Annotated in this window: 93 protein-coding genes, 2 tRNA genes and 2 other RNA genes; 43 read left to right on the top strand and 54 right to left on the bottom strand. The window is 50.8% G+C overall.

Translation table 11 applies throughout. The features are described from left to right. Positions 1-220 precede the first annotated feature (220 nt). Positions 221-730 (top strand): ferritin family protein, encoded by a 510-nt coding sequence (locus ACQGQ5_RS10595; RefSeq protein WP_455736472.1) that lies wholly within the window; start codon positions 221-223, stop codon positions 728-730. 74 nt (positions 731-804) lie between these two features. On the opposite strand, the gene ACQGQ5_RS10600 is transcribed toward ACQGQ5_RS10595, so the two are convergent. Together ACQGQ5_RS10600 and ACQGQ5_RS10605 are read right to left on the bottom strand one after the other, a co-directional pair. Next, positions 805-1,074, bottom strand: coding sequence for an AbrB/MazE/SpoVT family DNA-binding domain-containing protein (locus ACQGQ5_RS10600; RefSeq protein ID WP_455736473.1), 270 nt, complete (start codon positions 1,072-1,074; stop codon positions 805-807). Between the two features lie 288 nt (positions 1,075-1,362). Beyond that, a complete protein-coding gene (locus tag ACQGQ5_RS10605; protein ID WP_141827849.1) occupies positions 1,363-1,587 on the bottom strand; it encodes a helix-turn-helix domain-containing protein in 225 nt (74 codons plus the stop codon). A gap of 100 nt (positions 1,588-1,687) precedes the next feature. Here ACQGQ5_RS10605 and ACQGQ5_RS10610 point away from each other — a divergent pair, with 100 nt between their 5' ends. Further along, entirely contained in the window at positions 1,688-1,876 is a 189-nt protein-coding gene (locus tag ACQGQ5_RS10610) for a hypothetical protein (RefSeq protein WP_455736474.1), read from the top strand. Positions 1,877-1,881: 5 nt separating this feature from the next. Here the strand turns inward: ACQGQ5_RS10610 and ligD are convergent, their stop codons facing one another. Then, a complete protein-coding gene (gene ligD / locus ACQGQ5_RS10615; protein ID WP_455736475.1) occupies positions 1,882-4,323 on the bottom strand; it encodes a DNA ligase D in 2,442 nt (813 codons plus the stop codon). 157 nt (positions 4,324-4,480) lie between these two features. Between ligD and ku the strand changes: the two genes are divergently transcribed. Continuing rightward, positions 4,481-5,299, top strand: a complete 819-nt coding sequence (gene ku / locus ACQGQ5_RS10620) for a non-homologous end joining protein Ku (protein ID WP_455736476.1) — start codon at positions 4,481-4,483, stop codon at positions 5,297-5,299. A gap of 604 nt (positions 5,300-5,903) precedes the next feature. Here the strand turns inward: ku and ACQGQ5_RS10625 are convergent. The 12 genes from ACQGQ5_RS10625 to ACQGQ5_RS10680 all read right to left on the bottom strand — a co-directional run bounded on the left by ACQGQ5_RS10625 (position 5,904) and on the right by ACQGQ5_RS10680 (position 19,496). Further along, complete coding sequence (locus ACQGQ5_RS10625) at positions 5,904-6,110, bottom strand: hypothetical protein (RefSeq protein ID WP_455736477.1); 207 nt, start codon at positions 6,108-6,110, stop codon at positions 5,904-5,906. A 54-nt stretch (positions 6,111-6,164) separates the two neighbouring features. Continuing rightward, positions 6,165-7,181, bottom strand: a complete 1,017-nt coding sequence (locus ACQGQ5_RS10630; protein WP_455736478.1) for a Wadjet anti-phage system protein JetD domain-containing protein — start codon at positions 7,179-7,181, stop codon at positions 6,165-6,167. 220 nt (positions 7,182-7,401) lie between these two features. Beyond that, complete coding sequence (locus ACQGQ5_RS10635) at positions 7,402-10,797, bottom strand: ATP-binding protein (protein WP_455736479.1); 3,396 nt, start codon at positions 10,795-10,797, stop codon at positions 7,402-7,404. Then, positions 10,794-11,435: a DUF4194 domain-containing protein gene (locus tag ACQGQ5_RS10640; RefSeq protein WP_455736480.1), complete on the bottom strand. Its 642-nt coding sequence runs from the start codon at positions 11,433-11,435 to the stop codon at positions 10,794-10,796. The genes ACQGQ5_RS10635 and ACQGQ5_RS10640 overlap by 4 nt, the downstream gene beginning before the upstream one ends. After that, a complete protein-coding gene (locus ACQGQ5_RS10645; RefSeq protein ID WP_455736481.1) occupies positions 11,425-12,831 on the bottom strand; it encodes a Wadjet anti-phage system protein JetA family protein in 1,407 nt (468 codons plus the stop codon). The genes ACQGQ5_RS10640 and ACQGQ5_RS10645 overlap by 11 nt, the downstream gene beginning before the upstream one ends. Positions 12,832-12,980: 149 nt before the next feature. Further along, the gene (locus ACQGQ5_RS10650) at positions 12,981-14,381 is read right to left on the bottom strand and encodes a hypothetical protein (protein ID WP_455736482.1); all 1,401 of its coding nucleotides are present in this window, start codon (positions 14,379-14,381) and stop codon (positions 12,981-12,983) included. Beyond that, a complete protein-coding gene (locus ACQGQ5_RS10655; protein ID WP_455736483.1) occupies positions 14,381-14,914 on the bottom strand; it encodes a hypothetical protein in 534 nt (177 codons plus the stop codon). Before ACQGQ5_RS10655 ends, ACQGQ5_RS10650 begins: the two co-directional genes overlap by 1 nt. A gap of 80 nt (positions 14,915-14,994) precedes the next feature. Next, positions 14,995-17,265, bottom strand: coding sequence for an AAA family ATPase (locus tag ACQGQ5_RS10660; protein ID WP_455736484.1), 2,271 nt, complete (start codon positions 17,263-17,265; stop codon positions 14,995-14,997). A 50-nt stretch (positions 17,266-17,315) separates the two neighbouring features. Beyond that, complete coding sequence (locus ACQGQ5_RS10665; RefSeq protein ID WP_455736485.1) at positions 17,316-17,993, bottom strand: hypothetical protein; 678 nt, start codon at positions 17,991-17,993, stop codon at positions 17,316-17,318. A 9-nt stretch (positions 17,994-18,002) separates the two neighbouring features. Next, positions 18,003-18,593: a hypothetical protein gene (locus ACQGQ5_RS10670; RefSeq protein WP_455736486.1), complete on the bottom strand. Its 591-nt coding sequence runs from the start codon at positions 18,591-18,593 to the stop codon at positions 18,003-18,005. Positions 18,594-18,603: 10 nt separating this feature from the next. Next, positions 18,604-19,260, bottom strand: coding sequence for a hypothetical protein (locus ACQGQ5_RS10675; protein ID WP_455736487.1), 657 nt, complete (start codon positions 19,258-19,260; stop codon positions 18,604-18,606). Next, positions 19,197-19,496, bottom strand: a complete 300-nt coding sequence (locus tag ACQGQ5_RS10680) for a hypothetical protein (protein WP_455736488.1) — start codon at positions 19,494-19,496, stop codon at positions 19,197-19,199. Before ACQGQ5_RS10680 ends, ACQGQ5_RS10675 begins: the two co-directional genes overlap by 64 nt. 160 nt (positions 19,497-19,656) lie before the next feature. Between ACQGQ5_RS10680 and ACQGQ5_RS10685 the strand changes: the two genes are divergently transcribed. Further along, on the top strand, positions 19,657-20,160 hold the full coding sequence (locus ACQGQ5_RS10685) for an RNA polymerase sigma factor (protein WP_455736489.1): 504 nt from the start codon (positions 19,657-19,659) through the stop codon (positions 20,158-20,160). A gap of 67 nt (positions 20,161-20,227) precedes the next feature. Here the strand turns inward: ACQGQ5_RS10685 and ACQGQ5_RS10690 are convergent, their stop codons facing one another. The 4 genes from ACQGQ5_RS10690 to ACQGQ5_RS10705 all read right to left on the bottom strand — a co-directional run bounded on the left by ACQGQ5_RS10690 (position 20,228) and on the right by ACQGQ5_RS10705 (position 26,110). Continuing rightward, complete coding sequence (locus ACQGQ5_RS10690; protein WP_455736490.1) at positions 20,228-23,584, bottom strand: DEAD/DEAH box helicase family protein; 3,357 nt, start codon at positions 23,582-23,584, stop codon at positions 20,228-20,230. Then, positions 23,585-24,634 carry an Eco57I restriction-modification methylase domain-containing protein gene (locus ACQGQ5_RS10695; RefSeq protein ID WP_455736491.1) on the bottom strand — a complete coding sequence of 350 codons (1,050 nt, stop codon included), beginning with the start codon at positions 24,632-24,634 and terminating at the stop codon, positions 23,585-23,587. Then, complete coding sequence (locus ACQGQ5_RS10700; protein ID WP_455736492.1) at positions 24,631-25,566, bottom strand: restriction endonuclease subunit M; 936 nt, start codon at positions 25,564-25,566, stop codon at positions 24,631-24,633. The genes ACQGQ5_RS10695 and ACQGQ5_RS10700 overlap by 4 nt, the downstream gene beginning before the upstream one ends. Positions 25,567-25,663: 97 nt before the next feature. Beyond that, the gene (locus tag ACQGQ5_RS10705; protein ID WP_455736493.1) at positions 25,664-26,110 is read right to left on the bottom strand and encodes a helix-turn-helix domain-containing protein; all 447 of its coding nucleotides are present in this window, start codon (positions 26,108-26,110) and stop codon (positions 25,664-25,666) included. 213 nt (positions 26,111-26,323) lie between these two features. Here ACQGQ5_RS10705 and ACQGQ5_RS10710 point away from each other — a divergent pair, with 213 nt between their 5' ends. From ACQGQ5_RS10710 to ACQGQ5_RS10775, 14 genes are all read left to right on the top strand, one after another. Further along, positions 26,324-26,650 carry a DNA ligase gene (locus ACQGQ5_RS10710; RefSeq protein ID WP_455736494.1) on the top strand — a complete coding sequence of 109 codons (327 nt, stop codon included), beginning with the start codon at positions 26,324-26,326 and terminating at the stop codon, positions 26,648-26,650. Continuing rightward, positions 26,640-27,767 (top strand): DUF2800 domain-containing protein, encoded by a 1,128-nt coding sequence (locus ACQGQ5_RS10715; RefSeq protein WP_455736495.1) that lies wholly within the window; start codon positions 26,640-26,642, stop codon positions 27,765-27,767. Before ACQGQ5_RS10710 ends, ACQGQ5_RS10715 begins: the two co-directional genes overlap by 11 nt. Before the next feature lie 13 nt (positions 27,768-27,780). Continuing rightward, a complete protein-coding gene (locus ACQGQ5_RS10720) occupies positions 27,781-28,332 on the top strand; it encodes a DUF2815 family protein (RefSeq protein WP_455736496.1) in 552 nt (183 codons plus the stop codon). Between the two features lie 14 nt (positions 28,333-28,346). After that, the gene (locus ACQGQ5_RS10725; RefSeq protein ID WP_455736497.1) at positions 28,347-28,562 is read left to right on the top strand and encodes a hypothetical protein; all 216 of its coding nucleotides are present in this window, start codon (positions 28,347-28,349) and stop codon (positions 28,560-28,562) included. A 66-nt stretch (positions 28,563-28,628) separates the two neighbouring features. Then, a complete protein-coding gene (locus ACQGQ5_RS10730; protein ID WP_455736498.1) occupies positions 28,629-30,569 on the top strand; it encodes a DNA polymerase in 1,941 nt (646 codons plus the stop codon). Between the two features lie 82 nt (positions 30,570-30,651). After that, positions 30,652-31,089 carry a DUF7768 domain-containing protein gene (locus ACQGQ5_RS10735; protein WP_455736499.1) on the top strand — a complete coding sequence of 146 codons (438 nt, stop codon included), beginning with the start codon at positions 30,652-30,654 and terminating at the stop codon, positions 31,087-31,089. Continuing rightward, entirely contained in the window at positions 31,073-31,399 is a 327-nt protein-coding gene (locus ACQGQ5_RS10740) for a hypothetical protein (RefSeq protein WP_455736500.1), read from the top strand. Before ACQGQ5_RS10735 ends, ACQGQ5_RS10740 begins: the two co-directional genes overlap by 17 nt. Then, complete coding sequence (locus ACQGQ5_RS10745) at positions 31,399-32,079, top strand: hypothetical protein (protein WP_455736501.1); 681 nt, start codon at positions 31,399-31,401, stop codon at positions 32,077-32,079. The genes ACQGQ5_RS10740 and ACQGQ5_RS10745 overlap by 1 nt, the downstream gene beginning before the upstream one ends. After that, complete coding sequence (locus tag ACQGQ5_RS10750; RefSeq protein ID WP_455736502.1) at positions 32,049-33,464, top strand: SNF2-related protein; 1,416 nt, start codon at positions 32,049-32,051, stop codon at positions 33,462-33,464. The genes ACQGQ5_RS10745 and ACQGQ5_RS10750 overlap by 31 nt, the downstream gene beginning before the upstream one ends. Then, positions 33,451-34,203, top strand: coding sequence for a hypothetical protein (locus tag ACQGQ5_RS10755; protein ID WP_455736503.1), 753 nt, complete (start codon positions 33,451-33,453; stop codon positions 34,201-34,203). The genes ACQGQ5_RS10750 and ACQGQ5_RS10755 overlap by 14 nt, the downstream gene beginning before the upstream one ends. A 133-nt stretch (positions 34,204-34,336) precedes the next feature. Beyond that, entirely contained in the window at positions 34,337-35,353 is a 1,017-nt protein-coding gene (locus ACQGQ5_RS10760) for a hypothetical protein (RefSeq protein ID WP_455736504.1), read from the top strand. A 3-nt stretch (positions 35,354-35,356) separates the two neighbouring features. Continuing rightward, positions 35,357-35,521 (top strand): hypothetical protein, encoded by a 165-nt coding sequence (locus ACQGQ5_RS10765; protein WP_455736505.1) that lies wholly within the window; start codon positions 35,357-35,359, stop codon positions 35,519-35,521. A gap of 157 nt (positions 35,522-35,678) precedes the next feature. Continuing rightward, on the top strand, positions 35,679-36,296 hold the full coding sequence (locus ACQGQ5_RS10770) for a hypothetical protein (protein ID WP_455736506.1): 618 nt from the start codon (positions 35,679-35,681) through the stop codon (positions 36,294-36,296). Further along, positions 36,297-37,079, top strand: coding sequence for a Swt1 family HEPN domain-containing protein (locus ACQGQ5_RS10775; RefSeq protein WP_455736507.1), 783 nt, complete (start codon positions 36,297-36,299; stop codon positions 37,077-37,079). It abuts the gene before it with no gap. Between the two features lie 420 nt (positions 37,080-37,499). Here the strand turns inward: ACQGQ5_RS10775 and ACQGQ5_RS10780 are convergent, their stop codons facing one another. The 8 genes from ACQGQ5_RS10780 to ffs form a co-directional block, all read right to left on the bottom strand. Next, positions 37,500-37,721, bottom strand: a complete 222-nt coding sequence (locus ACQGQ5_RS10780) for an RNA polymerase sigma factor (protein WP_455736558.1) — start codon at positions 37,719-37,721, stop codon at positions 37,500-37,502. Continuing rightward, positions 37,702-38,349, bottom strand: a complete 648-nt coding sequence (locus ACQGQ5_RS10785; RefSeq protein ID WP_455736508.1) for a hypothetical protein — start codon at positions 38,347-38,349, stop codon at positions 37,702-37,704. The genes ACQGQ5_RS10780 and ACQGQ5_RS10785 overlap by 20 nt, the downstream gene beginning before the upstream one ends. Before the next feature lie 677 nt (positions 38,350-39,026). Continuing rightward, positions 39,027-39,374: a transfer-messenger RNA gene (gene ssrA / locus ACQGQ5_RS10790) on the bottom strand. Between the two features lie 79 nt (positions 39,375-39,453). Beyond that, a complete protein-coding gene (gene smpB, locus ACQGQ5_RS10795) occupies positions 39,454-39,918 on the bottom strand; it encodes an SsrA-binding protein SmpB (RefSeq protein ID WP_275716654.1) in 465 nt (154 codons plus the stop codon). 76 nt (positions 39,919-39,994) lie between these two features. Next, complete coding sequence (gene recR, locus ACQGQ5_RS10800) at positions 39,995-40,597, bottom strand: recombination mediator RecR (RefSeq protein ID WP_455736509.1); 603 nt, start codon at positions 40,595-40,597, stop codon at positions 39,995-39,997. A gap of 2 nt (positions 40,598-40,599) precedes the next feature. Continuing rightward, positions 40,600-40,950 carry a YbaB/EbfC family nucleoid-associated protein gene (locus tag ACQGQ5_RS10805; protein WP_141827784.1) on the bottom strand — a complete coding sequence of 117 codons (351 nt, stop codon included), beginning with the start codon at positions 40,948-40,950 and terminating at the stop codon, positions 40,600-40,602. 24 nt (positions 40,951-40,974) lie between these two features. Continuing rightward, positions 40,975-42,612, bottom strand: a complete 1,638-nt coding sequence (gene dnaX, locus ACQGQ5_RS10810) for a DNA polymerase III subunit gamma/tau (RefSeq protein ID WP_455736510.1) — start codon at positions 42,610-42,612, stop codon at positions 40,975-40,977. Positions 42,613-42,687: 75 nt separating this feature from the next. After that, an RNA gene (ffs, locus tag ACQGQ5_RS10815) (signal recognition particle sRNA small type) lies at positions 42,688-42,786 on the bottom strand. Between the two features lie 196 nt (positions 42,787-42,982). Here ffs and ACQGQ5_RS10820 point away from each other — a divergent pair. The 5 genes from ACQGQ5_RS10820 (at position 42,983) to ACQGQ5_RS10840 (ending at position 46,602) form a co-directional block, all read left to right on the top strand. Further along, positions 42,983-43,243, top strand: coding sequence for an autorepressor SdpR family transcription factor (locus ACQGQ5_RS10820; RefSeq protein ID WP_275716662.1), 261 nt, complete (start codon positions 42,983-42,985; stop codon positions 43,241-43,243). 14 nt (positions 43,244-43,257) lie between these two features. Further along, complete coding sequence (locus tag ACQGQ5_RS10825; RefSeq protein WP_455736511.1) at positions 43,258-43,893, top strand: SdpI family protein; 636 nt, start codon at positions 43,258-43,260, stop codon at positions 43,891-43,893. 255 nt (positions 43,894-44,148) lie between these two features. Beyond that, on the top strand, positions 44,149-44,967 hold the full coding sequence (locus ACQGQ5_RS10830) for a motility protein A (protein ID WP_455736512.1): 819 nt from the start codon (positions 44,149-44,151) through the stop codon (positions 44,965-44,967). A gap of 6 nt (positions 44,968-44,973) precedes the next feature. Further along, the gene (locus tag ACQGQ5_RS10835) at positions 44,974-45,756 is read left to right on the top strand and encodes an OmpA/MotB family protein (RefSeq protein ID WP_455736513.1); all 783 of its coding nucleotides are present in this window, start codon (positions 44,974-44,976) and stop codon (positions 45,754-45,756) included. A 282-nt stretch (positions 45,757-46,038) separates the two neighbouring features. Beyond that, positions 46,039-46,602, top strand: a complete 564-nt coding sequence (locus ACQGQ5_RS10840; protein WP_455736514.1) for a uracil-DNA glycosylase — start codon at positions 46,039-46,041, stop codon at positions 46,600-46,602. Between the two features lie 49 nt (positions 46,603-46,651). Here the strand turns inward: ACQGQ5_RS10840 and ACQGQ5_RS10845 are convergent, their stop codons facing one another. The 5 genes from ACQGQ5_RS10845 to ACQGQ5_RS10865 form a co-directional block, all read right to left on the bottom strand. After that, a complete protein-coding gene (locus tag ACQGQ5_RS10845; RefSeq protein ID WP_455736515.1) occupies positions 46,652-47,905 on the bottom strand; it encodes a glycosyltransferase family 4 protein in 1,254 nt (417 codons plus the stop codon). Between the two features lie 37 nt (positions 47,906-47,942). Then, entirely contained in the window at positions 47,943-49,034 is a 1,092-nt protein-coding gene (gene wecB / locus ACQGQ5_RS10850) for a non-hydrolyzing UDP-N-acetylglucosamine 2-epimerase (protein ID WP_455736516.1), read from the bottom strand. A 16-nt stretch (positions 49,035-49,050) separates the two neighbouring features. Beyond that, positions 49,051-50,151, bottom strand: a complete 1,101-nt coding sequence (locus ACQGQ5_RS10855) for a Gfo/Idh/MocA family protein (protein WP_455736517.1) — start codon at positions 50,149-50,151, stop codon at positions 49,051-49,053. Between the two features lie 93 nt (positions 50,152-50,244). Beyond that, positions 50,245-51,564, bottom strand: coding sequence for a nucleotide sugar dehydrogenase (locus ACQGQ5_RS10860; protein WP_455736518.1), 1,320 nt, complete (start codon positions 51,562-51,564; stop codon positions 50,245-50,247). 18 nt (positions 51,565-51,582) lie between these two features. After that, a complete protein-coding gene (locus ACQGQ5_RS10865; protein WP_455736519.1) occupies positions 51,583-53,289 on the bottom strand; it encodes a DegT/DnrJ/EryC1/StrS family aminotransferase in 1,707 nt (568 codons plus the stop codon). 341 nt (positions 53,290-53,630) lie between these two features. On the opposite strand from ACQGQ5_RS10865, the gene ACQGQ5_RS10870 reads away from it, so the two are divergent. After that, positions 53,631-54,809, top strand: a complete 1,179-nt coding sequence (locus ACQGQ5_RS10870; protein WP_455736520.1) for a DegT/DnrJ/EryC1/StrS family aminotransferase — start codon at positions 53,631-53,633, stop codon at positions 54,807-54,809. 180 nt (positions 54,810-54,989) lie between these two features. On the opposite strand, the gene ACQGQ5_RS10875 is transcribed toward ACQGQ5_RS10870, so the two are convergent. The 4 genes from ACQGQ5_RS10875 to ACQGQ5_RS10890 all read right to left on the bottom strand — a co-directional run bounded on the left by ACQGQ5_RS10875 (position 54,990) and on the right by ACQGQ5_RS10890 (position 58,938). Then, positions 54,990-55,754: a type III pantothenate kinase gene (locus ACQGQ5_RS10875; protein WP_455736521.1), complete on the bottom strand. Its 765-nt coding sequence runs from the start codon at positions 55,752-55,754 to the stop codon at positions 54,990-54,992. Between the two features lie 219 nt (positions 55,755-55,973). After that, the gene (gene feoB / locus ACQGQ5_RS10880; RefSeq protein ID WP_455736522.1) at positions 55,974-57,827 is read right to left on the bottom strand and encodes a ferrous iron transport protein B; all 1,854 of its coding nucleotides are present in this window, start codon (positions 57,825-57,827) and stop codon (positions 55,974-55,976) included. Between the two features lie 9 nt (positions 57,828-57,836). Beyond that, positions 57,837-58,358, bottom strand: coding sequence for a spore maturation protein (locus ACQGQ5_RS10885; RefSeq protein ID WP_455736523.1), 522 nt, complete (start codon positions 58,356-58,358; stop codon positions 57,837-57,839). Further along, positions 58,351-58,938, bottom strand: coding sequence for a nucleoside recognition domain-containing protein (locus ACQGQ5_RS10890; protein WP_455736524.1), 588 nt, complete (start codon positions 58,936-58,938; stop codon positions 58,351-58,353). The genes ACQGQ5_RS10885 and ACQGQ5_RS10890 overlap by 8 nt, the downstream gene beginning before the upstream one ends. Positions 58,939-59,109: 171 nt before the next feature. Here ACQGQ5_RS10890 and ACQGQ5_RS10895 point away from each other — a divergent pair, with 171 nt between their 5' ends. Further along, positions 59,110-59,364 carry an AbrB/MazE/SpoVT family DNA-binding domain-containing protein gene (locus ACQGQ5_RS10895; protein ID WP_141827771.1) on the top strand — a complete coding sequence of 85 codons (255 nt, stop codon included), beginning with the start codon at positions 59,110-59,112 and terminating at the stop codon, positions 59,362-59,364. Between the two features lie 126 nt (positions 59,365-59,490). Then, complete coding sequence (locus tag ACQGQ5_RS10900; protein ID WP_455736525.1) at positions 59,491-59,964, top strand: HD domain-containing protein; 474 nt, start codon at positions 59,491-59,493, stop codon at positions 59,962-59,964. Between the two features lie 126 nt (positions 59,965-60,090). Here the strand turns inward: ACQGQ5_RS10900 and ACQGQ5_RS10905 are convergent, their stop codons facing one another. From ACQGQ5_RS10905 to ACQGQ5_RS10915, 3 genes are all read right to left on the bottom strand, one after another. Beyond that, positions 60,091-61,449, bottom strand: coding sequence for a Sapep family Mn(2+)-dependent dipeptidase (locus ACQGQ5_RS10905; RefSeq protein WP_455736526.1), 1,359 nt, complete (start codon positions 61,447-61,449; stop codon positions 60,091-60,093). Positions 61,450-61,740: 291 nt separating this feature from the next. Further along, positions 61,741-62,493 (bottom strand): glucosamine-6-phosphate deaminase, encoded by a 753-nt coding sequence (nagB, locus tag ACQGQ5_RS10910; protein WP_455736527.1) that lies wholly within the window; start codon positions 62,491-62,493, stop codon positions 61,741-61,743. Positions 62,494-62,653: 160 nt separating this feature from the next. Next, positions 62,654-64,897 (bottom strand): bifunctional diguanylate cyclase/phosphodiesterase, encoded by a 2,244-nt coding sequence (locus ACQGQ5_RS10915; protein ID WP_455736528.1) that lies wholly within the window; start codon positions 64,895-64,897, stop codon positions 62,654-62,656. A 209-nt stretch (positions 64,898-65,106) separates the two neighbouring features. On the opposite strand from ACQGQ5_RS10915, the gene ACQGQ5_RS10920 reads away from it, so the two are divergent. The 3 genes from ACQGQ5_RS10920 (at position 65,107) to ACQGQ5_RS10930 (ending at position 65,823) form a co-directional block, all read left to right on the top strand. Then, a complete protein-coding gene (locus tag ACQGQ5_RS10920) occupies positions 65,107-65,493 on the top strand; it encodes a putative ABC transporter permease (protein WP_455736529.1) in 387 nt (128 codons plus the stop codon). A 113-nt stretch (positions 65,494-65,606) separates the two neighbouring features. Continuing rightward, positions 65,607-65,695, top strand: a tRNA-Ser gene (locus tag ACQGQ5_RS10925). 38 nt (positions 65,696-65,733) lie between these two features. Then, positions 65,734-65,823: transfer RNA gene (locus ACQGQ5_RS10930), tRNA-Ser, on the top strand. 139 nt (positions 65,824-65,962) lie between these two features. Here ACQGQ5_RS10930 and ACQGQ5_RS10935 read toward each other — a convergent pair. Beyond that, the gene (locus tag ACQGQ5_RS10935) at positions 65,963-66,553 is read right to left on the bottom strand and encodes a TetR/AcrR family transcriptional regulator (RefSeq protein WP_455736530.1); all 591 of its coding nucleotides are present in this window, start codon (positions 66,551-66,553) and stop codon (positions 65,963-65,965) included. Positions 66,554-66,749: 196 nt separating this feature from the next. Between ACQGQ5_RS10935 and ACQGQ5_RS10940 the strand changes: the two genes are divergently transcribed. From ACQGQ5_RS10940 to ACQGQ5_RS10950, 3 genes are all read left to right on the top strand, one after another. After that, positions 66,750-67,835, top strand: coding sequence for a lipocalin-like domain-containing protein (locus ACQGQ5_RS10940; RefSeq protein WP_455736531.1), 1,086 nt, complete (start codon positions 66,750-66,752; stop codon positions 67,833-67,835). Positions 67,836-67,898: 63 nt separating this feature from the next. Continuing rightward, positions 67,899-68,750, top strand: coding sequence for an alpha/beta fold hydrolase (locus ACQGQ5_RS10945; protein ID WP_455736532.1), 852 nt, complete (start codon positions 67,899-67,901; stop codon positions 68,748-68,750). 24 nt (positions 68,751-68,774) lie between these two features. After that, positions 68,775-69,554 carry a hypothetical protein gene (locus ACQGQ5_RS10950; RefSeq protein WP_455736533.1) on the top strand — a complete coding sequence of 260 codons (780 nt, stop codon included), beginning with the start codon at positions 68,775-68,777 and terminating at the stop codon, positions 69,552-69,554. Between the two features lie 107 nt (positions 69,555-69,661). Here ACQGQ5_RS10950 and ACQGQ5_RS10955 read toward each other — a convergent pair whose 3' ends face one another. The 4 genes from ACQGQ5_RS10955 to ACQGQ5_RS10970 all read right to left on the bottom strand — a co-directional run bounded on the left by ACQGQ5_RS10955 (position 69,662) and on the right by ACQGQ5_RS10970 (position 73,413). After that, a complete protein-coding gene (locus tag ACQGQ5_RS10955; RefSeq protein ID WP_455736534.1) occupies positions 69,662-70,894 on the bottom strand; it encodes an MFS transporter in 1,233 nt (410 codons plus the stop codon). Between the two features lie 10 nt (positions 70,895-70,904). Next, the gene (locus ACQGQ5_RS10960) at positions 70,905-71,930 is read right to left on the bottom strand and encodes an ROK family protein (RefSeq protein WP_455736535.1); all 1,026 of its coding nucleotides are present in this window, start codon (positions 71,928-71,930) and stop codon (positions 70,905-70,907) included. 20 nt (positions 71,931-71,950) lie between these two features. Beyond that, positions 71,951-72,817: a PHP domain-containing protein gene (locus ACQGQ5_RS10965; RefSeq protein WP_455736536.1), complete on the bottom strand. Its 867-nt coding sequence runs from the start codon at positions 72,815-72,817 to the stop codon at positions 71,951-71,953. Positions 72,818-73,194: 377 nt separating this feature from the next. Further along, positions 73,195-73,413, bottom strand: a complete 219-nt coding sequence (locus ACQGQ5_RS10970; RefSeq protein WP_455736537.1) for a hypothetical protein — start codon at positions 73,411-73,413, stop codon at positions 73,195-73,197. A gap of 209 nt (positions 73,414-73,622) precedes the next feature. Here ACQGQ5_RS10970 and ACQGQ5_RS10975 point away from each other — a divergent pair, with 209 nt between their 5' ends. Then, entirely contained in the window at positions 73,623-73,838 is a 216-nt protein-coding gene (locus ACQGQ5_RS10975; protein WP_455736538.1) for a hypothetical protein, read from the top strand. Between the two features lie 659 nt (positions 73,839-74,497). Then, on the top strand, positions 74,498-75,001 hold the full coding sequence (locus ACQGQ5_RS10980) for a superoxide dismutase family protein (protein ID WP_455736539.1): 504 nt from the start codon (positions 74,498-74,500) through the stop codon (positions 74,999-75,001). Between the two features lie 85 nt (positions 75,002-75,086). On the opposite strand, the gene ACQGQ5_RS10985 is transcribed toward ACQGQ5_RS10980, so the two are convergent. The 4 genes from ACQGQ5_RS10985 to ACQGQ5_RS11000 form a co-directional block, all read right to left on the bottom strand. Beyond that, positions 75,087-76,667, bottom strand: a complete 1,581-nt coding sequence (locus ACQGQ5_RS10985) for an NAD(P)/FAD-dependent oxidoreductase (protein ID WP_455736540.1) — start codon at positions 76,665-76,667, stop codon at positions 75,087-75,089. A gap of 10 nt (positions 76,668-76,677) precedes the next feature. Beyond that, complete coding sequence (locus ACQGQ5_RS10990) at positions 76,678-77,928, bottom strand: NAD(P)/FAD-dependent oxidoreductase (protein WP_455736541.1); 1,251 nt, start codon at positions 77,926-77,928, stop codon at positions 76,678-76,680. 268 nt (positions 77,929-78,196) lie between these two features. Beyond that, the gene (locus ACQGQ5_RS10995; protein WP_455736542.1) at positions 78,197-78,739 is read right to left on the bottom strand and encodes an NADH peroxidase; all 543 of its coding nucleotides are present in this window, start codon (positions 78,737-78,739) and stop codon (positions 78,197-78,199) included. 23 nt (positions 78,740-78,762) lie between these two features. Next, the gene (locus tag ACQGQ5_RS11000; protein ID WP_455736543.1) at positions 78,763-79,170 is read right to left on the bottom strand and encodes a Fur family transcriptional regulator; all 408 of its coding nucleotides are present in this window, start codon (positions 79,168-79,170) and stop codon (positions 78,763-78,765) included. Positions 79,171-79,374: 204 nt separating this feature from the next. Between ACQGQ5_RS11000 and ACQGQ5_RS11005 the strand changes: the two genes are divergently transcribed. The 9 genes from ACQGQ5_RS11005 to feoB (ACQGQ5_RS11045) all read left to right on the top strand — a co-directional run bounded on the left by ACQGQ5_RS11005 (position 79,375) and on the right by feoB (ACQGQ5_RS11045) (position 88,253). After that, entirely contained in the window at positions 79,375-80,220 is an 846-nt protein-coding gene (locus ACQGQ5_RS11005; RefSeq protein ID WP_455736544.1) for a YitT family protein, read from the top strand. A 122-nt stretch (positions 80,221-80,342) separates the two neighbouring features. Then, positions 80,343-80,822, top strand: coding sequence for a DUF6530 family protein (locus ACQGQ5_RS11010; RefSeq protein ID WP_455736545.1), 480 nt, complete (start codon positions 80,343-80,345; stop codon positions 80,820-80,822). 4 nt (positions 80,823-80,826) lie between these two features. After that, positions 80,827-81,171, top strand: coding sequence for a GIY-YIG nuclease family protein (locus tag ACQGQ5_RS11015; protein WP_455736546.1), 345 nt, complete (start codon positions 80,827-80,829; stop codon positions 81,169-81,171). A 246-nt stretch (positions 81,172-81,417) separates the two neighbouring features. Beyond that, a complete protein-coding gene (locus ACQGQ5_RS11020; RefSeq protein WP_455736547.1) occupies positions 81,418-82,092 on the top strand; it encodes a hypothetical protein in 675 nt (224 codons plus the stop codon). Positions 82,093-82,122: 30 nt separating this feature from the next. Continuing rightward, positions 82,123-84,747 carry an ATP-dependent chaperone ClpB gene (clpB, locus tag ACQGQ5_RS11025; RefSeq protein WP_455736548.1) on the top strand — a complete coding sequence of 875 codons (2,625 nt, stop codon included), beginning with the start codon at positions 82,123-82,125 and terminating at the stop codon, positions 84,745-84,747. Then, complete coding sequence (locus ACQGQ5_RS11030) at positions 84,744-85,163, top strand: PPC domain-containing DNA-binding protein (protein WP_455736549.1); 420 nt, start codon at positions 84,744-84,746, stop codon at positions 85,161-85,163. The genes clpB and ACQGQ5_RS11030 overlap by 4 nt, the downstream gene beginning before the upstream one ends. 49 nt (positions 85,164-85,212) lie before the next feature. Further along, a complete protein-coding gene (locus ACQGQ5_RS11035) occupies positions 85,213-85,506 on the top strand; it encodes a Dabb family protein (protein ID WP_275716757.1) in 294 nt (97 codons plus the stop codon). Between the two features lie 273 nt (positions 85,507-85,779). Beyond that, a complete protein-coding gene (locus ACQGQ5_RS11040; protein ID WP_038323477.1) occupies positions 85,780-86,016 on the top strand; it encodes a FeoA family protein in 237 nt (78 codons plus the stop codon). Positions 86,017-86,105: 89 nt separating this feature from the next. Continuing rightward, positions 86,106-88,253 carry a ferrous iron transport protein B gene (feoB, locus tag ACQGQ5_RS11045; protein WP_455736550.1) on the top strand — a complete coding sequence of 716 codons (2,148 nt, stop codon included), beginning with the start codon at positions 86,106-86,108 and terminating at the stop codon, positions 88,251-88,253. Positions 88,254-88,444: 191 nt separating this feature from the next. Here feoB (ACQGQ5_RS11045) and ACQGQ5_RS11050 read toward each other — a convergent pair whose 3' ends face one another. The 6 genes from ACQGQ5_RS11050 to ACQGQ5_RS11075 all read right to left on the bottom strand — a co-directional run bounded on the left by ACQGQ5_RS11050 (position 88,445) and on the right by ACQGQ5_RS11075 (position 94,535). Then, positions 88,445-89,794 (bottom strand): APC family permease, encoded by a 1,350-nt coding sequence (locus ACQGQ5_RS11050; protein WP_455736551.1) that lies wholly within the window; start codon positions 89,792-89,794, stop codon positions 88,445-88,447. 135 nt (positions 89,795-89,929) lie between these two features. Next, entirely contained in the window at positions 89,930-90,079 is a 150-nt protein-coding gene (locus ACQGQ5_RS11055) for a FeoB-associated Cys-rich membrane protein (protein ID WP_455736552.1), read from the bottom strand. Between the two features lie 17 nt (positions 90,080-90,096). After that, the gene (feoB, locus tag ACQGQ5_RS11060; protein ID WP_455736553.1) at positions 90,097-92,103 is read right to left on the bottom strand and encodes a ferrous iron transport protein B; all 2,007 of its coding nucleotides are present in this window, start codon (positions 92,101-92,103) and stop codon (positions 90,097-90,099) included. Beyond that, positions 92,100-92,333, bottom strand: a complete 234-nt coding sequence (locus ACQGQ5_RS11065; RefSeq protein WP_455736554.1) for a FeoA family protein — start codon at positions 92,331-92,333, stop codon at positions 92,100-92,102. The genes feoB (ACQGQ5_RS11060) and ACQGQ5_RS11065 overlap by 4 nt, the downstream gene beginning before the upstream one ends. A 230-nt stretch (positions 92,334-92,563) precedes the next feature. Further along, positions 92,564-93,799, bottom strand: coding sequence for an aminopeptidase (locus tag ACQGQ5_RS11070; RefSeq protein ID WP_455736555.1), 1,236 nt, complete (start codon positions 93,797-93,799; stop codon positions 92,564-92,566). A 70-nt stretch (positions 93,800-93,869) separates the two neighbouring features. Then, positions 93,870-94,535, bottom strand: a complete 666-nt coding sequence (locus tag ACQGQ5_RS11075; RefSeq protein ID WP_455736556.1) for a M48 family metallopeptidase — start codon at positions 94,533-94,535, stop codon at positions 93,870-93,872. Between the last annotated feature and the right edge of the window lie 90 nt (positions 94,536-94,625).

Consider the following 94,625-nt stretch of genomic DNA (forward strand, 5'->3'; position numbering starts at 1 on the left):
ATCGAAAGGTGGAACCAAAGATGTGTTGGCTGATACCATTTCTGATTTTAGCGGGATGTGGCTGCAGGCGCGGCTGTTGCCGCCGCAGATGTAAATAACGGATCGTGGCACTCGCTGACAGCGGGTGCCATATTCCATAAAAAGCGGCTTGAAAGGTCACTTCTGAACGCAAAAGTAATCTGCCTCCGAATTTCCGCATATGATTCTGTGAGGTGAGAATATGAGTGACAATGCCAGCGGCGCCTATCTGTCCGCCAGAGTCGACGAACCATACCCGGTTGTAACTGTTACTGAAAAAAATCGCAGATACGCGTCGATCATTTCAGACGGATATGCGGGGGAAGGGTCCGAAACGACCGCCATCGCCCAATATGGGGTACATCGCCTGTATTTAAAGGATTTTCCAAATGCGTATGAGGCCTACGGGGCGATCATACAGGTAGAAATGATTCATTGGAGACTGCTGGGCAATCTCGTATTCCAATTGGGAACCGCCCCGCTGCTCCGATCATGCTTATCCGGAAGATACTGGAACGGGAGTTTTCCCGCGTACCGCAATGCCTTTGCACAGATTATTCAGTCCGACATCGAAGGGGAAAAAGACGCCATTGCGCATTATCAAAGAATGATTCGGCAGATCGGAGACACCCAAATCCAGAATTTATTCAAACGGATCATTCTCGATGAAGAAAGGCACATTGAAATACTGACCGCAATAAACCATTTCTAACGGTTCCATTCGGCTCCGGCTCTACGGCAGGAGCCGTTTTTTGTTCGTTCCGCGGTTTCCGCAGTATCCGGCGTTCATTTCGTTTTTGGTTCCTTTCTCACTTTGTCGAGATATTCCTCCGGGTTTCTTCCGGCATCCTTCGCGGCCGCGAACAGCGCTTCGCGCAGCTCTTCTTTCGTCCAATCCTCATACGGCACATATTTGTGCAGGATAATATTTTCTTCGTCATCCGTATAAAACTCGATCGGATCTCCGTCACCGATTCCGTTGATTGCGCGAAGCTCTTTTGGAACGACGATACGCCCCGTGTTATCAATTTTGCGGACAATTCCTGTTGCCCTCATAGATTTTTCCTCCCTTAAATTTCCCTATCCCATGGAAAACGGAAATCCCTGATTTTCCGCCATGGCCTTTTTATCATTATAGTATAGCAAACAATACACGGGTTCTGCTATTTAAAATCCAATCTGCCGGGTAAGACGGCTCTTTATATTTTTTTCCCGCCGAAGTCTGTGGGGCATTACATACCAAAAAAAGGAAAGCACCCCCCGAAGGTGCTTTCCTTTTTATATGTCCTTTGCTTTATTGACGCGTATTCAAATCAAAGCAGAAATATTCCTCATCTGTACCCGTTAAACAAACAAATCTTCATACCGAATTTCAAGCACTGTTTTCAACGCTTTTATCTCGTCCGGATATAGATGACGCTGTCCTACTTCAATTTTTGCCAAAGCACTTCTGGTAATATCACAACCGATAACCTGCAGTTGGGCAGATAACTGTTCCTGTGTTAAGCCTTTTAACTGCCGGATAGTGCTAAGATTTTTTCCAACTGCTTTACTATACTGATAATTCATTCCCAATACCTCACTGCACTTGTTCAGGTGCAACTATGTATTGATTTTACCGGTTATTTATGGTATTATTGCACTAATATAGTGCAATAGGAGAATCTTTATGCCAGATTACAAAGAAATGTATTTAAAAATGTTACGGACTTCCGAACAGGCTGTCAACATCCTGATTACGGCACAACGAGAATGCGAGGAGCTTTATATATCCTCTCCACGGCCGGAGTTCGAAGTAATTCCGCCGCCATCAGAAAGCAATCAAGGTGTGGGGTCGGATATAAAAAACGGCGGCTGATTGGCTTATTTCAGTACCTGATTATTTTGAAAAAAATCTTTCCAGGGGTCATTGCCGCAGATCCTCTGAAGCGCGTCCTCCATACTGACGCCGTCGGGGGCGACTGTTTCCAGTTCATCCCAGGCGATCGGCATGGATACTTTGGCCCCTTTTCTCGCTCTTATGGAATAGGGTGAAACACTGGTGGCGCCTCTGCCGTTTCGGATCCAGTCGATAAAGATTTTATTTTTCCGTTTTTCCTTCCGGATATTGCTGGTGTAACGGTCGGGCCACTTCTGTTCCATCACTTCGGCAACGCGTTTTGCAAAATCGTGGAACACATCCCACGAGACAACGGGTTTAAAAGGGACGACCACATGGTACCCTTTGCCGCCGCTGGTCTTCAGATACGCGTTGAGCGAGAGCTCGGCAAGAATGCTTTTGATATCTTTTACTCCCCGTCGGACCGTGCCGAGGTCCATTCCCTCGTCCGGATCAAGATCGAATACCATTACGTCGGGATTTTCAAGCCTGTCCACACAACTCCCCCAGGTATGGAATTCCAGCGTGCCCATCTGTGCTTCGGATATCAGTCCGGATACGTTCTCAATATAAAAATAATCTTCCGTTTCCCCGTCGTTGGTGGGAATCGATACGGAAACGACCCCTTTACTGTCCGAACCGGGATGCTTTTTAAAAAAACAGCTCTGCGATATTCCCTTGGGACAGCGCACGATGCTTAAAATTCTGCGGGATACATAGGGCAGCATGCGCGCCGCCGCTTTTTCATAATACCGGATCACATCCGCCTTGCTTATTTCAGGATCGTGAAACATGATCTTGTCCGGGTGGGTGATTTTGACGCCTTCTATGATCAGGTCATTGTCAGCTGCCTGCATGGGTTTCTCCACATTTTCGGCGGACGCCTGAGGCTGTGCCTCATCATCCGCTTCCTCCTTTTTGATATCCTTTGGGTTTTTATCGGTCCTCAGGCCCTTGAAGCTCGCCTGCCGCAGCAGATTTTCTTCGGTCCACTGCGCGAACTTGATTTCCGCAGCCAAGCGGGGTTCAAGCCAGATAATTTTTTCGTGAGCTCTCTCCTGGGGCGCCCGGCTGAAAGGAGCCGAATCTCTTTTCAGACTCTTGAACCGATTCTCAAGCTCTGCCGCGCTGCTGGCGCTCAGACCCGTTCCGGCCCGCCCGGCATAGACCAGTTCTTTTCCTTCATAAACACCAAGGAGCAGCGAACTCACTCCGCTTGTCTTTTTATCGGACAGGGTATATCCTCCAATGACGAATTCCTGCCTTTTCTCACATTTCAGCTTGATCCAGTCACCGTTTCTGGTCCCGCTGTATACGGAGCCGGCCTTTTTGCCTACAATCCCTTCCAGATGTGCCTGACTGGCGGCCGCGAAGCTTTCCTTTCCATTTCCTTTGATATACCGGCAATAATAGAGATTTTTCGGTGAATTCTTCATAAGAGTTCCAAGCGCTTCTTTTCTGTCAATCAGGCGCTGTCCCCTTAGGTCCGCTCCATCCAGGGCCAGAAGGTCAAAGACGATATAGACGCAGTTTTTCCCTTTCGGAGCTTTCATATAGTTTTGCAGGGCCTGAAAATCCGTCCTGCCGTGGGCGTCCGTGACCGCCATTTCACCGTCCAGAACCATTGCCCTTCCGGCGGCCAGATCGATAAGGGAATTGGCGACTTCCGGAAACCGGTCCGTATAATCGTTGCCGCTGCGGGTTTGCAGCCGAACATTGTTGCCTTCCACAAACGCCAGAATCCTGTAGCCGTCGTACTTTACCTCGTAAAGCCAATCCTCGCCTTCGGGAACCGTGCTGGCAAGTCTGGCAAGCTGTACATCCGCCTTTTCAAAAGGATTATGGGTGAATTTTTCGCCCTCGCCTTTTTCAATTTCCTCCAGGGTGCGCCCGGTCCGGATGCTTGTGTTAAACCCGGAAATTCCATCGCCGGTTTTGCTGTAATCATCTCTTTCTTTGAGCAGAAGCCAATTGCTCCGGGTCTCGTCTGCTTTTGCTTTCATTCGGATCAAAGCCCATTTTCCCTTCAGTCTTTTGCCTTTCAGGACAAACTTAAGCGCACCCGTACGGAGTCCTTCCACTGCGTCCGTCTGGGGTTCCCAGAAGCCTTCATCCCAGAGCATTACGACTCCTCCGCCGTATTCGCCCTTGGGAATCAGCCCCTCAAAATTTCTGTATTCCAGCGGATGGTCTTCCACCTGTACGGCAAGCCTCTTATCACGGGTATCATAGGAAGGTCCCTTGGGTACCGCCCAGCTTAAAAGTACCCCGTCCCATTCGAGGCGGAAATCGAAATGATCCCTGCGGGCAATGTGATGCTGAACAACAAATTTCAGGCGTTCTTCGGGATTTCCCGATTCGCCCTCCGGTTCTTCGGTTTTTTCAAAATTTCTTTTGCGATTGTATTCTTCCAGTTTTGCAGTCATTAATATGCACCCTTTTGACGAACAGCTTTATTCCGGAGTCTGAGCTTTCCGTTATTATCCGCCGGTTCCCGATATTTATTCTATTGAGAAATCATACGAGCCGATTTTCAATTATTTGCGGTACTTTGGTTATACTAAATCCGGAGGTGACAGTTTTATGCCCGTAGCACATCATTCCGTTATTTCATTTGGACTTGTGGCGATTCCTGTGGCTATGTATACGGCCACTCAGGATAACGATATTCATTTTAATCAGCTGCACAAGGAAGACCAGAGCCGTGTACGGTATAAAAAGACCTGTGCTCATTGCGGAAAAGAACTGAAAACTGAAGATATCATCAAAGGCTATGAGTACGATAAGGACCAGTATGTCGTCGTATCGGATGAAGAAATAGAAAAAATCAAGACTGAAAAGGAAAAATCGATCCAGATCCTGCATTTCGCGCAATTAAACCAGATTTCGCCGGTTTATTACGATAAGACGTATCAGGTGATCCCGGATAAGGGCGGAGAAAAAGCCTTTGAACTTCTGAGGTCCGCTCTGATGAAGGAGCAGAAGATTGCAATAGGCAAGACCGTGATGGGAACAAAGGATACTCTGATGGCAATCATCCCGCGTGAAAACGGGGTTTTGATTTCAACCATGTTTTATCAGGATGACATTAAGGATCTGCAGAAGTCTTACGATATTCCGCAGCCAAACGAACAGGAATTAAAAATGGCTCAGGCGCTGATCGACACAATGGATACGCCCTTTGATCCGTCTCAATATAAAGATGAGTACCAGGGAAGGCTCAAAGAGCTGATTGAAGCAAAAATCGCCGGAAAAGACGTTGTCGCTGCCAGCCCCGAGGAGCAAACCGGAAAAGTGATCGATTTGATGGATGCGCTGAAAGCCAGCATCGAAAAGCAGAATGAGGATAAAACAAAGAACGAGCCGACAAAAAAGAAGGCAAGTAAAACAAAAGGCGCGTAAAGCAGCGAATTTCTGCCCGCGTTTCGCGGGTCCCTGCTTTTTTCTATTTGTAAATCTAAAAATTCTGCTGCTCCCGACTTGCGTCGGAATCCGCTCAACCCTTCAACGAAAAAAGACACCCTTCACGGGGTATCTCTTTTCGTTGTGTCATTCGGTCAAAATAGATGCAGCTTCCAACGCGGGCGTAACACAAAAACGCCCTCACTGATGTAGGAGCGCGATGTGCGTGCAGGCTCAGCCTGCTGGTGGAGATGACGAGAGTCGGGCGGTACAATTTCTGCCCGCATTCCGCGAGTCCCTACCTTTTTCTGTTTGTAAATTCAAAAGTTCTGCTGCTCCCGACTTGCGCCGGAGTTCGCTGTGGGCACCCCCTTCAACGAAAAAAAACACCCCCTCACGGGGGTGCCTTTTTTCATTGGCAAAGGCTGATAATTTTGATACAGGGTGCATTTGCACATGGGAAAAGTTCTGCGCGGGTATCAATCGTTCTGCGGCGGTATAAAACGTCAGCGGTGGTTTAGGCATCGTCAGCGCAGATTTTCATCAAGTATGGAGAGCTAGAAAGAGTACAAAACTTGATATCTCTGTGCAGTCATCATTTAGATTATGCCCTATAATATTCTTTTTCCGCTTGTTGTATCGTGTAGTTCTCGAACGCCGCATTTACGGCTTCGAGAAGGTTTCTACTTTCTTGCTTGGTGTACCCAAGATTTTTACACGCTAAAAGTACGTATCCGCAGCAGGCGGCATTTGACCATGTGTCACTGCCAAGCAATTCCGATAGCGTATTTGCCGCTTGTCCCTCTTGCATACTTACATCTCCTTTAGTTCGGGATGATATAAGTATACTCAACATTTTGGTTAATTATTCCAGCATTGCTTCCTGTTCTAACCGCACACAGCGCTCCAGCATATAGGCAAGGCACTCCGAACAATCTTTCAGTTCAGCCCTTGCCGTCAATTCACGTAATTTTTGCGAATACTCAGGCGAGAATGATGTTGTGAACGCCTCAAATGTAATTAATTCCTGCTTGTTCATTCGGTAAGGCTGTATGCTGGAGTTTATTTCACGGCGAAGTCTCGCAAGCATACTGAACCCCCCGTAATCAATATCGCCCCAATGATACCACGGAGTCTGTGCAGCCGCGGTTGCAACGACGCGCAAAAGCTTTTTCTTGGAAGGACTGTATTGTCCTCCGTGATAGATAACAAACTCATCAGGCTTACGGTGCTTACTGATGTAATCAAAGTAATTCGCTTTATTTTCAATGGATAAAATGCAGCGCACTCCCTTTGAAAGAGTAATCTGCGCCGCCGCTACGTCTTGTCCATAAACAGTGCTACCGCTGCTCAAATTTGAGAAGTCAAGGCAATTCCCATCAGGAAAGTTAAGAGAAATTGGCCCGCAGAACTCAAATTGCTCCGGGTATTTTGCGATACCAATTTGATTCAATAGCTGTTCATCTGTTGCTTGGTCATCGTAGTCCAAATACTTTTTCAGAATGCGTAGCAACCGCGTCTCGACAACTCGTTCAAAATGCTTACTATCCCCAAAGCAGCGAACAGAGAACACTCGTTTCAGTAGCTCGTTGTCCTCGTTGGCATCTATGTATCGCAATGCCTGCAGCAGTGATTTCCGCTCCTGTGCATTCTCGGGAACTAATGCATAGAGCTTCCGCTTTTGTTGGATATACTCACAGGCATCCTGTAAATAGTCTTTCATCCATTGCAATCCAATGCAATCTATGCACTCCGTCAATTCAACTTCAATGTTAGAGAGAAAATCACTTTGCGGCTGTCTGTGTATAAAGCGATAGGCTTGCTGCAATTCCCCCATATTCAGCCAGACTTTTGACATGATATGGTTTTCTTCGCCCTTCATCCATTCAAAACAGACGAGTCCTTTTTGCGCCAATCCCTGTATACATTCATTGACGCTAATTCTCTGCTCACTGTTTTCAATGTTGTACTCCGAAAACTCGCATTTCCCGTTCTCATACAACTTCAGCAGAATCCTTTTTGTCGGTACAGCACCCGTGCGGAAAAAGCTGCTGCGCTCATATTTGTCCAGAAGTGCGGCAATGAGCTTTCGCCCTATTGTATCATTCATTTTCAATCCACTCCGATTTTCTGGGGTCAAACGCCTTGACACATGTATGCTTTCCTTCTCTTAGCACACAGAGATTCCGGTCTACTAATGTGCCAATGTCACCGACCTTTTCGGTAGGCGCAGAGAGAATGACCTGGAAATGAAACTGTCGCAAAAGCTGTATGCTGCGAATAATTCGCTCTCCATCCATCTTGGAAAAAGCTTCGTCAAATATGATAAGGCGTGCCGTGTTTTGCGTTTTATCCCGTCCGGTACGGTATAACTGAGCGAAGGATGCCAGCACTGCAACATAGAACGGTGTCTGCGTTTCACCACCGGATTTCTTCCCCATTGTCTTAGAAAGGCGCTGGGATTCGCCATCTCGATTCACAGATTCCAAATCAAATGTGAGATAGGTTTTAAAGTCAGTGAACATTTGAACGCGCTTGTCATAATCGCTTTTTCCCTGGCCTTTTCCGGCGTCATCCTCGTTGGTAATGATTGCAAAGAGTTCGGCAATTTCGTCCTTATATTTCAGATTAAACTGCTCTGAAAAAAGGTTATAACCGCCCTCCATTTTCATCGGATCAACAAGCATATCATAATAACGCTTATATTCTGGTCTGGGAATGATTTTGAAACGGAAGCTTTCCTCACCAAAAAAGCTGCCCTTAATTGCCGCGTTGAGTCCATTGATCTGCGTATCTGCATCTCTGATATTGTTTTCCAGGCGGCTCAAAAAATCCTCACGAAATTCCTCAAATGCCTTTTTACGCGTATCCTCAATGCGGGTTAAATACTCCGGCAGCTTATTTTCTGAGAGTTCCAACCATGCATCGTCATAAGCATCATTTGCCTCCGCCTTTGTATCGTACCCCATAATGTATTTACGATTGTAATCCTGCCGCAATTCAACTAAATTGCTCCACGAGGAATTTTTGGTGTTTGTTGAGCGAGCTAGTTCACGCGGAAATGCTCTGTAGATATCTTCCGAACTTCCTCTTGATGAAAGTTCACGCTGATAACGCAAACCGCCTGTACTTACAACCCATTCGGAATCATACTTTTGAGCAATGCACTGTAGCGATGTCTCAATTTCGTCTTCAAGTTTTGGTATGGTTTCCTCTTGACATACCCGCAGACGTTCTTCCAAGGTCCCTTGCTCTTTATTCTGCGTTCTCAAGTCTGCTTCAAGACTCTTAATACTGATATCCAATTGGGCAAGATGATTTCTGAGTACATCAATGGAGCTTTTGTCAATAGCTTCCAGGCTGGTGCGCAATCTCATAACATCTTGTTCTAATACAGGAATGGTTTGCTTCTCTTTTGCGTATGCCACTGCCTGCTGGATATCGCTTTCGCCGGGAATAGAAAGTTTACTGCACAAATCAATACCGGCTTTTGCTGTAGCGCAGGCAGAAATTTGACTGGTGAGCATAGTAAGCTCAAGTTTTACAGCATCAAGTCGCCTGCGAATTGCGCTCTGTCCAATGGCGGGTTTTGCCCAGCGTTCCGGGTTCATAGCTCTGACAACATAGTTTTGATACAACATTCCATCATCGGTGACCGCTGTATTAAAACGGCGCAAATCATTCACCGTTTCACATTTATGTACCCAACCCAGAGTGAAATTCAAAAATACCCTTACATCCGCATCGGTGGTTTGTATCTCCTCGGCAAGACTGCCCGGGTCAATAGACGGGTTTTTACGACGCAGTTTTTCGATATCAACAAGGCCGGTACCATATAGTTTTCGATCATGTTTCATTGCGTCAAAAACACGTAAAGCATCTCTGAAATACTGGTCAGGAACGATAATATAATATTTCTGTGTATTTAAATAGCCTTCAATGACATCGCGCCAACGGTCATTTTCTATCTCGGCCGCTTCTGCAACGATGGTTACCTTTACCTCGTGCTTCGCAAGAGTGCGCAATCGGGACGCAATTGCAGCTTTCAAATCTAAGGCATCTTGCGGGAATTGGTAGATTCCGCTTTCCAAGGATCTTTGTTCCTGCTGCAAAGTCCCTCGCTGGGTGGCCAACTGGTGCTGTTCGTCTACGATACGCGAGCCAAGCTCGATTGTATGGGCGTTGAGCGTCCGCACAAGGGATGATAATTCTTGCAGCCCGTTTTCTCCAACAGAAAGGACGGACTGATCATTCATATTTTTCAAGCATTCCACTTGCTTCAAGAAATAAGCGCTTTCTTCGCAAATATCACGAATCCGTGAATCAAGCAGTGCATCCAAAATGCCTGCTTCAAGAGATGTTAGCTTCTCAGACATGCCGGTTACACATCGATTCCAACTAGAAACATATTGTGTCAATCGGGCAATTGATTTCTCGAAGTCCGTGATAATACCCTTGATTTCAGCCTCTTTTGCAGTAATTTCAGATTCCAGCAGTTCAATTGCTTGTGCCGCTTCGTCGTTAATCAGCCTCGCATGCAACTGATTGCGTTCATTCTGCATCTGCGAGAGGCGACTGCTCTGAGCTGCAATGCTTAATTCCATATCTTGAAGTTTGGAGAGCAGCTCCTCCGCATTTTTCTGTGCTTTTTCCCGTTCGGCTACTTTCATTTCCTGCTGTGCCTGATCAATTAGAAAAGAATAGAGCTGCTCATCCTGCTTTGCACGTAAAAAAGCGGTGTGCTCTGCCATAATTTTTTCTAATTGCTCAATTTTTATATGTAAGACGTTCGCTTCTTCTTCTAAACGTTTATAGCTGCGAATGTTTTCCTGCATTTGACTGATATCGACCGTTTGCTGTGTATCGCAAACAAACTCTGATATGAAATCCTGAATATCAACGTTGGGATTAAAAGAAACCGCTTTTTTCAGTAAAGAGCCAAAGCGATCACGCAAACCGCCCAGTTTACCGTATAAGGCCGTGCGAAATTCACGCCCTACATCGGTGGTCTTATGGCTCGGGTATTTTTCCTTCAAGAATTCTCGTAGCTTTCGAATCTCCCATGGAATTTTATTTTCCACAAATTCGTTTTGTGGAAATCCGCCATCGTACAAGAAAAACAACTTTTGCATATCGTTCTCGGAATAAACGTCAAAGCAGCATCCACCAGTAAAATACCTGTTCTTTTCCTCGTCAAAAAACTCCAGCGCGATATAGCTGGTAAATCTACCGTTTCGCAAGTACTTAAAGCCGGAGTCCTCGTCATCCCCCAATTCGCCCTTGAGATAGCCCATTAAAGAACGATTGCCTTTTCCGCTGGCAGCTTTATTGAAATAACTTCCACTGGTATCGCCCAAGAGCACAAGCTGCATCGCATCAATAATTGTGGACTTCCCGGAGGCATTTTTTCCAGTGAGAAAGTTCAGCGTCTCAAAGGATACTGTCTCATGGGTAAAGTAATGCCAATGTATCAGAAGGAGCCTGGTTAGTTTTTTCATATGGACTCCTCCATTTCGTCATCATCCTGCGTCCCGTTATTTTTCATTTCTTCCAGTTCTGTCATCATATCGTTGATCCCCTGATTGGATACCATTGATAAGATAGAAGGTAAAATAAGAAGCTGATTTCCCTCGTTGCTCCATGTACTGTCCATTTTTTGCAAGATATTATAGTGGGCCAAGGTTCGCTGAGCGTCTAAGCGCTCTTTCTGGCTGGTTTTTCCCTTTTCCAAAAGCCCCAGCATTCGCATCTTTTCCACGACGGTTTGCGTATCCGTTCGCACTGTATGAAATTGTCCAGATTCCTCTCTATGCTCCTCGTAGATTAGACGACAAGTATAAAGAAAAAGCGTAGTAAATCGGTCTACGCGCAAGCGATTATGGTCATATATGTTAATGAGGGATATGACACCGTAGTTGTCCTCTTTTTCAAGCTTCCAGCCTGAGATAGAAAAGTATTCCTGCATCACAGAAAAAAACCTTGAAACCATCGTATAATCGCTGCTTGGCATTGTCATCTGCTGTCCGCTCTGGTACTCATAGCGGACAAGATAAGTATGTGACAGGAGATAGTTGCTCAGACGCCGGAACTCGCCCTTTTCATAAGAAGACAGCTTTTCATATTCTTCATTCCACATGGTGCAACTCCTCCTTTTTGCGAATCTTCATGTGCGGAATGCGATAGCCATTTCTTTCCGTTGTTCCATCGGCAAGTTCGACTGTATAGTTTACCTCCGGATCGTTGGATCGCAAGACGGCTAACAGCAGTAAAATAAAATCCGAATCGTCATCAATTGTAATATTTTCACTGGTAATTTCACTGTCCCCATGCGCAAATAGTCTGTCCACATAAGCACAGACTCTGGAAAGCGGATATCCGTTTTTTATCTGTTCCATAATACCGCTTATCAAATCATCAGACAGCTCCTCTGAGGGATCTACCTCCAAAGGTGTGGTATCAATTCGTCGGCTTCTTACATTTTTATGATACAGGGATTTCCCGTCAAAAAATTCCTGACGGTTGACATTTATATTTTGCTCCATCATAGCACCTATAGCTTCCTGCTGCGTTGCGTCACTTGTGGCATAGGCTTTCAGAAGCTGCGCCAGCTTTCCCTTAATGGTTTGGTCAGCTGTCATCAGGTATCGAATTTTCTCAATGGAACTTTTAGTGTAGGTACTATGTTTGCGATCTATTTCTGTGATAATGCCACCCACTGACTGATAAGCATCCAGCACATAGTTAATTGCTGTAACAATATCCCCTTGTGCCTCCTCGGGATGTTCATATTTTCTTACGGTCATGGCCCGATCGCACATGGTTTGCATCAGAGTAGCATTGCCCAGAACATCCATCAGGAGATTTTGAATTGGAACCATATACCGATGGATAGAGTCCATGGTTTTGATTGGGTAATAAATTCGGTCAGACATTTTCTTGTAGCTTTCAAAATGGTTCTGAAGCAAATCGTTGATATCACTTTGGTTCTCAATCCCCCTTAGGTAGCTGCGAATTCCGTGATAGAGGCTTCGAAGCTGGTATTGCAATTGTTCCGTATTTGATTTTGCAGAGAGCACAGCCTCGTACATCTGATCCATATGATCTGATTTGGCTTGCTTTAGAGCGGAATATGTAGCAAAGACAAGAGAGTTGTATTCTTGTGTTTCTCCGTTACCCAATTCACCCAGAAGCTTCATTACCGGAATCGCATAGGGTTGTGGAGTGATAATTTCGATAAAAGAACCATCTAAAAATTCTTTTTCCACCCATCCGGTTTTAATAAAACGACCTAGTATCAGTCTGGCTTTCCCACTATAGGTCAAATTTCCCTCTGGGATTTCATCGTCTTCCTCTGGCGTAAATTCATTATCTTCCTGTAAAGAAATAAGCGCAGAAATATAATCATCTACCTTTATATTTAACTCAAATTGAAACATCTGGTTCAAAAGCAGCAGCGCTTCTACATAGATCTCTCGATTCGTGGACACTAAAACTGAGAAAAAGTTGCTGGGCAACACATCAAAAACAGCCATTTTTTCATCTCTTTTCTTTGCCGGGTTTAGTATAACGCAACCCCGTTCACATGCAAATTTGCACTTTTGTAAACGAGAAGTTTATACTTTATCATAAATGCTACTCCCGTTGCGCGGTATAATTATTACAAATACCTTTGGGGGGAGAATCAGATATAGACGATAACTATTCCTTCCGTGTATTCTTTCCAAAGACCATCAATGCTCTCTGAAAGCTCATCCCATTCTCCGTCAATTATGCCCATAACATACTTGTCACGTAGGTCAGGTTTTTCGATTAACGCCCATTTTAGCTGCTTAACGGAATATCTCGCAAAAGAGAGCCATTGCGGATAGTTTATGTTCAATGGGTTCTTTGTGAATGCGACCTTACCAGCGTTTATTGCCGTGCTTGCAGAATGTGCAATAAACAACATTGTGCCGAGCTTCGGTTTCTTTACATGGTCAATGCCCACGGGAATTGCTTCGCCGAACGAGTAGCCATCGTTTAGCCGCTTGGCAAAATAAGAGACTCTTACCACAACCTCGGTAATCATTACTGGAATCGACATTGAGCAGAAGTGCCTGAAATCATATCCCTGATAGAACATGCTCTTAACCAGTTCAGAAATCGTCTCGTTATCGCCGACTTTTCCAAACTGCAGCTTATTGAATAGAGCCATAAACGGTACCGGCAAACCCATTCCACCATTTTTTGCGCTTGACGAGCCGTTCACGTCAGACAGCATGTGAAGAAAAACAATAGCGATTGCCTGAAACAAATTCTGAGCTCTTCGATCGCTAAACCCATCAGCAAATTGTATGAGAAACTTCCCGTTGAAATCGAGTGTCGTTACTGTTCCTCGTAGCATGTCAAGGACACCAAAAATGAAGCCGAGAATAGGGTCGTGTCCTAATGCGACGTCGTGATGAAAAACCGGGCTCAATCCATCGACAATCTCCTCGACTATCACATTGCCTTTGTTATCATAGTTCAATGCGTCATACGGAACTTTGGCGAGGTCTTCCAATTTTTTAATCCTGCCAGCGGGTAGAGCTTTATCAAGTAGCTTGTCTACAAATTCTGTCATTGACCCCGGCACCATCCGACCGCTTGCATCTTTTGCAAAGCCGCCCAAAAGGCAGTCAATCGCTCCACTGAGGACACCAGCAACAGCGGGGATTATCACATCGATTGCGTCGAGTTTATGGACTGCGTCAAATTCAGCATTTAGCTGGCGAATGTACTCGGCGTTTGCCGCGAGTTCGGCTTTTGTGAATATGTCCTCGAATCCAACCTCATCAGGATACTTTTTATTGGCTTCTTGGAACAGGTCGTCGAATGAGCGAACAACAACGGTATCAGGCTTTTGAATTTCTGTTTTGACTACTATATGGCTCGATTCGGCTCCGCGTCCAATAGATCGAAGCAAAGCCTCGCTTTCGGCTATGCTTGTATCGAGAGTTTCTTTGGTCTCTGTAAGCGAGGGCGTATCTTGAGCATAGTCAATTTCGTTTTTGATGACTTTTAATATGTCCTTTTCGCCTTCGGTAAGAGGGTGCTTTGGCATTATGCCACCTCCGTGCCTAAATCAGCCTGCAAGTCTTTAATTGCCTGCTGCAACAAGATGTTTAGGCTATTGAGATAATCTGCCCGTTCCTTAGTAGTATCAACCTCATTTTTTAGTGTCTCGACGATGGCGTGATGTTTTTCAACGGCAGCTTTAAGTAGCCGTTCTTTTTCTTGCCGTAACTGCTTTCGCTTGATTGCAGCGGCAATACCGACACCCCCTGCTGCAAGAACGGCAATAGGGGTCGCCAATACGAACACACCCGCGACCATGCCACCACCAGCAACCGCACCGGCAGCAGCAAGCCCTGATGTAATTCCCGCCGCGCTTAATCCAACGGTGCCAAGGCCGTATAAGGCCGCAAATGAGACAACACCACCAATACCGGCGCCTAACGCCCCAGCAAGCACATCTGGGATGGCGCTATTCGCTATGGTTCTGTTTTTAACCTTGACGGCTTCACCAGCTTCATTTACTACATTCACGACCGACTGCAACGCATCAAGCGACTTAAAATTCTTTATGTTGGACATTTTTCTCCTCAATTCCATAAACTTATCATTTATGCAGGTATAAATCGCTATCGAAGATATCTTCACTTATCAGCTATAGACTAATGTAGATTCATCATCAAGTAATAATGCTGCTGTTGGCCGGCTGCAAAAAATATGGTTTTGAACACGCTTCTGATCTGGCTTGGCTGAGTTGCAGAAATATCAAAGTACAAGCCGTCGTTAAATCCACGCGCGCCGATGTTTAGCACCGCAATCATAGCAGACGCCAGATTATAATCTGTTTTATCAACCGAGCCGTCTGGAAGCGTGGTCTCAAAGTCCGTCTGATGCTTATCCAGTAGGTCTGTCCGAAGGCTCCCGCTGGAATAGCCACATATCTGCAGGAAGTAATACTCCAAGATACGCCGCGTTACATTCATCAAGGACAGGGAGTCCTGTGCCGTACGGAACTCTGCCCAAAGAGCATCATAGGTGTTTTTTACTGGCGAATAATTGACCTTGCCGCCGCCTACACAGTCATCCGGGTGGGTACATGAAGTAACGACGGATTTATTACCCTCCAATTTCTTAAGCTCGTAAATATTGACGCATTCATTCTCCGCAATACGGTTATAAGATATTTCTTTGAAGAAATACGGGTTGTGCGTGAGACAGAATATCTGCTTTATATGGTCATGTTTATTTTCCTGATCTGTCATCTTATAGTTGTTATAGCAGATGGCGATCAAATCGCGCACAAGAGAGGCAACCGTAAACATACTCCCACTGTCCATACTGGATACCGGGTCGTCAATGACTACGATCTTATTTGTAGTTCTACCGTCGTCGGACTGGCTGCCAATAACCATGTGGTAGAAGTAAAGGAATGCGATAAAGTTCCGTTCGCCTTCGCTGAGTCCTTTGGCAACTTTCTCATCGTCTTCCCGAATTAACTCATAAACATATTGAGCACCGGGCTTTTCACGGAGCCGGAAGCCCTGAAAACCGGCGGCCTTTAGTAGCGCGTTAATGCTGTCTTTGGCGGCGGTCGTATTCACGGTTTGCTGGTTCAAGCGGCCAATGTCTCGCTGAAGATCTTCTGCATCTGTTTTCGCCTGATCTAATTGTTGCGTCAGCGTAGCCAGGTCTGCTTCATGCCGGCTTTTTTCGCTTTTATGAACAGCTATTTCGGACTTGCACATAAAAGCCATAAGCTTCCAGACCTGCTTTATGCAGTCCTGCTGTTTACTCTCCCGGGCGTTAAGAACAGCATTGTGCTCTTTTATTTTTGTGTTGATCTGTTCGATTATAGCATTGATCTCATGAAGAATATCCGTCAAATCCAGCAAGGCAATAGTCTGTGCCGGGTTATCGGTCTTCTGCTTAAGAAGCGAAACGTTGTTCTGCGCTCTCTCCATGAACAGGTCGAATTTTGCCTTGTATTCTGGAAGCAAATCGCAGATAAAAGGATTTTTGCTGTTTTCGGTAAGAAGCAGGTATACAGCATTCATCGCAGTTTTGTACGTCGCCACGAACTGCTCAAACTCGGATATGCTTTTCTTATACTGTTCATCGAAACAGGAGGCAAGGTCATCCTCAAAAGTAGCAGGCAAGTCTTGCTGGCAATACGGACATTTCTTACCCGCTTCATGCTGATAGGCCTTATGGCCTTGACTAAGCCAGCCAGAGGCGTTCAGCGCATGGACGAACTTTGCAAATGCGGTGTCGCTGCTTCCGACAATTGATTCCTGCAGCAGAGGTGATGTTGGAATTGTTGAAGCATCAACAGGCTTATACTCTGTATATTTTGTATCCTCCGCGCCATAAGCTACGGTGTACAACTGTGTGAGCGCCGCTTTGTCGATGTCCACGGGCGAGTAGCCTTCCAGGTGCGCGACAAATTTTTTCTTGTCTCTTGTAAAACCCGCTTGCGTTTCCTTGTATTTATTTCTGGTTGCATCGGTCAAGTCCCAGATGCTTTTCTCATATGCGGTATCAACCTTCTTCTGCTTTTCCTGATCTGAGATGACGGTCTCGCCGGCGGATTTGATTTTCGTGCGAAGGTCCCTTAAGGCAGAGGTTTTCTTATCGACCTCGGCTTTAATGGTCGCGTTCTGCTGGGTGATGGTGAATACACCCGGAATATTGCCGTAGCTTTGAATGTTGTTTATTATGAATTCCTCATTGTATACCAACAGATCATAGTCGGTAGGAACCACGCCGGGAACCCATTCAGTCGTAGCGGGCAGACCAATGTTTTTGGCAATGGTGGATTTGCCGGTTCCGTTATTGCCGAAGAAGAAATTTATTAAAGTCGGCTCAAACGATTCACCAGAAAACGTGTTGTCATTCAGCGTGATTTTTTGAATTGCGGTTTTGATTCTATCCATTATGTGAGGCTCCTTTCGCGCGGCGGTATTGAGCAGAGTATGTTGTAACACTATTCGACAGTAACACCCAATTTGGACAAAGCATCCAGCAGATTACAGTTCTTAATTGCCCAGTGTTCCTCGTCAAGCTCATTACGGAGGGACGAGGACGCCATGTTAAGGATTCTAATATTTCTGTTCAAGAGCTGCTGTGGGATTCCCTGAAAACCTGAGAAGCATATTTTGATCGTTTCACGTTGTACCCGTATGTCTCTTATTCGCCCGATCAGCGCCGGGTGGCTGTCCTCAGTATATCCATAGTACATATTCCGCTTTGCAAAAATACATGGCATATTTGTCAGTTCTTCAACTGCGTCTGGTGTAAGTACGTTGTACCGTTCTTTATATCCCGGAGGGGTATAATTCTGCAGAGCCCTATTCTTTGCAATGGAGAAAGCACCGTTATTGTAATCTTCGTTTTCCAAGACAAACAAGCAATAATTTGACGTACTCAGGGACGCCCACTCAATGGCGTTGCTAACCTTTTGCTGCGCTGGCTGCATGGAAAACATCGCTGCCAGACTTGCTATCGTTTCTGGGGTAATGCCGTTGAAGTTGAAGTTTAGTGTTCCTGTATTGGAGCCAACTTGGATGCCGGGACCTTGGTTAATGAAAGCCTGAGCAGCATTCGGAAATGACATGGCCGCCGGCTGTGCGACTACCGGTAATTTTTCATCTCTGTCTGTCATATGCCGTGCTCACCCCCACATTTGAATACCGGCGTCTTGTAAAACTTGTAATAGGTTGATATTCTTTGTCGTCCAGTGAGTCCTGAATGATTCAAAGCCTCGGTTTGTACCGAGCTCGTAGGAATTATCCAGAAGCACCTTTACGGGTATCGGATAATATCGCTGAAAATGGACCAGCACGCCGTTCTGCTGTTTCCTTATGTCTGTAACAAAGGCAAACACGACGCTTTTATCGCTCCCGGAGCCCTTGCTGAATTCTTCAACGATGATCGACGGAAGCATTTTTATTTCGGAAATCGCAGCATCATCCAGAGCCGCAAAACGGCTGCGAACATCATCTGTTATGTATTCAGATAACGCGCGATCATTTGGTACAAGAAAATGGTCGCCGCTGAACGGTTCAAACCCTACAAATAGATTATAGAAATCCGAGCTGACAGAATGCTGTTGACCAGCGGTGCCGACCAGAATCAAATTCAAAGTAGGCGCAAAGGTGTCAGCATGACCGACCTGAACACCTCTATCATAGTTGTTATAGGTTGTTGTTCCCGGAGACAGCAGACCGTTGCTATCATTGGAATTTTGAAGCTTGTCCGCCATATCCGCACCTTCACTTCATATTTATCGTCAGATTTCCCGAAACAGTGTCGATCTGTACACCGTTTCCGTAGTTGTTCATAATGGTTTGTTTAACCGTCTTTGGCTCTGACTTACTATCATCTTCAGACGGCTTTTCTCCATTGGCCCCCACGGAGTCGTCCTCAACCACATCCGCGTCGACCAGCGGTATATCTTCATTTTCATCCGTTGCAACATCACAATACTCAAGATGTATCGATCGGGTGCTGTGTTCACCAATCGCAGCGATATATGATCTTTCGGCTCCTCCTTGTGATGGACACCACTCGTTATAGGTATCCGCGCCAATGCGGTTATCGTCGATACCGGTGATGACGTAGTGCCAGATGCCCAACAAGAATGGCTGTACGCAGATTGTCGCCGCATGAATGATCTGGTCTTTTGTCATCGTGGAACCGTCTTCGCAAACATAAAAACTCTGCCCGGGATCGATATTTTCATCCTGCGCTATCACCTCGACGAGTGCCTTAATCAGGTACTCGTCTTTTTTTGTGCTTGTATGTACATCGAGAAAATCATCAACGCAGTGCGTCATTTCCGCGAGAGGAATTTGGTAAGCCCGTTTCACTCTGTCGTCAAATGATTTTCTGACACCGGCATCGCGAAGCGGATAAACCGGCCGCCCCAATTGATACACGCCTTAAAGTCCCGCGTGTTGTCTTTAATAGTCCTCGTTTCAGTGTCCATAGGTTTTGGCAAATCCGGGGTGACCACTTTTGCCAAAGCTAGAAGCAATTCCGGTTCGGTAGTTCCGCTGCGCTTCCCATCATAGCATTCTGCTTTACTGAGAGCCGGCTTTCTGGCATCGGCGAGCAATACGAAGAAGGTACCGCCGCACAGCCTGTAGTATTCGTTTTTCTCCATATTGGCTCCTCTTTTCAAAATACCTACTAAAGCGACAAAAGCGACTAAAACGCCTACGTGAAAGGCGACAAGAGCTACTTCTCAATGACTCCTGTGAGGAAATCACAGGAGCCTTTTTCTTCCTGTGATCTCCCCAACAAAATCGCAGGAGGAAAAAATCATGCAAATCAATGACAATCCGCAGCAAACCAAAGAGTACGTTATCTACATCCCCAGCACCAAGCAACGCATCCCCGTCACCAAGGCCGTTTACGACGCCTACTATCAGCCAATCTGGAGCACCTTCAGGAAGGCTCATCGTCACGACTGTTGTTCCTGCGCCGGAAACAAGTGGTGGCTTTGCGAAGGCGACTGTTCGTCTTGCAGGTTTCACGTTGCTGGCGACAGCCTCTCGCTCGACTACGAGCAGGAGATATTGGGTGATATCCACCCAGATGAATCAGCCGACCTCGACTCTATCGTGATCGACCGCATCATCTTTGAGCAGCTTCTGAAACGCCTGGACGAGTTGCTTCCAGATGGACGCCGCATCGGGGAACTCCGCCTTGTAGGTTATACCGACAGCGCCATTGCAGATATCATCGACGTCCCGCGCACAACCTTCCTTTACCGGATCAAGAAAGCCGAAGCCCAGCTCCGTGAGGAATACGGTGATACCTTCTAAACCCATTTCAGCAACTTTCCGGTTACCGACCGTGGTAGCCGGAAAGTTTTTTTACTGCCTGAGCTTTCTAAATGCTGTCAGTGGGTGCGTCTTCGCCAAAGAGTTCATCCAACAACTGCCCCAGATTGCCTTCCTTTGCCGCAGGTAGCGCGTCAACTTGACGGAAATTGTGCTTTGTAATTGCAATTTCATCATCAAAGCCTAGGATATAGTTTGTGGCAATTTTGTAAATAATTTCAGTTGGTGCAAGGCCATAAACCTGTTTCTCGAAGATGTGCTTCAGTCGCTCTTCCTTATCAGGGAACAGGCGCTTCATTTCATTGCTTTGATAAAGCCGCCTCACAATTTCTGTGATATAAAGGCCAGATTTCATGTAGAGGTCGATGAAGGTTTTGCCCGGCATATCAAAGCATCCGGGGTTCTCTGTCTCCAGCATATCCACCATCTTTTTTACCATGACCTTCGGTGTGAATATTTGGTTTGTTTTCTGCGGTGGGATGTAATCGAAAATATCTTCAATGCTCTTCTCGTCGAAGTAATCAGCCAGCTTCTTTTTCAGGCGCAGAAACTCCTTAACAGAATCATCGAACACGACAGAATCGAAAAGGTTGCCACGGAATTCTTTTTCTTCGCCCGTTGACGGATCTTTATACTTGCCTCCGTCACGCAGGAATCGGAACTGATCCAGCGTAATGCTGGTAACCTCTATGAACACCTGATTGGGAATCACAGAGTCAAATGTCGCCAACGTAACGGTATTATCACCATACGCCATCAAGAACGACGGGATTGTGCGTGAGAAGCCACGGAGATGGTCGCGGATTTTATCCTCAATACTGTCCTTTTCACGCTCTTTAACCTTGGTCTCGACAGTGCGGACAACATCCTCACTGGCTTCTTTTACAAAGTCATTGATTGTGGTCGACAGTTCTTCTTGCAACTTGGCGGTCGCGTCTTTCTGCCGCTGCTCGAACTCCCGCTGGACGTCCTCCACGCTCGTATTCTCATTGCGGCTGTCCAGCGCTTCGCGGTGCTCCTTTTCAATAATGCGGCGCTGGATCTCATAATCGGTAAACACCTTATCAATGATTTTTTCGGATCTGCCGTTCAAATCGCGCTCGATCTGCTTCTTATCGGAGGCGCGGATATCATCGGCATAGTGCTCCTTTGCAATATCCACGATACCTTTGACCGTCTGTGCCTTGAACGCATCTTTGAACTGGTCAATGCTGCTCCGACCCGCTTCTTCGCTGTCTGCGGCGTGCGCGCTATCGACAGCTTTCTGTATTTCGCCTTCAATGGTACCGTAAATCTTATCACCGAATATTTCAGAGGAAACGCCGATGACGTAGTCATCATCTAGATTAACATCGCCATTTTCGTCGATTGAGAGCTCATCCGCAGTTTCAGGTGTTACATTGACCAGGTTTTTCGGTTCCTGAACAGGCGTGAAGCTTGAGATGATATCGATAACTTCCTGCGGCGCACCGAAAATATTTGAAATGTTCTGGAAGAGGTAGTTGCTCATAAAGCCGCGCTTGACGACTTCCTGAGACTTGATCTTCCGAGGGATAGAGAGGACATTCTCTGCATCCAACTCAATCATTTCACCATTCTCATCCTCACCAAGGACGGGGAAAAAGTTCAGCAGTGTGCGGACATTTTCTTCCCTCGTCTCGCTGTCGCCGTGCCCATTTTTGGTATTGGATGATAGATCGTTAGCAAATTCCTGAAATTTCGTTAGCGTCCGCGCCGGGTCAAAGTCGAACACATACGCATTTTCCTTGCGATAGAAGTGCTTGCCATCTGAAAACATGCACGGGTTCTGTGCACGGAATGCTGCCTGCATATAAAGCGCAGGACTTCTGACGTTGCTGAGCATAAGTACAGCAGTCCATTCAGGGATTGTGACGCCTGTGGTGAGCTGCCCGACAGAAAGCGTAATGGTTTTATCGTTGTTTTTGATTGCCTCTGTTACCCGGTCAAAGGACTTCGCCGTTTCATCGGCGTCGTCCCTCTTGCCGTCACCGGCTGCCAAAACGATTTTGTATTTTTTAAACACCTCATGATTATTCAGCTTTTCCGCCAGCGCTTCTGCACTGTCTACGCGGTTAAGCAACCAGAAGGTGTGCTTCAGCTCATTGCGCAGTTCCTCGGTGGAGAATGGGAATTTTGTCTGCGTTGTAAGCGCATCGAGGAATTTATCGACGGCACTTTCATGGACAAACTTTCCGTTCTTGGTCTCAAAAAAATCATTCAAGTTGAAGGCGTATTCTTTCGTTTCACCGTTGATCTCAACGCCCTGCTCAATTTCATCCCTGATGATCTCGGACATCTGGTATGTAAACAAATTGAGCTTTGGGAGGTCCTCATAGGGATTTTCTTCTTCACTGGAGCTGTCCCAATCGCGCTTTTTCGCCTGCTCGTCGGCATACGTCCAGCTGAAGATAGCCTGATCTTTAAACTTGTTGTTGGCCAATGCCTTGAAAGGTGTGCCGGAAAGGTGCAGTGTAAATTTGCGTTTGATGTGATCAAACGCCACGTCGGTCTTATAGGTGTCTACGCCTTCATGTGCTTCATCTATGACCAGCACATCCCAATCGTTATCCTGCACTTCTTTGAGTTTGTCAGTAAGATGCCGGCCAGAACCGAAATAGATTGACCCCTTGAGATCCTGCAGGCTTACAAATTCGATGTAACCCTTCATATCGTCGGTGGTGCTCCGCTGATATTCATAATGGGTGAGAACAAATGGCTTTCCCTTGAGGGAATCCGTTGTGCTGATAAACCGATAACCGGATTCATCGCCAAGGAACTCCACATAGTCTGAATACCAGGAATTTGCGATGGCGGGCCTGTTCGTGACAATCAGGACGCTCCGCGCTCCGATCTGCTTACAAAAATCGTATACGGAAAGCGTTTTGCCGAAGCGAGGCTTTGCATTCCAAAGGACTTCACCGTTTTCATGCGTCTCGCAATATTTTTTTGTGTCTTCCACAAACTTGCGCTGTTCGTCGCGCAGTTTGTAGGGGGCGGCGGTGCCGATGGCGTGTAAAATACCTCGATTCGATTTGAACTCTGAAAATTCTTGATGCGAATCTTTACCGCTGATTTTGAACCATTCTGGACAGCCTTCATCGTCTGGCTGCGGGTCACACCTTTGTATTCCTTTCTTGGCAAGGTAGGCATGGAAGGGCTTGTCGGTAAAAACTTCACCACTCCCATCATCAAAGATGGCGGTTCCGCGCCATTCCTCATTGGCAATTATGTTGGCGGTTCTGACTTGCTCCTTGATTCGCGCGGTCACATCTCGTTCAGTATAACCGATCTTTGTCCATCCCTCATGATATGTCACACCGGGAGTAGTGTAGGCGTATATCATCGGGACGACAGTTTTTGTTGTTTTGACCGGAAGCTTAGCCAATTACGCCATCTCCTTTACATGAGTTTCGATAAAGCTGATTTCTTCTTCTGTTAAGCCGTATTTCTTGTACAGCTGCTGGTCGATTTCGGAAATAGAAACAGACCAGCAAATATCGGATTGGTCTGTAAAATCTTGAAGGGGTACCCACTTCCATTTTTCGGGCGTAATATCCTGCGTAGTTTTTAAAACTCCAAGCAATACGCGGGCGAATCGACTACAAATGTACTTTTGAGCGGAGCTTGCCTCCTCCTCTGTGTTAAACAATCCAATCCCAATGAACGATTCAGTAAAACCAACCATCGGTTTTGCGATTTCTGCTTTTCCAATTATCCGTGCAGGAATTGGATGTCCAAGAGTACCTGCGGCACCATCAGCTTTAGAAATATATACCTTGTATTTATCCAAATTACAAACAGTATTGACATATTCCCGCCTGATGTATTTATAACATCGCATGTTGCCATCGCGCCCTATAATCTGAATGTAGTTATTGCTATCGTTGGGCATGGTTTCATAAAAAATATTTGGTAAAAGTCTAAAGATATTTGTTGACATATCATATGCATGACCATCGCTAAGCTGCTGTATTGCATCTGGATGATCCTGATGCATTTTCTCTGTGAGGCGATATGATGTTCGCGATATAACAATGCTATTCATGCCCTCAAACCCAGGATGTTTTCTTGTTTTATTCAAAATCGAGTTTAATTCTTCAAAAGGTGTGAATGTGTCAATAACACCATAATCTGCTTGTGAATCACGATAAGTTACAGCCACGCCGCCTGGAATTAGCACAGACGGAAAGACTTTTTGGCTATTACCTTCATACATTTGAACCTTCAGATGTTTGTCCGATAACATCTTGTGGTTCCAAGCTGAGGGTGTTGCACCGGCGTTAAAGAGAAAGCGTGCTGGAGAGATTAGTTCCACCCTGTCCGCCACAGAATATGCAGCTTCCATAAATATATTGTACACTGGTTTATCACTGGTACTTGCACCTGACGCTTCTTCTTGATAGGGCGGATTTCCAATACAAAAGTCAAATTTCATTCTTCATTCCCTCGCTTTACATCTGTATACGGAATTGACCGATCTTTTCTCCAATCGAAAACCCGACATGCCGGTGTTTCGTTCATTTCTTCTTTTGTATCGTCCACAATGAAATCGAACAAACTGAGTTGCTCGTTTTCCTGCTTTGAAACGCCGTAGGGGATCGTGTCGGAGATACCGTCCATCTGCCAAAAATTCCAACTGATGATATTTGCAATTTTCCGCAGTTCCAGGACGGTCGGTTTCCTGTTCCAGCGGTCTTCCGTATAGTCCACAAAGGTCTCAAGCAGATTGATCCGCGCAATCAACAGATTGTCGCCTTGAAATTCATATCCATAAACGCTTTGGTACGCGCGGATTACCCATTTCATCCATTCCGCTTCGTCCGCTACGTTCTCACCAACAACGCGAAGCTTGCGATCCAGTATACCGATACGGTTCTTAATCTCAATGCTTTCGCCGCTGGTCGTGTCGTACCGCGACACAATATACGGCGCTTCCCCGCAGGTGATTTCTATGCGCCGGGAATCCACATAGTCTTTCCATGTCCGGCCTTTTCCTCCATTAAACAGGATTTTCCCCTCACTGACCTGCCACTCCTGCTCGTTCAGCGTGGTAAACACATTAGGTCTGCCAAACCATTCGTCATCGCAGTGATTGTTCATGAGAGCGCAGACCCATGACGGTGTAAATACCTCCGCTTTTTTTCTCGTGCGTTCCTGCTGATCTTCCATTGCTTTTGCTACTCGCGGTTGGATGGGGCAGGCTTGAAAACCCAGCAGCAGTCCCGCTGTCATGGCGCTTTCTGCGGTGCATTGCGGGTTATCCTCTGTATAGGTATCTGTGGCAAAGATAATATTCTGTTTTGTGGTCTTGTCCTCTAATAGGATTTTCAAAACCGGCTCAACAGGATATCCATTGAGCTTTATCACTCCACCTCACCAACCTTGTCGGGTATGACTTCCATAATATCATTCACTCCATGTACCCACTATAATTTAATCACTATTGCTGTCCAATAAAACGGATTCACTTTATTTCCTCTTCCTCAGATGCTTCCGAATTATCTGCCGCACCGCCAGAACGAATCCATTTATCAACTTCGGACAGCTTGAATTTCCATAACCTGCCTACTTTGTAGGCAGGCATATTTCTTTTTGCGATCCATTGCAGAATGGTTTCTCGCCCAACACCAAGATACTCTTGCACTTCCTTGAGGGTGGACCATTTTTCAATGTTAATCTCGCTCACGCTATTGACCTCCATATTCTGTTCCGCAGTGCCGCAGGGTCTTATACCTGCGGCTTTTTCTATCTGCGTGAGTGTCATATACACTTTTACATCAAGTATTATAACGCAATAATAGTCGAATATCAATTTATCAGAATGAAAATGTTTGTAAAAAGTTATAAATCCACTTTGCGTGCCGAACAGCAGAAAAGAAAAATTTGAAGTTCTTTTCGAGTTCTTCGTCAAAACGACTCTTTCACGTCCAGCGAGTTATGAAAGCAAGAAAAACCGCTTTCAGACTGGAGGTGAACGAGATGTACGAAACCGATACCCGGACCCACGCTGCAGACGATGATCTGATCGAAACCTTGATAGCCATTAGCGTCGTGTCCAAACGTCTGGCGAGAAAACTCACGATACTTGCCAATCAGAGCCAACACATGGAAGGAGGAAAAGCAGATGAGCAAAATGAGCGATACGGCTACTACCATCGAAGATCTACGGAATACCGCTGCCGCTATTAACGACGCAGCAAATTGGCTGGCCAAGGCTTTCAGTTCTGCTGATGACACAGCGACGGTGCCTGTTACTAAAGCGCCAGCCGCCAAACCGGCATTGAAACTGGAAGATGTGCGGGCCGTCCTCGCGGAAAAGTCCCGCGCCGGGCACACTGCCGAGATCCGCTCGCTGCTTCAGAAGTACGGAGCCAACAGGCTTTCGCAGCTCGACCCTTCAAGCTACAAGGCGCTGCTCGCCGAAGTGGAGGCGCTGAAGGATGCCACCTAAAGGACACGCAGTGCTTTCCGCTTCAAGCTCCGACCGTTGGCTCCATTGCCCGCCGTCCGCCAGACTCTGTGAAAGCTATGAGGATAAAGGCAGCGACTACGCCGCCGAGGGGACCAACGCCCACGCATTGTGCGAGTACAAGCTGCGTAAGGCGCTGGGACTTCCGGCCGAGGACCCGACCGAGAACCTGAACTGGTACAACGAGGAAATGAACGACTGCGCCACAGACTACGCCGCTTATGTACTCGAACAGGTGGAAGCCACCAAGCAGGTCTGCGCTGATCCGGTAGTGCTCATTGAGCAGCGCGTCGACTTCTCCCGCTGGGTGGAGGGCGGCTTCGGCACGGCGGACGCGCTCATCATCGCGGACGGTACTCTCAAAATCTGCGACTACAAGCATGGGCTTGGCGTACTCGTCCGGGCGAAGGAAAATCCGCAGCTCATGTGCTACGCACTCGGTGCGCTGGAGCTGTTCGACAAAATCTACGACATCGACACGATCAGTATGACCATTTACCAGCCGCGTCGGGACAACGTCAGCACCTATGAACTTTCCAAAGATGAACTGTACCGCTGGGCCGACGAGGTGCTGAAGCCCACCGCCGAACTCGCGTTTGCCGGCGACGGCAACTTTCTCTGCGGCGAATGGTGCGGTTTCTGTAAAGCCAAGACCGACTGCCGCGCCCGCGCCGAAGCCAATCTTGCTCTGGCACAGTATGAGTTCAAGCTCCCGCCGCTTCTCACGGATGAGGATATTGAAGAAATTCTCGCCAAGGTGGACGAGCTCGTCGCATGGGCGTCTGACATCAAGGAATATGCCCTGCAGCAGGCGATCAGCGGTAAGGAGTGGAGCGGCTGGAAGCTGGTCGAGGGCCGTTCCAACAGGAAGTACATCAATGACGCGGTTGCTGCCGGTGTTGTTGAGCATGCAGGCTTTGATCCATATGAGCGTAAGGTACTCGGCGTCACGGCTATGCAAAAGCTGCTCGGAAAATCCCGCTTTGACGAGCTTTTGAGCCCCTACATTGAAAAGCCACAAGGCAAACCAACGCTCGTGCCGGAGAGCGATAAACGTCCGGCAATGTCTACGGCTGCATCCGATTTCAAAGAAAATTAAGGAGGACAATCATATGTCTACGAATACGAACAAGGTCAACAACCCCATGAAAGTTATCGCCGGTCCCGACACTCGCTGGTCCTACGCCAACGTCTGGGAGCCGAAGTTCTCCGTCAGCCTCATCATCCCGAAGTCCGACGCTAAGACCGTCGCCAAGCTGAAGGCCGCCATCGAGGCTGCCTACCATGAGGGCGAGTCAAAGCTCAAGGGCAACGGCAAGACCGTGCCGCCTCTGGCCGCGATCAAGAACCCGCTGCGTGACGGTGACGTCGAGCGCCCGGACGATCCGGCCTACGCCAACGCTTACTTTATCAACGCCAATTCCGCAACCGCACCCGGCATCGTGGATGCCGACCGCAATCCGGTCCTGACCCGCTCCGAAGTCTACTCCGGTGTGTACGGCCGCGCCAGCATCAACCTGTATGCCTTCAATAGCAACGGCAACAAGGGCATTGCCTGCGGCCTCAACAACCTGCAGCTCATTCGCGCCGGCGAGCCTCTTGGCGGCAAGACCAGTGCTGAAAACGACTTCGCATCCGACAACGACGACGACTTTTTGAACTAAGGAGAAAAACGACTATGGAAACCACAACGATTCTTTGCATCCTGCTTCTCAACCTTTACCTTGCTCTGGCGGTCTTCTGGATTGTCCGCTCGGTTATTGATGTCGCCGAAGACCACAAACGTGATAAACGTAACGCCGAGTGGGAGGCCGAAAGGCTCCAGCTTGAAAAGGAACGTGCCGCCCGTGATGAAGAGTACCACCAGAAACGCATGGAGCAGTTCAACAAGTAAGGTCTGACCCGTGGGTGGTGGGAGCAATCCTGCCACCCTTTTGGGTATCTGAAAGGAGCGGTGAATATGAAAACACTCTCAATCGATATTGAGACCTATAGCAGTGCACCGCTTGCCAAATGCGGTGTTTACAAATATGTGGAGGTTCCTGATTTTGAGATTCTTCTGTTCGGCTACAGTGCCGACAACGGTTCTGTACAAACCATCGACCTCGCCTGCGGTGAAATGCTCCCGTCTGAAATCACGGCGGCGCTTACCAATGAAGCTGTAACGAAGTGGGCCTTCAACGCCAGCTTTGAACGGATCTGTCTGTCCCATTATCTTGGCTTGCCGACCGGGGAATATCTCGATCCTGCTCAGTGGCATTGCTCCATGATCTGGGCTGCCACAATGGGCCTGCCGCTTTCATTGGAAGGCGTCGGTGCTGTGCTGGGGCTTGAGAAGCAGAAGCTCACCGAGGGCAAAGACCTCATCAAATATTTCTGTCAGCCCTGCACGCCAACGAAGTCCAATGACGGCCGTACCCGCAACTATCTCTATCATGCGCCAGAAAAATGGTCCATGTTCAAGAAATATAACCTTCGTGATGTCGAGACGGAAATGTCAATACAGGCAAGGCTCGCAAACTTCCCGGTACCGGAATCCGTATGGAATGAATACCACCTCGATCAGAAGATCAACGACCGTGGTGTCGCACTGGATATGACGCTGGTCAGACAGGCAATCGATATGGACGGTCGCTCCCGTCAGCAGCTCACCACGGCTATGAAGAAGCTGACCGAATTGGACAATCCAAACTCGGTGCAGCAGATGAAGCAGTGGCTTGCAGATAACGGTCTCGAAACCGATACGCTCGGCAAAAAGGTCGTCGCCGAACTGCTGAAGACCGCGCCGGAACCGCTCGGCGAAGCGCTCTCCCTGCGGCAGCAGCTTGCCAAATCCTCCGTTAAAAAGTATCAGACAATGGAGACCGCTGTCTGTGCCGACGGCCGCGCCCGTGGGATGTTCCAATTTTATGGTGCGAATCGAACCGGTCGATGGGCCGGCAGACTGATCCAAATGCAAAATCTGCCTCAGAACCATCTTCCCGATCTGGAACAAGCCCGCGCTCTTGTGCGCTGCGGAGATTTTGACGCGCTGGAGCTTCTCTATGAAGATGTCCCAGATACACTTTCACAGCTTATCCGCACCGCTTTTGTGCCAAGAGCCGGAGCCAAATTTATCGTATCAGACTTCAGCGCCATCGAAGCTCGTGTCATCGCGTGGTTTGCCGACGAACAGTGGCGGCAGGAGGTCTTTGCCAAGGGCGGTGACATTTACTGCGCCAGCGCCAGTCAGATGTTCAAGGTCCCCGTCGAGAAGCATGGCATCAACAGCCACCTGCGGCAAAAAGGCAAAATTGCGGAACTGGCGCTCGGCTACGGTGGCTCGGTTGGTGCGCTCAAAGCGATGGGCGCTCTTGAAATGGGCCTCACGGAGGATGAGCTTCCTCCTCTGGTCGATGCGTGGCGGCAGTCAAACCCGAATATCGTGAAGCTCTGGTGGGATGTAGATCGCGCGGCCATGGAGGCGGTTCGCAATAAGCATACCAACAGTACGCACGGAATCGTGTTCTCCTGTCAGAGCGGGATGCTTTTTATCACGCTGCCCTCCGGCCGGAGGCTTTCCTATGTGAAGCCGCGTATCGGTGAGAACAAGTTCGGCGGCCAGTGTATTACATATGAGGGCATCGGCGGCACGAAAAAATGGGAACGACTCGATTCTTACGGCCCAAAATTCGTGGAAAACGTCGTGCAGGCCACGGCGCGTGACATTCTTTGCTATGCCATGCAGACACTTCGGAACTGCTCCATCGTGATGCATATCCATGATGAGCTGGTCATCGAAGCCAATCCGCGCATGTCTCTGCAGGCGGTCTGCGAACAGATGGGCCGGACGCCGCCTTGGGCGAAGGGGCTCTTACTCCGCGCCGATGGATACGAGACGGATTTTTATAAAAAAGACTGAGTTTTATCGTCAAAAGCAAGCTGTCACGTCCAGCGAGTAGTAGAAATGGGCGGCTATAGCCTGTCCGGAAAGGAGGCTCGCAATGAGTATCGATAAACGCAATTGCGAGGGATACATTGACCCAACCGCCTACGAAGCCCTGTCTCTGATCGAGAAAGAGGAACGCGCAATCCGCGCTTTCCGGCCAATTGTTTACATCTGCTCTCCGTATGCCGGGGACATTGACAGGAACATAAAGGCTGCACGGAACTACAGCCGCTTTGCGGTGGACAAGGGCTACATCCCCATTGCGCCGCATCTGCTGTTCCCACAATTCCTGAATGACGCCGATCCGGACGAACGAGAACTGGGGCTGTTCTTTGGAAACGCGCTCATGAGCAAATGCTCGGAGGTCTGGGTGTTCGGCAGCAACATCACAGCCGGTATGACGGCAGAAATCAAAAGAGCCAGGTGGAAAAACTACCGCCTGCGCTACTTCACCAAAAATTTAGAGGAGGTACAAGATGTTTGCAATCACTGAAGGTTTGCGCTGCATCGGCGGTATAGAGGTTCCTACTTACAAGCGCGAAATCGTAAGCGCCAATATTCTCGAAGTCGAAGCCGGTACGAACGGCTATCAGGGTGGTGACGGCGGACACGGGAGTCGCACCTACTTCCGTATCAAAGATCTGGCCTCCACAGAGATGGATGTCCATGTAACGCGGGACAAGTTTGGCAGCGAAGGTCTCAAAATCACGCTCGGCGGCGATTGTGAGCTTGAAACGATCATCACGGCGCTCAAATTCATTACCAAGGTGCTGGAGGATGGTGCAAAGGAGGTGCACGACTGATGTTTACGCTTTATAGCGCCGACATCGTCGGCAATCCCGGCAACTGCTCCTATCCCAATAAAACCGAGGTCACGGATGTGGATAGCCTGCGGGCAGCGGTCTGCCATGACTACGTCTGCGCCGAGTACAAAAACAACTACAGAAACGGCGATAACTTCCTCGGAGCGGATTGCCTACCTGTTGACTGTGACAACGACCACTCCGAAGACCCGTCAGACTGGATCCTTCCAGCTGACGTTGCGGCGGCTTTTCCGAATGTCTACTTCGCGGTCCATTACAGCCGCTACAACATGCGGGAGAAAAACGGGAAGCCTGCCCGGCCGAAATTCCATATCCTTTTTCCAATCACGCGCATGACAGACGCAGCTGCTTATAGCGACATGAAAAAGCTGGTCAATTCCATCTTCCCGTACTTTGACACCAAGGCACTGGACGCGGCACGCTTCTTCTTCGGCACTACCACCGTCGAGGTTGAGCTCTTTCCCGGCAGCATGAATCTGACCGAATTTCTGGAGAACGACGACTTTGACGTGGATCTGCCGGGCGGCCATCATGCCAGTCTCGTGATCCCGGAAGGCAGCCACATAACTATCAAACCTACGCCATCGACTACATCGAAACACATCCGGTATCCGCCGTTCTGCTGGATATGGGTCTTGGCAAGACAAGTATCACGCTGACTGCCCTGAATGATCTGCTTTTTGACAACTTCGAGGTTCACCGCGTTCTGGTGATCGCACCTCTCCGCGTGGCACGGGACACATGGCCGGCAGAAATCCAGAAATGGAACCATCTGTCGCTGTTGACCTACGCAGTGGCGGTTGGAACCGAGACAGAACGCAAAGCGGCGCTTCTACAACAGACGGACATCTGCATTATTAACCGCGAGAACGTCCAATGGCTTATTGAGGACAGCGGCGTACCATTCGACTTTGATACTGTGGTGGTGGATGAGCTATCATCCTTCAAAAGCTATCAGACAAAGCGCTTCCGTGCACTGATGAAGGTCCGCCCGTGCGTCCGCCGCATTGTGGGGCTGACCGGTACCCCTTCCGCGAACGGCCTCATGGATTTGTGGGCTGAATACCGGCTTCTGGACATGGGTCAACGCCTCGGCCGCTTCATTGGGCAGTATCGCACCAACTACTTCATGCCGGATAAGCGAAACGGTCAGATCATCTACTCCTATAAGCCGCTGCCCAGCGCAGAAAAGGCAATCTACAGCAAAATCGCGGATATCACGATCAGCATGAAGTCCACAGATCACCTGCAGATGCCGGAGCTCGTCAGCAGCGAATATGAGGTGCAGCTTTCCGAGGAAGAACAGGAACGCTACGACGATCTGAAGGACAACCTCGTGCTGCAACTCCCGGACGGCGATATCACCGTGGCCAACGCCGCCGCACTGTCCAATAAGCTCTCCCAGATGTCAAACGGTGCTGTCTATGACGACGTCGGCGATACAATTCATATTCATGACCGAAAGCTGGACGCGCTGGAGGATTTGATTGAGGCGGCAAACGGCAAGCCGGTACTTGTGGCCTATTGGTTCAAGCACGATCTCGCCAGAATTTCCGAGCGGCTGCACAAACTCCACATCCCATTCTCCCAGCTTGACACACCAGAGAGTATTCGCAGATGGAACGCCGGCGAGCTGCCTGTGGCGCTGGTGCATCCCGCTTCTGCCGGGCACGGCCTCAACCTGTTTTTGGTTGGGCTACTGCTCCTTTTAGGAACACCATTCCGGGCAAGGACGGTTGAAAACAGTCTGCTGCAAATCGGTCTTGCCAACCGCTACGGGTATGCCCCGGCGTTGATTTCATGCAAGCGTATCAAAAATACACAGGTCAGCGTACAGGTCAGCGTAATGGAGTTCTATTCGCTTGGTGTGGCTATGGAAATATGGGAAACGCACCGTACGGAAATACAGGACGCGCTTAACGTCCATTTTGTGGAGCCTATCAAGTACGGCGGCAGAAATGGACGAAACCGCATTATCATTGTCATTACTGCTGCACCCGGAGCCGAAACACAAAGAAAGGACGTGCTGTATGATGAATTCTGACGCGTCGAAGCTGCTGACGCTGGGTTACGATTTGGACGCATGGAACGGTTATGAGGCTAAAATTTCCATAACCACCGACATTTCTCCTGCTGCCAACAGTCATATTCTCATTTGCGGCATGTCCGGGTCGGGAAAATCTTATTTTGAAAATGCCCTGTTTGCAAAGCTTATTATTGCAGAATCGGGAGAATATCATTTCGCGGAATACAAAGGGGATGATAGCTTTGCATATTTGCGGGGCTGCTCCCGTTACTATGCCTACAAAACCACGCTGCAAGCGCTGGATGTTGTATATTCCCGCTTGAACGCCCGGCAATCAGGAGAGGATGAAAGCAACCATCCCATTACACTGATTTGGGAAGAATACATGGCAGATGTTTTGTCGCTCGTAAATGAGGATAAAAAAGCGGCGGCGGTGGTGATGAACAAGGTAAGCGAAATATTGCTGCTTGGACGTTCCCTGTCTGTACGCTTGATTACCACCATGCAGCGTCCTGATGCGGTTGCTTTTCCTTCTGGTTCACGCCTTAACTACGGCGTTGTAATCGTTCTCGGCGCGGCTATCAAGAGTATCTATGAAATGCTCTTACCTGATTTCATGGAGCAAGCCAAAGGCCGTATATTTGAAAAGAGTGAAGGCGTTGCCTTACTTCAAGCTTCGCAACTGTATTTTATCAAGGTAGGAACGGTACAAAATTCAGAACGAATGCGACAGATATGCGTAAAGGCATTGTCTTAGAAACGCACACGCTCGCCCGCCGCGCGAAGCGTAAGGCGGGCGAGCGTGTCTGGCTAGTATTACCCAGACACCTCTGTACCAATCAAATTCTTACCATCATAGCGAAATTATTACACAAAGGAAGTGAGAACCTTTGAAAAAAGATACACGACATAGAAAATACTTGCTGACAATCAATAATCCCGGCGCTGAATGGACACACGATAAAATCCGTGCGGTGCTTAGTAAAATGCAGCTAAAATACTGGTGCATGGCTGACGAACAGGGCTTGCAGGAACAAACCCCGCATACTCATGTATTCTTTGTAGCTAATAGCGCAGTTCGCTTTTCCACCGTCAAAGGCTGTTTCCCGACAGCACATATTGACCCGGCTTGCGGCACTTCCGAAGAAAATCGGGCATATGTTCAAAAAAATGGAAAATGGGTAGAAGATGAAAAAGCCGATACCAGTATTCCCGGCACATTTGAGGAATGGGGAGAACTGCCGACAGAAAATCCCGGTCAACGCACCGACTGGGACATGGCTTTAGCCATGCTTGAGGACGGTCACAGCGCAATGGATGTTATTCGTTCGCAAACCCATTTAATGCGCTATCGCTCCACTTTGGAGCAAGTCCGGCAAGAACTGATTGCAGAGCAATGCCGTGATACCTTTCGCATACTTGAAACAACCTATATATATGGCGCTACGGGTCTTGGAAAAACAAAACTGATTATGGAACGGTATGGCTATGAAAATGTGTGTCGGATAACCGGCTATCAGCATGGGTGTTTTGATAAATACCAAAGTGAGGATGTGATTGTCTTTGATGAATTTTCATCCAGTCTGAAAATTCAGGATACGAACAATCTTTTGGACGGCTACCCGCTTATGCTGCCCTGCCGGTATGCAAACCGTGTGGCGTGCTATACAAAGGCGTACATTATCAGCAACATTCCCTTGGAATACCAATATGCCAATGTGCGCTTGGATACTCCTACGGTCTGGAACGCCTTTATACGCCGTATTCACAAGGTTGTGCATTTTACCGGCATTAACCAGTATGACGAAATGACCACGCGGGAATATTTTGCACCACGCCAAAAGGTGTTGGATGGCTGGACGGAAATCAAGGACACAAGGGATTGCCCTTTCACAGAAGGGGGATAGGCGATGGAAAAGCCTAAGAAACCACAGAATCCTTATGATGTGGAATTGCCACAGTCCGTGATTGAATCCTTCGCCCGATTCCTTGTGCCGGAGATACGCAAGTTTTATGACAATGAACAGGTACAAAAAAAATTTTTCGAGTGGCAAGAACGGAAAAACGAAAAATAGGGCAGAATAATAATAGTGGCCAAGGTATGAAAACCTTGACCACTATTTACAATGCTTATGGAAGTAGTACAAAGAAGTAAAAAAATGTCAAAAAATGCATAGATTTGTAAATTAAATAGTGCTATTATATTATTATAAAAAAAGCAGGAGGCGTACCATGGCTGAAAATGTAACTATCCAATTAAACATCACAACTGGTGAAATTTTAATTCAAGCGCCTGCAGAATCATTAGATACAATATTTAGCAAGTTGGAGTCTTTTGTTCCTAATATGGTAGAAGTTCACGAAAAACTAGTATCAGATGAACCTAATGAGAAAAATGATACTCAAAACTCTCCAGACGATGAAAATTCTGATAAGACAAAAGACAACTTACCTCCAGTAGAAGATGTCAAAGGTGGCTCAAAGAAAAAGCGATCTTCATCATCAAAAAAGCCAGAGAGCTTGAAAATGGTTGAACTAGGGCTTGAGGAGACTCAACGACAAGATTTCCGAAAGTTTTATACTGACAAGAACCCTAAAAGCCAAAACGAACAAATATTAGTGATAATGTATTGGTTAAAAAACAATGCAAATAAGAACGCTTTCTCCAAAGATGAAATCTATACTGGTCTAAGAACTGTTGATGCTAAGGTTCCTACAAGAATATCCTCCGTGCTGTCAAACTTAGGAATCGATGGGAAAATAATTAGTAATGATGATGGTTTCCACCTTCATCATACAGGAGAAGATTTCGTCAAATTTGATCTTCCCAAAAAGGATGGACAGAAATAAATGTTTCAGACATTCGCACAGGAATGCCTTCTTAAACTCGAGGTAAAAGAGCAACAGGCTGAAGCTATTATATGGTTTAACTTTAAAAAGACAGGCGAAAGTGATATAACTATTGCCACAATAAATCATTATTTCAAAGATGCATTTCTGCCTCCAATAAATGTTACACGTGCAAAAGCTGCTTTTCAAAAAAGCAAGAATGTATGTAAAGGCAATAAATCTGACACGTACAAACTCACACTAACAGCACTCAATAGTTTTGATAACAATTTTGGATACATATGGAAGAAATACGTTGAAATTAAAGACTTAGCCGGGATATATGAGACACCATATTTGTCCAAGGAAGAAATTGAGCAAGCACAGAAAATGGCCGAATTATATGCCATTTTAAATTGTTACGAAAATTCTGCTCGGTCACTTATAACGCGAGTGCTATCAAGAAAACTTGGTGAAAGCTGGTGGGATACAGCTGCTAACACCTCACAGAAAAGCAAGCTTAAGTCAAGGGTTGAATTGGAAGAAAAGCACAAGTGGCTAACACCGCGAGGATGCAATCCCTTATATTACATCGACTGGGGTGATTTGCTTTCCATTATCAGAAAATATGAACCGGATTTTCTGCCATATGTTAAGGACATTAAATTTGTTGAGCTTAGATTTGAGGAGTTAGAACGAGTCAGAAATATTGCCGCGCATAATGGATATTTACCCAATGAAGAAGATTTTCAGCGTGTTGTATTATCGTTTAGAGATTGGTGTAGGCAAATAAAATCGGTCTAATTTTTAGTTATCATTCAACTAAGATTGGATAAACTACAGCTTTCCATTATACTATACGGCTGTACATATTCCAATACCTCGTGTGTTCCTCTTTATTAGAAATGCTTCAAATGGAAAACTAAAAATTGTTGCAATAGGTACAGTCCCTGATTGATAACGTTCTCGTTCAGGCTCCGCTTATATTCAAAAATCACAGGACAGTTGTTTTCATCCAGCCCCAAGCTGTCTATCCGCCCGTTTGTGATGGTATACTCGCTCTTTAGAAACGTCACTCCGAAGAAAACAGGCATATTCTTTTCAATTATTAGTCTGCAGTTCCCGTTCCAGCGGAATGGAAAATGCCGACAGCTCTATGACGCCGGACGATACCGAGTATAATTTGATATCAGACATTCCGTTACCTCCCATTGATTCCCATATTCAAACTTTCAGTTTCTTTTTGCAATTGTTTACAATGATAATCTTAAGCCAGCTAATAAACGATGCATTCTCCTTTAATGTATCCAACTTACTGAATGCAGTAATGTAAGACTCTTGTATAATGTCCAAAGCATCCTGTTGAATCTTTATAATTCCTAGCACCGTATAAAATGCATTACAAACGGAAAAATCCGGTAGATGCTTAAGATATCCCAATATCATTTCTAATACTATCAATAAGATTTCTACGGCATATTTCTATACTGTTATTTAATGGATCGTCCGCATCTCCAACTCTTTGACCAGATATAAAAACATTATGAATAACAACTTCAAAACTCACAAGGGAGTTTCTAACATTTTGCCCTGCATAGAGATCAAAGATCACTTTGTCGGATTCACAAAATGATTTATATTTATCTCGTGCATTAAAATACTTTTCACGAATTTCAAAGATTTGTTTCTTGGAATACTCCCGATTTGATATTTGCACTTCAATATTGTTTTTTTGCTCATAGTCTATATTCGCACTGCCTAATTGATTTTTGTAATCGTCAATCTGGTAATCCAAAATTTTAATAACGGCATCAAAAGTTTCAAGAGAGTAATTGGGAGGATATTCAACCCACCTTAAAACATCATTTGGCGATGAGTTGGGAAAGAGATTAATTATCGTGATTAGTTTTTTATAAACTTCATTTAGGTGCTCCCTTTTTGATTGATATTCTTTTTGCCGCATCTCTAATTTGCTTTTGCCTTTCTCGATATACGCGTTTACAATCAGCGTAACCACAGCAACTGTTAGGGATGCTCCTGCACCAATAAGAGTTGCAATCAATGTTTCTGACATTGCAATATCTCCTTATCGTTTTATGTTTTCCTGATTCTCAAAGGGGGGATTTTTGCTTCAAGTATAACATTAAGGAGCAAATAGATTTCAATTATTTGGGAAAAGCGTGGCTATGAATACCCATTGGAAACAGCAACATGTATCATTCTATTTCCCATACAATTTTCTTCTCTAACAACTTATAATATAGATTATACTGGCATATAGCGAAAACTGCAACAAAAAAGCCATCAAGGTGTTAATAACCTCGATGGCTTTTTTTGCTTGGCCTTACATCCACACCGTAACGGCAAAGCCGCCCTTGAAATAATAGGTGTTCGTGTAATGTCCATTTGGTGGAGATGACGAGAGTCGGGCGGTACAATTTCTGCCCGCGTTCCGCGAGTCCCTGCCTTTTTCTATTTGTAAATTTAAAAATTCTGCTGCTCCCGACTTGCGCCGGAGTTCGCTGTGGGCACCCCCTTCAACGAAAAAAAACACCCCCTCACGGGGGTGCCTTTTTTCATTGGTGGAGATGACGAGAGTCGGGCGGTACAATTTCTGCCCGCGTTCCGCGAGTCCCTGCCTTTTTTATTTGTAAATTTAAAAATTCTGCTGCTCCCGACTTGCGCCGGAGTTCGCTGTGGGCACCCCCTTCAACGAAAAAAAACACCCCTCACGGGGGTGCCTTTTTTCATTGGTGGAGATGACGAGAGTCGAACTCGTGTCCGAAAATCACTTACCAAAGCTTTCTACGAGTGTAGCCGTTGATTTTACATTCCCTCCCCGCAGCGCCCAAAGGCAGGCCCTGCGGCTCAGTAGCCTTTTGGTCATGACCGGGGTAAAGGCGTTCTCCGGTTCACGTTCACCGCTAATCGACGCCCTTATCCGGGCCGCGGTGTACCCGGTAAGGACGGCAGCCTAATTAGGCTGCGTAAGCAACAGTATTGTTGTCGTTTACTTTTAAGTTTGCGGCTTTTAAAGCGGTTCCGCGCCGCTACTCGCTTACTAAGGCTCACAATCCCCGTCGAAACCTTTACATCCCCATATTTAACCGACAGTAAACTTGTTTACCTTATCCTATTATACACGCATTCCAAAGAAAAAAATACAAGAATATTTTTCTTACCGGTTCTTTTCCTTCATCGCGCGGTCGATGTCCCGCTTTGCGGATTTCGCCGCCATATCCGCGCGTTTGTCATAAAGCTTTTTGCCTTTGCACAAACCGACCTGCACCTTGACCATGGACCCCTTCAGATAAACGGACAGCGGTATCAGCGAATAACCGTCCTGCTTGACCAGCCCGAACAAACGCATGATCTCGCGCCTGTGCATTAAAAGCCGCCGCACCCGCATAGGGTCCTGATTAAAAATATTGCCGTGTTCATAGGGGCTGATATGCATTCCGTTGATCAGAAGTTCTCCCTTGACAATGGAACACCACGCATCCTTCAGGTTTACCTGCGCCTTGCGGAGCGATTTGACCTCTGTTCCGCGAAGCTCGATGCCCGCTTCCATGCTTTCTTCCACAAAGTAGTCGTGAAAGGCTTTTTTATTTTGCGCCAGCGTTTTTAAATTGTCTTTTGCCATCTAAAAAAGCCCCCCGTCCACGATGTTGGTATATGAGCATATCATACTCGTTGAAAATTGTCAAGCATTCTGTCAGCTACATCTCGCTGCGGCCCTCAATCGCGCGGGTCAGCGTCACCTCATCCGCGTACTCCAGATCGCCTCCCACGGGAATTCCGTAGGCAAGCCGCGTCACTTTGACGCCGAGAGGCTTCAGAAGGCGCGAAATATACATAGCGGTGGCCTCGCCCTCAACGGTCGGATTGGTCGCCATAATGACCTCTTTCACTTCGCCGTTGTTCACGCGCGCCAAAAGCTCCTTGATGCAGAGCTGGTCCGGACCGACGCCGCTGAGCGGGGAAATGGCCCCGTGCAGCACATGATAGGTCGCGTTAAACTCGTTGGTACGCTCCAGCGCGATTACATCGCGGGGGTCCTCCACCACACAGATGACGGATTTGTCCCGCGCTGCGTTGCGGCAGACGGGACAAAGCTCCTGGTCAGTCAGATTGCAGCATATTTTGCAATAATGTATTTTTTCGTGAGCGTCCATAATGGCGTCTGCGAAATTCTGCGCGCCCTCTTTGGAAAGGCCGAGCACATAATAGGCCAGCCGCTGCGCGCTCTTATGTCCGATGCCGGGCAGCCGCTCGAACTGCTCAATCAGGCGCGACAAAGGCGCCACGTTATAGGATGACATCGTTAAAGCATACCCGGCATATTGATGCCGCCGGAGATTTTCTCCATGCGCTGGCTCTTGTCTGCGGCGGCGGCCCGCAGCGCCTCGTTGACCGCGGCCAAAACAAGGTCGGAAAGCATTTCCACATCCTCGGGGTCGACGACCTCGGGTTTGATATCGATGGCCTTTACCTCCATCTTACCCGTTACCGTTGCCTTTACGGCGTCTCCGCCGGCCGCTGCGGTATATTCCTTTGCTTCCAGCTCGGCTGTCGCCTGATCCATGTCCTCCTGTATCTTCTGGGCCTGGCGCGCCAGCTGCTGCAAATTGGAAGCTCCGCCTCCGCCGTATCCCTGCGGCAATCTTGCTTTCATATCAAACTCCTCCTGTAAATCTTTTTATTTTTTGATAACCTGAATGCCCTCGCTCTCAGCCAGCCCGGCCAGCTGCGCGAGCGGATCCGTTTCCTTTTCGCTTTCACGGACCTTGTAAGGGCCCAGCTTATAGGTCCTGCCCGTCACCTGCTGAATCGCCCTGCGCATATTTTCACGCTGGGCGGGCTCTCTCAGCAGCCGGAACGCCATATCATTCGGCGCGTCGATCAGCACATAGGCGCCGCTGATATAAGCGGCGGAGCCGTTGAACGCGGCCGCAATGGTATGGGAATAATTTTTCAGGATCTGAAGGATCTCCGGCCATTCGGAAAGGCGCTTCGCGTCCTTCTGCAGCTCCCCGATCTCCTTTTTTGGTTCCGCGACGGAATCGTCCGGCCTTTCAAAGGAAGACTCCGGCGGTTCCTCCGGCAGCATTTGTGCGGGCGGGCTTTCCGGTACCCTCACTTCCGGCTTTGGTTTCGTTTCCGGCTCCGCCGCCCTGACGGGCTTCGGCTTCGAAACAGCCGTTCCGCGCTCAAGGGCCTCTATGCGGCGAATCAGCGCATCCGGCGTGGAATCCAGCTCCGGCGAACACAGGCGGATCATCGCCATTTCAAATTCGACGCGCCTGTCCCCTCCCCGGTACATCCGTTCCAGCGCGGACTGCATGGCATCCAGGCCGTGCAGAATGGCGGGCAGCGGCGTGGAAAGCGCCTGCTTTGTAAGGCTTTCGTACTCCGCGTCGGGTACGGCGATCATGTTGTGGGCATCCTTCGTGGTTTTGATCAGCATCAGATTCCGGAAATGGGAGGACAGCTCCTCACAGAGCCTCGCCATATCCTTGGAGGAATTGTGCAGCCGGTCGATCAGCTCCAGCGCGGCGCCGGAATCGTGTTCCTTTATGGCGTCGGTCAGTTCAAAAAGATGTTCCCGCCCGACCAGACCGGCCGTCTCGTTCACCACTTCCACCGTGATGTTCTTGCCGCGGCCCAGGCACTGATCCAAAAGGGACAGCGCGTCGCGCAGGGCGCCGTCCGCCAGGCGCGCGATCAGAAGCGCGGCCTGCGGGTCGAGCTCCGCGCCCTCCTGCCGGGTAACATAAGTAAGGCGCTCCGCGATTTCCTTCGGCGGAATGCGGCGAAAATCAAAGCGCTGGCACCGCGACAAAATGGTCGCGGGCAGCTTGTGTACTTCCGTTGTCGCAAGGATAAAGATGACGTGGGCGGGCGGCTCTTCCAGCGTTTTAAGCAGCGCGTTGAACGCTCCCGTGGAGAGCATGTGCACCTCGTCGATAATATAAACCCGGTATTTCGCGGCCGCCGGGGTAAAATTGGCTTCTTCCCGCAAAGAGCGGATATTGTCTACGCCGTTGTTGCTGGCGGCGTCGATTTCCACAATGTCCATCAGCGAACCGGCGTCCGCGGCGCGGCAGATCTCACATTCGCCGCAGGGGTCGCCGTCCGCCGGGTGCAGGCAGTTGACCGCCTTGGCCAGGATTTTCGCACACGTGGTTTTCCCCGTTCCCCTGGAACCGGTAAACAGGTACGCATGAGCAATGCGGCCCGCCGTCAGTTCATTTTTCAGCGTAACGGTGACCTGCGGCTGGCCGACAACATCGGCAAACACCCTTGGCCTCCATTTCCTGTACAGAACCTGATACACGCGAACACCACCCCCAGACAAATTGAAAGCAAGACAGACCGTCATAAAACGGTTTATCATGCATCAGGATATGCAGACGAACAGACCGCCTGTATCGCGCGGGGCAGTCCACTTAATGCTGCTCGGTTCCCCGCCTGACATGGTTCATGGCGTCCCGCCGTACAGAGCCCGCCCGCCTGCATATCCTATTGCATGCATTTCTGCCTTGCTTCTCATTTCCGACTATCCTATTATAAACGATCCCGTTAAAAAAGACAACCTCTATTTTTTGAATCCCCCCCGCCCGCGTTGCTGAAAATCCATATTGACAATGGAAGGAAACGTGCTATTATACATTTAGATAAATTTCTAAATGAAAGGAACTGATGCTGTGTCGTTTCCTGAAACATTTAAGGCTCTTTCCGACCCGACACGCAGGGAAATCCTGAATATTCTGAAGGGCGGGGCGCTGCCCGCCGGGGAAATTTCAGAGCACTTCCCGATGACCGGCGCGACGGTTTCCCATCATCTGGCCATACTGAAGGACGCCGATCTGATTACGGACCGTAAATCCGGCAAATTTATCTACTATGAATTGAATCTGTCCGTCTTTGAAGAGGTCCTGAACTGGTTCCAAGGTTTTCTTAGATAAGGAGAATGTATGCAATGAAAAATAAAATCGGTAAATATCTGTATTGGCTGGCCGCGGTGTTTCCCTTCCTTCTGTCGGCGGCCTTCTATTCCCGGCTGCCGGAGACGATGCCCACGCACTGGGACATACAGGGAAATCCCAACGGCTATTCCTCCCGCTTTTTCGCCGCGTTCGGGCTTCCCGCCATCCTTCTGATCTGCACGGTATTTGTAAATTTCAGCATTTCCGCCGACCCGAAAAAGCAAAATATCGACCGCTCCCCGCAGATGAAGCTGATCTCCAGATGGCTGATCGTCATCGTCGCCAACGTAACGCAGGCTTCTGTCATTGCGAAGGTGCTGTACAGGGACTTCAACATCAGCGTGCTGATCACCGTGCTTGTCGGTGTTATGATCGCCGTCTTAGGCAACTATCTTCCCAAATGCCAACCGAATTATACGGTGGGAATCAAGCTGCCGTGGACGCTGGCCAGCGAGGAAAACTGGAGAAAAACGCACCGGCTGGCCGGTTTTGTCTGGATCGCGGGCGGGATAATCATCGCCGTTTCCGCGTTTACCGCCTATTCATGGCTGATGCTCACGGCTATCGTTCTGCTGTGCGCGATTCCGGCCGCATACTCTTACTACCTCTACCGGAAGGGCAACGTCTGACACCGCCCTTTGAAAATTCCCTTCTGACCGGCGACAACAGTCGGTCAGAAGGGAATTCCTTTCGATCCACAAAACACGGCGTATTGCCTGAAAAGCGCCTTAAAAAGGAAAGTAAACGGAAAAACGGCGACCAGGTCACATTTTCTTATGTTTTGGCTGTGTAATCATGATATTTAGGCTGATTCCCCTAAAATATCCGACAAATTGTCCGATATAGAAAATAATGGGAAATTTTAGCTCGTAGGGGGTCTTTCAATGAAGAAAACAGCCGTCTCCACCATGGTTGGATTTGGGATCGGGATTTTTTGTATTGTTTTTTCTATTAAGATGTCGGGGAATTTCAGTTCCTTTTTGAATTGGCCTTCTGTATTCATTACGGTAGGCGGCACAACAGGCGCTGTTGTCGTTTCGTTCCCGCCAAACAAATTGAAAACGCTGGGACGGGTCATGAAAAAATCCTTCAAAAAAGTGCAGTATGATTTTGTAAAAGACATTCAGACGATCGTGTCGCTCAGTGAGATTGCCAGAAGCAAAGGGCTTCTGGCTCTTGAAGACGCTGCCCCCAAGTATGCCGACGACGAGTTCCTTCAGAAGGGGATCCTGCTGATCGCGGACGGCGTCGGCGAGGATGTCCTCAAAAAAGCTCTCCGGTCGGAAATCTATTTCGCTAAAAAAAGGCATCAGGACGGGCACGCCATGCTGGATATGATCGCAAACACCTCGACCTCCCTGGGCCTTCTTGGAACGTATATCGGCCTGATTCCCATGCTGGAAAACCTGGAGGACCCGACCAAGCTGGGCCCCTTGATGGCGATCGAACTGGTCACTTCCTTTTACGGCGCCTTTATCGCCTATGTCGTTTTTATGCCGATGTCAAAAAGGCTCAAGGTAATGAGCGCGGACGAAGCGCTGAGAAAAGAATTTTTGCTCGAAGGGCTGACCTCGATTATGGAAGGAAAAAATCCGAGGACTATTCAGGAAAATATGATTTCCTGCCTGACGAAAAAGGATGTCAAAAAAATGGGCTCGGTCAGCAAGCAGATACGCGAACTGAAGATGAAGGGGGTTGCATAATAACTCATGCCGGAGGATGAAAAATATTTCGATGAGGACGAGCCGGAAGGCGGAAACGATGAGGAAGCTCCCGCCTGGCTGACCAGTTACAGCGACATGATGACCGACCTGCTGGCGATCTTTGTAATCCTGTTTTCCTTCGCCATGATGGCCGTATCTCAGCAAAACTACAGCATCAGGACCGAATTGGAAAAAAGCAGACAGGCCGCCGCCGGCAGCGCATCCGTCGCTCAGGAGACGGTAAGCGGGACGGCGAGCCAAGCGGCAAATCAAGCGGCAAGTAAGGATTTTGACGAGATCTATGAATCCATTCAGAAAAAAATCAATCAAAGCGGTTACTCCGAATCTATTTTGCTCGAAAAGGGAGAGGGATTTATCAAATTCCGTTTTAAGGACAACGTGCTGTTCTATCCGGACAGCCCCACGATGAGAGAATCCAGCTTCGATATCCTTCAATATATGGGCGGCCTTCTTTTGAGCGTGGACGACCAGATCGGTTCCATAGAGATCAGCGGACATACCGCCATGGCGGGGGATGAATCCCAGAACAATTACTTTGCGTGGGAGCTTTCGTCCGACCGCGCCATCGCGGTACTGAAATTCTTTTCCAGCAAATGCAATCTTCCACAATCCAAAATGATTGTTTCGGGGTATTCGTACTACCATCCGGTAGCCGGCAACGAAGCGGAAGAAGGACGGTCACAGAACCGGCGCGTGGAAGTAAAGATCAACCAAACCGGTTCCTCCTCGGACAAAATGGCGGGCTTCGCCGAGGATGAAATCCATTAATCCCGGAGCGGCAAGAAACTTTTTCACACAGAACAGTTTTCCCCTGCCGCAGCGCGTAGGACGGCAGGGGAAATTTTTCGTCTTTCCCGTAAAATTTTCCGCGCAGCAGCATTCGATTTTGCGGCATTCATGCTATAATAGCCTTACGGCGCAAGCTGAAGCGAAGCTTCGGGCGCCTGAGAGAACAGGGAAACATGGCAGGCGCCATCACATCTTTGTAAGAGAAAAAACGGTTGTCATGCCGTCATCAAAGAGGATTCAAATAGGAAGGTGGATACCGCATTGTTTGATAACTGGGAAGAACTGAAATCCGCTTGTCTGGAATGCCGTAAATGCGATCTTTGCGCGGGGCGGACCAACGTTGTGTTCGGTGTCGGAAACGAGAAAGCCAGCGTGCTGCTGATCGGAGAAGGCCCCGGCCAAAACGAGGATTTGCAGGGGGAACCGTTCGTAGGCCGGAGCGGGCAGCTGCTTGACAAAATGCTGGACGCCGTCGACCTTGACCGGCACAAAAATATTTACATCGCGAATATCGTCAAATGCAGGCCGCCGCAGAACCGCGACCCGCTTCCGGAAGAGCAGGAGCTGTGCATCGGCTGGCTGCGCAACCAGGTGGCGCTGATCCGCCCGAAAATCATCGTCTGCCTCGGCCGCATCGCCGCCATGAAAATCATCAAGCCGGACATTAAAATCACCAGGGAACACGGTGTTTTCTTTGAACGGAACGGCGTTCTGATGATGGCCACGCTCCACCCCGCCGCGCTTCTGCGCAACCCGGGCAGCAAACCCGACGCGTTTGACGATTTCATCAAGCTGCGCGACAAAATCAAAGAACTCGGACTATAAAAGAGGGCAGCCGGATCGGCTGCCCTCTCTGTTTCAGAAAAACAATCGGCTATTTTGTTTTGGGTTCACAGGGCATGGAGAATACGTCGAGGAATTTCTGCGAAAGCACGTCATACTCATTGTTCCGCAGGATGTATTCCCTGCCGCGGCGGCCCATGGCGCAGAGCTCTTCTTTGGAAAGGCCGGCAAGCTTTTTCGCCGCCTTCGCGATGGCCGAACTGTCCTCCGGCGGAATGGAGATTCCGCATTTGGCGTCCTTCACCATGTCGTTTCCGGCCTCAATCGCAAAAATGACCGGCTTTGCGGCCATCATATAATCCATCAGCTTGTTCGGGCTGACCCCGAAACGGAACAGCGGCTGCCGCTGCAGCCCGACGTAAAGGGCGTCCATCTGACCCAGCAGCTCCGGAATCTGGTCGCGCCTGACCGGCTGAAGCATCTCCACGACATCGCGCAGGTTCCTGTCGATCACCTGCTGCGCGAGGCGCTCGCGCTCGGGGCCGGGGCCGACCATAATCAGCTTGATCTTTTTGCCGCGGAGCTTCTCCCCCGCCTGCACAAAGCTGTCGAGTGCGTTGGCGATTCCGTGCGCGCCGGTGTAACCGATCAGGAAATATCCCTCGTCATGGAACTGCTTTAAAAGCTCGTAATAAACCGGCGGATCCGCCATCGGTTTTTCCCAGTCGGCTTTGACGATCCCGTTGGGGATACAGATGTATTTTTCGGGCTTCAAGCCGTGCTCCACCATATGTTCCTTCGCGTTCGGCAGAAGCGAAACGACATAGTCGCTGTTTTTATAGCAGTAGTTTTCCGCCGCCTGCATCAGCATGATATAGGGGTGGCGCGGGCTCATGCCGCCGAGCTCGATCGGGCTGAGCGGCCAGAGGTCGTGCACCTCGTAAATCAGCATTGCCCCGTATTTTTTTGAGAGCCGGTGCGCGGGATAGATGTCCAGCGGATAAGTGGAGGACGCAATGACCGCGTCGGGCTTTCCCTGCGCGGCGATCTGATCGGCGTATCGATAAAGGCCGTGCAGAAAGGACAGCATATTTCTGATTCTTCCCACGCCGTTGCCGTGGTACTCGGGGCCCTCAATCCAGAAATAGCGGACGCCGTCCAGCGTTTCCTCCATCGTCTTTTTCCCCTGCAGATCCGGGTTCACGGTGCGCAGATGGGAATAGGAGCTGGCGACAACCGTCACATTGTGACCGGCGGCGGCCCAGCGCTTCGCCATAAAATACGGGCGGAACTCCATTCCGTGCCGGTCGGAACCGGCGTAGTGATTGATATAAATGATATTCATAAATTACCTCTTACCCTTTTACGGGAATTGCCTTGGTTTACGGACGCCCGCCCATTTCCCGTGACAGAACATCCGCGATCTTCTTCGACGCGTGACCGTCGCCGAACGGCATCTGTTCGTGCGCGGACTCGTCCACAACGGTGTGCATCGCCTTCCGGTAAATGTCCTCCGTGGTGAGCGCGGAAAGCACGTTCCAGTTTCCTTTGAGCGTTTCCACCCATTCGGTTTCCCCGCGCAGCGTAATGCACGGCACCTTCATAAACCACGCCTCTTTCTGCAGGCCGCCCGAATCGGTCATGACCTGACAGGCGTTGGAGGTCAGAAGCAGCATTTCCAGATAGCCGACCGGATCGATCAGTTTAATATTCCGGAATCCGCACTTTTCAATCGCTTCCTGCGCGAGCGGCCTTGTCCTTGGGTGAATCGGCAGCACGACCAGCTGCGGAAGCTGCTCGAAGGCCCTGAAGATCGCAATGATCGCGTCAAGTCCGCCGTCGGTCGTTTCCGCGCGGTGCAGAGTGGCAAGGCGGTAGTTTTTCGGCTCGATGCCGAGCTGGGCGAAAACGGCGGTTTTGGACGGATTGTTTCTCGCGACCTGCAGAAAATGCAGCACGGAATCCAGCATCACGTCCCCGCAGACGGAAACGCCGGCGGTAACGCCCTCTTTTTTCAGGTTGTCCGCCGCGGTCCGCGTCGGGCAGAAAAGCCATCTGGAAATATGGTCGGTCAGAACGCGGTTCTGCTCCTCGGGCATGCGCATGTTGTAGGAGCGCAGCCCGGCTTCCACATGGGCGACCGGAATGTGCAGCTTGGACGCGGCCAAAGCGCCCGCCAGCGTGGAGTTGGTATCGCCGTAAACGAGCAGGATATCCGGCTTTTCCTCCAGAAGGACGTCTTCAATTTTCATCAGCATTTCGCCGGTCTGGTGTCCGTGGGAGCCGGAACCGACCCCCAGATTGTAAGCCGGCCTGGGAATGGAAAGCTCCTCAAAAAACACGTCCGACATATTGCGGTCATAGTGCTGGCCGGTATGGACCAGCACCTCTGTGCAGACCGGCTTCAGCGCCGCCGATACCACCGACGCCTTGACAAACTGCGGCCTTGCGCCGACTACGGTTACAATTTCCATCTTCCGTTCCCCCGGCTCAGCGGCAGCGGACGTCGGAATCGTCCATGTCGAGCGTGGAGAAGCTCAGGCCCTCAAACGGAACCGCCTGACCTGTTTTCTGGGACTTGTAGGCGGCCAGAATAATCTTCATGGCCTTGATTCCCTCTTCGCCGCTCACAAGCGGGTCGGTGTGCGTATTGACCGCACGGATATAATCGGCGTAAAGCAGATTGTGGCCGCTTCCGTAAACATCCTTCGGGTCCGTGCCGGCCAGCGCGGCAATGCGGGAATCCTGTTCCGCCGGGGTCTCAAAGTTCCAGGTTTCCACACGGTTGACGGCAATCCCCCCGATGACCGCGGTGCCCGTGCCGCCCAGAATGGTCAGCGTTTCCTCCAGATTTTTGGGATATACGCAGGTGGTGCCTTCCACAAGGCCGATCGCGCCATTTTTGAAGCGGATCAGAATGGCGCCGAAATCCTCGGCGTGAATATCGCGCAGATAATTCCCGGTCATGGCCATGACGGTCTCGGGTTCGCCGCCGAGGTTCCACTGAAGAAGGTCGATATCATGGATGCACTGGTTCATCAGCGTGCCGCCGTCCTGTTCCCAGGTGCCGCGCCACGGGGCCTGCTCGTAATACGGCATCCCGCGGTTCCAGAAAACACAGGCCGTGCCGCTGACCAGCTTGCCGAAACGCCCGTCCTCAACCGCTTTGTGAAGCTCCCGAATCGGCGCGTTGAAGCGGTTCTGGTGGCAGACGCCCAGAGCAACGCCCTTTTCCTTCGCCTCGCGGATCATCCGCTCCGCGTCGGCGGTGCTCAGCGCCATCGGCTTTTCCACCAGGACATGCTTGCCGAGGCGGATGCAGTACAGTGCGATTTCCGCGTGATAGCCGCTCTCCGTGGCAATGGCGCAGCAGTCGATTTCCCGCTCGTCCAGCGCCTTTTTATAGTCCGCGTAAACAGCCGGTTTGACGCCGGTCGCCTCCAGATAATCCCTGGCTTTTTTCTCGGCGTTTTCCAGCACCGGGTCACAGACCACAGCCAAATCCATGGTTTCGGCGTTTGCAATCGCCGCGGCGATATGATTTTTTGAAATGCGGCCACAGCCGATCAAAGCAAAACGAAGCTTCTTCATCATCCTTCTCCTTTATTACATTATTTTCCAAAACGGCCCTGTTTATTCCACACAAAATTCCCCCGTCACTTTTCGGAAACGGGGGAGAATCTTTTATAAAAGCTCAATATTGGAACGGTCTTTTACATCCTTCATGGCGTTTCTGGTATCAAAAACCTCTTTGGAGAGCTTTTGGATCCTGTCATAGTCAAAGCAGGCGTGCGCCGTGCAGATGACGACGATATCCGCGTTTCTCAGCAGGTCGTCCGTCAGCTCTTTTGCCCCGGTGTGCGTAACGCCCTTGTGCCGGTATTCCGGAATATACGGGTCATAGTAAGTGGTATCCGCGCCCTCTTCGATTAAATGCTCGATGACGTTCAGCGCCGGGCTTTCGCGGTAATCGTCGATATCCGATTTATAGGCGACGCCGAGAACGAGCACCCTGGCGCCGTTCATCGCGGTCTTATTGCGGTTGAGGACCTTCATGGCGCGGTCGACGACATACTCCGGCATGCCGGTGTTGATTTCGCCGGAGGTCTCGATCAGGCGGGTGTGGTAGTCGAACTCGCGGGCCTTCCAGGCAAGGTAAAACGGGTCGAGCGGAATGCAGTGGCCGCCGAGTCCCGGTCCCGGGTAAAACGCCTGAAAGCCGTACGGCTTTGTTTTGGCCGCGTCGATCACGTCCCAGACATTGATGCCCATGCGGTTGCAGATGATCGCCATCTCGTTCGCGAGGCCGATATTGATGTTGCGGTAGGTGTTTTCGAGGAGCTTTTCCATTTCGGCGACGGCCGGGGAGGAAACCTCGTATACGCCGCCCTCCAGCACATTGCGGTACAGCGCGGCGGCAACCTCCGTGCCGTCTTTTCCGACGCCGCCGACGACCTTCGGGGTATTTTTCGTCTTATACTGCTTATTGCCCGGGTCCACGCGCTCCGGCGAGAAGGCAAGGTAAAAATCCTCGCCGCACTTGAGGCCGCTTGCCTCAAGAATCGGCTTTAAAAGCTCCTCCGTGGTCCCCGGATAGGTGGTGGATTCGAGAATGATCACCATTCCCTTGTGCAGGTATTTGGCGACGGATTCCGTGGAACCCTTCACATAGCTGATATCCGGCTGCTGGTACTTGTCCAGCGGAGTGGGAACGGCGATGGCCACCGCGTCCACGCCCTTGATGAAGGAAAAATCGCTGGTCGCGGAAAGGGTTCCGCTTTCCACCACGTGTTTCAGCGTATCGCCCACAATGTCGCCGATATAATTCCGGCCCGCGTTGACGGAATCGACCTTTTGGGACTGAACGTCAAAGCCGATGGTCCGGTAGCCGGCCTTCGCGAATTCCACGGCGAGGGGAAGCCCGACATACCCCAGCCCGACAATGCCGACGACGGCGGACTTATCCTGAATTTTATTCAACAACTCAGTTTTCACGTTTGACATTTGAATTCTCCTCATAAATCAGATATTTTGCAGCGTCGTGCAAATATAATCGATAACCTCTTCTGTGATATAGCCATGCATCGGCAGGCTGAAAACCGTCTTGCTGAGCTTTTCGCTCACGGGCAGATCGCCCTCCCGGTAGCCGAGCGGCGCGTACACCTTCTGCAGATGCAAAGGCAGGGGATAATAAATCATGGTGGGGACCCCCGCCGCCTTCAGCGCGTCCATCAGCTTTGAACGCTGCTCTTCGCTTTCCGCTTTCAGCGTATAATATCCATAGCTGGAAAAAAATCCGTCCTTTAAGACCGGCACCCGGAATTTGCCCTTCAGAAGCTCGGCATAGCGGGAAGCGGCCCAGTTGCGGTGCCGCGTCTCCTTGTCAAACTCGTGAAGCTTCGGCAGCAGAATGGCTGCCTGCAGGGTGTCCAGCCTTGCGTTCAAACCGATACGCACGTTTTCATATTTAAAAGAGCCCTTGCCGTGTACGCGGATGGAGATAAGCAGCCGATACAGCTCTTCGTCGTCCGTAAAAACCGCTCCGCCGTCGCCGTAGCAGCCGAGCGCCTTTGCCGGGAAAAAGCTCGTCGCGGAAACGTCGCCGAAGCTGCAGGCCTTTTGAGAGCCGATCGCGCCGCCGAAGCCCTGCGCCGCATCCTCCATCAGGAAAAGGCCGTACTTTTTGCAGAGCGGCTCGATTCTGGTAAAATCGGCGGGCTGGCCGAACAGGTCGACCGCGATCACGGCCTTTGGCTTTAGTCTGCCCTCTTCCAGCACCCTTTTAATCTGTTTTTCAAGGGATTCGGGATCCATGTTGAAGGTATCTTCGTCCACGTCGCAGAAAACGGGGGTCGCCCCTAAAAAGCTGGCTACCTCCGCCGTAGCGAAAAAGGTGAACGCCGGAACAAACACGGCGTCGCCCTCGCCGATCCCCTTCGCCATCAGCGGCATCAGAAGCGCGTCGGTGCCGTTGCTGGTGCTGACGCAGTATTTGCGCCCCGTATAGCTGCAGAGCTCTTTTTCCAGTTCCTCCGTCTGGGGGCCGGAAATAAAATGGCAGCCGTCGATCACATCGGCAATGCCTTTATCAATTTCGTTCTTTAAATGGCGGTACTGCGCGCCAAGATCGTTAAAAGCAATCTTTTCCATTGATTCTGTTTCCTCCTGAAGGCCGTTTTCGGCCTGCACATATGTTTTCCCGCATTTTGGGCAGACGAAATCCTCACCCAGTTTCTCCCCGCACTCACAGGCCCATCCGTGCTGACGGGCGGGACTGCCCATCATGACCGCATGGTCGGGAACGTCCTTTGTCACAACGCTGCCGGCCGCGATAAACGCGTTTTTGCCGATTCTGTGGCCGCAGACGATGGTGGCGTTCGCGCCGATGCTGGCGCCCTCCCCGATGGGGGTATGGGCGTAAAAGGCCGCGCCGCGCTGAGGATATTTGCAGCGGGGGCGCTGAACATTGGTAAACACCATGGAAGGCCCGCAGAACACATAGTCGCCCAGCTCCACGCCCTCATAAACGGATACGTTGTTCTGGATTTTGCAGAAACTGCCGATCTTTACCCCCGGGGCCACAAACACGTTCTGCCCGATGGAGCAGTTTTCGCCGATTTGGCAACCGCCGCCGATGTGGCAGAAATGCCATACTTTTGTACCGTTTCCAATTTTCGCGCCGTCATCCACACACGCGCTGGGATGTACAAAAAAATCTTCCTTGCTCACATTAACACCATTCTTTACAAACTGCGGCAAACATTTTTCCGCTTTCGTCCGAACCGACAGGGCGCCGCAGCTAAAAATCATTCTGCTATAACTTGTACATTATATAACCAACGGGGCTTTTAGTCAATATTTCACGGGGCAATATAGTTGACATTAACCATCAATCGTATTATCATTTACTTTGATTTATTGGTAAAACTGATACTGCAACATTTCCAGTTAAGTTGTAGAATTGATATCCGTTTCTCCCCGTTTTTTGGGGCCGGAAGCGTATCCCGTCTTACAGCCGCAGACGGATTTGCTGTGAAAAGGGAAAATCAACTGAAAAAGAGGATGACAATATGAGTCAGTTCGTGAAACGAGAAAAATTCATTCCATACAATCTGCCCAACATCACCGATCTGGAAATCAACGAGGTCGTCGACACGCTGAAATCCGGCTGGGTGGCCAAAGGTCCCCGGACCAACGAATTCGAGAACGAATTCGCCGCATATCTGGGCGCGAAGCACGCAATCGCCATGAATTCCTGTACGGCGGCGCTGCACGTGGCGCTGCTCACAAAGGACATCGGCCCGGGCGACGAAGTCATCACCACGCCGATGACGTTCGCCTCCACCGCGAACACGATCATCCACACGGGCGCGACCCCCGTCTTCGCGGACGTGGACTTTAAAACCGCCTGCATCGACCCGGACGAAATCGAAAAGAAGATCACGCCGAAAACCAAGGCGATCGTTCCGGTGCATTACAGCGGACAGGTCTGCGACCTTGACCGGATTTACGAGATTGCCGACAGGCACGGCCTGTTTGTTTCGGAGGACGCCGCGCACGCTCTCTGGAGCCGCTACAAGGGCAGGCTGATCGGCAGCGGGCTTCCGGGAGCCGCTTCCTACAGCTTTTACGCCACGAAGAACCTGTGCACGGGCGACGGCGGCATGCTGGTCACCGACGACGACGAGATCGACCGCAGGGCGCGCATCTTCTCCGGACAGGGCATGAGCAAAAACGCGTGGAACCGCTACGCCAAGGGCGGCACCTGGAAATACGACATCTGCGAGCCCGGCTTCAAGTACAACATGTTTGACATTCAGGCGGCGCTCGGCTTAAAGCAGCTGTCCCGCCTGGAGGAAATGCAGGCGGCGCGCCTGAAGATCGCCGCGAAATATCAGGAGGCGTTCGGCAGGATCGACGCGATGGACCCGCCGTATGTCCCCGGCTACACGACGCACTGCTGGCATCTGTACGTCGTGCGCATCGTCCCCGAGCTGCTGACCATTGACCGCGACCGGTTCATCACCGAGCTGAACGAGCGCAACGTCGGAACCAGCGTGCATTTCATCCCGGTAACGTATATGAGCGCTTACACGGACCGTTACGGCTGCAAAAAGGGCGATTTTCCGAACGCCGAAAAGCATTTCGACCGCCTGATTTCCCTGCCGCTCTACCCCACCATGACGGACGAGGAAGTCCAGTATGTCATCGACGCCGTGAAGGATATTGTGGAAACCTATCACAAATAACCGCCAATCCTGACAGGACTGACAAAGCATATCCAAAATAGAAAAAAATGCTGTACCAGGACGGTCAGCCCTTCCTTTGAGTGAAAAAGATAACCGCCGCTTCGCACGGAACGGTTATCTTTTTTCGTATGCAAAAACGGAGCCGTGTAACGCCGCACGGCTCCGTTTCCCCGACGGGTCTTATTTGTTATCCTCGTAAATGATTCTGAGGCCTTCAAGCAGAAGCGTGTCGCAGAAATGGATGCTGCGTTTACACAGCGGAACGATTTCACGCGAAAGGCCGCCGGTGGCGACAACCTCGCATTTCTCCCCGAGCTCCGCTTCCATGCGCCCGATCATGCCGTCGATCATACAGGCGGTTCCCAGCAGGATGCCCGAACGCATGCACTCGATCGTATTGTTCCCGATGACGCTCTTCGGCGGCTCCAGGCTGATGCGCGGAAGCTGCGCGGTACGGCGGGCCAGCGCGTCCAGAGAGATCGCGACGCCCGGAATAATGGCGCCGCCCAGCATGTTTTTATCCCTGTCCATCACCTCAAAGGTCGTCGCCGTCCCCATGTCCAGAACAATGCACGGGCCGTCGAACATTCTGCCGGCGGCGACACAGCCGACAACGAGATCGGCGCCGGTCAGTTCGGGGTGTTCGATTTTGTTTTGGATACCGGTTTTGGTCTTCGGCCCGACGCAGATCGGTTCCACCCCGGTCAGGCAGCGGATGGCGCGCACGATATACGCGGTGAGCGGCGGAACCACCGAGCTGATCGCCGCGCCCGTAATATCGCACAGCGCAACGCCGTGGATGTCCAGAATATCCCGCAGCTCTATGGCGTACTGGTCCTCCATACGCGAGCAGTCGGTCGCCATACGGGAGACAAAAAGCAGCTTTTTATCGTCGTAGACGCCGATCGTTATGTTGGTATTTCCCATATCCAATGTCAGAATCATCCTCGTAACTCCCCATCTGTTTCTGATTCTCAAATTATACCAACTATTTTTTTAATATGCAATGCTAAATTGATAATTATTTAACGATTATTGCAAAAGAAATTCTTTCCCTGTATAATCTAACTTGCGCGATTTTTGTCTTACCGTGTTTTTCCAGGCGAAAAAGAGGGGAAAACCGACCTAACTGTATCGAAACGCCTCGGCAGAGATTGCCGGGGCTTATTTACGGAATAAATTCTGGATCAGAACAGCGCACTGGTAGAACATGGCGGACCAGTACCATGCCGTGACCAGCTGGTAAATTGCCGTGACGGCCGTCCATTTCAGGCTGCCCATCTCACGGCGTACGGCGGACAGCGCCGCGATGCACGGAGTGTAGAGCAGCACGAAAATCAAATAGGAGCATGCGCTCAGCGTGGTGAAGTTCGCGCGCAGGGCGTCTGTCAGGCTGCCCGGATACAGCACGCTCATGGTGCTGACGACGGACTCCTTCGCGACAAGCCCCGTCAGAAGCGCGACCACCGGTTTCCAGGTGCCGAAGCCGCAGAGCGTGAAAACGGGGGCGAGCGCCCTGCCCACCGCGGCGATGATGCTGTTTGAGCTGTCGCCGGTCATCCGCAGCCCGACGGTAAAGGACTGAAGAAGCCAGACCGCCACGGTTGCAATAAACACGGTGGTCCCGGCTCTCTGCAGAAAATCGCCCACCCGGCGCCGGACGTGAAGCCAGACCGTCCGCACCGTGGGCAGCCGGTAATCCGGCAGCTCCATGACGAACGGCGCGGGGTCCCCCTTCAGGATACTGTTTTTGAACAGCAGCGCGGACAGAAGGCCGACGAGGATGCCGAAGAAGTAAATCAGGAACATGGCAAGCGGTCTGCTGCCGACAAAAAACGCCGCGATAAACAGGGAATAAATCGGGGTTTTCGCGCTGCAGGACATGAACGGCGTAATCAGGATGGTCAGCCGCTTATCCTTTTCGCTTTCCAGAATCCGGGTGCCCATGACCGCCGGAACGGTACAGCCGAAGCCCATCAGAAGCGGTACGAACGCGCGCCCCGACAGCCCGATGCGGCGCATCGGCGCGTCCATGATAAAGGCGGCGCGCGCCATGTAGCCGCTGTCCTCCAGCAGCGAGAGCAGCAGGAAGAGCAGCAGGATCTGCGGCAGGAATTCCAGCACCGCCCCCACCCCCGCTATGATCCCGTCCACAATCAGGCTGCTCAGCCAGGGCGAGGCGCCGGCGGACGCGAGCGCCTCGTCCGCGTTCGGAGAAAGACAGGATGAGATCAAATAATCAACGCCATGGACCAGATAAGAGCCCACGGAGCCGAAGGTGACGTAAAAGACGAAAAAGATCAGCAGAAAGAACACGGGAATGGCCAGAAAGCGGTTGGTCACAATCCCGTCGATTCTTTCCGAGACGCTTTTGACCGACGCGCTGTGCTTTTTTACGGCTTTTCGCGTAATGGCCTCTATGTAGCGGTACCGCGCGTCGGCCAGCGCCGTATCCGGGTCTTTGCAGTCCTTCCCCGGCTTGGGAATAGAATGGTAGGCGGCCGGCCTTCCCGCCGCGCTGTCCGCGGCTTTCAGAAGCCCGGACAGTCCCTCCCCCTTTGACGCCGAGATCGGTACGGCCGCAATGCCGGTCAGCCGGGACAGCAGCGCACAGTCCACCGAATCCCCGCGTTTTTCCACCACGTCCATCATATTCATCGCGATGACGAGCGGGATGTTCAGCTCCATAAGCTGCGTAGTGAGATACAGATTCCGTTCGATATTGGACGCATCGACAATATCGATAATCAAGTCCGGCCTTTCCCGCTCCAGGAACCTTCCGGCGATCGCTTCCTCGGGCGAGTACGGCACAAGCGAATAAATGCCCGGCAGGTCAACGATTTCCAGCGTATCGCCCCCATACCTGGCGCTGCCGCTTTTCTTCTCCACGGTTACGCCGGGCCAGTTGCCCACATAGGCGGTGGAGCCGGTCAGGGCGTTGAACAGGGTCGTTTTTCCGCAGTTGGGGTTCCCCGCGAGCGCAACGACATAATGATTTGTTGTTTTACGATCATTCATAGGCGGTCCTTAATGAAAAAACAGTCTGACGGTCAGCGCCGAAACCACAAAAGCGGTCAGATCGGCGGTCACCGCCGCGGGAATCGTATGACGCGTTTTTTTGACGCCGACCGAGCCGAAATACACGGCGATCGCGTAAAAGGTCGTTTCCGTGGAGCCGGACATCACCGACGCCACGCGGCCCGCAAAGCTCTCCGTGCCGTTGTTCTGAAAGATCTGTGCCAGAACCGCCGTCGCGCCGCTGCCGGAAACCGGCTTGATGAGCGCAAGCGGCATCACCTCCGGCGGCAGGCCCAATAAACGGGCGGCGGGCGCCAGAAGCGAGGAAAGGATATCCAGAGCACCGGAGGCGTTCAGCATGGACACCGCCATCATCAGCCCCACAAGGGAGGGAAGGATGGAGACGGAGGAAGAAAAGCCTTCCTTTGCCCCGGCGACGAAGGTGTCGAACAGGGGCACGCCGCGCATCAGCCCGAAGAGCACGATCAGGAATACTACGGCGGGGATGGCGTACACGCCCAGCTTATCCACTTTTTCTTCCCTCCAGCAGCTTTGCGGCCGTAACCCCCGCCGCAAGCGCGCAGACGGAGGTCAGCCACACCGCCGGCAGGATGTCAAACGGGGCGGGGGAACCGTACTGGGCCCGCAGGGTCCCCATAAAGGTGGGGATCAGCTGAATGGACGCGGAATTGATCACGACGAACATGACCATGGAATTGTCCGCGGTCTGTGTCGGGTTCAGCTTCGCCATTTCCTTCATGGCGGCAATTCCCAGGGGCGTGGCGGCGTTGCCGAGGCCCAGCAGGTTCGCGGTAACGTTCATGCAGATCGCCTTTTCGGCGGGGCCCCCTTTTTTCAGATTCGGGAAAATCCGCCGCATCAGCGGATCAAACAGCTTGGACAGCATCCGTGTGATCCCGCCCGCGTCAGCGATTTTCATCAGGCCGGTCCAGGCGCACATCATGCCCATCATGGTAATGACCAGTTCCACCGCGCCGGCCGCCCCGCTCATAATTCCGGCGGACAGCTGCGGCATCCGCCCCGTAACGGCGGCGCAGAGGACGCTCAGCACGATCAGCCCCGCCCAAATATAGTTCAGCAGTGCGCTCACCCCTTTCCGGATTGTTCCGTATTATATGTATTCATAAAATTTTCCGCTTATCACATATTTTTTTGCGTTCCAAACATGCATTTAATTGACATTTTTGGAAAAATATACTATAATTTTGTCGTTAAATTGAATAATCAAACACTGATTTTAAAGGGAAAGGTGATGAATAAAATGAAGTCTACCGGTATTGTGCGCAAAGTTGACGAATTAGGGAGAATTGTGTTGCCAAAGGAGCTCAGAATAACCCTTAACATAAACGAAAAGGATCCTCTGGAGATTTTTGTTGATGAGGATGGTAAGATCATTCTGAAGAAATACGAGCCCGCCTGTATTTTCTGCAACAGCATGAATGACGTTGTCTCGTTTAAAGGCCATAATGTCTGTCACGAGTGCATGAAGAAAATCGCAAACAGACTGGAGGAATAACGGCGCTAAAGCCGCCCTGCGCTGCAGGGCGGCTGATTTTTTTCATTTCCTCTTGCTATGGATGAAGAAAAGAACTATGATAAGAATAATTTCGAGTAATTCCATAGTAAATACGGAGATGGCAAAATGAAATTATCCCAGAATGAGCGACAGTATTTTACGGACTGTTCCCTGGAACTGCTGAAATCCGAAGTCGTCCAGCGGATGGGGACGTTTATTCAGCACGCTAATGTTTCGTGTCTGGAGCACAGCATTTCCGTGGCTTATTACAGTTACTGGCTGTGCAGGAAGCTGAACCTGGACGTGGACTGCCGGAGCATCATCCGGGGCGCGCTGCTGCATGATTTTTTTCTGTACGACTGGCACGTGACGAAGAACCCCAAGGGCCTTCACGGCTTTAAGCATCCTCTGACCGCTCTGGAAAACGCCGAGGAGTACTTTTCCCTCAACGACTGTGAAAAGGAGATCATCGTCAGGCACATGTGGCCGCTGACGCTGACTCCGCCGAAATGCAGGGAGGCGCTGATCGTCAGCCTTTCGGACAAATTCTGTTCCATCATTGAGATTCTGAGAATCTACCCCGCGCTGATTTCCCGTTAGCGCGGCGGATTGCGCCCCTGCGCACAGCAAGGCCCGGAGAAGCGTCCGACGACGCCCATCCGGGCCTTGCTGCATCCTGTCGGGAATTTCTGCCGTTACGAAAAGCCGGGTAACGGTATTCTCCGTTTACTGCGTCAGCATCCGATACATTGCTTCCAGGCACACCTGTGCGTGAACCATGAAGCGGTCAATGTCAATGTTCTCATTCGTATTGTGCAGGCGGCGGTCGGGTTCGTCGGGGAAAAACGGGCCGAACGCGACGGCGCGGCCCTCAAAGGCACGCGCGTAGGTTCCGCCGCCGGTGGCGTAGAGCTCCGCCGGCTTGCCGGTAACCGCCGCGTAGGAATCCTGCAGAAGGGTGATGAACGGGCTGCTTTCCGGAAGGAAAAGCGGCTTGTTCTCCTGATTCAGCGTGGTTTCCAGCCCGTACTGCAGAGCCTTTTCCGCGATGGAAGCAAAGATATCCTTTCCCTTTGCGGTAACCGGATAGCGGATATCGATCCCGACGGACGCGGAGCTGTCATAAATGCCGGCAAGTCCGAGGTTCAGCGTCAGGGGGCCGGATTCCTCGTCGTTCATATAAACGCCGAGAGATTCTCCGTGCAGCTCGGTCCCGATATTCCTGTTCACAAAGCTGACCAGCCCGCCGAGCTCCTCCTCGGAAAAGATTTCACCCAGCAGCTTCATCAGATGGGTCGCGGCGTTGAAGCCCTCCTGCGGCTGCATGGCGTGGGACGCCCTGCCGATGGAGGTGATTTCGGTCCCGTCCTCCGTCTTTTCAAAGCTGAAATCCCCCTCCATACGGGAAGCGGCGCTTTGGAGCTTTGCAAGGACCTCGTCCGTACACATCACCACCGCCTTCGCCTTGGCGGGGACGGCGTTGACAACGGTGCCGGCGGAAAATTCGCGGACCACCGCCGAGCTGTGCTCCCGCGAGGAAACAGTCAAACGCATGATCCCTTTTTCGCGGTTGCAGATACCGTACTCGGAATCCGGGGTAAAGGCCATAACGGGCATCTGCTCCGATTTCAGGTACATTTCAAGATCGTTGCTCGCGGTTTCCTCCCCCGCGCCGAAAATAACCCGCAGGCGGCGCTTCGGCTTGATATTCTCATCCTTGAGAGCCTTTAAGCAATACAGGGCGACCACCGCCGCTCCCTTGTCGTCCGCCGTGCCGCGGCCATAATACAGGTTTCCCTTCCTGGTGAGCGTAAACGGATCGGTATCCCAGCCCTCCCCCGCCGGTACGATATCCATATGGGCGACCACCGCGGCAACCTCGTTCCCCTCTCCGTACTCCGCGTGGCCGGCATAGTTCCCGACATTCTTTGTGGCAAAGCCCATATCGGCGGCCATTTGCAGAATCCGGTTCAAAGCCTCTGCGGGCGCCTTGCCGAACGGCATTCCCTCCACGGCCTCGCCGCGCACGGAGGGGATGGCAACCAGTTGTGCCAGATCGTGTATGATCGCATCCTGGTATTTCAAAATTTTGCTTCCAAAACTCACGGATATTCTTCCTTTCCTGTTATGTCGCTTGTTATTTTGCTTTTATAGTCGATTAACTTTAAAAATGGCTAAGGATTTGCGAGGACATTTTTCGTGCTGTAAGGCAGACGACGAAGTCAGGCTGGCGCCTGACGAGGAGGATAGCGCAGCAGCACGGAAAACAGACCGCAAAGACTGGATGGTTTTGAAGTTAATTGACTATATTATAGCACAAAAAATACCAAAAAATAAGGGTGAACCGAAGCCCACCCTGTAAAATCGCTATGAAATTTACCCAATCGCGGAAGGGTACTTCCCGCGGATGACTGCGAGCGCCTCTTCGTCCGCGACAACCGTCAGGTCGTTGTGGAGCTGAAGGATGGACGCGGGGACTTCCGGGGTGATCGGCCCGAAGAGCGAACGGCAGAGAATCTCCGCTTTGCCGGAGCCGTTGGCGACCAGAAGAATCTTTTTCGCCTGCATAATCGCCTTGATGCCCATCGTGAGAGCACGCTGCGGCACTTCCGAGGCGTTTTCAAAGAAACGAGCGTTCGCGTCGATGGTTTTCTGCTTCAGCTTTACGCAGTGCGTCGTTTTGTCAAAATCGTCGTCCGGTTCGTTGAACCCGATGTGGCCGGTGTGCCCGATGCCCAGAAGCTGCAGATCGATGCCGCCCAGGCTGGTGATGACATTGTCGTACCGCTTACATTCCGCGTCGATATCCTTTGCGAGCCCGTTCGGGACATTCGTGTTTTCGATCGGAAGATTGACCTGGCTGAAGAAATTGGTATCCATATAATAACGGTAGCTCTGTTCGTGCTCGCCCGACAGCCCGCAATATTCGTCAAGATTGACGCTGTGAACCTTTGAGAAGTCGATATCGTCTTTTTTATACCATTCTATCAGTTGCTTGTATACGCCAAGCGGTGTGGAACCGGTGGCAAGGCCCAAAACCGAATTTGGAAACAGAATAACCTGTGCGGAGATAATGTTGGCCGCTTTCCGGCTCATGCTCTGATAATCCGGTGCGCTGATAATTTTCATAAACCTCTTCCTTTCCTGCGGCGGCTGAAGCTCATAAATAAAAATTATTTTTATTTATGGCGGAAAATACTGAAAATTTCTTTTCTAAATCAAATTATAGCACAAAAGAGAAAAAAAACTACGGGGCAAAATCAATCAATCTCACCCCGCAGTATGTCCATTATTTATGCACTCCATCCAACAGCGCGACCGCTTTCTCCCAGGGTACCGGCGGACTGATGAAATACCCCTGAATCATCCTGCAGCCGCAGTTGTAAATACAGTCGATCTGGGCCTGCGTTTCCACGCCCTCCGCAATGACTTCCAGATTCAGTCTTTTCGCCAACCGGACAATCATGTCCACAATATCGAGCCCCACCCGGTCAGTTACTACCCCGTCGATAAAGCTTTTATCGATTTTCACCGAATGGATGGGGAGATTTTTCAGATAGGTCAAGGACGAAAATCCCGTCCCGAAATCGTCAAGGTACACGGAAATTCCATGGCCGCTCAGAATTTCGAGCTTTTTAATGACCACGTCGAAAGATTCTATGAGGGTGGATTCCGTTACCTCGATCGCCACGCTGCCGGAAGTCAGCCCGTAGTGGGAGAAGCGTTCCAGCACATAGTCCACGTAGTCCGCCTGCAGCAGCTCCACGGGGGAGGTGTTGAAGGAAACCTTTAGACCGCGGCCTTGTACGTCCTGTGCAAAAGCAAACGTCCGGTCGACGACAAACCGTCCCAGTTCTTTGATGAAGCCGGTGTTTTCCGCCATCGCGATGAACGTAACCGGCGATACCATCCCGAATTTGGCGCTGTTCCAGCGGGCCAGGGACTCGAAGCCGACAATCGTCTTCTTCTCATAGTCGTACTGCGGCTGGAAATAGCAGCAGAGCTCACCGTTGTGAATGGACAGCTTGAGCTCCCGCTGCATCTGATGCCGGCGGTCAATCGTAATTCCGAATTCGTCGTTGAACAGGGCGTAGCTTCCCTTCGAGGTGCTCTTCGCCTCATGCAGGACAAATTCGCCGCGGTTAATGATTTCATCGAAGCGGTCGTACTCGATGATCTCCCGGTAATTAAACAGGATCGCGCCGATGCTGCACGTCAGCTGAATGACATTATCATGTATCAGAAACGGCTCCTCAAACAGACGCAGAATATTTTTAGCGCAGCTTTCAAGCTCTTCCGAAGTGTTCACATTGGAGATCAGCAGGGTGAACTCGTCCCCGCCGATTCTGCCGACCAGCGTGTTTTCTCCTTCCACGGATGCCAGACGGGCCGCCGCCGAAGCGAGGAAAGAATCCCCGATGTCGTTGCCGAAGGTATTGTTGACCGACTGAAAATTGTCGATATCGAGGAAAAAGGCGGCTCCGTTTTTACTTTCCGCACGGCAGAGCCTGATCCATTCGGAAATATTTTTTTCCACTCCCCTGCGGTTCGGCAGATTCGTCAGAGGGTCGGTATAGGTGTAATAGCTGATGTCTTCTTTCCGGCGTATGTTCGCTTCATAGCTGCTCTTTTTAAATTTGAAAAAGCCGACGGAGGCGGCGACGAACTCAAGGATCAGCAGTCCGAATAAAATTCCGCTCATGATCAGGATCTGATTGCCGGGGGCCATGATTTTATTTTCTTCCACCATGACCGCAAACATCCAGCCGTCTGTCCCCTGGATACCGCTGTATCCGATCAGCTGATCGACTCCATTGATCGTACAGACTCCCCTGCCCGGCTCCCGGGAAAGAAAATCGCCCTTCATTCTGTCGATTTCCGACTGAGAGGACTCACCGATGTATTCAAAAAAGTTGCCGAACCGGTCCTGGCCGCTTCGGTTGGAAACCACTGTTCCGTCATGGGAAAAAATATAAATGGAATAATCCGAATCAACGGCAATATCGTTCATGATATTCAGTTCGTCTTTGTCCGGCGTCGTTGCGACCAGTACACCGACAATTTCCCGGTTACGGATCACCGGCACCGCATACGCAATGATCTTGCTTTGGGGATCAAATAAATCGTACAACTCCCCCGAAATATTGGCATGGCCGGCCAGCGCCTTCCGAAAATATTCCCTTTCGCCAATCATCATCTCCTCGCCGCCGTCGGTAACCGCCCGGCCGGACCTGTCGGCATAAGCCACCCGCACGAAATTTTTTCTTCTGGCTTCATCCGAAAGGATTTTCATTTGTTCCGCCGTGCTTTGAGTAAGCCCGTTCTGCTGCGCAAGGGCGCTGAGCGCGTCCAGATTGCCCACAATTGCAGCGCGAACCGCATTTGAACCCTGTTCCGATATTTTTTGCAGCGAGGTCTGCGTATCCGCTGTTAAAATGCTGCGCACACCAAAGACAAAACCCAGTCCCAGCGCAATCAATATTGCGACAATCCCGACAATAATCAGGACCATTTTATTTCTCTGGTATTTCATTTAGCCACCCATTTCGACAGATTTTGCGTAATTGAATAAGGGAATGGTTCTAAATCCTTTTATTGATTTTAAAATACTTTTGCAAGCTTTTCAAGCTTTTAATATTACTAACTATAATATCGGACCTTCTTTTTTAAATTTGAGCCAGAACGAATAAATTTATCCACCCTGCAAACAATTTCAATGAACGCAAAGTGGGGTGATATAGGATGAAAAAAAATGCGTTTCTATTTTTGACCGGAGGGGCCGTATATCCGGCGCTGGAAATGATCTGCCGCGGGAAGACGGATATTTCCATGGCCGCGGCGGGCGGGCTGTGCTTGTGCCTGATTGACCGCGTATGCAACCACACGATGAGAAGCAGACCGATTTCCGTCAAGTGCTTTGCCGGTTCGGGAATTATCACCACAGTGGAATTTGTCACCGGGCTTCTGGTAAATGTCGTTCTGAAGCAGGACGTATGGGATTATTCCGCATTGCCGCTGAACATTATGGGGCAGATCTGCGTACCGTTTTCCCTGCTGTGGTGTGTGGTCACTCTTCCCGCCATGGGACTCTGCGGGCTGTGTGAAAAAGCTTCTTTTCTTGCCGAATAGCAAAATATCCGCCTCCCCGCATGAAACGGAGGCGGATATTTGTTTAAGAATTTTAATGGAATGCATTGACACAAGCCCCCAAAATATGATATTATTATTTTCGCACTTGTGATGGAGAGGTGTCCGAGTGGTTTAAGGAGCTAGTCTTGAAAACTAGTGATCCCGCAAGGGACCAAGAGTTCGAATCTCTTCCTCTCCGCCATCTGAAAACTTTATGATTTTATTTGTTTTCACCAATAAGGAGAAATACCCAAGTGGTGAAGGGGCTCCCCTGCTAAGGGAGTAGGTCGGGTAACCGGCGCGAGGGTTCAAATCCCTCTTTCTCCGCCAAATTTTTTTGAAGAAGCCAACCGTTGTTGCGGTTGGCTTCTTTGTGTTTATATGACAAGATACAAATTCAGTAAATCCGCGTCTACGGGGCTTTCGCTGTAAAAAGGGAAAGCCCTTTTCAACGCGCCCGACATAGGTATCATTTGCTTTCTTCCGGCCGGATCGGGACCGTTATAACGGTGCGGTAAAATATTTCAAATTCATTCCAGACGTCATGAGCGGTATAAAGCTTGCCGGAATCCAGCATGTACTTCAGTACGCTCAGTATGAAAGTCGAAAAGAGGTTTGACTGGAAGCCAATGTCAAGGTTGCCGGTATCGCCGCTTCCGAGGAATTCCTCGTATTTCTGCTGTAAAAGATTTTTCAGGCTGCCGTAAAAATCAATATTCTCCGTATGAATATTCCACAATGCTAAGATAAAGTCCTTTTGCGCATACAGTTCTCCATACATGGTGTCGACCTGGCTCAAAAAGCTGCTCATGCTGTTAAAATGCCCGGCGCGGAATTGAAAAAAAGACGAACACTCCTCAAAGAACTCATGGATCAGCTGTTCGGTCAGATCATATTTGTCCTGATAATGATTATAAAACGTCTTGCGGTTGATTAAGGCCTGATCCAGAATATCCCGGACGGTAATATTATTGAAGTCCTTTTCCCGCAGCAGCTGGATGAACGCGTTTTTAATGTTGTTTCTGGTTTTGACGATACGCAGATCCTGTTTGTTTCCCATCGCCGTTTTCCTCCGTCCTTTTTATCATTGATGAGTACAGTTTAATATAATTTCAGGGAATAAGCAACAATAATGCGGATGTTAGTTGCTTATTCCTATAGATAATAGAATATTGCCCATGGAACATCAGAAAAAAATCGATAAAATAGAATCATAAGGATAAGCTATTGAATAAAACAAGAAGGAGACCGACAATATGTTTCATGCGCGGTTAATGGATCGACCGGAAGATTATAAAAAATTAGGAATCAATCCAAATAAAGTAGAGCTTTGGGAAGAAGGAAGACGCGATACCAGCGCGCCGGGAAACAACGAAGTCTGGTATTTTGACGCGACGATGGAGGACGGCAGCAAAGTCATTGTCGGTTTTCGGCCAAAGGACCCGGCTAAAATGAGTACGGACATGGATTCGCCCAATGTCAATATTATGATTACCTCACCGGACGGCAGGGAAATCGGCGATTTTCATTATTTCACTGCCGGGGAATCCCTTACCGGTGAAGGGCATGGGTGTGATTTAAAGTACGGACCGGACACGGCAAAGGGAAACCTTAAACAATATGATATCCATGTGGAACCAATCAATGGAGCCGGCGCCGATCTGCATTATGAAGCTTTGGCAGAACCCTTCCGTCAGGGGACAGGGATCGTCGCCTTTGGCGAGCATGACGAATTTCACCATACCGATTTAAGTGTTCCCAAAAGCCGTGTTACGGGAACGCTGTATTATGACGGAGCGGAACATAAGGTTCAAGGCTTGGGATATCACGATCACCAGTGGATGAACGCAAATCCGATGGCGCTTTATCATCACTGGCTGTGGGGACGCATGTATACGGACAAATATACCGTGTATATCTACGATTTTGTTGCCAATGAAAAATACGGCTTCAAGCCGCTCATGATGTTCGGGCTGCTGGACAATGAAACCGGAAAGGTCGTTTTTCAGGCGGACGGGCGCTTTACACGGGAGACCAAATTGGAAAAGCAGGTTAAAACAGGCCGCGAGTTTCCCAAAACCAGCCGCTACCTGTTCAAAAACGAGGACGGAAAAGCGGTAGACTTCAGCGTCGTCTGGGCTGATGAGATAGAAACCAGAGATATGTATACGAACGCTCCGGAACCCATGAAGCGGCAGTTTGACGCAATGAATATTGCTCCGGTCTATATGAGGTACTATGCAAAAGGAACCGTTGTTTTCACAGATCCGTCAGATCAGAGTAAAAATACGGGCACCGGTGACATGATTTATGAAATACGCCTATCTCGGCAGGCCCGATGAGCGCGCGCATGTTTAAAGGTTCCCCTCTATTCAATTTTTATTTTATGAAAGGCAGAGATGCTTATGGAAGCAACCAAAGTTTCAAAAAACGGAAAATCCATAGTGCTTGACAGCGGTCTGGAGATGACCTACTGCGAATTTGGAGAAGAAAACAGCGAGGTGGTTTTGTCTGGGGCGTTATATTTCCACACCTTCACACCCGTCCTGGAGGAGCTTGCTAAACGATACCATGTTTACGGCGTCGTCATGCGTACAGGCGGCGAAGGGACGGAGCTCAACGCCGACGGAAGTGTGAACTGGGGCCGTCAGTGGGGAAAGGAAATGTTTGAGTTCGCCAGGGCAATGGGCATTCAGAAATTCCACTATGTCGGCAAGTGCCACGGAACCATCCCCGGTTGGTATCTGATCAAAGAGCATCCCGAAATGCTGGATACCTTCTGCAGTTTTTACATGGCGCCCCACCTCTGCCCGAGAAACAGCGAGCAGTGGATTGAAATTCCCAAAGCAGAGGGACCCATGGGGATGCTGAAACGGACCATGAGAAAGCAGGAAAATATTCCGCTGAAGATCGCCGAGGTCCAGTCGCTCGGCGCGGCCGCCTCGGGCGGGCCGGAGGTAGGCGCCCCGGAGCTTGAATCCGGAAAATACGGCGACGCGCCGGAGCTGATCTGGGATTCGCCGGAGGACTGCGAACGGGATATGAAAAATATCAAAACACCGGTCCTCTTCGTGTTCGGCACGGAGGATATCCTGTTCCACGATTATTATGACAGCAACTTAAAGGCGATTCAGATCATCCCCAGGGCCAAAACCGTCCTGCTTCAGGGCGAACGCCACCTGATGGAAATGGACTGCCCCGACCGCATGGCCAGCGAAGCAATCTTCTTTATTGACGAGAGCAGAAAGAATTATTGACTAAATAAAACAGGAGGAATCAATATGTCTGAAGTAAAATACAAGTTTACTGTTGACGGCGAGGTCTGGACAAAAATCCAATTGGAGCGGCTGGAATATGAGCGCAATCTTCACACGTTACACCACCTCAGCCGGCTTGGTGTTGAAATCAAGGATGGCGGCAGGGTATTGTCCGACGATGAAATCGACTATCTGAGCATGGAAAAGGCGTGGGAGGTTTCCATCGAAACCCGTTTGCAGTACAAAGGTGAGAAAATCATTGAGCTTTATAAGGACGGGTTTAAGCTGTCCGACGCGATGTGGAAACGGCTGGGCTTTTCACAGGATAAGCCCATGAAGGTTTCCCATTGCGATATGGAGGTCACCGGCAGGTCGCTGCAGGAGTTTATGGGTGTTATGAAGGCGATGCAGGAGGACGACCGGGTCGGCCTTGCCGCTCATCCCGAGCACTTTATCTGCCATGTTTCGTTTGACGACGGCGAGCTGCTGGGCATAGAGCCCTTCGGCATGTATGGAACACCCACTCTGGTCAAGGTAGAGGTGGTGGATGCTGCCGATCTGGGCGCGCAGATTCAGGCGGATAAGGACCCCGGCTTCCCAATGGCGATGGCCGGCGAAGCGTTTCTGGCGGACGGCGTGACCGCGGTCAACTGCCCCTACCATCAGTTTAAACCCACAGCGGACGGCTTTGAGGCAAAGACCGCCGTCTACTGGCCGGAGCATACCCCCGAGGAGATTGTACACGGTCACTCCCTGCATCTGGCCATGGAATTTTTCCGGGGCGTTGAGCTGACCGGGAAATAAAGAAACAGAGCGAAACTCCCAAGGGCGTTATGTCCCTGGGAGTTTTTCGTTATTAGGGAAGCCGATCGGGAAAAGATTGGAACGGCGTATTCGGACTCTTTCTTTTTTTAGGAACCCAACGTTTGTCCGGCTTCACGATCGTCAGCCTTGTCTTCCGGTTCCCGAACCGGGGATTCCTTTTTTGTGATTGCGATCAGATATGTCCTGCAGGCAAGTAATCCAACGGCGCAGACCAGAAGCACACAGGGCATCAGCGAAAAGGAAACGTTTGCGAAAAGCTGTCCGAACAGAGGGGCCATGAAAGTGTTTCCGGTGTATGCAAACGACATTTGTAAGCCCATGACCGCCTGTGCGTTGTCTTTCCCGAAGTAGACGGGCGTCTGGTGCAGCATGGAAGGATAAATCGGTGCGAGCCCCAGCCCGACGAGGATAAACGCGCCGATTGCAAAAGCGGCGGGGAAAGGCAGGATCATAAAAACAAAACCGACGATCAGAAAGATGGTGCCCGTACGGATCAATGCTTCGTTGCTTAATTTCATCGAAACAAACCCGCTCACCATACGCCCGACCGTTACCCCAAGAAAGAACAGCGATACCCATCCGGCCGCGCTTTCCGGCAAAACCCCCTTCATTTTCACCAGATAGCTGGCCCCCCAAAGCATCATGGAAGCTTCCATCGAAGCATCTAATAAAAAGGAGAGCATCACAAAGGCGGAACCTTTTGCCCGAAGCATCGTAAGCAGACCGCGCTTTTCTTTGCCCCGCCCTGCTTCATCCGCAGGTTCGGCGGATGGGTTTTCAAACTTCTTCCACATAGGGAGAGAGAAGAGCAGCAGTGCGGCCAAAGCGAACTGGATAACGGATATGCTGAGATACCCGCTTCTCCAGGTGCGCCCCCAAAGCGCCAGGACAGAAACCAGAGCAGGGCCGAGCATGGCTCCCACGCCCCAGAAGCAGTGCAGCCAGTTCATATGCTTTGCCTCATAATGCTCGGCTACAAATTCATTCAGCCCCGAATCCACCGCTCCGGCTCCAAGGCCGAGCGGAACAGCACAGGTCAGCAGCCATGGAAAGGAAGGAGACAGGGAGAAACCCAGCAGCGCAACGGCCGTCAGAGCGACGCTTACGACCGTGACCTTGCCCGTGCCGAACCGGCGGATCAGCCGATGCGAAAATAAGCTGGACAGGATGGTGCAGGCCGATATAATAATGGAAACGAATCCCGCGTTCCCTACCGGGACCCTGAACTCCATATTCATGATAGGCCACGAGGAACCAAGCACGGCATCCGGAAGCCCTAAACTGATAAACGCCAGATAAATCAAAGCTAAGAAAATCATATGGAATCTCCTATATTCCTCTGCTAAAATTCGTTTTCTGAAATTTTCCCCGCCGCCCGGACCGGTAAGCGGATACCGCCTGCGCGATTAATCCGGCAGTAATATCGGAATCCAAATCCCTTTGATAGATTACAGAGGGGAATATCTTCCGTATCGTCTGTGTGGGAATTTCCCTTTCAAGCGTTTTCTGGAAGGCATCGGTAAAGAAATCGCCATACAGGACGACACGCCCCGGATTGACAATGCCGCAGAAAACGCTGAGCAGTCTGGATATTGCGGGGCCAGCCTCCTGCGGTTTTTCATAGTCGATCGAAAACCAGTCGATCCCCAATGGCAGCAGGGACACTTCACCGGCAAATCCACAAGCTCCTTTCAGGATTTTGCCGTCAACCACGATTCCTGCACCGGGGCCGAAGCACTTCGGAAAGTAGATTCCCGCAATGACAGAAACTTCCACGTTTCTGCTGTATCCGAATACAGCGGCATTGACATCATTTTCTATGACCACAGGCAAATGATATTTTTCCTGAAAATGCTCTGTGAAAGAAACACCTTCCAATTCTGTATAGTCATTGGTCAGGATAACGCCGCCGCGCTCCACACCCGGCAGGGAAAAGGCGGCGATGCTGATCGTCGGGTACGCGCGCAGGGATAAATCCAGCATGGCCTCAAAGCTCGCAAGCCGTATATTGTCAAAGGATTGTTCCTCCTGCCATACCGCCTCGCCGTACAAATTTCCGACACAGGCACTGATGACATTTTTTCCGTTCCGTGTCCGTGCCGACAGCGCGAGCACATGGGCATATTCCGCATTGAAGGTATAGGCCTGTGACGGCCTCCCCCCGGTAGCAGAATGCATTTCGCCCAGGATCACTTCCCCGCTTTCCACAAAACCGTTCAATATGTTTCCAACCGTAGCAAAGCTGAGCCCCGTCCGCTGCGTCATCTCTTTGATAGTGGAGGTTTTGCAGGAACACAAATCCCAGAGAACGGTATGCGCATTGCTTTGTTTCATATCCAACATATTGATTCCCATCAAATCACCTTCCTTATCCACTATCCTTGTCCCGCGCCGCAGCAGCCCAGCTTGACCATTGGCTTTGTTTTGCCGTGAAAATCGCTTCCTTGTGTAACAAATAAGTTAAATTGTTCCGCCTTATTCAAAAACCACCGGGCAGTTTCGGGGGTGTGGTAACTGCTGTAAACTTCTATCCCTTTCAGCCCCAAAGAAATCAGCTGATCGATCCTCTCAAAATTGCCCTGCAGATTCATCCCCGGATGAGCCAGCACGGATTTACCGCCGTTTCGGTGTATGATCCCGATTACATCCCTCATATCGGGAAAGGTCATGCCGACGTAACAGGGCTTTCCCTGCGAGCAGTAATCCCAATAGAAATTGACATACGGGTTATCGCTTCGGTCGCCGCCCTCTCTGTAAGGACGCAAAATTCCGCTCCCGAGATATTTTTCATTTTTCAGTAAGGCTTCGGCAAAAGCCTCCCCCGTCCAATGCTCACTCCAATATCCTCCGGCGGTAATCGCTTTCAACTCCGTTTCGGTAAGGGTAAAGCCCATGCGGTTGATCAGCCGAAGTCTTTCTTTGGATGCATCGGCACACTGTCTTCTCACATTTTGTTCTATGGCCTCAAAATCAGGGCTTTCGAGCTTAATATCATAGCCGAGGACATGAAAATTGGTATTTTGATAAGTACAGTCAATTTCGACGGCCGGATAACACCTTAAGTGTTCATGTCTTGCTATTTCAACTGCTTCCTGAGAACCTTTCACACAATTATGATCGGCTATTGCCATGATGGTAACACCCGCTCCCATGCACATCTGAACAAGCTTTGCAGGTGTGTATTCCCCATCTTCGCTGTAGCAGGAATGGATATGCAGGTCGATATTATGAAACCCATTCATCTATTTGCCCTCCCATCGTTAATAGCAGTGAACGCTGCTGAATATTCTCAGGGATTGAATCGCCAGAATATATTTTCCATAGTTATTATAATAAATATAATAACTGATGAAATAAGTATAAATCAAGTGGTTGGGAAAGTCAATAGCCTCAAATCGCCTGCACCACTCTCGACAAACGCCTGTTAAAACATCTGTTTGACAATTGTTCTAATGAAATCGGAAATATATTTCCCTTATTGTCCATCAGGCTATATTCCATCAACAATTACTTTCCATAACCACGATACCGCAAAAATAGAATCGGAGAGGATCACTCCCTTATCTGAAATAAGAAAGGCGCCCCCAAACTAAACTGGCGGCGCCGAGTCACTTGTCACTCAACGAAATGAGATATTCTCTTTTGGAATTCCATACTTTCTGGTTACGGCAGATTTAATTTTTTCTTCATTCAAGAAAGGGACTTTATTTATCTCATCGATAAATCTCCTCGTTGCTTGAATGTGCATATTCCTGCTGCCAACAAAGATGTCTATGTCGATCACGCTCATTCCTTCTGCCGTGTTGTTGGCGATCACGGTGACTTTGTTAGTGTCCATCAAATTCCCCTCCCTGTCTGTTTTTATAATAATTCCAATAATAAAAAAAGTCAACGCTCTTTTTCATATCTTCCCAATTTGCCGCCCAGGCAGGGCGGTTTTTCCTTCTTCGACATATTATACTACAAAATAGGAATGATTCTTGTTATAATAAACTCAACCCCATAGAACGCAAAAGGGAATAAAGCGTAAGAGAAAGGATGTTTAAAATGAAAATTATTGTCGATAGAAATGAATTGGAAAGAAGACTGATGCAAGCCCAAAAAGGAAAACTGATTGAATTTTGTATTGTCCCCTCTCAATTTGATTCCGGCAGATTGAATCCGGCTCTGTTACATATCGGCACCGTATATAACGATGGTTCCTATGAAGATCTGGAAAGCATTTACGAATTCAGAAGATTGCAGTTAGTCGATGATTTATGATTTCCGCGGTTCCTGCTCTGCGGCGGGGACCGCTTCTATTTTTGTCGTGACGCGGGTAAAGCGGGAGCCTCTGGGTCGCGGCAGAGGGAGCGCTTAAATTTCCGGAACCGTTTCCAGTAATTACACTTGCAAAGTAGTTACAATTTTGTTACTATTTAACTGTCCTCGAGAGACAAATAACGAAGGAGGTCGCTGTATGAATTGTCAGGAATTGATTCAACTGCTGCTCCAGTATTTCAGCAAGTGCAGCCAGTAAAATACTGAACTGAACTGTAAAACAAAGTTTTTTGAAAATTTCGCACCCGCCGTGGAAGGAACAGTCGGGCACAGAGACAGCGCAAACCGGATATTGGGGCGCATCGGACAAATTCATCCAATCGTCACTGAAATTTCACAAAACATCAATACACTGAGAATGTTAAGGGGGGCTTCTGCATTGGAAGAACTGATTTCTCAGGTATTTGTGTACATACTGAATCATCCGGCTAAAATCTGTATCGCCGCTGTGGTCTTCAGCTGTCTTCTGGGGGTAATGAAAGCACGAAAAACATGGCCGTGAAAATCGGATATTTTGGTTCCCGCCGACGGCGGGAACCTTTTTTCTGTTTGGATTAACTGGAATGGAAGGAACAACATAAAATGGCTCAGGAGGTGTTAGTTTGTATTTAGAACCGCAATTCGATCAAATGCAAAACATTTTGAAAAGCCCGCCCTCCGCATATGCCATGGTGAAAGGCGGTCCGGGATTTCCCAATATAAATGGTATGGTCTGCTTTTATCAGTTAGCGGACGGTGTTCTCGTGCTCACGCAGATAACCGGTCTTCCCCACAGCACGGGGAATTGCCCCGCCGATATCTTCGGATTCCATATTCACGAAGGAAATCAATGTACCGGAAACGCTCAGGACCCCTTTGCCAACGTGAAAGCGCATTACAACCCGAATAACTGCCCTCACCCCGCACACGCGGGCGACATGCCCCCGTTATTCGGGAATCACGGATTCGCTTTTATGGCGTTTATGACGGACAGATTTTCAGTGAACGAAATCATAGGACGTACCGTCATCGTCCATTCATCACCGGACGATTTCAAAACCCAGCCGTCGGGAAATTCAGGAAGCAAAATAGCATGCGGCCAGATCGTGCAAAATGGAATGGAATGATTTTTTATTGTCAGGGAGTGCGGAACGTACTCCCTGTTTCTTATTCTCCCATCCGTCGCTGCGGGCGGCCGTCCGCAGACCGCGCTCAGCATCCCCTGACGACCTGCTCCGCGCACTTGATTCCGTCCACCGCGGCGGAAATAATGCCGCCCGCGTACCCCGCGCCTTCCCCGCACGGATAGAGCCCCTCCACGGCAAGGGACTGCATACCGTCGCCGCGCAGGACGCGCACCGGCGACGAGCTGCGGCTTTCCACCGCGGTCAGAAGCGCGTCCGGATCGGAAAAGCCCTTCAGCTTATGCTCCATCAGAAGAATCCCCTGCCGCATGGAGTCGGCAATAAAGTCCGGCAGGCAGTCGTCCAGTCCGCAGGGCGTTACCCCCGGAAGATAGGTCGGCTGACAGCCGCCGATTTTTTTAGAAGGCACGCGCCTGAGAAAATCTTCGACCCGCTGTACCGGCGCGCGGTAATCCCCGCCCCCCAGCTGAAACGCTTTTTCTTCCAGCCTGCGCTGAAATTCCACACCGGCGAGCGGATGCCCGCTGCCGAAATCCCCGGGTCCGACACTGACCAGCAGCGCCGCGTTCGCGTTTCTGCCGTTCCGGGCGAAATTGCTCATTCCGTTCGTCACCAGACGCCCTTCCTCGCTCGCGGCGGCGACCACCTGCCCGCCCGGGCACATGCAAAACGTATAGACGCCCCTGCCGTTTTTCAGGTGTACGGCCAGCTTGTAGTCGGCCGCTCCCAGAGCCGGATGACCGGCAAAAGGACCGTACTGGGAACGGCTGACCAGCTCCTGCGGATGCTCGATCCGGGCGCCGACGGAAAACGGCTTCTGTTCCATCGGCAGCTTCAGGGAATACAGCATTTCAAAGGTGTCCCGGGCGCTGTGGCCAACGGCCAGAATCACGCGGTCCGCTTCCAGCGTATAGGACGATCCGCCGCGCGGTTTTACCTCCACTCCGGTCACCCTGCCGTCCTTCGTCAGGATATTTTGCAGACAGGTTTCAAAATGCACCTCTCCGCCGAGCGCAATGATCCGCTCCCGGATGTTTTTGACCGCGCCGGGCAGCCTGTCCGTACCGATATGCGGTTTTGCCAGATACAGAATTTCCGGCGGGGCGCCCGCGGCCACAAATTCCTCCAGCACCTTTCGGGCGCGGGAATCCTTTGTCCCGGTATTCAGCTTTCCGTCCGAAAAGGTACCGGCGCCGCCCTCCCCGAACTGGACGTTGCTTTTCGTGTCAAGCTTCCCCGTTTTCCAGAAAAGGGCGACCTGTTCCTTTCTGCGCTCTACGGCGCTTCCGCGTTCAAACACGACCGGCCTCTGCCCCGCCTGCGCCAGAATCAGCGCAGCAAAAAGCCCCGCCGGACCGAAGCCCACGACCACGGGACGGATTTCGCGCGGTTTTCCGGCGGGAAGCTCATAGCGGTAAGGCTGCGCTTCCGTAATTTTGGGGTCCTGTGGGCTGTGATTTTGACCGCAGTCCACATCCACCGTACAAATAAAATGCACGTCGTTCTTTTTGCGCGCGTCCACGGATTTTTTATAAAGCTTACAGGCACAGATCCGGTCGGGAGAAACTTTCAGCCGCGCGGCGGCCTCCCGCTTCAAATCCTCCTCGGTTCCATCCAGCTTCATGCTGATTTCAGAAATTCGATACATGGTTTCCCCTCTACAATTTTAATAAGGAACGCGCGGCGGCGCTTCCCGCGGTAATTCCGGAGCTCCACGCCCAGTGAAGGTTGAAGCCGCCGCAGTCGCCGTCTATGTTCAGCAGTTCCCCCGCAAGGTACAGGCCCGGGCACGGCCTGGACTGCAGATTTTCGTCTGTCTCCCCCAGCGGGACCCCGCCCGCCGTAATCTGGGCATCCTTCCAGGACAGCGTTCCCAAAACGTCAAAGCGGAAATCCTTGACCCGGTTGGCAACGGAAACAAGCTCCGCCTGCTTCAGCTGTGCGGCACGCTCCGGCACCCGGGAAAGCGCGGCCCGGACCACCTCCCGCCCTACCAGCTTATGGACGCACCCGCTCAAAAGATCGCCCGCCGGCAGCGTTTCCAGCCCTTCTTTTCTGCCTTTGAGCACGGAAACGATCTGAGAAACGGAATACTCCGGCAGCAGGTCGAGCGAAATTTCCGTTTTTCTGCCGGTACCGGCTTCCCCCACCGAACGGGAAAGCTCAAAAATACAGATACCCGACAGCCCGTTTTCGGTAAACTGAACCTCGCCGCTGACGGTTTTCACAGGTTTGCCGTTGAGAAGGAGGGTCGCTGCCGCCGCGCTGCGCGCCCCTTTCAGCGGTTTCGCCCGGCGGGGATCGGTTCTTACCTGAACCAGAGCCGGAAACAGCTTCGTAACGCTGTGGCCCAGAGACGACGCGATCTGATACCCGCTTCCGTCGGAGCCAAGCTGCGGATAAGCCTTTCCTCCGCAGGCCAGAATCAGGCGCTTTGCGCGAAGCTGTCCGGACGCCGAGGAAATTTCAAACCCGGACGCGGATTTCCTGACCGCGGCGACAGGAAAATCGCAGACGGTTTCCACCTTCAGCCGCTCCAGCTGCAGCCGAAGCACGTCCAGAACGGCGGAAGCCTGCAGGCTGTTCGGGTAAACGCGGCCCTCGTCCAGCTCCCTGCAAAGCAGGCCAAAAGACAGAAAGCGGTCGATGATCTTCTGTGGGGGACAGGCATTGATAACAGGCGCCGCCAGGCCGGTATCCCCGTGATAATGCGCGATGCCGGCGTTCCTGTTCGTCAGGTTGCAGCGCCCGTTTCCGGTCGCCAGCAGCTTTTTTCCAACGCGCGGATTGGCTTCCAGCACCGCTGTTTTCGCGCGAATATGCATTCGTCCGCATTCCTCCGCCGCGGCCGCCGCGGCCATCAGGCCGGACGCTCCCCCGCCGATGACGGCAATATCGCAAGAATCCATGATATCCTCCTAAAACTGCCGGACCCGTCCGGGCATTCGGCAAAAGTTACTTACAGTATAAGGCATTTTACGGGCAAATGGCAAGCTGTTTGAAAGCATTCCGTGATCGGATTCTTCCTTGCTGTGGACCTGCATTTGATTGGTCCTGACAAAAGTTTCTCAGGATTTCCCTCGGATATTCCAAAACGTTTGCATAAAGACGACAAAACCGGCGCGGCTCAAAAGAACCGCGCCGGTTATCTATGAATATTCAGGGAAGGATAACAGCTTAGCCGAAATATCTTGCGAGCAGCCCTTTGAAGCCGGCGCCGTGGCGGGCTTCATCTTTTGCCATTTCATGTACGGTATCGTGGATCGCATCGTAATTCAGCGATTTCGCTCTCTTCGCAAGATCGAGCTTTCCGGAGCAGGCGCCCGCTTCGGCATCCACGCGCATCTGAAGATTCTTCTTGGTGCTGTTGGTAACGACCTCGCCAAGCAGCTCCGCAAATCTGGAAGCATGGTCCGCTTCTTCCAGCGCGTATCTCTTAAACGCTTCGGCAATTTCGGGATATCCCTCGCGGTCGGCCTGACGGGACATTGCCAGATACATGCCGACTTCGCAGCATTCGCCGTTGAAGTTTGCAACCAGGCCGTCGTAAACTTCCTTGTCGACTCCCTTCGCGATGCCGACTTCATGCTCGCAGGCAAACGAAGTTTCCCCGCTCTGCTCTACAAACTTTTCCTTGGGGGCCTTGCACTGCGGACAAAAATCAGGGGCTTCTTCGCCCTCGTAAACATAACCGCATACGGAACATACAAATTTCTTCATTTTAAATCCTCCATATTAAATATTTATTCTAAAGGCGGCTGCCTTTTTAAGCACTCTGAGCACAGTCCGTGAAACTGAACATCCGTGGAATCGACAGCGACGCAATATTCTTTGGCGATTGCATCCTTGACCGACGCAGGGACAAATTCGCCGGGAATATCAATCACAGCGCCGCAGGAGGAACAGATAAAATGCGTGTGCGGTTCCGTATTGCCGTCAAACCGTTCCTGACCGTTCACCGTTCCCACGCTGACGATGACCCCGTCATTTTTAAACTGGGCCAGATTGCGGTAGACCGTACCAAGGCTCAGGTCCGGGTAGGCCGGCTTCAGTGTTTGATACACCCATTCCGCCGTGGGATGAATGGACGTACTTCTGATCGCATTTAAAATTGCTTCGCGTTTTCTGCTGTAATTTTGTTTCTTTTCCATATCGCTCTCCACAATTAGTAATAATTACTGTTCTTGTTTTATATATTAACATACTGTTTCCGGATTGTAAAGGGGTTTTACAAAAATATTTTTTAATAATTGAAAATATTGATGCGGAAATGATCATTATCAGTTGATTTATGCCCGTTTTCTGATACAATAAGCAATGGATTTGAAAAAGAGAAATATCGGAAGAGGATTTTTATGAAATACGGGACGATTATCAAAGAATATTTCTATATTACGGTCAGCACGCTGTTAATTGTTATAGGCGTCTATTTCTTCAAATTTCCGAATAATTTCACCTTCGGCGGCGTGACCGGCCTTTCGGTCGTTCTCGGCAGGGTCACCCCCATCTCGCCCGGCACCGTCAACCTGATTCTGAACGTAGTGCTCCTGATTCTGGGCTTTCTGTTTCTGGGGAGAAATTTCGCCGTTAAAACCGTGTATTCCAGCCTGCTGCTTTCCCTGTGCCTTTCGGGCCTTGAGCGCTTTTATCCGATGAGCAGGCCGCTCACCGACCAGCCGATGCTGGAGCTGATATTCGCGGTGGCGCTGCCCGCGTTCGGCTCGGCCCTGCTGTTCAACATTGACGCTTCCAGCGGCGGTACCGACATTGCGGCCCTGATCATGCAAAAACACACCACCTCCGACATTGCGCACACGCTGTTTTACAGCGACGTGCTGATTACCCTGTCCGCCTTTTTTGTGTTCGACATCAAAACCGCCCTGTTCTCCACAGTCGGCCTGCTGACCAAATCGCTGGTCATTGACAATGTGATTGAAAGCATCAACCTCGCCAAATATTTTAACGTGGTCTGCTCCAATCCGGAGATCATCTGCCATTACATTGTGAACGAGCTGAAACGAAGCGCTACGGTCTGCGACGCGCAGGGGGCTTTTTCCCACAAGCACAAATATATCATCTTCACCGCCATGCGCCGTCCACAGGCGGTACAGCTCAGGCGGTACATCAAAAAAGTGGAGCCCGACGCCTTTATCCTGATTTCCAACACCAGCGAAATCATCGGAAAAGGCTTTCACGGCTGAAAGAAAATCCTGCGGAAGCGAAGCGGAAGATTTCCGTTTCGCTTTTTTATTTGACAATTCCGCCGTTTTGATTTATTATAAATCAGTAATTTACTGATTTACTAAATATATGAGGTGAGATTATGAAAATTCCTGCGACGCTGAAGCACAAGCCCGTGATCGTATCGGAAAATTACGAAAACATTGACGGCAGAAGCGCTTACCATTCCGACACGAAGGGGCTTTCCTTGGGGCTGGCGCAATGGAACGACCGAGGCAAGGTGGACATTTCCGCAAAGGTGTGGCGCTATACGGGCGAAAAATGGTCGCGCCAGTCGGAAGAGCTGCCGCTGCACCGCGTGATTGACCTCGCCATTCTGATCTGCCGGGCAAAGCAGTATTTTTCGGAAGCCTACCGCTTTGAAAAGCTGTACGACCCGGAGCACACCACCATCGACCGCATCGGGCTGCAGGGCGACGCCATGACCGTTTCCGTCTGTACGGACAACCCGATGATCGACGAGGATATCCGGCTTTTTTCACAGGTGCTCAGCAACAACGACGAATTTTTAAGCGAGCGGCTGAAAACGCTCTCCCGCATTCTGAAGGACATGGGGTATTAGAAAGATGGACAAGCAAAGCAAAAAGGAACTGACCGCAAGATACAAGGAACGCAAAATCACCGGCGGTGTGTACGCGGTGGTAAACAGCGCGACCGGCAAAATGCTGGTCCTGTCGTCCAACGACCTGCAGGGCAGCAAAAACCGGTTCGAGTTTTCTCAGAAAACGGACGGCTGTATGAACTTAAAGCTGCGGGACGACTGGCAGAAATACGGAAGCGCCGCCTTTCGCTTTGAGGTGCTGGAGGAGCTTGCAAAAAAGGAAACTCAGACTTTGGATGAATTTGCACAGGATATCGATACTCTGTACGAACTTTGGACGGAAAAGCTCAGCGGAAAAGACCTGTATTGACCAGAAAAAGCAAAAGAGCCTGTCAGGCATCGATAAAGCTGCGGCAGTGCCGGGCGCTCAAGCGCCGGCACTGCCGTTGTCGTATTCAAGTTTCCCATAAATTCAAAACTTTCTGCGTCTTAAATTTTTGCAATCGAAATTATATAATCTTATTGACAAATTATATAACCGGTATATAATGTTAATAAAAGAAGCGAAGAGGTTTTCACCGGCGGGTCCGCGCCCGGCGCACCGGAGGAAAGGGGGATGAGCATCATGGGAAAAAGCGTATACAGCCTGGTACTGATCGACGATGTTGTAGACGCCATAGATAAGATTGCATATGAAAAGAAGACGAGCCGCAGCAATCTGATCAATCAGATTCTGGCCAAATATTGTTCGTACTCCACCCCCGAAATGCGCATGCGGGATATTTTTGAAGGCGTAGAGCAGATGATGTCCGACTGGGAAAGCTTTCAGGTACAGCTTCAGCCCAGCGACGCGATGATCTCTATCCGAAGCGCATTAAGGTACCGATACAAGCCTACCGTCCGTTATATGTTGGAGCTGTACCGGACGTGCGGGCCAACGGTGGGCGAGCTGCGCGTTTCGATGAGGACGCAGAGCCGGCAGCTGATTGAAATCCTAAATGATTTTTTTGATTTCTGGTTTGCGCTGGAAAACAAATATATCGGCTCCCTGTTTCCGCAAGGAGAGGTTTTCTGCGAAATTACGCCCGGAAAGTGCGCACGGCAGTTTCTGCTGCCGCAGGACAGCGCCCGGCAGACAAACGAGGCCATCGCGGCCGCGATCTCGGATTATATCCATATATTCGACACCTGTATGAAGCTGTACTTCGCCCATCTGGACGAACCGGAGAAGGCGCTTGCAGCTCTTGAAAAGAAATATCTTCAATATAGTAAAAGCGGTGTCATCATATAGCACCGAAGACGAGCGAGGAGGTTTGATTTTATGAACGCTCAGAAATTTACCCAAAAATCACTGGAGGCCATCCAGGAAGCGCAGAACATCGCGATCGAACACAACAATATGCAGATCGAGGAAGAGCATTTGCTGCAGGCGCTTCTGACGCAGGAAAACGGCCTGATCCCCCAGCTTTTCAAAAAGATGGATATCCAGCCGGAAGCCGTCCTGCGCAGCGTGGAGCAGCAGGCCGCAAAGCTGCCCGGCGTGACCGGTCCGGGACGCGAGCCGGGAAAGGTCTATGTTTCGGCGGATGTGGACGCGGCGCTGGTCGGCGCAGAAAAGGAAGCCGAGCGCATGAAGGACGAATACGTCTCGGTCGAGCATATTCTGCTGGCCCTCCTGAACCACCCGAACGCCGGGGTACAGGCTGTTTTCAACACCTTCGGCATCAACAAAAACAAATTTCTCACCGCGCTGTCCACCGTGCGCGGCAATACCCGGGTGACGAGCGACACCCCGGAGGAAACCTACGATTCGCTTTCCAAATACGGTCAGGATCTGGTGGCGCTCGCGAAAAACCACAAGCTGGACCCGGTCATCGGCAGGGACTCCGAAATCCGCAACGTGATCCGCATCCTTTCCCGCAAAAGCAAAAACAACCCCGTTCTGATCGGCGAGCCCGGCGTGGGCAAAACGGCCATTGCCGAGGGCCTGGCCATCCGCATCGTGCGCGGGGACGTGCCAAACAACCTGAAGGAACGCAAGCTGTTCTCTCTGGACATGGGCGCGCTGATCGCCGGGGCAAAGTTCCGCGGCGAGTTTGAGGAAAGGCTCAAGGCTGTCCTGAACGAGGTCAAAAAGAGCGACGGCAGGATCCTTCTGTTTATCGACGAGCTGCACACCATTGTGGGCGCGGGCAAAACCGAAGGCTCCATGGACGCGGGCAATATTTTAAAGCCCATGCTTGCGCGCGGCGAGCTGCACTGCATCGGCGCCACCACCCTGAACGAGTACCACCAGTACATTGAAAAGGACGCGGCGCTGGAACGGCGTTTCCAGCCGGTCATGGTGGAAGAGCCCAGCGTGGCGGACACCATTTCCATCCTGCGCGGGCTGAAGGAACGGTACGAGGTTTTCCACGGCGTCAAAATTCAGGATCAGGCGCTGATTGCGGCCGCCGTACTTTCCAACCGGTACATCTCCGACCGGTTCCTGCCGGACAAGGCGATCGACCTGGTGGACGAGGCCTGCGCGATGGTCCGTACGGAGATCGATTCAATGCCGGCGGAGCTCGATGAGATTTCCCGGAAAATCATGCAGCATGAAATTGAGGAAGCGGCGCTGAAAAAGGAAACCGACTCCCTTTCCCAGGAGCATCTGAAGGAAATCCAGAAGGAGCTGGCCGACCTGCGCGCACAGTTCAAGGAAATGAAAGCAAAATGGGAAAACGAAAAGCAGGCTATTTCCAAGGTCCAGAAGCTGCGCGAAGAAATCGAAAAGGTCAATGCGGAAATTGAAAAAGCGGAACGCAGCTATGACCTGAACAAAGCGGCGGAATACAAATACGGCAGGCTCCCCGAGCTGACCAGGCAGCTGGAAGCGGAGGAACAGATTGCGGAACGGACGCAGGCTTCCGACTCCCTGCTGCGCGACAGGGTCACCGACGAGGAAATCGCGAAGATCATCGGACGCTGGACCGGCATCCCGGTTTCCAGGCTGATGGAAGGAGAACGCGAAAAGCTTCTGAGGCTGGACGATATCCTGCACGAAAGAGTGATCGGGCAGGACGAGGCCGTGGAAAAAGTGACGGAAGCCATTCTCCGCTCCCGTGCGGGCATTCAGGACCCCAACCGCCCGATCGGCTCGTTCCTGTTCCTCGGCCCCACCGGCGTAGGCAAAACCGAGCTGGCCAAAGCGCTGGCACAGGCGCTGTTTGACGACGAGCACAACATGGTGCGCATCGATATGACCGAATACATGGAAAAGTACTCGGTGTCCCGCCTGATCGGGGCGCCTCCGGGCTACGTCGGCTACGAGGAGGGCGGCCAGCTGACGGAAGCGGTGCGCCGGCACCCGTACTCCGTCGTGCTGTTCGACGAGGTGGAAAAGGCCCATCCCGACGTATTCAATATTCTGCTGCAGGTTCTGGACGACGGAAGGATCACCGACTCCCAGGGCAGGACGGTGGACTTTAAAAACACCATCATCATCCTCACCTCCAATCTGGGCTCCGGCACGATTCTGGAAGGGATTCAGCCGGACGGACAAATCAGTGAGGAAGCCAAGGCGCAGGTACACGCCATGCTCAGGCAGCAGTTCCGCCCGGAATTCTTAAACCGGCTGGACGAAATCGTCTTCTACAAGCCGCTGACCAGACCGGAAATCGACCGGATCGTCGACCTTCTGATCGCGGACCTGCAGAAGCGTCTGGAAGAAAAGCAGCTCGGCGTAAAACTGACGCCCGCCGCCAAAGAGTACGTCGCGGACCAGGGCTATGACCCCGTTTACGGCGCCCGTCCGCTGAAAAGGCTGATCCAGAGCAAGGTGGAGACCCTGATCGCAAAAGCCATCATCTCTCAGGATCTAAAACCCAAAACAACGTTGACAATCGACTACGACGGCAGTAAGCTTATGATAAAAGAAAAGGAAACGGGGAAGGAAGCATCATGACGTACAGGATTTTCGGAGACACCATCGTGGCCCGGATCGACCGCGGCGAGGAAATTGTCCAGAGCCTGAAAGCCGTCTGTGAGAAGGAAAACGTCGGGCTTGCCAGCGTCACCGCCTTGGGCGCGGTGGGGCACGCGGTCGTGGGTCTTTACCGTGTCGGGGAAAAGAAGTATTATTCCAACACCCTTGACGGGGAAATGGAAATGACCGCGCTGACCGGCAATGTCACGGAAAAGGACGGGGAAGTGTATCTGCACCTGCATGCCAATTTTGCCGACGCGCAGGGGCATGTGTTCGGCGGACATCTGAATGAAGCCGTCGTCAGCGCTACCTGTGAAATGTTTATCCATACCGTGAAGGGTTCCGTGGGACGCCGTCCGGATGAAGTCACGGGATTGAACTTATTTGATATGTAAAAATGATCTGCTCAGATAAAATGATAGAATATGAAATGAGGAAAACCACATGGTAAAACACATCGTCCTATGGACCCTGACAAAAGACGCCCGGAAAAACATCGACGCGGTCGCGGAGGACCTGCAAAAAAGGTTCAAAGCGCTGCTGGGCGTGGTGGACGGGCTGACGGCGATTGAAGTCGGCCGCAACTACAACGGCGGTACCTTTGATCTGGTTCTGTACTGTGAATTCACCACCAGGGAAGCACAGGACAACTATCAGGATCACCCCGCGCACGTCGCCGTGAAGCAGGTCGTCCACTCGCTTGTGTGCGGCAGGGACTGTGTCGATTACGAAATTTAACAGGTTCATTTTTTCACAGTCAGGGGCTGCTGCAGAACGAAAGTTTTGCGGCAGCCCCTGTTTCATATGCGGGCAAAGCCCTGCCTCAATACGCTTGAAGGTTTCTCGCCCCCTGTCCCCTCCTTGCCAAATCCCCTCCCATTTCATCAAAGCTGCTTCTTTCGTTTCGCGCCGAATATTCGGCGTCTGCATGGTACAAAAATCGTTTTCATCAATATTATAGTGTAAGAGGACTCAAAAAGAACGATATCAGGATACAGGGAGGCTTCTGAATTGAATGAAATCAGTACGTTAAACAGCCTAAAGGTCGGCCAAACCGCTACTGTGAAAAAGCTGCGCTCCACCGGAAGCATGAGACGGCGGCTTCAGGATATTGGATTGATCGAAGGAACACAGGTCGAATGCCTTCAAAAAAGCCCTTCAGGCGACCCCATTGCCTATTTAATCCGCGGCGCGGTCATCGCGCTCAGACAGGAAGACAGCAGCAACGTGATGATCAGCGCGAATTAATCCGGACTCAACGCAATTCTGCGAATACAAATGAAAATTTGCGCTTGCAGAATTGCTTTTTCATAAAAAACCGATAAGGAGTGATTATAGTGGGATTGGCGGCAAACCCGACCGGGATTAAATGGATTGATTCCGGTCTTACCATAAACAGGGAAAATCCCGACGACAGGGTCGTAGCGCTGGCCGGGAATCCCAATGTGGGCAAAAGCACCGTTTTCAACGCCCTGACCGGCATGAACCAGCACACCGGCAACTGGCCGGGCAAAACCGTGACGAACGCGCAGGGAAAATGCTCTTACGACGGAATCAACTATATCATGGTCGATATTCCCGGTACATATTCCCTGATGGCGCATTCCGCCGAAGAGGAGGTAGCGCGGGATTTTATCTGCTTTGGAAATCCGGACGCGGTCATCGTCGTCTGTGACGCGACCTGTCTGGAAAGGAACATGAACCTGGTGCTGCAGACCATCGAAATCACCAACCACGCAGTGGTCTGTGTAAACCTGATGGACGAAGCAAAAAAGAAACACATCCAGATTGATTTCGGCAGCCTGCAGAAGGACCTGGGCGTTCCGGTCGTCGGCGTTACGGCCCGGAGCGGAAAAAAGCTCGGGAAGCTGATGGAAACGGTCGGCGGCCTGAAAACAGAAAATTTCATCAGACCGATTCAATTAAAATACACCGCGCCGATCGAAGAAGCCATCTCCATTGTGGAGCCCGCCGTGAAGGCATGCCTCGGCGAAAAGCTGAATTCCCGCTGGGCGGCGCTGAAGCTGATCGACGACGACGAAAGCCTTCTCGAAAGCATGAGCGACTATCTTGGGTTCAATCCCGCGCTGGAGGAATCCGTCGCCTCAAAAATCGCGCAGGCCAGACAGTGTCTGAAGGAAAACGGAATCAGCGGCGAAGCGCTGTGCGATCAGATCGTTTCCTGTCTGATCATCACCGCAGAGGGAATCTGCGCCGACGCGGTGAAGTTTGAATCCGACAGCTACAACGCAAGGGACCGAAAAATCGACCGGATACTGACAAGCAAATGGAGCGGCTTTCCCATTATGATTTTGCTTCTGATGCTGATTTTTTACATTACCATTACCGGCGCGAACTACCCTTCCGCGCTGCTTTCAGGCGCCCTGTTCCGTTTTCAGGACGTTTTGCTCGCGTTTTTCACCCGGATCGGCGCGCCCTCGTGGGTTTCCGGCATGCTGGTCATGGGCGTTTACCGCGTGCTTGCGTGGGTCGTATCGGTGATGCTGCCGCCCATGGCGATTTTCTTTCCCCTGTTTACCCTGCTGGAGGATTTGGGGTACCTGCCCCGGATCGCCTTCAATCTGGATAAATATTTCAAAAAAGCCCACACCTGCGGGAAACAGGCGCTGACCATGTGTATGGGGTTCGGCTGCAACGCGTGCGGCGTGTCGGGATGCCGGATCATCGATTCGCCGCGGGAAAGGCTGATCGCCACCATTACCAACTGCTTTGTTCCCTGCAACGGGCGGTTTCCCACCCTGGTCGCGATTATCTCCATGTTCTTTGTCGGAACGGTTTCCGCGCCGTTCCAGTCCTTCTTCTCCACCTGCCTGCTGACCGGTATGATCATTCTGGGAATCTTAATGACTTTTATCGTCTCAAAGCTTCTCTCCGTCACCATCCTGAAAGGAATCCCCTCCTCCTTTACACTGGAGCTTCCCCCCTACCGCAGGCCGCAGATAGGGAAAGTGATCGTCCGCTCCATCTGTGACCGAACCCTGTTCGTTCTGGGCAGAGCGGTGGCTGTGGCCGCCCCCGCCGGGCTGGTTATCTGGCTGCTGGCCAATATCCATGCCGGCGGAGCCAGCCTGCTGCTCCACTGCTCGAATTTCCTCGACCCGTTCGCAAATCTCCTGGGGCTGGACGGGGTGATTCTGCTCGCGTTCATTCTGGGATTTCCCGCCAATGAGATCGTGGTGCCGATCATCATCATGGCGTACATGTCCACAGGGAGCATTCTGGAACTGGGAAGTCTGGAAGAACTGAAAAATCTCCTGCTCAGCAACGGTTGGACCTGGCTGACCGCCGTATGCACCATGCTCTTTTCCTTGATGCACTGGCCGTGCTCCACAACCTGCCTGACCATCCGGAAGGAAACGCAGAGCTGGAAATGGACGGCTGTCTCATTCGCGGTCCCCACCGCCGCGGGCATGGTGATCTGTTTCCTCTTCGCCGGCACCGTAAGGCTTCTGGGGCTGATTTAAGGCTGTCCCACTGTATGGAACGCACTTGTTGTCTCCTGAACTCCCCGGGCATACCCCGGGGCATTTAACAATAAAAAATGCGCGCTGGCACGGGCTGACAACCCGTCCGACGCGCACTTTTATCGTCTGGTTTTACGCTTTACAGCAGATGACGAACCATTTTGACACAAGATATTCCGAAAGGAATCCTTTCAAAGGGGCGCTCGGTTCGCGTGCTGCTTTTTGTAATAGGCCAGAGCAGCCAGCACTACCAGAATGCAGAACGCCGCGTACAGGAAGAAAAGCTTGCTTTGCAGGCCGCCCGAAAGAATGAAGAGGGAGCCGAGCGTCGCCAGAATGGGAACGGCAACCCCGCGGAAAGCGCTTTTGATTTCTCCCGCGCGGTAAAGCGCAAACACCTTGTAGTACAGAATAATATAGAAAATATAGCTCATAACGATAGCGATTTCGGAAACATCCGAATTGGGAAGCAGCCCGAATTTGACGGTGATAAAATGGATTGCCGCCCAGAATGTGGTGATAGCATAGCAGAAGGCCGCGGAATTCACCGGCATTCCATATTTCCCGTCCCGCTTTGAAAGCTTTTCGGAGAGCGGGAACATCCCCTTTCCGCGCAGGGCCATGGAGTACGGAAGGCGGATATAACCCAGAATAATGCCGTTCGCCGTACCCATCACCGCAATAATGACGAAAATCAGGATCAGCTGCGCGCCGAAACCGCCGAACAGATTTTTTGCGACCGTATAGACATGGGCGTCCTGCAGCGCAACGATTTCCCGGGGGTCCAGCAGGCTGGAAACGCCGACAAAATACGCGACATAGGTAAAAAGGACAATGACCGGTGCAATCACCAGCGCACGGGGCAGGTTCTTTTTGGAATCGCGGATCTCCGGCGCAATGGAGGTGGAAATGGACCAGCCGTCAAAGGAATAGGCAATCGGCCCAATGGCGGAAAGCCATGCCGCTCCCCCCAGAGTACCGGGGGAAACGCTTTGAAACCCTTTGGCGGGATTGCCAAAAAACAGGCCGCATACCGCAATGACAGCCAGAGGAAGCATCTTGCTGACGGTGGAGAAATTCTGGAACCCGCCGCCCAGTCTGGCGGACAGGGAATTCATCACAAAGTTCAGCGTATAAAAGAGAAAGCCGATCAGCATTTGATTTTCCAGTGTGCCTTCCCATCCGAACAAAAGGCAGATGTAAATGCCGACCACCCACGAAACCACCGCGGCAATGGTGGGAAAATACACAAAAATCTGGAACCAGCCCATCCCGCAGGCGAGTTTTTCGCTCGCGAATTCCTCCACATACGTGATGATCCCGCCGGGGCGGTCGGTGCGGGAGGCCAGCTCGCTGATGCAGAGCCCGCCGAAAACGATGCTGGTCGCACCCAGCACGAAAACAAACACGCCAAGCGGGACGCTTCCCCCGGTAGCCGCCAGAATATTGTCGCTCTTAAAGAAAATTCCGGAGCCGATACAAATACCGATAATCATGGTTACCGTAGTGAATAATCCGTAATGGCGCCTTGTCTGTTCCATATCGTATGATCTCCCCAAATCGATTTTCCTGCCTGATTGCAGCGTTTCTATTCTATCACAGCGCAAAGTGTTTGGATAGTGTCTGAGCAAGAAAAGATCTCTCTTTTGCCGGGAGGGCAAAGGAGAGATCAATTCCTATTTTTTATCTTTTCTGGTACAGGAATGACAGGATGCGCACCGGCTGCAGTCGCCGCAGCATTCGTTTCTGTGCCGGTAGGAATACCGGACCGCAAACACAAGCAATACGGCGATCACCGCCAGAATTGCATAATCAATCAGCTGCATAACGCTCCTTTCCGCCGTCAGCGGCAAAACAAAAGACCGACATGATAGACAATAAACGCCACGATCCAGGCGACGCCCGTCTGGTAAAGCACCATGGCCACCGCGTTTTTCGTGCTGTTCATTTCCCGCCGGACGGCGCTGATCGCCGCGACACAGGGCGTATAAAGCAGCGTGAAGGTCAGGTACGACCACGCGGTCAGCGGGGTGAAAAGCTGGGACAGCGCCGCGGGCAGATTAGAAACACTGGTTCCGGTCAGAACCGCAAGCGTGCTGACGACCGCTTCCTTGGCGGTAAAGCCGGTAATCAGGGCGGTGGAAACACGCCAGTCGGTAAAGCCGAGCGGGGCAAACAGCGGCGCGATCACCTTGCCGACGCCGGCGAGCATGCTGTCGGCGCTTGTGGCCACCACATTCAAGCGCGTGTCAAAGGTCTGAAGGAACCATATGATAATCGTTGCCACAAAGATAACGGTAAATGCGCGCGTTAAAAAATCTTTTGCTTTATCCCACATCAGCAGCGCGACGCTTTTCGCGCTGGGAAGGCGATAGTTCGGCAGTTCCATGACAAACGGTACCGGTTTTCCGTGGAAAAGCGTGCTTTTCAGGATCAGCCCGCTGATAATGCCGACGAGGATACCGGTAACATAAAGGGCGATCATCACCAGCGCACGGTGCTTCGGGAAGAACGCGACGGTAAACATCGCGTAAATCGGCAGCTTGGCGCTGCAGCTCATAAAAGGCGTCAGGAGGATGGTCATTTTGCGGTCGCGTTCACTGGAAAGAGTACGGGTCGCCATGATGGCGGGAACGGAGCAGCCGAACCCGATCAGCATCGGCACAAAGCTGCGGCCGGAAAGCCCGATCTTGCGGAGCAGCTTATCCATGACAAAGGCGACCCGCGCCATATACCCGCTGTCCTCCAGAATGGAGAGGAAAAAGAACAGCACCACAATGATGGGTAAAAACGAAAGCACGCTGCCGACTCCGGCGAATACGCCGTCGATCAGGAGCGAATGTACGACCGGGTTGATGCCGTACGCGGTCAGGCCCGCGCTGGCGGCTTCGGTAACGAAGTCGATGCCAAGGGAGAGAAGGTCGCTCAGCGCGCTGCCGATCACCCCAAAGGTCAGATAAAACACCAGCATCATAATGGCAAGGAAAATCGGCAAAGCGAAATATTTATGCGTCATGATTTCGTCGATCGCCACGCTGCGCCGGTGTTCTTTGGATTCCCCTAATTTTACAACGGAATCCTTGCACAGCCCTTCGATAAACGTGTAGCGCATATCCGCCAGGGCGGCTTCCCGGTCGGTGCCGAGCTCCCGCTCCATTTCCGTTACGCTGTGGCCCACCATATCCTTTTCGTTGTCCGAAAGGCCCAGCGCGTTCATCATGGGATCGTCGCCCTCGACCAGCTTCGTCGCCGCGAAGCGCGGCGGTACGCCGATCCGTTCGGCGTGATCCTCCACCAGATGGGCTACGGAGTGAATGGCCCTGTGTACCGCGCCGGCGCAAAAGTCCTGGCGCTTCGGTTTCTGTTTCGCCGCGGCGGTGCTGATTGCCGTTTCGATCAGCTCGTCGATCCCTTCGTTCTTGCTGGCGGAAATGGGAACGACCGGCACGCCGAGTTCTTTCTGAAGTTTCTCTATAATAATGGTCCCGCCGTTGGCGCGGACCTCGTCCATCATATTCAAAGCGATTACCATGGGAAGATCCAGCTCGATCAGCTGCATGCTCAGGTAAAGATTGCGCTCGATATTTGTCGCGTCCACGATATTGATAATCCCGTCCGGATGGTTGTTCAGTATAAAGTCGCGGGTGACGATTTCCTCACTGGTATAAGGGGAAAGAGAATAGATGCCCGGAAGGTCCACCACCGTTACGTCGCGGTGCCCGCGGATCACCCCGTCCTTTCTCTCAACCGTAACCCCCGGAAAATTTCCCACATGCTGGTTGGAACCGGTGAGTTGGTTGAACAGCGTTGTTTTTCCGCTGTTCTGGTTCCCGGCTAACGCAAAAATCATCGGCTTAACGTCCCTTCCACTTCAATCTTTTTTGCATCCTCAATCCGAATGGTCAGTTCGTAGCCTCGAAGATGAATTTCAATCGGGTCGCCCATCGGAGCAACCTTTCTCACCATCACCTCCGTATGGGGGGTCAGCCCCATATCCAGCAGCCTGCGCCGCAGCGCGCCCTCGCCCTTGACTTCAATAATCTTTGATTTACGGCCGATTTGCAGTTCATTTAAGGTCATAAGAGCCTCCGTCTTCTGATTTCTGACTTGCTTGCGATGCTCCTCAAGCAGTGTATGTTAGCCACTGCTAACATACACTATTTTAGTCTGTACAATGGGATTTGTCAAGGAGACCGGAGGCTAATTGTGAAATGTTTTTCAAAAACCGATTCCCGCATTCCTTCTCTCGCTTTTTTGCTTCAAGGAGCAAAAAAGCGGCCGCAAAAAACGACCGCTTTTTATAATCATGATTATATGATGAAGTTTCCGTTCCGGAATACGCCGATCTGTTTTCCGTCCCATGTGGTGCCGGTAATTTCCATATCCGCGCTTCCGAACATAAAATCGCAGTGGATTTTGGAATAGTTGGAACCGAGCTTTTCCAACTCTTCCCGCTTGAATTCCGCGCCGTTTTTCAGATTGTCCGGGTAGGAAGCGCCGAGCGCCAGATGGCAGGAGGCGTTTTCGTCAAAGAGCGTGTTCAAAAACAGAATCCCCAGCCGTGAAATGGGAGAGTCGTACGGAATCAGCGCCACTTCGCCGAGGTAACAGCTGCCCTCGTCGAAGCCGATCAGATTTTTCAGGGTATCCTCTTCCTTTTCCGCCTGAAAACCAACGACTTTTCCGTCCTGAAAATCCAGATGGAAATTCTCGATCAGCTTGCCCTGGTAGCTCAGCGGCTTTGTGGCGTATACGCGGCCGTCCACTCTGTATTTATCCGGCATGGTAAAGACTTCCTCGGTCGGCATATTCGGATTGAAAACCGCGCCGTTTTTCGCCTTGTCGCAGCCGCCCGCCCAGATGTGGTCCCGAATGAGTCCGACCGTCAGGTCCGTTCCCAATCCGTTTTTAAAATGAAGGGACTTGAAGCGGAATCCGTTCATTAACTCGCAGTGATGACTAAGCTCCTCATTGTGCCGTTCCCACTCGGCGACCGGGTCGTTGTCCTCCGTAATCCGGACGCTTGTGAGAACCGCGTCCCACAGCGCGGCAAGGGCTTTTTCGTCACTGAGGTCCGGAAAGACCTTTTTCGCCCACGGGACGGTCGGAATCGCGACGATGGACCACTGGCCGTAGTTCGCCATCGTATAGTATTCAAACGGCTCAAACGCGGTTTCTTTCGCCATACGGGCGATTTGGAGCTTCTTTCCGTCAATTTCCGCCAGAAGTCCGGGGGTGGCGGACTCGACATACAGGAAACAACATTTTTGGTCGATACAGTTTCTCTTCTGCTCAATCTTCCACGGGGCTATCCGGGCCAGCGTTTCCGTGCTTTCCTGCTGATAGGCAAGCTTCGTGACCGCTTCGTCGGTCCAAAGGACAAGCACTTCCCCGGCGCCCGCCCGGTACGCTTCCTCCACGCACAGGCGGGTAAAATACGCGCACTCCACGGACGACGTCAGAACAAGCATCTGCCCCGGCTGCACATGGACCCCCATGCAAACTGCCAGACGCGCATATTTGCGCAATATTTCCTCTTTTACCATCAATAATCTCCCTTTCTTTTGATGTTCAATGTTCCCCCTGCAAATCGGTTTATACCTATTGGGACCGCAATCAATCCCATCCCTGCTTCTGCAGCTTCTGCGCGGAAGCCTTCAGCTGTCTGCGCCGCTCCGGATAGTCCGGCAGGACCTGCCCGACCAGCGCCCAGAAGCGCGGGGAATGGTTATGCTCGACAGTATGCGCAAGCTCGTGGACGATCACATAGTCGATCTGCTCCGGCGGGACGAGAATCAGCTTCCACGAATAACTCAGGCGGTTTTTTCCGGAGCAGGAACCCCAGCAGGTACGCGCCGAGCCGATCCGCACGCCCGAGGGCCGAAAGCCGGTGCGCCCGGCATAATCCTCCGTCCTGCGTGAAAGGACGTCCAGCGCGATCGACTGATACAGGCGGACAAGCTTCGGTTTCAATGTTTCAAACGCTTCCTGCGGCAGGAGGAAACCTGTCCCGTCAAAAGCGACGCGTTCCCCGGGCAGTACCGGGTATTCCTTCCCCATCAGCGGCAGCGTCGAACCCGGAGAAACGCGGAATTCCTGCCGGGCAGCGGCGTTCGCCGCCATCTGAGAGGACTTTTCCTCGATCCATTCCCGCTTTTCACGGACAAATCGGTCGATGGTAGCCTGGGCGGCCCTGAGCGGAGCGCGGACAGTCACGTTGCCGTCCCGGTCCACACAGATGGCAACGGTTTTGCGCCGGGAACGGATCAGCTGATATTCCATTTACTTCCCCCTGCGTTTCATTCCCCGGATGACCGCTTTGGTCCGGTCGTCCACACGGAAGGATTCCACGATTTTCTGCAGCGTTTTGTT

This window comes from Caproiciproducens sp., assembly GCF_053840905.1.

Coding starts and splice junctions, on each gene's coding strand:
- ACQGQ5_RS10595 (WP_455736472.1), top strand. CDS start 221: ATGAGTGACAATGCCAGCGGCGCCTATCTGTCCGCCAGAGTCGACGAA.
- ACQGQ5_RS10600 (WP_455736473.1), bottom strand. CDS start 1,074: ATGAGGGCAACAGGAATTGTCCGCAAAATTGATAACACGGGGCGTATC.
- ACQGQ5_RS10605 (WP_141827849.1), bottom strand. CDS start 1,587: ATGAATTATCAGTATAGTAAAGCAGTTGGAAAAAATCTTAGCACTATC.
- ACQGQ5_RS10610 (WP_455736474.1), top strand. CDS start 1,688: ATGCCAGATTACAAAGAAATGTATTTAAAAATGTTACGGACTTCCGAA.
- ligD (WP_455736475.1), bottom strand. CDS start 4,323: ATGACTGCAAAACTGGAAGAATACAATCGCAAAAGAAATTTTGAAAAA.
- ku (WP_455736476.1), top strand. CDS start 4,481: ATGCCCGTAGCACATCATTCCGTTATTTCATTTGGACTTGTGGCGATT.
- ACQGQ5_RS10625 (WP_455736477.1), bottom strand. CDS start 6,110: ATGCAAGAGGGACAAGCGGCAAATACGCTATCGGAATTGCTTGGCAGT.
- ACQGQ5_RS10630 (WP_455736478.1), bottom strand. CDS start 7,181: ATGAAGGGCGAAGAAAACCATATCATGTCAAAAGTCTGGCTGAATATG.
- ACQGQ5_RS10635 (WP_455736479.1), bottom strand. CDS start 10,797: ATGAAAAAACTAACCAGGCTCCTTCTGATACATTGGCATTACTTTACC.
- ACQGQ5_RS10640 (WP_455736480.1), bottom strand. CDS start 11,435: ATGTGGAATGAAGAATATGAAAAGCTGTCTTCTTATGAAAAGGGCGAG.
- ACQGQ5_RS10645 (WP_455736481.1), bottom strand. CDS start 12,831: ATGGCTGTTTTTGATGTGTTGCCCAGCAACTTTTTCTCAGTTTTAGTG.
- ACQGQ5_RS10650 (WP_455736482.1), bottom strand. CDS start 14,381: ATGCCAAAGCACCCTCTTACCGAAGGCGAAAAGGACATATTAAAAGTC.
- ACQGQ5_RS10655 (WP_455736483.1), bottom strand. CDS start 14,914: ATGTCCAACATAAAGAATTTTAAGTCGCTTGATGCGTTGCAGTCGGTC.
- ACQGQ5_RS10660 (WP_455736484.1), bottom strand. CDS start 17,265: ATGGATAGAATCAAAACCGCAATTCAAAAAATCACGCTGAATGACAAC.
- ACQGQ5_RS10665 (WP_455736485.1), bottom strand. CDS start 17,993: ATGACAGACAGAGATGAAAAATTACCGGTAGTCGCACAGCCGGCGGCC.
- ACQGQ5_RS10670 (WP_455736486.1), bottom strand. CDS start 18,593: ATGGCGGACAAGCTTCAAAATTCCAATGATAGCAACGGTCTGCTGTCT.
- ACQGQ5_RS10680 (WP_455736488.1), bottom strand. CDS start 19,496: ATGGAGAAAAACGAATACTACAGGCTGTGCGGCGGTACCTTCTTCGTA.
- ACQGQ5_RS10685 (WP_455736489.1), top strand. CDS start 19,657: ATGCAAATCAATGACAATCCGCAGCAAACCAAAGAGTACGTTATCTAC.
- ACQGQ5_RS10695 (WP_455736491.1), bottom strand. CDS start 24,634: ATGAAATTTGACTTTTGTATTGGAAATCCGCCCTATCAAGAAGAAGCG.
- ACQGQ5_RS10710 (WP_455736494.1), top strand. CDS start 26,324: ATGAGCAAAATGAGCGATACGGCTACTACCATCGAAGATCTACGGAAT.
- ACQGQ5_RS10715 (WP_455736495.1), top strand. CDS start 26,640: ATGCCACCTAAAGGACACGCAGTGCTTTCCGCTTCAAGCTCCGACCGT.
- ACQGQ5_RS10720 (WP_455736496.1), top strand. CDS start 27,781: ATGTCTACGAATACGAACAAGGTCAACAACCCCATGAAAGTTATCGCC.
- ACQGQ5_RS10725 (WP_455736497.1), top strand. CDS start 28,347: ATGGAAACCACAACGATTCTTTGCATCCTGCTTCTCAACCTTTACCTT.
- ACQGQ5_RS10730 (WP_455736498.1), top strand. CDS start 28,629: ATGAAAACACTCTCAATCGATATTGAGACCTATAGCAGTGCACCGCTT.
- ACQGQ5_RS10735 (WP_455736499.1), top strand. CDS start 30,652: ATGAGTATCGATAAACGCAATTGCGAGGGATACATTGACCCAACCGCC.
- ACQGQ5_RS10740 (WP_455736500.1), top strand. CDS start 31,073: ATGTTTGCAATCACTGAAGGTTTGCGCTGCATCGGCGGTATAGAGGTT.
- ACQGQ5_RS10745 (WP_455736501.1), top strand. CDS start 31,399: ATGTTTACGCTTTATAGCGCCGACATCGTCGGCAATCCCGGCAACTGC.
- ACQGQ5_RS10750 (WP_455736502.1), top strand. CDS start 32,049: ATGGGTCTTGGCAAGACAAGTATCACGCTGACTGCCCTGAATGATCTG.
- ACQGQ5_RS10755 (WP_455736503.1), top strand. CDS start 33,451: ATGATGAATTCTGACGCGTCGAAGCTGCTGACGCTGGGTTACGATTTG.
- ACQGQ5_RS10765 (WP_455736505.1), top strand. CDS start 35,357: ATGGAAAAGCCTAAGAAACCACAGAATCCTTATGATGTGGAATTGCCA.
- ACQGQ5_RS10770 (WP_455736506.1), top strand. CDS start 35,679: ATGGCTGAAAATGTAACTATCCAATTAAACATCACAACTGGTGAAATT.
- ACQGQ5_RS10775 (WP_455736507.1), top strand. CDS start 36,297: ATGTTTCAGACATTCGCACAGGAATGCCTTCTTAAACTCGAGGTAAAA.
- ACQGQ5_RS10780 (WP_455736558.1), bottom strand. CDS start 37,721: ATGATATTGGGATATCTTAAGCATCTACCGGATTTTTCCGTTTGTAAT.
- ACQGQ5_RS10785 (WP_455736508.1), bottom strand. CDS start 38,349: ATGTCAGAAACATTGATTGCAACTCTTATTGGTGCAGGAGCATCCCTA.
- smpB (WP_275716654.1), bottom strand. CDS start 39,918: ATGGCAAAAGACAATTTAAAAACGCTGGCGCAAAATAAAAAAGCCTTT.
- recR (WP_455736509.1), bottom strand. CDS start 40,597: ATGTCATCCTATAACGTGGCGCCTTTGTCGCGCCTGATTGAGCAGTTC.
- ACQGQ5_RS10805 (WP_141827784.1), bottom strand. CDS start 40,950: ATGAAAGCAAGATTGCCGCAGGGATACGGCGGAGGCGGAGCTTCCAAT.
- ACQGQ5_RS10825 (WP_455736511.1), top strand. CDS start 43,258: ATGAAAAATAAAATCGGTAAATATCTGTATTGGCTGGCCGCGGTGTTT.
- ACQGQ5_RS10830 (WP_455736512.1), top strand. CDS start 44,149: ATGAAGAAAACAGCCGTCTCCACCATGGTTGGATTTGGGATCGGGATT.
- ACQGQ5_RS10835 (WP_455736513.1), top strand. CDS start 44,974: ATGCCGGAGGATGAAAAATATTTCGATGAGGACGAGCCGGAAGGCGGA.
- ACQGQ5_RS10845 (WP_455736515.1), bottom strand. CDS start 47,905: ATGAATATCATTTATATCAATCACTACGCCGGTTCCGACCGGCACGGA.
- wecB (WP_455736516.1), bottom strand. CDS start 49,034: ATGGAAATTGTAACCGTAGTCGGCGCAAGGCCGCAGTTTGTCAAGGCG.
- ACQGQ5_RS10855 (WP_455736517.1), bottom strand. CDS start 50,151: ATGAAGAAGCTTCGTTTTGCTTTGATCGGCTGTGGCCGCATTTCAAAA.
- ACQGQ5_RS10860 (WP_455736518.1), bottom strand. CDS start 51,564: ATGTCAAACGTGAAAACTGAGTTGTTGAATAAAATTCAGGATAAGTCC.
- ACQGQ5_RS10870 (WP_455736520.1), top strand. CDS start 53,631: ATGAGTCAGTTCGTGAAACGAGAAAAATTCATTCCATACAATCTGCCC.
- ACQGQ5_RS10875 (WP_455736521.1), bottom strand. CDS start 55,754: ATGATTCTGACATTGGATATGGGAAATACCAACATAACGATCGGCGTC.
- feoB (WP_455736522.1), bottom strand. CDS start 57,827: ATGAATGATCGTAAAACAACAAATCATTATGTCGTTGCGCTCGCGGGG.
- ACQGQ5_RS10895 (WP_141827771.1), top strand. CDS start 59,110: ATGAAGTCTACCGGTATTGTGCGCAAAGTTGACGAATTAGGGAGAATT.
- ACQGQ5_RS10900 (WP_455736525.1), top strand. CDS start 59,491: ATGAAATTATCCCAGAATGAGCGACAGTATTTTACGGACTGTTCCCTG.
- nagB (WP_455736527.1), bottom strand. CDS start 62,493: ATGAAAATTATCAGCGCACCGGATTATCAGAGCATGAGCCGGAAAGCG.
- ACQGQ5_RS10915 (WP_455736528.1), bottom strand. CDS start 64,897: ATGAAATACCAGAGAAATAAAATGGTCCTGATTATTGTCGGGATTGTC.
- ACQGQ5_RS10920 (WP_455736529.1), top strand. CDS start 65,107: ATGAAAAAAAATGCGTTTCTATTTTTGACCGGAGGGGCCGTATATCCG.
- ACQGQ5_RS10935 (WP_455736530.1), bottom strand. CDS start 66,553: ATGGGAAACAAACAGGATCTGCGTATCGTCAAAACCAGAAACAACATT.
- ACQGQ5_RS10940 (WP_455736531.1), top strand. CDS start 66,750: ATGTTTCATGCGCGGTTAATGGATCGACCGGAAGATTATAAAAAATTA.
- ACQGQ5_RS10945 (WP_455736532.1), top strand. CDS start 67,899: ATGGAAGCAACCAAAGTTTCAAAAAACGGAAAATCCATAGTGCTTGAC.
- ACQGQ5_RS10950 (WP_455736533.1), top strand. CDS start 68,775: ATGTCTGAAGTAAAATACAAGTTTACTGTTGACGGCGAGGTCTGGACA.
- ACQGQ5_RS10955 (WP_455736534.1), bottom strand. CDS start 70,894: ATGATTTTCTTAGCTTTGATTTATCTGGCGTTTATCAGTTTAGGGCTT.
- ACQGQ5_RS10960 (WP_455736535.1), bottom strand. CDS start 71,930: ATGGGAATCAATATGTTGGATATGAAACAAAGCAATGCGCATACCGTT.
- ACQGQ5_RS10965 (WP_455736536.1), bottom strand. CDS start 72,817: ATGAATGGGTTTCATAATATCGACCTGCATATCCATTCCTGCTACAGC.
- ACQGQ5_RS10970 (WP_455736537.1), bottom strand. CDS start 73,413: ATGGACACTAACAAAGTCACCGTGATCGCCAACAACACGGCAGAAGGA.
- ACQGQ5_RS10975 (WP_455736538.1), top strand. CDS start 73,623: ATGAAAATTATTGTCGATAGAAATGAATTGGAAAGAAGACTGATGCAA.
- ACQGQ5_RS10985 (WP_455736540.1), bottom strand. CDS start 76,667: ATGTATCGAATTTCTGAAATCAGCATGAAGCTGGATGGAACCGAGGAG.
- ACQGQ5_RS10990 (WP_455736541.1), bottom strand. CDS start 77,928: ATGGATTCTTGCGATATTGCCGTCATCGGCGGGGGAGCGTCCGGCCTG.
- ACQGQ5_RS10995 (WP_455736542.1), bottom strand. CDS start 78,739: ATGAAGAAATTTGTATGTTCCGTATGCGGTTATGTTTACGAGGGCGAA.
- ACQGQ5_RS11000 (WP_455736543.1), bottom strand. CDS start 79,170: ATGGAAAAGAAACAAAATTACAGCAGAAAACGCGAAGCAATTTTAAAT.
- ACQGQ5_RS11005 (WP_455736544.1), top strand. CDS start 79,375: ATGAAATACGGGACGATTATCAAAGAATATTTCTATATTACGGTCAGC.
- ACQGQ5_RS11010 (WP_455736545.1), top strand. CDS start 80,343: ATGAAAATTCCTGCGACGCTGAAGCACAAGCCCGTGATCGTATCGGAA.
- ACQGQ5_RS11015 (WP_455736546.1), top strand. CDS start 80,827: ATGGACAAGCAAAGCAAAAAGGAACTGACCGCAAGATACAAGGAACGC.
- ACQGQ5_RS11020 (WP_455736547.1), top strand. CDS start 81,418: ATGAGCATCATGGGAAAAAGCGTATACAGCCTGGTACTGATCGACGAT.
- clpB (WP_455736548.1), top strand. CDS start 82,123: ATGAACGCTCAGAAATTTACCCAAAAATCACTGGAGGCCATCCAGGAA.
- ACQGQ5_RS11030 (WP_455736549.1), top strand. CDS start 84,744: ATGACGTACAGGATTTTCGGAGACACCATCGTGGCCCGGATCGACCGC.
- ACQGQ5_RS11035 (WP_275716757.1), top strand. CDS start 85,213: ATGGTAAAACACATCGTCCTATGGACCCTGACAAAAGACGCCCGGAAA.
- ACQGQ5_RS11050 (WP_455736551.1), bottom strand. CDS start 89,794: ATGGAACAGACAAGGCGCCATTACGGATTATTCACTACGGTAACCATG.
- ACQGQ5_RS11055 (WP_455736552.1), bottom strand. CDS start 90,079: ATGCAGCTGATTGATTATGCAATTCTGGCGGTGATCGCCGTATTGCTT.
- feoB (WP_455736553.1), bottom strand. CDS start 92,103: ATGATTTTTGCGTTAGCCGGGAACCAGAACAGCGGAAAAACAACGCTG.
- ACQGQ5_RS11065 (WP_455736554.1), bottom strand. CDS start 92,333: ATGACCTTAAATGAACTGCAAATCGGCCGTAAATCAAAGATTATTGAA.
- ACQGQ5_RS11070 (WP_455736555.1), bottom strand. CDS start 93,799: ATGGTAAAAGAGGAAATATTGCGCAAATATGCGCGTCTGGCAGTTTGC.
- ACQGQ5_RS11075 (WP_455736556.1), bottom strand. CDS start 94,535: ATGGAATATCAGCTGATCCGTTCCCGGCGCAAAACCGTTGCCATCTGT.